At 62.8% G+C, this 112,030-nt stretch carries 114 protein-coding genes, 1 tRNA gene, 1 pseudogene and 1 riboswitch (1 of these 117 only partly in view); of the genes and pseudogenes, 48 read left to right on the top strand and 68 right to left on the bottom strand.

All coding sequences use genetic code 11. The annotated features are described in order from the left end of the window. On the bottom strand, positions 1–301 hold the beginning of the coding sequence (locus CO676_RS07485) for an FAD-dependent oxidoreductase (RefSeq protein WP_097520116.1). It extends 2,147 nt beyond the left edge of the window; the window shows 301 of its 2,448 coding nt (coding positions 1–301); the start codon lies at positions 299–301; its stop codon lies beyond the left edge, outside the window. A 127-nt stretch (positions 302–428) separates the two neighbouring features. Between CO676_RS07485 and CO676_RS07480 the strand changes: the two genes are divergently transcribed. Beyond that, the gene (locus tag CO676_RS07480; RefSeq protein ID WP_014765239.1) at positions 429–1,289 is read left to right on the top strand and encodes a LysR family transcriptional regulator; all 861 of its coding nucleotides are present in this window, start codon (positions 429–431) and stop codon (positions 1,287–1,289) included. Between the two features lie 6 nt (positions 1,290–1,295). Here CO676_RS07480 and CO676_RS07475 read toward each other — a convergent pair whose 3' ends face one another. The 3 genes from CO676_RS07475 to CO676_RS07465 form a co-directional block, all read right to left on the bottom strand. Next, positions 1,296–2,987 (bottom strand): alpha/beta-hydrolase family protein, encoded by a 1,692-nt coding sequence (locus tag CO676_RS07475; RefSeq protein WP_097520347.1) that lies wholly within the window; start codon positions 2,985–2,987, stop codon positions 1,296–1,298. A 186-nt stretch (positions 2,988–3,173) separates the two neighbouring features. Further along, a complete protein-coding gene (locus CO676_RS07470) occupies positions 3,174–3,677 on the bottom strand; it encodes an isoprenylcysteine carboxylmethyltransferase family protein (protein ID WP_014765241.1) in 504 nt (167 codons plus the stop codon). Between the two features lie 77 nt (positions 3,678–3,754). After that, positions 3,755–4,213 (bottom strand): Lrp/AsnC family transcriptional regulator, encoded by a 459-nt coding sequence (locus tag CO676_RS07465; protein WP_097520115.1) that lies wholly within the window; start codon positions 4,211–4,213, stop codon positions 3,755–3,757. A 120-nt stretch (positions 4,214–4,333) separates the two neighbouring features. On the opposite strand from CO676_RS07465, the gene CO676_RS07460 reads away from it, so the two are divergent. After that, positions 4,334–5,617 (top strand): cystathionine gamma-synthase family protein, encoded by a 1,284-nt coding sequence (locus CO676_RS07460; protein ID WP_097520114.1) that lies wholly within the window; start codon positions 4,334–4,336, stop codon positions 5,615–5,617. Positions 5,618–5,644: 27 nt separating this feature from the next. Here the strand turns inward: CO676_RS07460 and CO676_RS07455 are convergent, their stop codons facing one another. Together CO676_RS07455 and CO676_RS07450 are read right to left on the bottom strand one after the other, a co-directional pair. Beyond that, positions 5,645–5,995 (bottom strand): VOC family protein, encoded by a 351-nt coding sequence (locus CO676_RS07455; protein ID WP_097520113.1) that lies wholly within the window; start codon positions 5,993–5,995, stop codon positions 5,645–5,647. A gap of 45 nt (positions 5,996–6,040) precedes the next feature. Next, complete coding sequence (locus tag CO676_RS07450; protein ID WP_097520345.1) at positions 6,041–6,517, bottom strand: anthrone oxygenase family protein; 477 nt, start codon at positions 6,515–6,517, stop codon at positions 6,041–6,043. A 212-nt stretch (positions 6,518–6,729) separates the two neighbouring features. Further along, a riboswitch (cobalamin riboswitch) is annotated at positions 6,730–7,002 on the top strand. 39 nt (positions 7,003–7,041) lie between these two features. Here CO676_RS07450 and CO676_RS07445 point away from each other — a divergent pair. After that, complete coding sequence (locus CO676_RS07445; protein ID WP_014329031.1) at positions 7,042–7,218, top strand: CbtB-domain containing protein; 177 nt, start codon at positions 7,042–7,044, stop codon at positions 7,216–7,218. 166 nt (positions 7,219–7,384) lie between these two features. Next, positions 7,385–8,173, top strand: coding sequence for a CbtA family protein (locus tag CO676_RS07440; RefSeq protein ID WP_097520112.1), 789 nt, complete (start codon positions 7,385–7,387; stop codon positions 8,171–8,173). A 71-nt stretch (positions 8,174–8,244) separates the two neighbouring features. On the opposite strand, the gene CO676_RS07435 is transcribed toward CO676_RS07440, so the two are convergent. Further along, complete coding sequence (locus CO676_RS07435; RefSeq protein ID WP_245424277.1) at positions 8,245–9,078, bottom strand: ferric iron reductase; 834 nt, start codon at positions 9,076–9,078, stop codon at positions 8,245–8,247. Positions 9,079–9,089: 11 nt separating this feature from the next. Beyond that, complete coding sequence (locus CO676_RS07430; RefSeq protein ID WP_097520110.1) at positions 9,090–10,421, bottom strand: glucoamylase family protein; 1,332 nt, start codon at positions 10,419–10,421, stop codon at positions 9,090–9,092. Between the two features lie 260 nt (positions 10,422–10,681). On the opposite strand from CO676_RS07430, the gene CO676_RS07425 reads away from it, so the two are divergent. Next, positions 10,682–11,476: a DUF1194 domain-containing protein gene (locus CO676_RS07425; protein ID WP_041414533.1), complete on the top strand. Its 795-nt coding sequence runs from the start codon at positions 10,682–10,684 to the stop codon at positions 11,474–11,476. A gap of 109 nt (positions 11,477–11,585) precedes the next feature. On the opposite strand, the gene CO676_RS07420 is transcribed toward CO676_RS07425, so the two are convergent. The 6 genes from CO676_RS07420 to CO676_RS07395 all read right to left on the bottom strand — a co-directional run bounded on the left by CO676_RS07420 (position 11,586) and on the right by CO676_RS07395 (position 16,043). Next, the gene (locus tag CO676_RS07420) at positions 11,586–11,819 is read right to left on the bottom strand and encodes a hypothetical protein (protein ID WP_014765250.1); all 234 of its coding nucleotides are present in this window, start codon (positions 11,817–11,819) and stop codon (positions 11,586–11,588) included. A gap of 182 nt (positions 11,820–12,001) precedes the next feature. Further along, the gene (locus CO676_RS07415) at positions 12,002–13,213 is read right to left on the bottom strand and encodes a YcaO-like family protein (RefSeq protein ID WP_179875434.1); all 1,212 of its coding nucleotides are present in this window, start codon (positions 13,211–13,213) and stop codon (positions 12,002–12,004) included. Then, entirely contained in the window at positions 13,213–13,428 is a 216-nt protein-coding gene (locus CO676_RS07410) for a hypothetical protein (protein ID WP_097520109.1), read from the bottom strand. Before CO676_RS07410 ends, CO676_RS07415 begins: the two co-directional genes overlap by 1 nt. Before the next feature lie 21 nt (positions 13,429–13,449). Beyond that, on the bottom strand, positions 13,450–15,246 hold the full coding sequence (locus CO676_RS07405) for an adenylate cyclase (protein WP_179875426.1): 1,797 nt from the start codon (positions 15,244–15,246) through the stop codon (positions 13,450–13,452). A gap of 7 nt (positions 15,247–15,253) precedes the next feature. Next, complete coding sequence (locus CO676_RS07400) at positions 15,254–15,718, bottom strand: helix-turn-helix transcriptional regulator (protein ID WP_245424275.1); 465 nt, start codon at positions 15,716–15,718, stop codon at positions 15,254–15,256. Positions 15,719–15,836: 118 nt separating this feature from the next. Further along, a complete protein-coding gene (locus tag CO676_RS07395) occupies positions 15,837–16,043 on the bottom strand; it encodes a CsbD family protein (RefSeq protein WP_014765255.1) in 207 nt (68 codons plus the stop codon). Between the two features lie 360 nt (positions 16,044–16,403). On the opposite strand from CO676_RS07395, the gene nuoH reads away from it, so the two are divergent. Genes nuoH through CO676_RS07380 form a run of 3 tightly spaced genes read left to right on the top strand, consistent with a single transcriptional unit; the run spans position 16,404 to position 18,474 of the window. Beyond that, positions 16,404–17,390 carry an NADH-quinone oxidoreductase subunit NuoH gene (gene nuoH, locus CO676_RS07390; RefSeq protein WP_014765256.1) on the top strand — a complete coding sequence of 329 codons (987 nt, stop codon included), beginning with the start codon at positions 16,404–16,406 and terminating at the stop codon, positions 17,388–17,390. 31 nt (positions 17,391–17,421) lie between these two features. Continuing rightward, positions 17,422–17,988: an NADH-quinone oxidoreductase subunit I gene (locus CO676_RS07385; protein ID WP_014765257.1), complete on the top strand. Its 567-nt coding sequence runs from the start codon at positions 17,422–17,424 to the stop codon at positions 17,986–17,988. A gap of 45 nt (positions 17,989–18,033) precedes the next feature. Beyond that, on the top strand, positions 18,034–18,474 hold the full coding sequence (locus CO676_RS07380; protein WP_014765258.1) for a CBS domain-containing protein: 441 nt from the start codon (positions 18,034–18,036) through the stop codon (positions 18,472–18,474). Positions 18,475–18,507: 33 nt separating this feature from the next. Here CO676_RS07380 and nuoG read toward each other — a convergent pair whose 3' ends face one another. The 14 genes from nuoG to CO676_RS07310 form a co-directional block, all read right to left on the bottom strand. Continuing rightward, on the bottom strand, positions 18,508–21,084 hold the full coding sequence (gene nuoG / locus CO676_RS07375; RefSeq protein WP_097520107.1) for an NADH-quinone oxidoreductase subunit NuoG: 2,577 nt from the start codon (positions 21,082–21,084) through the stop codon (positions 18,508–18,510). A gap of 20 nt (positions 21,085–21,104) precedes the next feature. After that, positions 21,105–22,370 carry an NADH-quinone oxidoreductase subunit NuoF gene (gene nuoF / locus CO676_RS07370; protein WP_097520106.1) on the bottom strand — a complete coding sequence of 422 codons (1,266 nt, stop codon included), beginning with the start codon at positions 22,368–22,370 and terminating at the stop codon, positions 21,105–21,107. 2 nt (positions 22,371–22,372) lie between these two features. Beyond that, positions 22,373–22,885, bottom strand: coding sequence for an NADH-quinone oxidoreductase subunit NuoE (nuoE, locus tag CO676_RS07365; RefSeq protein ID WP_014765261.1), 513 nt, complete (start codon positions 22,883–22,885; stop codon positions 22,373–22,375). A 17-nt stretch (positions 22,886–22,902) separates the two neighbouring features. Next, the gene (nuoD, locus tag CO676_RS07360) at positions 22,903–24,117 is read right to left on the bottom strand and encodes an NADH dehydrogenase (quinone) subunit D (protein ID WP_014765262.1); all 1,215 of its coding nucleotides are present in this window, start codon (positions 24,115–24,117) and stop codon (positions 22,903–22,905) included. 28 nt (positions 24,118–24,145) lie between these two features. Then, on the bottom strand, positions 24,146–24,682 hold the full coding sequence (locus tag CO676_RS07355; protein WP_097520105.1) for an NADH-quinone oxidoreductase subunit C: 537 nt from the start codon (positions 24,680–24,682) through the stop codon (positions 24,146–24,148). Next, entirely contained in the window at positions 24,679–25,182 is a 504-nt protein-coding gene (locus CO676_RS07350; RefSeq protein WP_014765264.1) for an NADH-quinone oxidoreductase subunit B, read from the bottom strand. Before CO676_RS07350 ends, CO676_RS07355 begins: the two co-directional genes overlap by 4 nt. Then, the gene (locus CO676_RS07345) at positions 25,170–25,535 is read right to left on the bottom strand and encodes an NADH-quinone oxidoreductase subunit A (protein WP_014765265.1); all 366 of its coding nucleotides are present in this window, start codon (positions 25,533–25,535) and stop codon (positions 25,170–25,172) included. The genes CO676_RS07350 and CO676_RS07345 overlap by 13 nt, the downstream gene beginning before the upstream one ends. A 140-nt stretch (positions 25,536–25,675) precedes the next feature. Continuing rightward, positions 25,676–27,115, bottom strand: a complete 1,440-nt coding sequence (locus CO676_RS07340) for an NADH-quinone oxidoreductase subunit N (protein WP_097520104.1) — start codon at positions 27,113–27,115, stop codon at positions 25,676–25,678. Further along, on the bottom strand, positions 27,112–28,587 hold the full coding sequence (locus CO676_RS07335; protein ID WP_097520103.1) for an NADH-quinone oxidoreductase subunit M: 1,476 nt from the start codon (positions 28,585–28,587) through the stop codon (positions 27,112–27,114). Before CO676_RS07335 ends, CO676_RS07340 begins: the two co-directional genes overlap by 4 nt. Before the next feature lie 8 nt (positions 28,588–28,595). Next, a complete protein-coding gene (locus CO676_RS07330; protein WP_097520102.1) occupies positions 28,596–30,359 on the bottom strand; it encodes a Na(+)/H(+) antiporter subunit D in 1,764 nt (587 codons plus the stop codon). Continuing rightward, positions 30,352–30,606: a hypothetical protein gene (locus tag CO676_RS07325; protein WP_097520101.1), complete on the bottom strand. Its 255-nt coding sequence runs from the start codon at positions 30,604–30,606 to the stop codon at positions 30,352–30,354. Before CO676_RS07325 ends, CO676_RS07330 begins: the two co-directional genes overlap by 8 nt. Beyond that, on the bottom strand, positions 30,603–32,066 hold the full coding sequence (locus CO676_RS07320; protein WP_097520100.1) for a monovalent cation/H+ antiporter subunit D family protein: 1,464 nt from the start codon (positions 32,064–32,066) through the stop codon (positions 30,603–30,605). Before CO676_RS07320 ends, CO676_RS07325 begins: the two co-directional genes overlap by 4 nt. A gap of 4 nt (positions 32,067–32,070) precedes the next feature. Next, on the bottom strand, positions 32,071–32,373 hold the full coding sequence (gene nuoK / locus CO676_RS07315; RefSeq protein WP_014765271.1) for an NADH-quinone oxidoreductase subunit NuoK: 303 nt from the start codon (positions 32,371–32,373) through the stop codon (positions 32,071–32,073). Further along, positions 32,373–32,873, bottom strand: coding sequence for an NADH-quinone oxidoreductase subunit J (locus CO676_RS07310; protein WP_014765272.1), 501 nt, complete (start codon positions 32,871–32,873; stop codon positions 32,373–32,375). The genes nuoK and CO676_RS07310 overlap by 1 nt, the downstream gene beginning before the upstream one ends. 301 nt (positions 32,874–33,174) lie before the next feature. Here CO676_RS07310 and CO676_RS07305 point away from each other — a divergent pair, with 301 nt between their 5' ends. Next, entirely contained in the window at positions 33,175–34,038 is an 864-nt protein-coding gene (locus tag CO676_RS07305; protein WP_245424273.1) for a sterol desaturase family protein, read from the top strand. A 1,101-nt stretch (positions 34,039–35,139) separates the two neighbouring features. Here CO676_RS07305 and CO676_RS07295 read toward each other — a convergent pair. Then, a tRNA-Ile gene (locus tag CO676_RS07295) sits at positions 35,140–35,215 on the bottom strand. A gap of 149 nt (positions 35,216–35,364) precedes the next feature. Between CO676_RS07295 and CO676_RS07290 the strand changes: the two genes are divergently transcribed. Next, entirely contained in the window at positions 35,365–36,150 is a 786-nt protein-coding gene (locus CO676_RS07290; RefSeq protein ID WP_144340121.1) for an SIMPL domain-containing protein, read from the top strand. A 129-nt stretch (positions 36,151–36,279) separates the two neighbouring features. Here the strand turns inward: CO676_RS07290 and CO676_RS07285 are convergent, their stop codons facing one another. The 12 genes from CO676_RS07285 to CO676_RS07230 form a co-directional block, all read right to left on the bottom strand. Next, positions 36,280–36,648: a hypothetical protein gene (locus CO676_RS07285; protein WP_037387227.1), complete on the bottom strand. Its 369-nt coding sequence runs from the start codon at positions 36,646–36,648 to the stop codon at positions 36,280–36,282. A 314-nt stretch (positions 36,649–36,962) separates the two neighbouring features. Further along, on the bottom strand, positions 36,963–37,367 hold the full coding sequence (locus CO676_RS07280) for a ketosteroid isomerase-related protein (RefSeq protein ID WP_097520097.1): 405 nt from the start codon (positions 37,365–37,367) through the stop codon (positions 36,963–36,965). An 80-nt stretch (positions 37,368–37,447) separates the two neighbouring features. Then, positions 37,448–37,870, bottom strand: a complete 423-nt coding sequence (locus CO676_RS07275) for a secondary thiamine-phosphate synthase enzyme YjbQ (protein WP_097520096.1) — start codon at positions 37,868–37,870, stop codon at positions 37,448–37,450. Positions 37,871–38,043: 173 nt separating this feature from the next. Further along, positions 38,044–38,397, bottom strand: a complete 354-nt coding sequence (locus tag CO676_RS07270) for a DUF1428 domain-containing protein (protein WP_014765298.1) — start codon at positions 38,395–38,397, stop codon at positions 38,044–38,046. Between the two features lie 114 nt (positions 38,398–38,511). After that, positions 38,512–39,081 carry a transglycosylase SLT domain-containing protein gene (locus CO676_RS07265; RefSeq protein WP_097520095.1) on the bottom strand — a complete coding sequence of 190 codons (570 nt, stop codon included), beginning with the start codon at positions 39,079–39,081 and terminating at the stop codon, positions 38,512–38,514. Positions 39,082–39,312: 231 nt separating this feature from the next. After that, on the bottom strand, positions 39,313–39,606 hold the full coding sequence (locus CO676_RS07260; RefSeq protein ID WP_097520094.1) for a GYD domain-containing protein: 294 nt from the start codon (positions 39,604–39,606) through the stop codon (positions 39,313–39,315). Between the two features lie 322 nt (positions 39,607–39,928). Next, complete coding sequence (gene rpoD / locus CO676_RS07255) at positions 39,929–41,983, bottom strand: RNA polymerase sigma factor RpoD (RefSeq protein ID WP_014765302.1); 2,055 nt, start codon at positions 41,981–41,983, stop codon at positions 39,929–39,931. A gap of 446 nt (positions 41,984–42,429) precedes the next feature. Further along, a complete protein-coding gene (gene tdh / locus CO676_RS07250; RefSeq protein ID WP_097520093.1) occupies positions 42,430–43,467 on the bottom strand; it encodes an L-threonine 3-dehydrogenase in 1,038 nt (345 codons plus the stop codon). Between the two features lie 49 nt (positions 43,468–43,516). Next, on the bottom strand, positions 43,517–44,704 hold the full coding sequence (locus CO676_RS07245; RefSeq protein ID WP_014765304.1) for a glycine C-acetyltransferase: 1,188 nt from the start codon (positions 44,702–44,704) through the stop codon (positions 43,517–43,519). A gap of 185 nt (positions 44,705–44,889) precedes the next feature. Continuing rightward, positions 44,890–46,752 (bottom strand): DNA helicase RecQ, encoded by a 1,863-nt coding sequence (gene recQ / locus CO676_RS07240; protein WP_097520092.1) that lies wholly within the window; start codon positions 46,750–46,752, stop codon positions 44,890–44,892. A gap of 91 nt (positions 46,753–46,843) precedes the next feature. Further along, complete coding sequence (dnaG, locus tag CO676_RS07235; protein WP_097520091.1) at positions 46,844–48,835, bottom strand: DNA primase; 1,992 nt, start codon at positions 48,833–48,835, stop codon at positions 46,844–46,846. A 141-nt stretch (positions 48,836–48,976) separates the two neighbouring features. Continuing rightward, entirely contained in the window at positions 48,977–49,426 is a 450-nt protein-coding gene (locus CO676_RS07230; RefSeq protein WP_097520090.1) for a GatB/YqeY domain-containing protein, read from the bottom strand. Between the two features lie 326 nt (positions 49,427–49,752). On the opposite strand from CO676_RS07230, the gene carA reads away from it, so the two are divergent. Continuing rightward, entirely contained in the window at positions 49,753–50,958 is a 1,206-nt protein-coding gene (gene carA / locus CO676_RS07225; RefSeq protein ID WP_014765310.1) for a glutamine-hydrolyzing carbamoyl-phosphate synthase small subunit, read from the top strand. Positions 50,959–51,039: 81 nt separating this feature from the next. Here the strand turns inward: carA and CO676_RS07220 are convergent, their stop codons facing one another. After that, the gene (locus tag CO676_RS07220; protein WP_097520339.1) at positions 51,040–51,930 is read right to left on the bottom strand and encodes a LysR substrate-binding domain-containing protein; all 891 of its coding nucleotides are present in this window, start codon (positions 51,928–51,930) and stop codon (positions 51,040–51,042) included. A 116-nt stretch (positions 51,931–52,046) separates the two neighbouring features. Between CO676_RS07220 and CO676_RS07215 the strand changes: the two genes are divergently transcribed. Continuing rightward, a complete protein-coding gene (locus CO676_RS07215) occupies positions 52,047–52,805 on the top strand; it encodes an SDR family oxidoreductase (RefSeq protein ID WP_014765312.1) in 759 nt (252 codons plus the stop codon). Positions 52,806–52,826: 21 nt separating this feature from the next. Further along, positions 52,827–53,700: pseudogene (locus tag CO676_RS07210) on the top strand (NAD(P)-binding domain-containing protein). Between the two features lie 117 nt (positions 53,701–53,817). Here CO676_RS07210 and CO676_RS07205 read toward each other — a convergent pair. Beyond that, entirely contained in the window at positions 53,818–55,020 is a 1,203-nt protein-coding gene (locus tag CO676_RS07205) for a pyridoxal phosphate-dependent aminotransferase (protein ID WP_097520089.1), read from the bottom strand. Between the two features lie 459 nt (positions 55,021–55,479). Between CO676_RS07205 and CO676_RS07200 the strand changes: the two genes are divergently transcribed. From CO676_RS07200 to CO676_RS07190, 3 genes are all read left to right on the top strand, one after another. Further along, positions 55,480–55,872 carry a hypothetical protein gene (locus CO676_RS07200; protein WP_041414547.1) on the top strand — a complete coding sequence of 131 codons (393 nt, stop codon included), beginning with the start codon at positions 55,480–55,482 and terminating at the stop codon, positions 55,870–55,872. Next, positions 55,862–56,062 carry a hypothetical protein gene (locus CO676_RS07195; protein WP_097520088.1) on the top strand — a complete coding sequence of 67 codons (201 nt, stop codon included), beginning with the start codon at positions 55,862–55,864 and terminating at the stop codon, positions 56,060–56,062. Before CO676_RS07200 ends, CO676_RS07195 begins: the two co-directional genes overlap by 11 nt. A gap of 232 nt (positions 56,063–56,294) precedes the next feature. Continuing rightward, positions 56,295–57,428, top strand: a complete 1,134-nt coding sequence (locus tag CO676_RS07190) for a PQQ-dependent sugar dehydrogenase (protein ID WP_245424281.1) — start codon at positions 56,295–56,297, stop codon at positions 57,426–57,428. 9 nt (positions 57,429–57,437) lie between these two features. Here the strand turns inward: CO676_RS07190 and CO676_RS07185 are convergent, their stop codons facing one another. Continuing rightward, entirely contained in the window at positions 57,438–57,866 is a 429-nt protein-coding gene (locus CO676_RS07185; protein ID WP_179875433.1) for a hypothetical protein, read from the bottom strand. Positions 57,867–58,028: 162 nt separating this feature from the next. Here CO676_RS07185 and CO676_RS07180 point away from each other — a divergent pair, with 162 nt between their 5' ends. From CO676_RS07180 to CO676_RS07170, 3 genes are all read left to right on the top strand, one after another. Next, positions 58,029–58,931 (top strand): DMT family transporter, encoded by a 903-nt coding sequence (locus tag CO676_RS07180; protein WP_097520335.1) that lies wholly within the window; start codon positions 58,029–58,031, stop codon positions 58,929–58,931. 672 nt (positions 58,932–59,603) lie between these two features. Continuing rightward, entirely contained in the window at positions 59,604–59,819 is a 216-nt protein-coding gene (locus CO676_RS07175) for a cold-shock protein (RefSeq protein WP_014765320.1), read from the top strand. Between the two features lie 148 nt (positions 59,820–59,967). Continuing rightward, on the top strand, positions 59,968–60,396 hold the full coding sequence (locus tag CO676_RS07170) for a BA14K family protein (RefSeq protein ID WP_097520086.1): 429 nt from the start codon (positions 59,968–59,970) through the stop codon (positions 60,394–60,396). A gap of 81 nt (positions 60,397–60,477) precedes the next feature. Here CO676_RS07170 and CO676_RS07165 read toward each other — a convergent pair whose 3' ends face one another. Further along, positions 60,478–61,119: an MBL fold metallo-hydrolase gene (locus CO676_RS07165; protein ID WP_041415530.1), complete on the bottom strand. Its 642-nt coding sequence runs from the start codon at positions 61,117–61,119 to the stop codon at positions 60,478–60,480. 91 nt (positions 61,120–61,210) lie between these two features. Then, positions 61,211–61,372 (bottom strand): hypothetical protein, encoded by a 162-nt coding sequence (locus CO676_RS35150; protein ID WP_097520085.1) that lies wholly within the window; start codon positions 61,370–61,372, stop codon positions 61,211–61,213. Between the two features lie 221 nt (positions 61,373–61,593). On the opposite strand from CO676_RS35150, the gene CO676_RS07155 reads away from it, so the two are divergent. From CO676_RS07155 to CO676_RS07140, 4 genes are all read left to right on the top strand, one after another. Next, a complete protein-coding gene (locus CO676_RS07155) occupies positions 61,594–62,217 on the top strand; it encodes a DUF1236 domain-containing protein (RefSeq protein WP_097520084.1) in 624 nt (207 codons plus the stop codon). Between the two features lie 272 nt (positions 62,218–62,489). Next, entirely contained in the window at positions 62,490–62,936 is a 447-nt protein-coding gene (locus tag CO676_RS07150) for a MarR family transcriptional regulator (protein ID WP_048657428.1), read from the top strand. A gap of 203 nt (positions 62,937–63,139) precedes the next feature. After that, the gene (locus CO676_RS07145) at positions 63,140–63,841 is read left to right on the top strand and encodes a response regulator transcription factor (protein ID WP_014765326.1); all 702 of its coding nucleotides are present in this window, start codon (positions 63,140–63,142) and stop codon (positions 63,839–63,841) included. Between the two features lie 96 nt (positions 63,842–63,937). Then, positions 63,938–65,320, top strand: a complete 1,383-nt coding sequence (locus CO676_RS07140) for an ATP-binding protein (protein WP_014765327.1) — start codon at positions 63,938–63,940, stop codon at positions 65,318–65,320. A gap of 13 nt (positions 65,321–65,333) precedes the next feature. Here the strand turns inward: CO676_RS07140 and CO676_RS07135 are convergent, their stop codons facing one another. The 6 genes from CO676_RS07135 to CO676_RS07115 form a co-directional block, all read right to left on the bottom strand. Next, a complete protein-coding gene (locus CO676_RS07135) occupies positions 65,334–65,747 on the bottom strand; it encodes a protein-tyrosine phosphatase family protein (protein ID WP_223843365.1) in 414 nt (137 codons plus the stop codon). After that, positions 65,744–65,896 carry a hypothetical protein gene (locus CO676_RS35945; RefSeq protein ID WP_223843366.1) on the bottom strand — a complete coding sequence of 51 codons (153 nt, stop codon included), beginning with the start codon at positions 65,894–65,896 and terminating at the stop codon, positions 65,744–65,746. Before CO676_RS35945 ends, CO676_RS07135 begins: the two co-directional genes overlap by 4 nt. 6 nt (positions 65,897–65,902) lie before the next feature. Further along, positions 65,903–66,244 carry a tRNA-binding protein gene (locus tag CO676_RS07130; RefSeq protein WP_014765329.1) on the bottom strand — a complete coding sequence of 114 codons (342 nt, stop codon included), beginning with the start codon at positions 66,242–66,244 and terminating at the stop codon, positions 65,903–65,905. A gap of 162 nt (positions 66,245–66,406) precedes the next feature. After that, a complete protein-coding gene (gene proC, locus CO676_RS07125; protein ID WP_014765330.1) occupies positions 66,407–67,225 on the bottom strand; it encodes a pyrroline-5-carboxylate reductase in 819 nt (272 codons plus the stop codon). Between the two features lies 1 nt (position 67,226). Beyond that, complete coding sequence (locus CO676_RS07120) at positions 67,227–67,727, bottom strand: YbjN domain-containing protein (protein WP_014765331.1); 501 nt, start codon at positions 67,725–67,727, stop codon at positions 67,227–67,229. A gap of 490 nt (positions 67,728–68,217) precedes the next feature. Beyond that, the gene (locus tag CO676_RS07115) at positions 68,218–68,505 is read right to left on the bottom strand and encodes an accessory factor UbiK family protein (protein ID WP_041415533.1); all 288 of its coding nucleotides are present in this window, start codon (positions 68,503–68,505) and stop codon (positions 68,218–68,220) included. A gap of 182 nt (positions 68,506–68,687) precedes the next feature. On the opposite strand from CO676_RS07115, the gene lgt reads away from it, so the two are divergent. The 6 genes from lgt to CO676_RS07085 all read left to right on the top strand — a co-directional run bounded on the left by lgt (position 68,688) and on the right by CO676_RS07085 (position 74,951). Further along, positions 68,688–69,533, top strand: coding sequence for a prolipoprotein diacylglyceryl transferase (lgt, locus tag CO676_RS07110; protein ID WP_097520083.1), 846 nt, complete (start codon positions 68,688–68,690; stop codon positions 69,531–69,533). Between the two features lie 12 nt (positions 69,534–69,545). Then, positions 69,546–70,649 (top strand): class I SAM-dependent methyltransferase, encoded by a 1,104-nt coding sequence (locus CO676_RS07105; protein WP_097520082.1) that lies wholly within the window; start codon positions 69,546–69,548, stop codon positions 70,647–70,649. 215 nt (positions 70,650–70,864) lie between these two features. Next, entirely contained in the window at positions 70,865–71,659 is a 795-nt protein-coding gene (gene pgeF, locus CO676_RS07100; protein WP_097520081.1) for a peptidoglycan editing factor PgeF, read from the top strand. A gap of 1 nt (position 71,660) precedes the next feature. Continuing rightward, the gene (locus CO676_RS07095; protein WP_097520080.1) at positions 71,661–72,812 is read left to right on the top strand and encodes a Xaa-Pro peptidase family protein; all 1,152 of its coding nucleotides are present in this window, start codon (positions 71,661–71,663) and stop codon (positions 72,810–72,812) included. A gap of 98 nt (positions 72,813–72,910) precedes the next feature. Continuing rightward, positions 72,911–73,819 carry a hypothetical protein gene (locus tag CO676_RS07090; protein ID WP_097520079.1) on the top strand — a complete coding sequence of 303 codons (909 nt, stop codon included), beginning with the start codon at positions 72,911–72,913 and terminating at the stop codon, positions 73,817–73,819. A gap of 199 nt (positions 73,820–74,018) precedes the next feature. Continuing rightward, positions 74,019–74,951 carry a ribose-phosphate pyrophosphokinase gene (locus CO676_RS07085; RefSeq protein ID WP_014765339.1) on the top strand — a complete coding sequence of 311 codons (933 nt, stop codon included), beginning with the start codon at positions 74,019–74,021 and terminating at the stop codon, positions 74,949–74,951. Between the two features lie 65 nt (positions 74,952–75,016). Here CO676_RS07085 and CO676_RS07080 read toward each other — a convergent pair whose 3' ends face one another. The 4 genes from CO676_RS07080 to CO676_RS07065 form a co-directional block, all read right to left on the bottom strand. After that, positions 75,017–75,847: an oxaloacetate decarboxylase gene (locus tag CO676_RS07080; protein ID WP_014765340.1), complete on the bottom strand. Its 831-nt coding sequence runs from the start codon at positions 75,845–75,847 to the stop codon at positions 75,017–75,019. Between the two features lie 70 nt (positions 75,848–75,917). Then, the gene (locus tag CO676_RS07075) at positions 75,918–76,295 is read right to left on the bottom strand and encodes a DUF779 domain-containing protein (RefSeq protein WP_097520333.1); all 378 of its coding nucleotides are present in this window, start codon (positions 76,293–76,295) and stop codon (positions 75,918–75,920) included. Between the two features lie 138 nt (positions 76,296–76,433). Next, the gene (gene adh / locus CO676_RS07070; protein WP_097520078.1) at positions 76,434–77,942 is read right to left on the bottom strand and encodes an aldehyde dehydrogenase; all 1,509 of its coding nucleotides are present in this window, start codon (positions 77,940–77,942) and stop codon (positions 76,434–76,436) included. Positions 77,943–78,110: 168 nt separating this feature from the next. After that, a complete protein-coding gene (locus CO676_RS07065) occupies positions 78,111–79,067 on the bottom strand; it encodes a GAF domain-containing protein (protein ID WP_097520077.1) in 957 nt (318 codons plus the stop codon). A gap of 252 nt (positions 79,068–79,319) precedes the next feature. On the opposite strand from CO676_RS07065, the gene CO676_RS07060 reads away from it, so the two are divergent. The 5 genes from CO676_RS07060 (at position 79,320) to pth (ending at position 85,454) form a co-directional block, all read left to right on the top strand. Next, a complete protein-coding gene (locus CO676_RS07060) occupies positions 79,320–80,501 on the top strand; it encodes a benzoate/H(+) symporter BenE family transporter (RefSeq protein WP_041414554.1) in 1,182 nt (393 codons plus the stop codon). 155 nt (positions 80,502–80,656) lie between these two features. Next, a complete protein-coding gene (locus CO676_RS07055; protein ID WP_097520076.1) occupies positions 80,657–81,274 on the top strand; it encodes a 50S ribosomal protein L25/general stress protein Ctc in 618 nt (205 codons plus the stop codon). Positions 81,275–81,530: 256 nt separating this feature from the next. Next, a complete protein-coding gene (locus tag CO676_RS07050; protein ID WP_097520075.1) occupies positions 81,531–83,897 on the top strand; it encodes an EAL domain-containing protein in 2,367 nt (788 codons plus the stop codon). 22 nt (positions 83,898–83,919) lie between these two features. Further along, entirely contained in the window at positions 83,920–84,660 is a 741-nt protein-coding gene (locus tag CO676_RS07045; RefSeq protein WP_014765347.1) for a transporter substrate-binding domain-containing protein, read from the top strand. A 74-nt stretch (positions 84,661–84,734) separates the two neighbouring features. After that, the gene (gene pth, locus CO676_RS07040; RefSeq protein ID WP_097520074.1) at positions 84,735–85,454 is read left to right on the top strand and encodes an aminoacyl-tRNA hydrolase; all 720 of its coding nucleotides are present in this window, start codon (positions 84,735–84,737) and stop codon (positions 85,452–85,454) included. Positions 85,455–85,470: 16 nt separating this feature from the next. On the opposite strand, the gene clpS is transcribed toward pth, so the two are convergent. Further along, a complete protein-coding gene (gene clpS, locus CO676_RS07035) occupies positions 85,471–85,782 on the bottom strand; it encodes an ATP-dependent Clp protease adapter ClpS (RefSeq protein WP_097520073.1) in 312 nt (103 codons plus the stop codon). A gap of 176 nt (positions 85,783–85,958) precedes the next feature. Here clpS and ychF point away from each other — a divergent pair, with 176 nt between their 5' ends. From ychF to CO676_RS07020, 3 genes are read left to right on the top strand one after another with little or no spacing between them, the layout of a single operon-like run. Next, positions 85,959–87,062: a redox-regulated ATPase YchF gene (ychF, locus tag CO676_RS07030; RefSeq protein WP_097520072.1), complete on the top strand. Its 1,104-nt coding sequence runs from the start codon at positions 85,959–85,961 to the stop codon at positions 87,060–87,062. Positions 87,063–87,121: 59 nt separating this feature from the next. Then, the gene (locus tag CO676_RS07025) at positions 87,122–87,577 is read left to right on the top strand and encodes a MaoC family dehydratase (protein ID WP_014765351.1); all 456 of its coding nucleotides are present in this window, start codon (positions 87,122–87,124) and stop codon (positions 87,575–87,577) included. Continuing rightward, positions 87,574–88,044 carry a MaoC family dehydratase gene (locus CO676_RS07020; protein WP_097520071.1) on the top strand — a complete coding sequence of 157 codons (471 nt, stop codon included), beginning with the start codon at positions 87,574–87,576 and terminating at the stop codon, positions 88,042–88,044. Before CO676_RS07025 ends, CO676_RS07020 begins: the two co-directional genes overlap by 4 nt. A 32-nt stretch (positions 88,045–88,076) precedes the next feature. On the opposite strand, the gene CO676_RS07015 is transcribed toward CO676_RS07020, so the two are convergent. After that, complete coding sequence (locus CO676_RS07015) at positions 88,077–88,619, bottom strand: adenine phosphoribosyltransferase (RefSeq protein WP_041414558.1); 543 nt, start codon at positions 88,617–88,619, stop codon at positions 88,077–88,079. A 303-nt stretch (positions 88,620–88,922) separates the two neighbouring features. On the opposite strand from CO676_RS07015, the gene CO676_RS07010 reads away from it, so the two are divergent. After that, positions 88,923–89,108 carry a DUF1059 domain-containing protein gene (locus CO676_RS07010; RefSeq protein WP_012708848.1) on the top strand — a complete coding sequence of 62 codons (186 nt, stop codon included), beginning with the start codon at positions 88,923–88,925 and terminating at the stop codon, positions 89,106–89,108. 23 nt (positions 89,109–89,131) lie between these two features. On the opposite strand, the gene CO676_RS07005 is transcribed toward CO676_RS07010, so the two are convergent. From CO676_RS07005 to CO676_RS06995, 3 genes are read right to left on the bottom strand one after another with little or no spacing between them, the layout of a single operon-like run. Further along, positions 89,132–90,391, bottom strand: a complete 1,260-nt coding sequence (locus tag CO676_RS07005; RefSeq protein WP_097520070.1) for a CCA tRNA nucleotidyltransferase — start codon at positions 90,389–90,391, stop codon at positions 89,132–89,134. Next, positions 90,388–91,020 (bottom strand): CoA pyrophosphatase, encoded by a 633-nt coding sequence (locus tag CO676_RS07000; RefSeq protein WP_097520069.1) that lies wholly within the window; start codon positions 91,018–91,020, stop codon positions 90,388–90,390. Before CO676_RS07000 ends, CO676_RS07005 begins: the two co-directional genes overlap by 4 nt. Next, positions 91,017–91,640: a DUF1285 domain-containing protein gene (locus tag CO676_RS06995; protein WP_014765356.1), complete on the bottom strand. Its 624-nt coding sequence runs from the start codon at positions 91,638–91,640 to the stop codon at positions 91,017–91,019. The genes CO676_RS07000 and CO676_RS06995 overlap by 4 nt, the downstream gene beginning before the upstream one ends. 266 nt (positions 91,641–91,906) lie before the next feature. Between CO676_RS06995 and CO676_RS06990 the strand changes: the two genes are divergently transcribed. The 4 genes from CO676_RS06990 to CO676_RS06975 are packed head-to-tail and all read left to right on the top strand — an operon-like array spanning position 91,907 to position 98,731. After that, positions 91,907–92,920: a MoxR family ATPase gene (locus tag CO676_RS06990; protein ID WP_097520068.1), complete on the top strand. Its 1,014-nt coding sequence runs from the start codon at positions 91,907–91,909 to the stop codon at positions 92,918–92,920. 3 nt (positions 92,921–92,923) lie between these two features. Beyond that, a complete protein-coding gene (locus CO676_RS06985) occupies positions 92,924–93,844 on the top strand; it encodes a DUF58 domain-containing protein (protein ID WP_014765359.1) in 921 nt (306 codons plus the stop codon). Further along, complete coding sequence (locus CO676_RS06980) at positions 93,841–96,654, top strand: DUF4159 domain-containing protein (protein ID WP_097520067.1); 2,814 nt, start codon at positions 93,841–93,843, stop codon at positions 96,652–96,654. The genes CO676_RS06985 and CO676_RS06980 overlap by 4 nt, the downstream gene beginning before the upstream one ends. A 7-nt stretch (positions 96,655–96,661) precedes the next feature. Continuing rightward, positions 96,662–98,731 (top strand): hypothetical protein, encoded by a 2,070-nt coding sequence (locus CO676_RS06975; RefSeq protein WP_097520066.1) that lies wholly within the window; start codon positions 96,662–96,664, stop codon positions 98,729–98,731. A 22-nt stretch (positions 98,732–98,753) separates the two neighbouring features. On the opposite strand, the gene CO676_RS06970 is transcribed toward CO676_RS06975, so the two are convergent. Further along, positions 98,754–99,314, bottom strand: coding sequence for an N-acetyltransferase (locus CO676_RS06970; protein WP_097520332.1), 561 nt, complete (start codon positions 99,312–99,314; stop codon positions 98,754–98,756). 257 nt (positions 99,315–99,571) lie between these two features. On the opposite strand from CO676_RS06970, the gene CO676_RS06965 reads away from it, so the two are divergent. After that, a complete protein-coding gene (locus CO676_RS06965; RefSeq protein ID WP_097520065.1) occupies positions 99,572–100,549 on the top strand; it encodes a glutathione S-transferase family protein in 978 nt (325 codons plus the stop codon). 1 nt (position 100,550) lies between these two features. Here the strand turns inward: CO676_RS06965 and CO676_RS06960 are convergent, their stop codons facing one another. Then, complete coding sequence (locus CO676_RS06960; protein ID WP_097520330.1) at positions 100,551–101,039, bottom strand: NUDIX domain-containing protein; 489 nt, start codon at positions 101,037–101,039, stop codon at positions 100,551–100,553. A gap of 130 nt (positions 101,040–101,169) precedes the next feature. Here CO676_RS06960 and CO676_RS06955 point away from each other — a divergent pair, with 130 nt between their 5' ends. The 4 genes from CO676_RS06955 (at position 101,170) to CO676_RS06940 (ending at position 104,299) form a co-directional block, all read left to right on the top strand. Next, a complete protein-coding gene (locus CO676_RS06955; protein ID WP_014765364.1) occupies positions 101,170–102,096 on the top strand; it encodes a metallophosphoesterase in 927 nt (308 codons plus the stop codon). Between the two features lie 134 nt (positions 102,097–102,230). After that, a complete protein-coding gene (locus tag CO676_RS06950; RefSeq protein ID WP_097520328.1) occupies positions 102,231–102,773 on the top strand; it encodes a tetratricopeptide repeat protein in 543 nt (180 codons plus the stop codon). A 176-nt stretch (positions 102,774–102,949) separates the two neighbouring features. After that, complete coding sequence (locus tag CO676_RS06945) at positions 102,950–103,468, top strand: RNA polymerase sigma factor (RefSeq protein ID WP_097520064.1); 519 nt, start codon at positions 102,950–102,952, stop codon at positions 103,466–103,468. 3 nt (positions 103,469–103,471) lie between these two features. Beyond that, a complete protein-coding gene (locus tag CO676_RS06940) occupies positions 103,472–104,299 on the top strand; it encodes an anti-sigma factor (protein ID WP_014765367.1) in 828 nt (275 codons plus the stop codon). Between the two features lie 285 nt (positions 104,300–104,584). On the opposite strand, the gene leuA is transcribed toward CO676_RS06940, so the two are convergent. Beyond that, on the bottom strand, positions 104,585–106,294 hold the full coding sequence (leuA, locus tag CO676_RS06930) for a 2-isopropylmalate synthase (RefSeq protein WP_014765368.1): 1,710 nt from the start codon (positions 106,292–106,294) through the stop codon (positions 104,585–104,587). A 431-nt stretch (positions 106,295–106,725) separates the two neighbouring features. Next, positions 106,726–107,310 carry an ATP-dependent Clp protease proteolytic subunit gene (locus tag CO676_RS06920; RefSeq protein ID WP_014765370.1) on the bottom strand — a complete coding sequence of 195 codons (585 nt, stop codon included), beginning with the start codon at positions 107,308–107,310 and terminating at the stop codon, positions 106,726–106,728. A 232-nt stretch (positions 107,311–107,542) separates the two neighbouring features. Between CO676_RS06920 and CO676_RS06915 the strand changes: the two genes are divergently transcribed. Next, the gene (locus CO676_RS06915; RefSeq protein ID WP_097520062.1) at positions 107,543–108,121 is read left to right on the top strand and encodes a HupE/UreJ family protein; all 579 of its coding nucleotides are present in this window, start codon (positions 107,543–107,545) and stop codon (positions 108,119–108,121) included. A gap of 43 nt (positions 108,122–108,164) precedes the next feature. Here the strand turns inward: CO676_RS06915 and queF are convergent, their stop codons facing one another. From queF to CO676_RS06900, 3 genes are all read right to left on the bottom strand, one after another. Further along, entirely contained in the window at positions 108,165–108,629 is a 465-nt protein-coding gene (queF, locus tag CO676_RS06910) for a preQ(1) synthase (protein ID WP_014765373.1), read from the bottom strand. 119 nt (positions 108,630–108,748) lie between these two features. Then, positions 108,749–109,660 (bottom strand): cation diffusion facilitator family transporter, encoded by a 912-nt coding sequence (locus CO676_RS06905; RefSeq protein WP_097520326.1) that lies wholly within the window; start codon positions 109,658–109,660, stop codon positions 108,749–108,751. A gap of 176 nt (positions 109,661–109,836) precedes the next feature. Continuing rightward, the gene (locus CO676_RS06900) at positions 109,837–112,026 is read right to left on the bottom strand and encodes an anthranilate synthase (RefSeq protein ID WP_097520061.1); all 2,190 of its coding nucleotides are present in this window, start codon (positions 112,024–112,026) and stop codon (positions 109,837–109,839) included. Between the last annotated feature and the right edge of the window lie 4 nt (positions 112,027–112,030).

The raw sequence follows: 112,030 nt of genomic DNA, 5'->3' as shown, positions 1-112,030 counted from the left end.
GCTCCTTGGAATGACCGAGCCGGATCGACCCCGTCACATGGTAGTTCATCGGATAGTCGACCAAGACGCCAAGCTCGCGATAGAGCGATGCCGAATAGCGCTGCATGTTCATGATGGACCAGGACGAGGAGAAGGTCGGCACGTTGCCGGCCGCATGCCAAGTCGAACCGGCGGTGAGCTCGTTCTTCTCGAGAAGCACGCAATCCGTCCAGCCTGCCTTGGCAAGGTGGTAGAGCGAGGAAGCGCCGATCGCTCCCCCACCGATGATCACGACGCGCGCGTGAGACGGCAAATTCGACATGGATACTACCCTCTTTTGCCGCGATCTTTGACGAGGAGCCTAAAGCCATCAAGCACACAAAGGAGGCTTTATTGATCGAAGAATTCGATTACGTTCCACCTTGCGGCATGGAGGAGCATCGCAAAAAATGCAGGTAGATCTGATCGAGACCTTTCTGGACCTGATGGAGACGCGGAGTTTCAACCGCACCGCCGAGCGGCTGAACATCACGCAGTCGACGGTCTCCCATCGCATCAAGGCGCTAGAGGCACAGTTCAGCCGCAAGCTCTTCACCCGCAATAAGGGCGGTACGGTCCCCACCGCCTCGGGCCTGCGCTTCCTCGATTACGCAAAAGCGCTGCAAAACCAGTGGCATGAGGCGACACGGGCGGTGGCGAGCGCCGGCGCGCTGGAGCGGTCGATGCGGCTCGGCATCCAGCACGACCTCGCGGAGTCCTATGCCGGACAATGGGTGGCGGCCATCCGGCGCGAATTGCCTGCGACAGAAATCTACATGGAAGCTGATTATTCCAACCAGATGAATCGGGATCTCGCCGCCGGTGAACTCGACCTCGCGATTCTCTACACGCCGCACTACCTGCCCGACCTTCACTATGAAAGGATCGGCGAACTGCATTACGTGCTGGTCAGCACCGAGGCCCGCGACATCGCCGGCGTGAAGCCTGGGAGCTATATCCGCTCCAGCTACTCGCCCGCCTTCGACCGCGCCCATCGGCTGGCGCTGCCGCACCTCTCGGCCGCCTCGCTTGCCGCCGGGCAGAACATGGCGATCACCGGCCTGCTGCGCGCCCTTGGTGGCGCGGCCTATGTGACGAGCGCCACCGCCGAGCGGCTCTCCAATGAGGGCATCGCGGTCATGGTCGCCGATGCGCCGATCATCCCGCAGACCATCTATGCTGCGACGAGCCTTCGCACCCGCCATGCCCACCAGCATCGCAAGATCATTGCCGCCATGGACGGCCTGCTCGCCAATCTGGCGGCGCCGTAATGCAGATCAGAACCTGCCCTTGAACTCGCTCTTCAGCCGGGCGACATCATCGGCCGTAACGCCTTGCGGATCGGTGACCGCCATCCAGGAGTCGATATAGTGTTGCGGCGCATAGACATGGCCGTAGCCGATCGGCGAGGTCGTCGCCAGGGCCATGTCGGCGAGAAGCTGCAGCCCGGTCACGACCGGAAACCAGTTCAATGCCGGAGAAACATCAGGCCCACGCGGCGCCTGCATCCAGTCCGGCTCGCGGTAGAAGGCGCGCGGATCGAAGAAGGTCACCGGATCGCTGGCATATTGCAGATAGACGATCCGCATCGCGCCCCAATGCGCACCGGGAATGTCGAGTGCATTCTTCTGATTGGTGAAGCGGATGACGGAACTGTCCCGGTAGCGCGGCAGCCAGGCGGGCGAACCGGCGACGCGGTCCGCCGTCACCGAACGCCAGAGGCCACTCTGAAAGGGTGGTCCGCTCCAGAGCGCACCCTGGAACGGATCGCTGATGATGTCGAAGAGATCGACCGACCCTTGCGAATTCATCGCCCCTAGGCTCAAGCCATGCAGATAGAGCTTCGGGCGCCGGTCCTTCGGCAGCGTCGTCCAATAGCCGTAAACCTCGTCGAAGAGCGCGTTGGCCGCATCGGCGCCGTAGCCCGGTTCGACGAGAAGCGACAGCCAGCTCGTCAGGTAGGAATACTGCACGGCGACGCTCGCAACGTCGCCGTGCAGCAGGTATTCGAGCGGATCGAGCGCCGCCGGATCGATCCAGCCGGTGCCGGTCGGCACGACGACGATCAACGACTTGCGCTCGAAGCCCCCAGCGCGTTTCAATTCCTCGAGCGCCAGCTTCGCCCTTTCCCGTGCCGTCTCGGCAGAGTTGAGGCCGACATAGACGCGCACCGGGTCGGGCGCCGCGCCTGCGAAGAAAGCGCCGATTTCGGCCCCCGTCGGCCCCGAGGCAATGAACTGCCGCCCCTGCCGCCCAAGCTCGTCCCAGCGCACCAGCGACGCATCGCTACCGGTCTTGGCGGGATCGACAGGGGGTGCGACATCGGGATCGATCAGTGCATCGAGTTGCTGGAAAGAACTGTCGGCCGCACGAAGCGCGAACTTGAAGATCACGCCATTCGCCACGGACCAGAAGAGGGCGAGGGCGACGAGCCCGCCAAGGGCATTGGCGATGGGTCGGGTCAGGAAATATTGCAGCCATCGAGAAAGAACGCGGAAGGTCAAGCGGAACAGCCGCGCCAGAAAGACCAGGGCGACGAACACGAGGGCGGCTATGAGGCCGAGCTTCCCGGGCTCGGCGCTCTCGATCGGCGCCAGGCCCATGATGTTGCGGACGGTATTCTGCCATCCCGCCGCCTGCCAGAGAAATACCGCAGCCGCAGCGATGCAGACGATAGCGGCGGCGATCTTCAGCGTGCGCGCCCGCCTGGATGTCGGCTCGGGCAATTCGAAAAAGGACCAGAGCCAACGCAGGAACGCGCCGATCGCGTAGCCGGCGGCGAGCGAAGCGCCGGAAATCACCGCCTGGATCAGATTGGGACGAGGGATGAGGCTCGGGGTCAGCGAGACTGCGAAGAAGATGACGCCGACAAGCAGGCCGCTCGTCGAAAAGGATTGCAGGAGGATTGTTGGATAGGGCCGCAACGGCCGCGTTGGCCTCGACAGGTCCGTCTGTTGAAGGTGTTCCAAAGCGGGCCTCCACTCTGCGGGCGTTGTCACCTTGTCGCCCGAGGCGAGCGACACATTGGCGGCAATGTCGCCTTCCGCTCCGGCACAGTCAACCGGCGCAACCCGAAGGCGCGCGACGACTGTACAGCTGTGTCCATCCATGCAGCGTTCGCAACGGCAAGCGCTAAATTGAGCATTGCTTGCATCTTAGCCTTTCCGCCACGGCGTCAGCCTTGGCAGCCAGCGCGGCACGCTATGCTGATAGGCTGCATACTCCGCTCTGAAGGCGTCGTGCAGTGTCGGCTCCTCGTAGGCGATGACGAAGAGATGGCATACCGCCCAGAACGCCGCTCCGTAGGCAATGAGCCGCCAGTCGCCAAACAGCAGTCCCTGCCCCATGATGATCGCCAGCACCGAAAGGTACATCGGATTGCGCACGTAACGGTAGAACCCCCTGACAACCAGGGTTTGCGTCGGTGCAATCGGCGCCGGCGTGCCGAAGCCTTCCACAGCGAACCGCCTGATCGAATCGACCAGCCCTGGAAGCCCCGCGACGACCAGGATGACGCCGACCGCCTGCGTCACCCATGTGCCGAGGAAGGGATCGCGGAACTGCCAGCCGGTGATCCACCATGGGACGAGTCCCGCGACCCCACAGGGGACGACGACGAAGAAAACCGCTGAACCGAGAATTGCGACGGGCTTTCGCATGATCAAGCAGTATCCGATTGACGGGTTGTAAACCCAAATCCGTGCCGATTGTATCGGCGACGCCTAGATTACTAAATTTAGATCCTCCGCTCCTTGATGGTGTTCATCACGAAGCTTGTCTCGATCGAGGCGACACATTTGAGCCGGGCGATCTTCTCCTTGATGAAACGCTCGTAATGCTCGAGGCCGGCGCTCATCACCTTCAGCACATAGTCGCGCGACCGCGTGACGAGGTGGCATTCGAGTACTTCATCCGATCCCCTGATCGCCTCCTCGAACATGACGATCTCGTCCTCGTGCTGGCGGCTGAGGCGGACGGTGGCGATCGCCGTCATCGTCCAACCCTCGATAACCGGGTCGACGAGCGCCGTATAGCCGCGGATGACGCCGGTCTCCTCGAGGCGCCGCAGTCGCCTGAGGCAGGGCGAAGGAGAAAGGCCGACGCGCTCGGCTAGTTCGTTGTTGGTGATCCGCGCGTCGGTAATCAGTTCCCGCAGGATGCGGCGATCCATCTCGTCGGCAATTTTCTGCGTCATATCGCTTAATCCCCGGCAAAAAATTGCGCCCATCAAAACGAAGTGATCGCAAATAGCAAGGATCGGCCCAAGCGTTTGATATAATTTAGCCGATAATCGAGTCCGCTTGGGAGATAAGCCATGACCGCGCCGCATCCGTCGAAGACCCATATCGGCAACCACAAACTGCATCCCGAAACGCTGATGCTGAATTATGGTTACGATCCCGAGCTTTCGGAAGGCGCCGTCAAGCCGCCGGTGTTCCTGACCTCCACCTTCGTCTTCCATTCCGCCGAGGAGGGCCGTGACTTCTTCGATTTCGTCTCGGGACGGCGCGAACCGCCGGCGGGCGTCGGTGCCGGACTCGTCTATTCCCGCTTCAACCACCCGAACAGCGAAATCGTCGAAGATCGGCTTGCCGTGTACGAGCGGGCCGAGGCCGGCGCGCTGTTTTCCTCCGGCATGTCGGCAATCGCCACCACGCTGCTTGCCTTCGTGCGGCCGGGCGATGCGATCCTGCATTCGCAGCCGCTCTACGGCGGCACCGAGACGCTGCTCGCCAAGACCTTCCTCAGTCTCGGCATTCATGCCGTCGGCTTTGCCGATGGCACCGACGAAGCGGCGGTCAGCGCTGCCGCCGAGGAGGCGATGAGCAGGGGACGGATCGCCGCGGTGCTCATCGAGACGCCGGCCAACCCCACCAACAGCCTTGTCGATGTCGCAATGATCCGCCGCATCGCCGAAAAAATCAGCGAAAGACAGGGGCAGAGGCCGATCGTCGCCTGCGACAACACCCTGCTCGGCCCGGTCTTCCAGCAGCCGATCGAACACGGCGCCGATCTGTCGCTCTATTCGCTCACCAAATATGTCGGCGGGCACTCCGACCTTATCGCCGGCGCCGTCCTTGGCTCCAAGGCGCTCATCAAACAGGTGAAGGCGCTTCGCGGCTCGATCGGCACGCAGCTCGACCCGCATTCCTGCTGGATGCTCGGTCGGTCGCTCGAAACGCTGTCGGTCCGGATGGAGAAGGCGAACGACAACGCCCGGATCGTCGCCGAGTTCCTGCGCGACCACCCGAAGGTCGAAGGGATCCACTATCTGCCCTTCCACGACGAAGCCTCGCCGGTCGGCCGCGTCTTTGCCGCGCAGTGCACCGGCGCCGGCTCGACCTTCTCCTTCGACATCGCCGGCGGCCAGGAGGCAGCCTTCCGTTTCTTGAACGCCCTGCAGATCTTCAAGCTCGCCGTCAGCCTCGGCGGCACGGAATCGCTCGCCAGCCACCCGGCTGCCATGACTCACTCGGGCGTGCCGATCGAGGTGCGGCGCCGGATCGGCGTGCTCGAATCCACCATCCGCCTGTCGATCGGCATCGAGCATCCGGACGATCTCGTCGCCGACGTCGCCAACGCACTGACGACCGTCTGATCGGTTGCGCCGGGGTTCGTGCCCCGCTCAATGCGACAGGATGTTGACTATGTTGCCGAACGGATCGCGCAGGAAGAAGCGCCGCACGCCCCAGGGCTCGTCGGTGATATCGTAGACGATCTCTGCACCGGCAGCCTTCGCACGCCCATAGACTTCGTCCACGTCATCCACCTCGATCGAGAGCGCCGGCACCGGCGTTCCCGATCCGCCTTCGGTGGCGAAGCTCACCTGCGGCATGGATGAACTGCCCTTGGCTGCGAAGGTGACGAGCCAGCCGTGATCCATAACGATCTCGAGGTCGAGCAGGTCCGCATAAAAGCGGTGCGCCGATGTGGGATCGGACACCTGAAGATTGGGCACGATGCGTCGGACAGTCATGTTTTCCTCCCGAATCTCATGCGGTCCAGTGTTTGACGCTGCGCTTCAGCTTCGGGCGTAGCCGAGCACAAGGAGCGCCAGCGCCCCGATCGAGGCGATTGTGCGGACGTGGTTCCACCAGACCCAATCCGTTAGATAACGCTGCTGCCAGATTTCGACCGCAGCCTCACCGCGGGCCGCTGCGAGTGCGTCGTTCAAGGGGACGTTGAAGACGATCGTCACCATCAGCGTGCCGACGATATAGGCAAGCCCCCCCGCTGCCAGCAGATAGCTCCCCTCCCCGCCCCAGACAAAGGCGGCAACGATGAGCGCGAGGCCAATAAGTGCCGTTCCCATGAAGGCCGTAAGAAACAGCGGATTCTGGATGACCACGTTGATGGCGTTCATCGCAGCGATACCCTCTTCGGGCGGCAGCCGCGAAAGCGCCTGCATGACGCAGACGGAAAAGACGAAGAAGAGCCCAGCCATCAGGCCAGAGCCGACGACGGCAGCGAAGGCCAGTGCGGGAACAAAGGCAATCATCACGCGACACTCCAGACATTGGTTGCGGTTGGTTTCGCGGCCATAGCCGACGATCACCCCGGCTTGAACCTGAGCAAGTCAAGGAAGGAATAACCGACTGACGCATCACAGTCATCAGGGGTTGTCCCGTACCACGTGCCTGCACCGCAAGCTCGCAAAACCCTCTCGTACTTTCCGCTGTGGCTCGATTGACATCGTCGGCGTCCCCACCTAATCATCGATGATCGGTTGGTTCCCGGAATGCGAACGCGTTTCGGGAGTAAACGGGAACGTGACGGGTGGACCCAAGCTGGGCATCTCAATCACGGCCGACCCCGCGACTGTAGAGCAGCGTGAATTTGCTATTCCGGAGCGATCCGGAAGAAGCCACTGGGTAAAACCGCGAGAGGGCGGTTCGAACTGGGAAGGTGAGGCAAATCCCTGGTGCCTAATCTGGGCATCTGACGCTGCGAGCCAGGAAACCTGCCAAGCGATGCGGGCATAGTGCCCAAGGGGAATATCCCATTGCCATCACGGAGGTTGTCATGGCTACGTCTACTGTTTCGAGCATTCCGCTTTCCCTCAGCGACCGACTGACCGCGGGTATCATTGCCCTCATGATCGGTGGCTTCCTGGTCTTCGGTGCCGGCCTGGCGAATTCGGCCGTGCTGCATGACACGGCCCACGACACGCGTCATTCCTACGGCTTCCCCTGCCACTAAGCGAAGCTATGGAACGCTGGCCGCGTTCCAGATCGAACGAAGCAACAACCGACACGCCGGTGCTCGGAGCGTCGTGCCGCTGGCACGCGCCGGCAAGCGCCGGTTTGCGTCCATGGAGCGGGGCCGGCTGCCGCAGGGCGACCGCGCCCGCCGAGGAAAAACGACAATGATCGTCAAGACACTTCTGGCCGCGATTGTGGCCGGGCTGGTAGCCGGCGTCTTCATGACCGGCGCCCAGGAATTGCGCGTCACGCCGCTCATCCTGCATGCGGAAGAATTCGAAGGCGAAGTGCCAGCCGCCCCCGGACAGCCAGCCGGTGAGCAGCCGGCGGCCACGGATCATCAGCAGCATTCGTTGCTGAACGGCGCCCCGTCGTTGGGCGACATGCTTGCCGCGCTTTCCCCGGTCACGCCCGCCTATGCCCATGAGGGCGAAGAACACGAGGAAGGCGGCATCATGTTCGGCATGAGCCGCTTTTCCGGCACGCTTGCCGCCAATCTGGTCACCGGTGCAGGCTTCTCGCTGCTGCTTGCCGGCATCAGCCTGGTGGTCGGCTATCCGATCACGCTTGCCAACGGCGCGCTCTGGGGCGCCTTCGGCTGGCTGGCGGTGCACCTGCTGCCCGCAGTCGGCTTGCCACCGGAACTGCCGGGCTTTCCGGCCGCCGAGCTTGGCGACCGTCAGGCATGGTGGGTGGCGACGATACTGCTCTCCGCCGCCGGCCTTTACCTGTTGGCACTCCGGCACGGAATCGTCGCCAAGCTGGGGGGTCTCGTCCTTGTCGCTGCTCCCCACCTCTATGGCGCGCCGCAGCCGCTCGACATCTCCAGCAACGTGCCGGCCGTGCTCGGCGCCGAGTTCGCCGTCGCCGCGCTTGCGACGACGCTCGCCTTCTGGCTCGTGCTTGGCATCGTCTCCGGTTTCATCAACGACCGGTTTCTCCGGGTGAACTAGCCCACATGCGTCCGTTCGCCGCTTGTCTCTTCTCCCCGCATGCGGGGAGAAGGCCAGGGGTGTGGCTCACGTCACACTTCGTTGGCGAGCAAATGGGCCCGTAGCCGATCTCGTCGAAGTTCAGGCTCCAGCAGCACACAGGTGTCGCAGTAGCTGCCGCCATCGGCACGATAGAAGAGGCAGCAGCCGCCGCGTATCCGGTAGGTCCTGGAGCGCACCTCTCCCCCACCACCGCAAGCAACCTCGATCCTTTCGTAATGAAGCTGCCGCGACGCGAGCGGCGAGTGAGCGTGGTTGACGATCGCCAGCGCCTGCTCGATCGCCTTGTCTTCCTCTTGCCGCCGCCGCCCGATCTCCAGGAAAGCACCGGCGAGACTGTCTGCGGCTAGCCGCCATTGCGCGCGGGCCGACAGGCCGCAGCGGCGTTTCAGAAACGCGATCACCGGCTTGATGTGCGCAACGAAGCCATCATGGAGGCGCTGGTCCAACGCCTCCCGCTCCATCTCACTCTCGCTCTGCGGAAGCTCGACGAGGAAATGAAAGCGGCCTGCCGTGAGCGTCCGCCCGTTGAGAGGTCGCGAAAAGGTTTCGAACCGCAGCGCCGCGACGATCGGAACGAGGCCGCTGGCGAGATGGATCGCTCCCGCCGCAAGGCTCAGCTGGTGACTGTAAAAGGCGATCAGGTGCGCCGCCCTGACCTTGTCGTCCATGCCAGACGCAAAGCGATCCTGATAGGTAAGGCAGGTCTCGAGGTTCTCCGCCTCTGACCAAAAACCGCCTGGGGATTGGAAGTTTGCATCGGAGTTCGCAATTGAACAGGCGACTTCCGGAATAGCGGCCGCCAGCCATTCGATCGCTGCCACTGCCGCCCCGCGTGCTGCGCTTCCCCGCTGCCTTTGCCCCATTCTCTCATCCATCAGACCACGCCCGGCGCCAGCCATCCGCCTTCGAAGCCGGCCCTTCTCAGTCCCCGGCTGAAGGCCGGGATGCTGCGTGTGAGTTCCCAGATGAGGCCGCTTCTCCAGTTCTCGATCATCATGACTGCCAACCCCTGGTCAAGTCCGACGATCCTGTCATCGACCCAGCCCTCGCGCGCCCCTCCCGGCAGGCTCGGATTGAAGCCGCCCGGAAGGCGGCCGTCGGAAAGCAACGCCGGATAGTGCGCAAGCATATGGGAAAGCCCCTCCAGGCAGTCGTCCGGCGCGAAAGGCAGGCCGGCAAGCGGCGCCCATGGAACCAGCGTCCCGTCATCGGCGCCAAATGGGGCGCCGCGCGCCGCATAGCCTAGAAGCTTCTGCCGCCGGCCGTCGCGCAGTTGCAGCCAGCCCTTCGGCGCATGGCAGGCACTGAAGCCCCAGAGGTCGCGGCAGTAGCCGGAAAAACCGTGAGGATTTTCTTCCGCATGGGCGCGCTGGAGCGCAATCGCCCGGCATGTATTCGCAAAATAGTCGCTTCCAGCCTCCCGCATCCCCTTATCGCGTATACCGCGGAAGTCGATCCATGCATGGGGAAAGAGGTGGATGAACAGCGCACCCGCATGCAGGTGCGGCGCCCCGTCGATCGTCAGCCACTCGTGCGCCGTCGAGTAGGCGCCGTAGGTCTCCGGGGCAATGGGCCGAGTGGACGAGCCGAGTGCCAGCACGTAGAGAAGCAGCGCCTCGCTATAGCCGTGCCAACGGTGCTTCAGGAAGCGCCCGGGCGGCCTCCAGCCCATTGTCACCGTATCGCCGCGGTTGAGCGCCCAGGCCCAATCCGCCCGCCCATTGAGCCGCGCGGCAAGGCTTCGGATCTCCGCCTCACTCGGATCGGCCCCGGAGAAATAGGCGGCAGCCGTCAGGACGCCAGCCAGGAGAAGCGCCGTGTCGATGGTAGAAAGCTCGCTGCTCCAGCTGCGCTCTCCCGTCCGCATGTCCAGAAAATGATAATAGAAGCCGCGATATCCGGTGGCGTGCCTGTCGCTCGCCTGCCGGCTGCCGTCTAGAAAACGCAACGTCGTGAGCACACGGCGGGCCGCATCTCGCCGCCGCATCCAGCCGCGCTCGACGGCAACCGGATAGCAAGACAGCCCGAACCCGGTTGCCGCTATGCTCGACGGCGATCCCTGCCGCGAGGTGTCGGCGACGAGTCCTGTCCGCGCATCGGAATAATCCAGAAAATAATCGAAGGCGGCGCGTTGCAGCCGGTCGATCAGGACGATGTCTCTATTCGGCGCGAAGTGAAGCATCACGAGGTTCTGTTTGACGACCATGGCCAGATTGGGTTCGAGCCAGCCAGTGGCCGCGCTGCGAATATGCTGAATTGAACCATCCTTATCCCATGGCGAGCCTGTTTTTAGCCTTTTCTCCCCTCTCAGGCGTCGCGATCAAATAATATTGCGATTGCACCTGTCCGCGACAGTCGCCGATTTTCAATCCTGTGATACATTTCTTTGTGGAGCCCGCGTTTTTTAAGAAGGGCTCGGAAGGGACAGAAGGTCCCGACCGTAGATCATGACGATTGGCGGGTGCGATGTTGAGCATGCTGGCATTGATCATGGCGCTCAGCGGCAGCCCGATACAGACGGCGGCCACGCCTCCAAATGTCGACGTGGAACTGGTTCTCGCCGTCGACATGTCCGGCTCGATGGACATGGAGGAAGCACGGGTGCAGCGTTCCGGCTACGTACAGGCGCTCCGGCACCCGGATTTCATCAACGCCGTCGAGGGTGGATATCTCGGCCGCATTGCCATCGGCTATTTCGAATGGGCCGGCATGGTCAACGAGGCTTCGGTGGTCACCTGGCAGGTGATCGAAGGTGCCGAGGATGCCGAAGCCTTCGCAGCCAAGATCGAGGCTCGGCCGATCGGGACGCGGCGCGGCACTTCGATTTCCAATGCGATTATTTTTGGCACGAGCCTGCTCGAGACGAATGCCTTTTCCGGCGCGCGCCGCGTCATAGACATTTCCGGCGACGGCCCCAACAATACCGGTCCCCCTGTCGCTCCAGCCCGCAACGACGCAGTGGCTCGCGGCATCATCATCAATGGGCTTTCGATCCTGATCCGCCCCTCGGTCTCGACTGGCCCGCTGGATCAGTACTATGCGGAATGTGTGATCGGTGGGCCTGGCTCCTTCGTTCTTCCGGTGCACGAGGCAGAGGATTTCGCAATCGCGATCCGGCAGAAGCTGATCCTCGAGGTGAGCGGGGTGACGCTTCCCCCCACGCTCAGCCTCGCCGCTGGAGAGACGGCAGCAGATTGCATGATCGGCGAAAAGCTTAGGCCGGGCTTTCTCGACCGGGTCTATCCGGAGCTCGACCGTTAGCCCGTCGGACGGCCAAGCCCCGCACGACTGCACGCTTCCTTAATGGATTTAAATCGAACTCGCGCGTCTGAAAAGACGCCCGGCGCCGTAGACTCCGTGGCCCCCCAGGTCACTGCAGCACGCGAAAGCCGCCCGTCAGATCGGCCCCTGCGCCAGCGAACTCGCGCCGATCGCGCAATTCGGTGGCGACAGCCTGAAGCGCCATGTCGATGCAATATTCCAGGGCTTGCGCGTCCAGGCCGCGGGCGCTGTCGCGGATATGGGTCAGCATTCTGGCGATGCTCGCAAGTTCCGTTTCATGATCGGCCGCTGCCGAGACAGAATAAGTCATTTGAACCCCCATTGCGTGTACTACCCTCGCGAGGGACTATAGACGAATTTCCCGTTCGCGCGCGTTGCACGAGCGTTGCACATCCATCAGTGGTGTTGCGCGATAGATTCGCCAGTCCGCGCACACGTAATCTACGCTCGTCGCCTGCCGTTTTCAGTTCCATTTGGCACAGTGACTTCGTGCGCGGCACCGCCTCACGACGAAATCGCCTTAGACAGCGCGCGGGGCCCGAAGCGACGCGCCCGCTCGCCGTCCGGGCTCTCGAGGTCCGGCACCAGCACCTTGACGACGGCGAAGGGCAGATCGTCGCGAGAGAGGGGAACGGCGATCACAGACCGTACACCCGCCTTCTTCACACAGGAGATGGCATGGCTCAGCAATGCCTCGACACGCGTGCCGGTCGGGGCGATCGGCGTCGTGACCGGTCGCGGCGTTGCGAGAAAGGCGCGCCGCGTCGAGTCCGGCAAGGGCCGGCTGTAGGTCTCGGCGTAGACGTCGTCGCGGGCGCCCCCGATATAGGTGAGCCGCGACTGCGCCACCTCAGTGACTGCCCGGATCGCGGCCCGAACGGCGGAAGGATGCGCCCCGCAACCGCTCGTCACCTCGACGAAGCGGAGGTTGCTGGCGGTTGTAGTGCCGCGCGGACCAAGAAGAGCAAGGAAGCACGGAATGGCCGTGTCGCTGGTGATGTCGAAAAGCAGCAATTCGAGTTCGGCCGCCCGAATGCGGCCGACGAGCGCGTCGAGTGCCGGGTCATCGAGGCTCTCGGGGGTGACGCATGCCCGGTGACGGGCTTCCTGACCGGACACGCGCCAGAGAACATGCGCGTCGCGTTCGACCCGTTCGAGCAGGCCGTGCAGCATCGCCTCTTCCAGGATGTTTCCGCATGCGAGTCCATCCGACGACATCCAGAAACGCGAGGCCCTCGTGCGGTCGAGAAGTACCGCTTCGAGGGGTACGAAGACGTCGTGGCCGGAGATCAGATCGACGCCGCCGGCCCATTCGATTTCCTCGTCCGGCCGGATATCATCCTGGCCGGCGCCGATCAGACCGTTCAGCGGATCGAAGGCCCGGGCGGCGGCGCGCAGGTTTTCTGCTGTGTCGATAAAGCTCTCGACCGTTGGCTCGCCGGCGACGGAGCGCTCAAGCGCCTCCATCACCGCCGATGTCCGGGCATCCGCGTCCGTCAATCCCTTGCCCTGCGCGACGACGATCGACCGCGAATTCGGCGTATACGCGCACCAGACCGGGATCCCGACCTTGTCGAGCCCTGTGTGCCGGGCGACGCGCGTCACGCCGAAAGCGGCGAGGTAAGGCCGAACGCGTTCGAATGTCTCCTCTGGGGTGCACACCCTGTCGGAATAGCTATCGCCCGAGTTCGTCCAATCCTCGATATCGAGGCAGATCAACTGTCCACGTGACCCGCAAAAACGTCATCGGCGGACGATACCGCAATTGCGAGATCGACGTTGTTGACGAAGGCGCTGCCCAGCTTTCGAAAGCCGTTCACGGTCGCCAGATCGCCCGTCACTGAGTCAAGCTGCCTGACGGTTCCGTTTCCAAGATCTACCATCCACAAACCCGGTTCCCCCGGAATCCCGATTACAACAACTTTGGCCATATTGTCCCCTCATGCCCACGATCAAAAACCGGCCTTTTTCAGCCCTTCACGATAAAGATCCTTCTGCCATTGTTCCTTGAACGGAATGACGGCGAGCCATTTATCCACATCGAAAGTCGGGTTCGCCTTCATCGCCCGCATCCTGTGCTGGCGGGCCTTCTGGCGGTCCCCGAGCATCGCCCAACTCGCGGCGACGATCCTGTCCGCCGGCGACTTGTCTTTCATGTCCTGGGCAAAGCCTATTGCCTGCTCGTATTTCCCGAGGAAGTAGCTGGCACCTGCTGCACTCCAAAGATAGGCGTCCGGTGTCAGCGGATTGAGGGAAATCGCGTTGCCAAGCTTTTCCAAGGCCTCGCCGGGACGGGAGGCATGAACGAGCGTATCGGCGTGGCTGTAGAGGACATCGGCATAATGCGGACTCAATTGTTCGGCGCGATCAAGTGCCGCCAGGCTTTCGTCGAGGTCGCCTTGATAGAGTTTGACGACCCCGACCTCGCGATGAGCCGTGGGAAGGCACTCGTTGCTCTCAATCGCGTCCTTGGCATGGCGCTCCGCTATGGTCAGGAGTTCATCGTCGGCCCGCGCGGTCAACAGCCACTCGGTCGCGAAAGTACGTGCCATGCCGCTCAGCGCCGGCGCAAAACCCTGCTTGTGCTTCAGTGCATCCCGGAAATCGTGACGCGCCCTGCGAACCTCCGGCAGGCCGAGGCCGGAGAGATGCCGGAGCCCGCCGAGATAGGCGTAATAAGCCTCGGGATGCGCCAGATAGTCGAGGTGCTCCGTCCGCCCCGTCTCCACCTGCTCGGTCACGGCGCGCGCCACGTGGTAGGCGATCTCCTGGCGCTGCTTGAGAAGGCCCTGAGGCGAGATCAGGAAACGATCGGCCCAGACGATCTGGTCGGAGGGCAGGAAAATCAGCTGGGTGAAGAGCCCCTGATCCGACATGCGGCAATCGAGCGCGTAGGTCACACCGTGTCTTTCGAGGATCGCCGCCTTGTCCGCCGCCCCACGGATGCGCTCGGCTGTATAAGGCGCGACGACCGTCATCGAGCGCAGTGCACAGAGCCCGATCGTGATGTCTTCGATCACTGCCACGCTGACGGCGTGGAGCATCGGGTCGCTGCCGAAGGCAGCCGGCGGAAGCAGTGCGACGCGCGGTAGCTGCACGGTTTCCGGCGCGCCCGTTTCCGCTTGCTCTGCGGCCGCAGCCGTCGTTCTGACACTCAGCAACGGGCTGTGCGTGACACGTTGCAGGATTTCTCGAACGGCGGAATCCCCCGGATCGAGCTCCAGCAGATGGGCGCAAGCCGAGCGCAGCGTCGACCGGTTGGTGGACCGCTGTTCGATAGCGATGAGCGCGCCGCGCAGCAGGTCCGTGAACCCCCGCCGCTTCTCCATGACCCAATCCGTGTAGCGCCCGGGCGGCAGGTCCGCCGATGCCAGAAACGCATCGCGCCAGAGCAACAGGGCGTTGCGGAATGTCTCCTCCGAACTGTTCACCGCCCCAAAAACAGCGACATCACAGGAGACTGCCCCCAGCGCCACCTCCGCCTCCGTCGCCACTAGAAGCGGGCCTTCGCGGGTGGCCAGGTGCTGCATGCGCCAAAGCGTAGAGCGCAGGTTCTTGAAGGCGACGCTCTTTTCCCTGTCCGGCCAGACCATGGTCGCGAGCTTCTCGCGCGTAGCGACCTTTTGCCCGGATGCCGAGAGATAGGCGAGGATCAACAGGCCGCGCTCCGGACAGGCGACTGCATCGCTGGCGGCATCAGTGAGCCGCAACTCCCCGAAGGTTTTTAGGTGATAGCCAGCCCCCGTCACGACCATCTCAACCGGCCAGGCCTAACGCCCTGCCGCCCCAGAGGGCGGGCCGGACAATGCGGCGCGGGCGCCCAACGACCTTCGATGGAAAAGCCGGGGATTTGCTCATGTCCGGCCCCTCAACCACCTTCGGCAACCCGCCACCCGTCGACGCCGATGATTCCTCGAAGAAAAATGAAAAATGCACCTGCAGAACATCCGCCATCGTCAGCAACTGGGCCGCGCACACGCGGCATGCCCCCTGTTCGTATCTCCGGACCTGCGCGACCGGCACACCGAGTGCGGCGCCAAGATTTTTCTCGTCCATCCCCAGCACGTTGCGGCGCAGTCGAATACGACGGCCGACGAAAGCGTCTATGGCGGGGGGCTGGCTGAGCACTTTTCGCCTCCGCGCAAGAATGGCTAGCTGCTTAAATTCAAACATGCTTGAAAAGCGGAAGCGATGCAACTCGAGGCTTTGCGTGATACACAAGGTTCTCGTTTGCGTTTCGATGCACGCATGCATTCGCCGCGGTGCAACAACGGAAGCGCCAACGCCTCCCACGAGCCAAAAGAAAACCCCGCGCGAAGCGGGGTGAGGTTTTGAGGGATCAGTTCCAGGTTTGTCGGTTGTACCAATCATCCAGATCCCGTCTGACGAGGTCCTTTTGGATGCCGTACCGCTCCTGGATCTTCCCTTCGAGCTGATCGAGGTTACCGTCGATTTGGTCAAGGTCGTCGTCGGTCAATCTGCCCCACTGCTCCTTGATCTTGCCCTTCACCTGTTTCCAGTTACCTTCGACTCGATTCCAATCCATGCCATTTCCTCCTGGCTTGTGACTGTCATGTCGGGGAAACTCGCGACGGCGAGATTGGTTCACTTGGAAGTGGGCAGGAAACCGACAGGAACGAATCCGTCTATTCACGCATTTACCGGGCAAGTACGGAGCCCAATTCTGAATCGCCCATCCAGGCCGGGCCTCCTCCGGGTGGGCAGCCGCGTCCGGTCCAACCGGCCATACTCCTGCCAAGAGTCGTAGCCGGTCTCAGCACAATCATCCCTCCATCGAAGCCCAGTACGCCCTCCCAGCTCAGAGACAGACGACGCCAAGCTGGTGTATAGTCGGAGCGAAAGTTCGGTCGCGCGTTTCAACCTGTTGGATAAGTAGCCGCGGAACATGGAGCTTATCGTTGCCCTTGGCCTGATCGTCTTCAAAGTCGCGTTGCTGATCGCGATGCTCTTGCTCTTGCCCTTGCCGCTGACCTGGGTGGAACGCAAGATCGCCGGGCACATCCAGCAGCGGATGGGGCCGATGCGGGTGGGCTGGCATGGGCTTCTGCAGCCGGTGGCGGACGGGATCAAGCTCCTGACCAAGGAAGACCACATCCCGACCGAGGCCGACCGCTTCCTGTTCAAACTGGCACCAATTCTGGCACTCGCGCCACCCTTCGTCGTGTTCGTCGCCATCCCTTTCGGGGAGAGCGTCTCGGTTCTGGGCAACGAGATTACGCTTTATGTTTCCAACATGAACGTGGCGCTACTCTTCGTCTTCGCGGTGATCGGTCTGGAGGTCTATGGAGTCATCTTCGGCGGCTGGGCGGCAAACAGCAAATACGCGGTCCTGGGCAGCCTCAGGACCTGCGCGCAGATGATCAGCTACGAGATCCCGATGGGCTTTGCGGTCATCGGCGTGGTCATGCTGGCGCAATCCATGAGCCTGCTCGAGATCGTACGGGCCCAGGCCGATGTCTGGAACATTGTCTACCAGCCGATCGGCTTCTTCGTGTTCTTCGTCGCGGGGCTCGCCGAAGCGCAGCGCATCCCCTTCGATCTGGCGGAGGCGGAAGGCGATCTTGGGGCAGGCTTCCATACCGAATATAGCGGCATCCGCTTCGCATTCTTCATGGTCAGCGAATACGTCATCATGCTTTTGGTGTCGGTCCTGACGGTGATCCTGTTCTTCGGCGGTTGGAACGGCGTGCTGATCCCGTTGCCGCCGCTCCTCTGGTTCGGACTCAAGGTGGCGTTCTTCGTCTATTTGTTCATCTGGTTCCGCTTTACTTTCCCCCGTTACCGCTACGACCAGTTGATGGCGATCGGATGGAAAGTCTTGCTTCCTTTGTCGATGGCGAACATAATTCTTACTGGTATTGCTTTCTCTTAAGGGCCCTTGGTGACTCAATAGCGGGGCGGCGATGTCGCGCGCACAGGACATAATCGGGACTTGGATCGGCTGGACGTTCTTCGCCGACCTGGCGAATGGTTTGGCGCTGACCTTCGGCTACATGTTCTCCAGAACCGTGACCATGCAGTATCCGGACAAGGAGAAATGGCTGCCCTATTCGCGTTATCGCGGCCACCATTTCCTGAAGCGTGACGAAGAGGGCGAGATCAAGTGCGTGGCCTGCGAGCTCTGCGCGCGGATCTGTCCCTGCTACTGCATCGAAGTCGTCCCCTACGAGGACGACAAGGGCAACCGTCGCCCGGCCAAGTTCGAGATCGACACGGCCCGCTGCCTGTTCTGCGGGCTGTGCGAGGACGCATGCCCGGCGGATGCGATCGCGCTCGGTCAGCAATATGAATTCTCGAGCTTTTCCTCGCGCGACTTGGTGATCGGACGCGACGACCTGCTCGCAAAGCCTGGCAAGGCAGCGACCGGCGGCGGCGTGGTCGCCGCGCGCCTGAACACGACGAAGGACGTGTTGGTCGAATCCAACGAGCGGCAAGGCTACAACTGGTGGCGGAATATCCGGCGGAGGTGAGCGCGCGCCCGTTGTCTATCCGACGTGCTTGGACAGGAGGCTCAGATGTTTGTCGGCGAAATCGTGAAGAACAAAGGTGTCGGAGTTATCGCGGTCACGCCCGATCAGCCGATGGTGGAAGTCCTGCGATTGTTTCGCGACAACAATATCGGCTTCGTGGTCGTCAGCCAATCGGCCGGGGAATACTTGGGCACGCTGTCGGAACGCGATTGCTGCAATGCGGTGGCTGAATACGGCGCCGAGGCGGCGGCGATGCGGGTGGCCGACATCATGAACCGCAGCGTGGCGATCTGTTCGACAGAGGATCTGCTGCCCATTGTGATGGCGATCATGACTCAGCGGCGCACCCGCCACGTGCTGGTGATGGATGGTGACGATGTTGTCGGCGTGGTCAGCATCGGCGACGTCGTCAAGCACAGGCTCGACGAAGCCCAGCGCACGGAGCAGGACCTGCACGACTATATTCGCGGAACCCACTATCACTGACGAGAGTAAGTGCCTGCCGCGTGCGACGCTGGGTTAGGGCGAGCCACCTGCCATGCCTTGGCCGAGATCCTCGGGGCTCGCCGCGGAGCTGGCGTGGGGGCCGATCTCTAATGCCGCATGCGCCTTTTGAACCTCCACCGGACATGGATATTCGCCCCGCCGCATCAGGCTGTTGAGGCGAAGCGCCCGGTAGTTTTCGGGAACAAAGACGAGACCACGCGGAAAGCGCCTGTTGACCTTGAGCTTTGCGGTCAATTCGCCCTGAGCGGATCGCACGGCCACCTGATCGCCGTCCGAAAGGCCGAGTCGCCCGGCATCCTGCTCGCTCAACTCGACATAGGGGTCATCCGCAACCGTATTCAGGATCTCCGAGCGTTCGGAATGATATCCGTTGTGGAACAGGCAATCGCCAGTAACAAGCATCAGCCGATCGTCGACTTTCGGGATCGGCGGCGCCGCGAAGAACACGCCTGACGGTGGCGTCGGAACCGCCTTTGTGAATGCGCCGTCGGCACCAAGACCGCCTTGCGTCAATCCCTGATAGGCCGGGACCAGCCGGGTAATCTCGTCAAAAATTTCGCCTTGCGCCGATGGCTGCAGCGCCTGAACGCGGAGCTGCGCGACGAAGTCGAAGATCTCCAGATTGCCCCGGGCCTCGAAAGCCGGTTCGCGGAATTTGCGGAGCTTCTGGATCCGGCCTTCATTGTTGGTAAACGTGCCCGCTTCCTCTCCATAACTCGCAGCGGGCAGCACCACATCGGCAAGGCCGGCCGTATCCGTGAGGAACGCGTCCTGCACAATCAGAAGGTCGGCGGCGCCAAGCGCCATCTGCACGATCCTCCGGTCGGGATAGGTCATCACGGGATCGCTTCCGACGATATAGAGCGCACCCATTCGCCCGACATCGCAGAGTTCCAGCATGGCGTCGAAAGTCGCGGCCGGTTCAGACGGGATCTCGACGCCCCAGGCCCGCCCGAGAGCCGTACGCGCCGCATCGTCGTCGGTGGCGGGAAGCAGCCCCGGCAGAGCTTCCGGCAGAACTCCCATGTCCCAGGCGCCCATCTGATTGGCCCTGTCGAAGAGGAACTGCATCGCCACGCCCTTGCCGAGCAGGCGGAGAACCTGCAGCAGGTTGTTGACTTGCTGCAGCGTTGCGCCCGCTGCAGGCGATCTCAGGAGTCCGACGCTGACAAGCAGGGTAACGCTGCGGACGTCTTTGAGAGCGGTAACCAAACGGTCCGGCCCTTCACCGCCCGTCGTCGCGCCGATGTCCGCAAGGGCCTCGCTCGGCAGGAGTCCTGCCACCACCGCCGCAAGGCTCGCCGCCTCTCCGCCCGGCGGCACGCGAAGCACCACCCGGGCATCGGCGTCGAGACGCGACGGCCGCGCCGAGAGCATGAGCAATCCGGTCTGCCGCCGCCGCGCGGCATCGCGCAGCAGGTATTCGGTCACCGGGTTTTCTTCCGTCACATTGCCGCCGATCACGAGCACACAATCGCTGCCAATCACGTCGTGCAGGGAGGCGCGCGTGTAGAAGCTTGCCAGCAGCGGGCCGAGCGCGTCGAAGGGCGCGGACCAGCGCGCCGAGCAGTCGATGTTGTTGGTCCGGAACACCGTCCGCATCAGCTTCTGGAACTGATAGAGGACCTCATTGGGCAGGCGCGCAGAGGCGAGCCCGCCCGCGGCCTTGCTCTCGACGGCCGACAGGCGCCGGCGCAGGTAGTCCCCTGCCTCGTCCCAGGAAACCGGCACGAGAGCGCCATCACGACGGATCATCGGTCGCTTGATGCGGTCCCGGCTCTCGACGAAGTCAAGGCCGAAGCGTCCCCGCACGCAGAGCGTTTCGCGGTTGACCCCGTGCTCCTCCTTCGAGCGGACCCGCATGAACTCGCCCTTGCGCGCCCCGACCGTAAGCTGACAGCCGGTCCCGCAATGCGGGCAGACCGTGTCAGTCTCGGCCAGGTCCCAGGGTCGCGCCTTATAGCGATAGGGAAAGCTCATCAGCGCGCCGACCGGACAGACTTCGACGCAATTGCCGCACTGGTCGCAACTCGCAAGACTGCCCTCGAAACCGGTAACGGCAGTATCCATGCCTTTTTCAACTGTCCCCAGGGCGACGGCGCCGACGACCTCCTCGCACATCCGCACGCAGCGCTGGCACTGGATGCAGCGGTTGACGTTCATGATGATGACTGGACTCAAGCGAATGTCCCGCGAGTGGAAGACGCGCTTGGGATCGCGGAACTCACTCCGGCGGGGCCCGTATTCCATCACCATGTCCTGGAGCTCGCACTCGCCGCCCTTATCGCAGATCGGACAGTCAAGGGGATGGTTGGCGAGCAGCATGTCGAGCATCGAAGACCGCGTTTCGTCGATCAGCGGCGTGTTGGTCCGCACGACCATGCCCTCGGTGACCGCGGTGGCGCAGGAAGGCTGCAGGCGCCGCAGCCCTTCGATCTCCACCAGGCACATGCGGCACGACGCCAGCGGCGGCAGCCGCTTCAGGTAGCAGAAGGTCGGGATGTCGATGCCCAGGCGCTCAGCAGCCTGCAGCACCGTGGAGCCCGCCTCCACTTCCAATGTGTGTCCGTCGATCGTAATGCTAACCATGTTCCCTCCCGCGCACGCGTTCAGTGAAACGGGCACCTTCGCTCCTCGATATGGGCAACGAACTCGTAGCGGAAATGCTCGAGCGCGGCCCGCAATCCCATCGCCGCGCCGTCACCCAAGGCGCAAAACGTATTGCCGAATATGCCCTTGCAGAGCCTCTCCATCTGCTCCAGGTCGCCCGGCGCGCCCTCCCCGGCCTCGATCCGGCGCAGCACTTTCACAGCCCAGTTCAATCCTTCCCGGCATGGGGTGCACTTGCCGCAGGACTCGTGATGGAAGAACTCGACGATCCGGGTGGCAACCTTGACCATGCAGGTCGAGTCGTCGATCACGATCACCCCGGCCGAGCCGAGCATCGAGCCGACGGCGGCGAGAGAGTCGAAGTCCATCCCCACTTCCAGCCCGCTCTCGGGGATCAGCGGCGCCGAAACCCCGCCCGGGATCACCGCCTTGATCCTGCGTCCCGGCAGCGGGCCGCCGGCATGGTTCTCGACCAGTTCGCGCAGCGGTATGCCCATCGGCAGTTCGTAGAGGCCGGGTTTGCGCACCTGTCCGCTGATACAGTAGAGCTTCGGGCCGGGGCTCTTGTCGGGGCCAATCGCGCGGAACCAGTGCGCCCCCCGCATCACGATATGCGGCACGCAAGCGAGCGTCTCGACATTGTTGATCACCGTCGGACTGGCGTAGAGCCCGGCGACGGCCGGAAACGGCGGCTTCAATCGCGGCTGCGCCCGCTTGCCCTCGAGCGATTCGAGCATCGCGGTCTCCTCGCCGCAGATATAAGCGCCGGCGCCGCAGTGAATATGGACCGCGAATTTGAAATCCGAGCCGAGAATGTTTTCTCCGAGATAACCCTTCTCGTGTGCCTCGGCGATCGCCTGCTCCAGGCGGCGAATAGCCGCCACATATTCTCCGCGCACGTAGACATAGGCGGTTTCGGCGCCGATCGCGTAGGCGCTCACCGCCAGCCCCTCGATGAGCTGGTGCGGGTCGCGCTCCATGATGATCCGGTCCTTGAATGTGCCCGGCTCGCCTTCATCGGCGTTGCAGCAGAGATATTTCGGCTTGTCGGCCCGCTTCGGCACGAAACCCCATTTCATCCCCGTAGGGAATCCGGCACCGCCGCGGCCGCGCAGGTTGGATTGTTTGACCAGCTCGACGACCTCGTCGGGCGTGTGCTCGCGCAGCACCTTGGCCAGCGCCTTGTAGCCGCCGCCGGCCTCGTAGGTGGAGAGCAGATGGCCATCCGGAACATCGACATTCCTGAGGAGAACCGGCTCGAACATGGCTATTCTCCCGGAGGTACTGCGGCAGCGAGATCGGCACCGGTCGCTTGCCCGGCCTCCCGCCGCAGCGCGGCGAGAAGCGCATCGATCCGCCCGTTATCGAGGTTGCCGTGATAGTCGTCGCCGACCTGCATCACCGGAGCCATCTCGCAGGCACCGAGGCACTCGACGGTCGAAAGCGTGAACAGCCGGTCCGGCGTGGTTTCACCCTTATTGATCCCCAGCGCCGTTTCCAGATGCTTCAGCAGAGCCTCGGATCCGCACAGCATGCAGGAGACGTTGTCGCAGAGCTGCAGGTGGAACATCCCGACAGGCTCGGTATGGAACAGTGTGTAGAAGGTCGCCAGCTCGTAGACCCAAATCCGCTCGACGCCGAGAATGTCGGCGACCTCTTCCAGCACCGGGCCGGGCAGATGACCATGTTCCTTCTGCGCGATGAGCAGTGCGGGCATGATCGCCGAGCGCTGGTCGGGATACCGCGCCGCCGCTTGCTTGATCTTTTCGCGCATGCTCATCGCGTTCAAAACTCCTGCTACTTGTCCACCTCCGCCATCACCGGGTCGAGGCTGCCGAGCACGGCGATCATGTCCGCCAGATAGCGGGCATTGGTGACCCCGAAGAGGGCCTGAAGATTGACGAAGGACGGTGCCCGCACCTTCATGCGGAACGGCTTTTCCGACCCGTCGCTGATGATGTAGAAGCCGAGCTCGCCCTTTGGCGCCTCGATCGCCGAGTAGACCTCGCCCTTCGGCACCTTGAAGCCATAGGCGGACAGGTCGAAATGCTGGATCAGCGCCTCCATCGAACAGTGCACCCGATCCTTGTCCATGGGAAAGGCGATCGTCGGCATGTCGATCTGGAATGGCCCCTCGGGCATCTGTTCGAGACATTGCTCGATGAGCCGCACGCTCTCGCGCATCTCCTCGACCCGGCACTGCCAGCGCGCGTAGCAGTCGCCCTCCTTGCGGACAATGACGTTGAAGTCGAGCCGATCGTAGATCTCGTAGGGCTCGTCGCGTCGAATGTCCCAGTCGACGCCGGAAGCGCGAAGATTGGGGCCGCTGAGGCCCAGATCGATGCCGTCCTCGGGGGAGATCACGCCGATCCCCTGGGTGCGGCTCAGGAACACCCGATTGTCCTCGATCAGCCGTTCGTAGTCGCGGATCCGGTTCGGGAAGATCTCGCAGAACTCCCTGATCTTCGGAAGGAAACCGTCGGGCAGATCCTCGCGAACGCCGCCAACCCGGCAGAAGGAGGTGTGCATCCGCGCGCCGGTGATCATCTCCAGAAGGTCCATGATCATTTCGCGCTCGCGCATGGCGTAGAGCAGCGCGGTCATGGCACCGAGATCCATCGGCAGTGCGCCGGTGATCAGCAGATGGCCGGAGATCCGCGCCAGCTCGGCCATCATCACGCGGATATACTGCGCCCGGATCGGCGCCTCGATCCCCAGGAGCTTCTCCACCGCCAGTGCGAAGGCCAGATTGTTTGAAGGCGGGCAGACGTAGTCGAGCCGGTCGGTGAGCGGAAATATCTGGGTATAGGTGAAGCTCTCGGCCAGCTTTTCGGTGCCGCGGTGCAGATAGCCGATATGCGGGTCGACGCGGGCGACATATTCGCCGTCCAGCTCGAGCACGAGCCTGAGCACCCCATGCGTGCTGGGGTGCTGCGGGCCGAGATTAAGAAGCACCTCCTTGGTGTCGAGCGCTTCGCCTTGCGGCCTCATGAGCTCAGTGACTTCGGTCATCTCGCGTTTCCGGTGTCGAGCGGCCTCCCTATGGAATTTCCTTGGTGGCAAGGTCCGGCCGGGTCGGTGGCGGCCCTTCGGCGCCAAACGGGTTCAACTCGTCCTTGTAGCCCCGAAGCGGGAAGTCCTTGCGCTGCGGGAAACCCTCGAACCCTTCCCACATGTAGATCCGGCGCAGGTCGGGATGTCCCTCGAAGCTGATCCCGTACATGTCCCAGGCCTCGCGCTCATGCCAGTTGGCGGTCCGCCAGACCCCCGTCACCGAGGGGACCCGCGGCGGATCGCCGAGGCGGCACTTGATCCGGATGCGCCATTTGTTCGGCAGCGAATAGAGGTGGTAGACCGCCTCGTAGCGCGGCGCCTCGGGGTAATAATCGACACCGCAAATGTCCGACAGGAAGTCGAACCGCAGGGCCGGATCGTCCTTCAGGAATTGGCAAAGCTCGACGATGCTTTCGGGCGGAGAGGCGAAAGCATGAACCCCATGCGAGAAGCCGAGCTCCTCGATTGCCCCTCCGAAACGTTCCGCGATCATGGTGGGGATAAGCGGCGTCTCCACGCTCATGGCACGGCGACCCGGTCCAGTGGCGTCCCGGCGAGCGCCTTGGACTTTTTGATCTTCTCCTGCAGCAACAGAAAGCCGTGCATCAGCGCCTCGGGCCGCGGCGGACAGCCGGGCACATGGACGTCGACCGGCACGAAGGTCTCCGCCCCCTGCACCACGGCATAGGTGTTGTAGACCCCGCCCGAGATGGCACAGGTGCCCATGGCGATGACCCAGCGCGGCTCCGGCATCTGGTCATAGAGCCGGCGCACCACGGGAGCGAACTTCCGCGTCACGGTGCCGGCGATGATCATCACGTCGGACTGGCGGGGCGACGGCCGGAACACCACGCCGAACCGGTCGAGATCATAGCGGGCGCACCCCGCCGAGATCATCTCGATGGCGCAGCAGGCAATTCCGAAGGTCTCGGGCCACAGGGCCGACTGGCGACTCCAGTTGATAACGCTCTCGGCCGTGGTGAACAGCACGCTGTCGCGGAACGCATTGCTTACGCCTCCCATTCCAGCGCCCCCTTCAGCCAGGCGTAGGCGAAACCCACGAGAAGCAGCAATATGAAGACGAACATCTCGACAAAGCCGACCAGTCCGATCTCCTTCAGGACGACGGCCCAGGGAAACAGGAACATCGTCTCGACATCGAAGACGACCAGCAGGATCGCGAGAATATAGAACTGCACCCTGAAGCGGCCCCCGGCGGCCTCGCCGGCCGGATCCATGCCGCACTCATAGGGCATGTTCTTTTCGGGATAGGGATTGGACGGGCGCAGCAGCGATGAGACAAACAGCGTCGCCCCGACCACCAGAACAACTCCGGCGATCATGACAAGAACCGGCAGGAATTCGATCGCAGTCATATCGCAGCGCCCGTCCAACGTGGGCTTTCCACAGCGCCAACCCTTCTTCGGGTCGGTAACGCGGGTGCCCTGAAAAGCGAATTGGGCAATTCTTTCTTGAACTTGCAGTCTATTCCGTCGAGCGGACCATTGCAAACAAATCAACCGCCAAACGCCGATTGTTGGGCAAGCCTCAGAAACCACCCCGGAAATAGGCCGATGCCGATGGTGCCGGCGGCCGTGCAGGCGAGCGTGGCGCGGACCAAGGGTGTCAATGCCGGCTCGAACGCCCTCTCCGGCTCGCGCATGTAGATCACCATGACGATGCGGATGTAGAAGTAGGCGGCGACGGCGCTTAGCAGTACTGCGATCACCGCCAGGAAAACGAAACCCTGGTCGACGAGCGCGACGAGCACGTAGAACTTGGCGAAGAACCCGGCCGTCGGCGGAATTCCGGCCAGCGAAAACAGATAGAGCAGCATCAAGAGCCCTAGCCCCGGATGCGACTTGGCGAAACCCGCATAGTCTTCGATGACCTCGCCCGAGAAATCGCCGTTCCGCATCATGATGACGGCGCTGAAAATGCCGAGATTCATGAAAGTGTAGATCAGCAGGTAAAGCATGACGCTGGCGACCCCGTCCTGACCGCCGGCGACGACACCGAAAGTGGCGAACCCCGCATGGGCGATGCTGGAATACGCAAGCAAGCGCTTGAAGTTATCCTGCACCAGCGCCACAAAACTGCCGAGCGCCAGCGTCACCACCGCAATGACCGCGACGATGATCCACACGTCGGAGGCTGCGACCAGCGGGTTGAGAAACACCCTCAGGATCACTGCGAACCCTGCCGCCTTCGGCCCGACCGACATGAAGGCGGTGATCGTCGTCGGCGCGCCTTCATAGACGTCCGGAAGCCACATGTGGAACGGCACCGCGCCAACCTTGAAGACCAGCCCCGCGACGATGAAGACCACCGCCAGCAGCAATCCCGGATCGAGCGGATCGCCGCTCACCGCGGCGGCCATCGCGTCCAGTTGCGTCGTGCCGGTGAGCCCGTAGACCAGCGATACTCCGTATAGAAAGATCGCGGTGGAGACTGCACCGAGGATCACGTATTTCAGCGCCGCTTCGTTCGACCGCCGCTCATGCCGGAGAAATCCGGTCAGCACATAGGTGCAGAGCACCATCAGTTCGAGGCCTACATAGATCGACAGGAGATCGGTCGCCGAGGCCATGATCATCATGCCGGAGAGCGCGAAAAGCAGCATGACGTAGTATTCGCTGCTCCCGATCCCTTCGATATCGGCATATTTTCGCGAAAGGAGAAATGTCAGGACGGTGGCCAGGTAGAAGACGAACTTGAAGAAGACGGCAAAACGGTCGGCAATGAACATGCCCGAATAGGCCGGCCGCACTTCCCCCGCCAGCATGAATGTCGCCAGAGCGGCAATCAGCACGACTGCGACGGATGCCCAGACAAGCAAATCTCCCTGTCCCTTCCGCACCAATTGCCCCAGGATCAGCAGGATGCAGGCCCCGGTGATCACGATTATCTCGGGGAGGCTTGCCAGGGCCCACTGGAAAAGCGTGGCGCCGGTCATTGCCCGCTCCCCTGACCGTGCACCTCGGTGAGCAGATGCTTCACCGAGGCATCGATGACGTTGAGAAAGGGTTTTGGATAGAGCCCGACCCAAAGCACGAAGACCGCCAGCGGCAGGATCGCCGCCATCTCGCGGGCGTTGACGTCGCGGATCTCGTAACGCTCGCCGACGCTCGCCGGACCAAGCGCGACCTTGCGGTACATGCCAAGCAGATAGGCTGCGCCCAGCAACGCCCCCAAAACCGCGGCCGTACCGACGGCCATGTTGGCGGCAAATCCGCCCGACAGGACCAGCAACTCGCCGACGAACGAATTGGTGCCCGGCAGCGCCATCGACGACAGGGTAAACAGCGCCAAAAACCCGGTATAGACCGGCGCCACCTTCATCAGCCCGCCGTAATTGGCGATGCTGCGCGTATGGGTCCGCTCGTAGATCACGCCGACGAACAGGAACAGGGCGCCCGTCGTCACGCCATGGTTAAACATCTGCAGGATGCCGCCTTCGAGTCCGCGGAGATTGAGGGAGAAGATCCCCATCGTCACGAAGCCCATGTGGCTGATGCTGGAATAGGCCACCAACTTCTTCAGATCGTCCTGCGCCAGGGCAAGGAACCCGCCATAGACGATGGCGAGCGCTGAAAGGGCCAGCATCAGCGTCGAATAATAGACCGACGCCTCCGGCAGCATCGGCAGTGAGAACCGCAGGAAACCGTAGGCGCCCATCTTCAGAAGCACGCCGGCGAGAATGATGCTGCCCGCCGTCGGCGCCTGGACGTGCGCATCCGGCAGCCAGGTATGGACCGGAACCATCGGCACCTTGACCGCGAAGGCGATCAGGAAGGCGAAGAACAGCCACGACTGGACCCGGAACGGCAGATCCTGCGCCGTCAAGGCGAGGATGTCGAAGGTCTCACCGCCGTGGAAATAGAGCACGATGACGCCGACGAGGAACAGCAGACTTCCTGCCAGCGTGTAGAGGAAGAACTTGAACGCCGCATAGACCCGCCCGTCGCCGCCCCAGACGCCGATGATCAGGTACATCGGGATCAGCATCGCCTCCCAGCAGACGTAGAACAGGAAGAGGTCGAGCGCGCAGAACACCCCCAGCATCAGCGCCTGCATGGAAAGCAGGGCGACCATGAACTCCTTCACCTTGCGGTCGATCGCCACCCACGAGGCAAGCACGCAGATCCAGCCGAGCAGCGCGGTCAGGAACACGAAAAGCGCGCTGATGCCGTCGACGCCAAGCGCATAGGTGATGCCCATCGCCGGCACCCAGGCGCGCGTCTCGGTGAACTGCATTTCGTGGGTCGTCGTGTCGAAGCCGGCCAGCATCGCAATCGTGAGAGCGAAGTCGACGACGGTGAAACCGAGCGCCGTCCAGCGCACCGCATCGTCGCTGCGCAGAAACATCAAGACCGCTGCCCCGGCGGCGGGCAGGAAGATGATGAGGCTGAGCAGCGGGACCGTCATTGCACCCCCTATTGCCACACGACGGCGAAGACGGCGGTGGCCGCGATCAGACCGGCGACCATGGCCAGCACATAATGGGTGACGACGCCGGTCTGGAGGCGCCGCAGTGTCCCGCCGCCGTCAAGGATCGCGCGCGCGACTCCGTTCACGACGGCATCCACGCCGTTGAGATCGGCCCGCAGCCCGGCCCGTGCCGTGCCGTGCAGCAAGGGCAGCGCCGCGGTCTCGGACACATCGCTCACCGCCTTCTCGTAGCGGGCCAGCGGTCTCTCGGCGAACCACATGAAAAAACGCGCGCCCTTGCGGTAGAACCAGTCGGTGTCGATGCTGATGGTGTTTTCCGGGTCGAGCGCCTTGAGGAAGAGCACGAAGCCCAGAGCGGTGAACATCAGCACGCCGAGGCTCTCGGTGATATGGACGCCGGTATATGGTTCGAAGTCGACCGGATAGGGAAGAAGCGCGTAGAGCGTTTGAGGAAAGACCCCGATTGCGATGCAGAGCGCCGCCGCTATGGCCATCGCAGCCAGCATGTTGCCGGGCGGCTCCCGCGCCTCGAGCGCCCGGTCGGTGCCGAAGAACATATAGTACGGGAGCTTCAGCCCGGTGTGCAGGAACGTCCCCGACGACGCCATCGTCAGCGCCAGCATCACCAGCGCGCGGTGATCCTCTCCGGCGGCGGCCACCACCATCGACTTGGTGACGAAGCCCGAGAAGAACGGAAATGCCGAGATCGCGAAGGCGCCGACCATGTAGAGCGCCACGGTCAGCGGCATGGTCCGGTAGAGCCCGCCGAGTTCGGTGAGCTTGCGCCGCCCGGTGACGTAGATCACCGCCCCCGCCCCCATGAACAGCAGCGCCTTGTAGAGGATATGGGCGAAGGCATGGCTGGTGGCTCCGTTCACGGCCAACTCGGTGCCGATGCCGACGCCCGCCACCATATAGCCGACCTGGCTGACGATGTGATAGGCGAGCAGCCGCCGGCAGTCGTTCTCCAGCACCGCATAGACGACGCCGTAGAGCGCCATGCCGGCGCCGAGCCAGACCAGGAGCTCGGTTCCCGGATAAGCCCGCGCCAGCACATAGACGGCCGTCTTGGTGGTGAAGGCGCTCATGAACACCGCCCCGGTGACGGTCGCCTCCGGATAGGCGTCGGTCAGCCAGGCATTGAGCGGCGGCACCGCGGCATTGAGCAGGAACCCGGCAAGGATCAGGTAGGCGCCGGCTCCCATCGGCCCCGCCTCGATCGGACCGAACAGGAACGAGCCGGTGGCGAGCCCATGCAGAACGACACCGCCGAGCAGCACGACGCCGCCGGTGACATGGACCATGAGGTAGCGGAAAGCGGCACGAACCGCCTTCTCGCCTCCCTGGGCGAAGACCAGATAGGCAGAGGCAAACGCCATGCCCTCCCAGAACAGGTAGAGGGTCAGGTAATCGCCGGCAAACACCACGCCAAGCGCACTGCCGACATAGACGAATGCCGCCACATGCTGGCCGGCCTCGGTCAGGTGCAGGGCGTAGACCATGCCGATCAGCGCCATGATGGTGAAGACCGTGGCAAAGACGATGCTCAGCTTGTCGACCTTGGCGATCAGGATGTCCTGGCCAAGGAACTGTGCCGCGCCGTAGCTGCCCGGCTGCATGGCGAGCACGGCGAGGATCGCCAGTACGGGGATCAGCAGCAGATAGGCCTTACGGATCGCTCCGTTGAGAAAGGCGATCGGCACCGCGCCGACAATGAACAGCAGGGCGGGATGGACGAACTCAGTCATAATAGTCCTCGCGCCGCATGAGCCCGCCCTGATGGCCAAGGAACTTGGAAACGAAAATCAAGAGCACGCAGGAGCCGAAGCCGTAGAAGGCCGACCAACCAGGCAGGCGCTCCCACAGATATTCGGCGTGTTCGCGGGGAACGAGAAAGTCGGCGAGGACGATCAGGACGAGCACGAGATAGAGCAGCCGGCGCCGCTGCCTCGCATAGGCTTCGTCGCCAAAGAAATCGACGATGCTCTTGATCATCTGACCACTCCTTCCGCCAATGCGAGGAAATAGCCGGGGAAGATGCCCATCAACACCGAGAGGATGGCGGTCGCGACCAGCGGGACAGTCACCAGCGGAATTTCACGCACCGTCGCCGGGCTCTCCTCCGCCCCCACCCCGAAAAAAGCGACATAGCTGACCGGCAGGAAATAGGCGGCGTTCAGCACCGAGCTCGCCAGCAGCACGATCAGGAAAGCGATTTCCCCCGCCTGCACGGAGCCCAGCGTCAGATACCATTTGCTGACGAAGCCCGCGGTCGGCGGCACGCCGATCATGCTGAGCGAGGCGACGAAGAACGCCCCCATCGTCCAGGGCAACCTCCGCCCGATCCCAGCCATGTCGCTGATGTTGCGCTTGCCGGACGCGCAATAGATCGAACCGGCGCAGAAGAAGAGCGTGATCTTGGAGAAGGCGTGCGCCGCAATGTGGATGATCCCGCCGACCATCGCAACCGGCGACAGCAGGACCGCACCGAGCACCACATAGGAGAGCTGGCTGACCGTCGAATAGGCGAGCCGCGCCTTCAGGTCATCCCGCGTCAATGCGTAGATCGACGCCATCAGGATCGTGAACGAGACCAGATAAGCCGTGGCGATGCCGAGTCCCAGCCCGCCCATCAGCCCGGGGCCGAAGACATGGAACACCACCCGCAGCACGCAGAACACGCCCATCTTGACGACCGCCACCGCATGCAGGAGCGCGCTGACCGGCGTCGGCGCCACCATCGCGGCCGGCAGCCAGGCGTGCATCGGCATTACCGCCGCCTTGGCGAAGCCGAAGAGATAGCAGAAATAGACGACTGTCAGCAGCTGCGGCGAGGCATTGGCGCCCGCCAGCAGCCCCCCCGCCACAAAGTCGAGCGATCCGGCAATGTGATAGGTCAGCGCCAGCGCCGCGAGCAGCACGCTTTTCGAGGCGCCCATCAGATAGACGAGATACTTGCGGCTGCCCGCCCATCCCTCTTCGTCCTCGTGGTGGTAGACGAGCGGATAGGTGACGAGGCTCAGCAGCTCGTAGAAGATCACCAGTGTGAACAGATTGGCGGAGAAGGCACCGCCGACGGCCGCCGCAAGGCTGGTAGCGAAGCAGGCGAAGAAGCGGGTCTGCGCGTGCTCGTGCAAGTGCCGCATGTAGCCGATGGAATAGATCGCCGCCACGATCCACAGCAGCGACGAGACGGTGGCGAACACCATGCCGAGCGCATCGACCCGGAAAGCGAAGTCGATCCCAGACAGGATCTCGAACAGCCGCAATTCGACCGTCCCGCCCGAAAGCACCGTGGGCGCCATAGAGGCGACGATCGCGAACATGACGAGCGCGGCGAGCGGCGAGACGAGATCGCGGAGCTTTTCGCGTTTGTTGAGAAGGAGAACTGCAAGGGCCGCCAGGCCTGCGACGGCGACGGCAAGAAGGGGCCGGATGGAGATCACCGGATCCAAGCCGCTATCCTTTCATCACGGTCACGTCGTCGACCTTGAGGGTGGACTTGTTCCGCACCAGGGCAACCAGGATGCCGAGGGCGACGGCAACCTCGGCCGCGGTGATTGCGATGACGAAGATCGCGAAGATCTGGCCGCGGAAATCGGCGTAGTACCGCCCGAAAGCGATGAAATTGATGTTGACCGAGTTGAGCAGCAACTCTAGCGACATCAATACGACGAGGATATTGCGTCTCAGCAGCACACCGGCGGCCCCTATCACGAACAGGACCACTGCAAGGGAAATGTGCCACCAGAGCGGAACCATCACTCCGGCTCCTTCCGCGCCAGCACGATGGCACCGACGAGCGCCGCCAGCAGGATGACGGAGGCGGCTTCAAACGGCAGGAGATAATCGGCGAACAGGGTCGTGCTGAGCTGCCGGATCTGGTCGCCCTCCCGCATGGCGATGGGCTCCGTAGCGGAAAAGCGGTCGCTCGACAGCACCAGCACAAGCATCTCCGCCCCAAGCAGCACGAGCAGCACCAGAGCCGGCAGGTTGCCGCCCGGCAGGAAGCGCTGCAGCACCGCTTCGCGCACGTCTATCATCATGATCACGAAGAGGAAGAGCACCATGATCGCGCCGACATAGACGAAGATCTGGACGACCGCGAGCAACGGCGCCTCCAGCAGCACGAAGACGGCCGAAATCTGCAGGAAACACGCCATCAGTGCCAATGCGCTGTGAACCGGATTGCGCGCCAGCACCACGGTCAGAGCCGTGATCACGGCCACCGTGGCGAACAGAAGAAAGAACCCCTGATCCATCGACGCCGACCCTCCCACGCGAACTGTTACTCGGCGCGAGACGGCCTGATTTGAGGTAGCGCCGCACCTCAGATGCGTTCACAAATTGTGCCCTAGTCTCGGATTTTTCACAAGATTATTGTCGGCGGCGAAGTAAAACCGGCCGAGAGGAATATCTCGAAATGAAGACCTCCCCCATGGGGCGCGCCGGCGGAGGCGGCCTTCACGCAGTCTTTCCGACACGCGCATTTCCACTTTAAATTGCCAAGACGGTATGGCATGTTCCCGCGGCGCGGATTTGGCTTGGGGGCTGCAGGGGCCGATGTCGGACGAACTGTTCTATCTTCTTTTTCTGTTCGGATTCTACGCCACGACAGTCGTTACCTATTTCGCCTTTGGCTACGGTCTCAGCTGGGTCAACGACCGCAATCCCGAGCGAAAGATTCAGAAGGGGCGCCGCTCCGACAAACGTCGCAACGCGGAAATCCGCCAGAGCATGGCTTCGATGTTCAGCGCGTGCCTGCCGCTGACCATCGGCCTCTACGTTCAACAAGCGGGTTGGGCGCCGGCACCCTGGGCGTTCAACTGGTGGGCGGCGGTGCCGCTCTTTGTCCTTTGCATGTTCCTCTACGATACCTGGTTCTACTTCATGCACCGGCTGCTGCACACGAAGTGGCTCTACCCGCTGCACGCACTTCATCATAAGAGTGTCGCACCAACGATCTGGAGCACCTATTCGGAGGATGTCCTCGACAATTTTCTATTGCAGGGGTTCTCAGCCGTCATCGTTTTCGTTGTGCCGTTTCCGCCAGCGATTCTCATCGGACAAAGGCTGTTTGAACATTTCAACGGCATGCTCGGGCACTGTGGGTTCGAGTATTTCGCCTCATCGACAGCGCGTTATCCGTCCCCCTTGCTGTGCACGACGTTCCACGATCAGCACCATTCGGGATTTCGATACAACTACGGCAACTACTTCTCGTTCTGGGATCGCGTGCTGGGCACGATTTCACCAAACTACGATCAGCGCGTGAAGACGTTCGAGGAAGAGGGACCGGCGCTCAACTTAAATTGGGCCGCTGGCGCCGATCTGCGCCAGACGGCCGATACTCATGTTGAATTCGACGTGCCTGGGCCCATCCATGCAGCCCGGGTATCCGTTGCGGCGACGCGGCCTCTTGATTGAACTCGCAATAGGCGCGACTTCCCCGAAGCAACCCGTGACGCGACGGCCGACAGCGAAATCATGCAATTTGCGATAGGCCCCGCCTTTGAAGCGAAGTCTAAAATAAGGTGTTTGTTGTGGAGTGCCGCGGCAACCCCGAAAAATCCTCGGGCTGGCATTTTGGGACGTCGGACCTTGGTCCAACACGGGCCGGCAAAGGTCTGAGGCCGATTGCCGAAGGGCTCGCCTGGTACATATTGCTGCAATCCAGCGCTTATCAGCGGTTGTCCACCAAGCAAGTTCGATTGGAATTATTGCCATGGCGATGTCGCACGGAAGATGGAAAGATCGAGTTTCCGATCTCCTTTGGGGCGTGACTTCCGGCCCCGGGTCGACCGGAATTTATATTGCAGTTGCCATGTCGATTGCTGGGCTCGCGAGCGCAAAAACGGGCATTCCGGGATATGCACTTGTAGCGGCGGCTGTAGTACTGGTGCTGTTCATCGACCCGTCGGAACGGATCCGCAAGCTCCGACTACAACGCCGTCAAGCCGACGTAAACCATCGCCCGACCCGGTCCGATAGCCGACGCGGCCCCGCAATGGGTCCCGGAGCGAAGCTCCGATAGTGGGAGCCGTTTCACACGTTGAATGTGTATCGGCAAAGTTGTCGCTCGAGCCACGGCCTCGTTCGTTACTGGGTGCCGCCGGACGGGCCGACTGCGCGCTGGTGTCGCTGACGGTGGTGCGGCAGCAAAACGGAATTTGACGGGCGAAGTCCTATCTGCGTGGGGCGGCTAGGCGAGCACCATTCCAATCATAAAAGCCGTGAATAGAGCGATCACCGCAGTAAGCGCGATCGACATCATGGTACGCTGGTCGGCGCTCATCTCATTTCCTCCTTGCCTGTTTGGCCAAGGGAGAACGTTCTGCAAGCTCAAATGTTCATCTTCGGCGACAATCAAGCCGAAAGTTCAGTTTAAAGAACTGTGCTCGGAAAAGGCGTGGCCAAAGGTTTTAGGCCGTTTTGCTGTGCAGGCTACCTCAGCGATATCGCGCTTCGATTTTGTTGCCCAACGAGGCTCTGCCGGATCGGCAGCGCGCCTGGAAGCCCTGAAGCAAATGGTGGGCCCGGAGGGACTCGAACCCCCAACCAAGCGGTTATGAGCCGCCGGCTCTAACCATTGAGCTACAGGCCCTGCCGGGTCGTCCGACCGCCGCGAACCAATGGCAATTCGCGGGCTCGAATGGCTCTAGCGGAAAACCTTTTTGCCGACAAGCCATTGCCGCAATGCCTACACAATCGATAAGCAAGGATTTGGCAGATAACAACCGGAGAGAAACTTCCATGATTTCCACACGCATTGGCCGCTCCGTCAATGTTGCGGCGATTGCCGCCATCTTCGCCGGTGCTTTTGTGGCGGCCGCAGCGGCGCAAGACAATGGTGCCGGCAAGGGCGACGCCAAGGGGCGCCCGGACGGGGTGAGAGGCCGCCAGGCGGTGATCAAGGTTTTCGGCGAAGGCCGGGCGACGACGGCGCCCGACATGGCGATCGTGCAGCTGAGCGTCGTCAAGGATGCGAAGACCGCCCGCGAAGCGCTGGACGCCAACAACAAGGCGATGGCCGAGGTACTTGCGGCTCTAAAGCAATCAGGCATTGCCGAGCGCGACCTGCAGACGAGCGGCTTCTCGATCATGCCGCAATACAATTATCCGCAGAACAGCGACGGCAGCGCCCGCCCGCCGGAGCTCGTCGGCTACCAGGTCGTCAACGGCGTCAGCGTGCGTGTGCGCGATCTGGCGAGGCTCGGCGAAATCCTCGACAAATCCGTCACGCTCGGCGTCAACCAGGGCGGCGGCATCGAATTTACCAACGACAAGCCGGAGCCGATCATCACCGAGGCCCGCAAGGCGGCTGTCGCCGACGCAATCGTGAAGGCGAGGGTCTTGGCCGAAGCGGCCGGCGTCTCGCTTGGGCGGCTGATCGAGCTCTCGGAACAGCCCTCCCGCCCCGAGCCGCCGGTGCCGATGCGCAGCATGGCGAAGGAACTCGCCGCCGACCAGGTGCCGATCGCAACCGGCGAGCAGGCCTATAGCGTCACCGTCAATGTGACCTTCGCGGTCAACCACTAGCATCGCCATCGGGTAGGCCAGCCTGAGGTTTCAGGCTGGCCTCTCCTCGAACGTAAAAAAAGGAGAGCCCCGACGCTTGGCGCGGGGCTCCTTTTCCGTCAGCGGAGAGACAAGATGGAAAGACTGTCCTTACCAGCGACCGATGATCGGGCAGCCACGGACATTAGCGAAGATGATCGCCTGGCGATCGCCGTGACGGCGACCTTGGACGACGACCTGGCGGCGCGAGACGTCGGCGACATGGGCGCGGCGCAGGCCGCGATCGCGTGCCTTGTCTACGGCGAGCCACGGTTCGCAGCGACCGCGACGTTCCCAGCGGTCGCGGCGCCAATCGCGCCTGTCGTCCCAGCGGTCATAGTCACGCTCGCGGTATTGAACGCCGCCACCCTGGCCGAATTCGAAAACCAGCGCATCGGCCGAAGCCGTGGTGGTCGTACCGACAAGGCCGGTCAGCCCGACAACGGCGGCGACGGCTGCATTGACAAGAAATTTCCTCATGGCATTTTCTCCGTTTAGCGAAGGGGTTGGCGGGTCACTCTCTCAACCATTGATCCAAATCTAGACCGGGCAAGCTGAACGGCACCGGAACCCTTCGTTCATGCGGTGTTCAGGAAAAGTCCCGCCCTCCCGCGCCAATCTCAGGCGATTCGGCCGGATTTGCGGCAGGTCAAGGGCGGAGACGTGAACGGTCGACCGCCCGCGCTTTCCTCTTCCCGTTCAAGGGGAAACGAGAAAGGGCGGAATTCGTTCCTTTCAGCTGCACAAGTGCGAACCTAAGGCTTTGAAAACCGACGGCTTTCCTTCTCCGTCAGTTAACCGGCGAGTTCCTGCTCGAACAACTTTAGATTGCGATAATGACTGAGCCGTGTAATGACGCCATCCTCGACCTCGAAAATAAACACGCTGGGGATGGCATAGGCCTGGCCCGACGCCTCCGGGAAACCGGCCATCGTCTCGCGGTACGTGCCGCGCGCGGTCGTGTCGGCCGCCACGCGCTGCCCGAAGGCATCGCGCATCACCACGACGTCGCCAAAACTCTCGTCGAAATGACGCAGGTAGCTCATCACCCAGGTTCTGAGCGGCCCGATGCCGAGCGTGCGCTGACCGGTCAGCGAATCGAAGGCGACATCGTCGTCGAGGAGGCGGTCGAGCGTTTCGAAATCCCTGTCGTTCACGGCCGCGATGAAGCGACCGGCAATGGTCTGGGCGTCCGTCATCCTTTCCTCCTCATAGTCGGCAGGCCGTTCATTCTACAGCAGGAATCGTCAGATCGGCCAGTGCAGAGGATAGACTTGCGTCAGCTTCCGAGATGCAGGACAACGTCGCGGCGGTGCGGGCGGTCGCGGTGCTCGAAGAGATAAATTCCCTGCCAGGTGCCGAGCGCCATGCGCCCGTCGATGACCGGAACCCCGAGTGAGACCTGGGTCAACGCCGCCTTGATATGGGCGGGCATGTCGTCCGGGCCTTCTTGGGTGTGGACGATCCAGCCCATCGAAGGAGCGGACGACGGAGGCACGAGACGCTGGAAGAATTCGCGCAGATCGCGTTGAACGTCCGGATCGGCGTTTTCCTGAATGATGAGCGAGGCGGAGGTGTGGCGCACGAAAACCGTAAGCAGCCCCTCCGAGGCACCGCATGCCCGCACGAAATCGGCCGCCTCGTTCGTGAACTCGTAGAGCCCCTGCCCCATGGTGGCGATGGTGATGACGGTCTGCGGCATTACTGTCGTCCTGCATGGCGGGCGCCGCGCTTCCGCCAGCGCCCGTTCTACTGGACACTATCGCGGAATTCATCCGGATTGGAAGAACCGCTCAGCATCTTGGCGTCGCGCAGAGCCTTGCCGGTCGGGCATCTTCGGCCGGACTGCTCGCCGCCCCGTCATCCGGTCGCAGGTCAAAGTTCCAGGAAGGGCTCGAAGCCGCCATAGATCATCCGCTTGCCATCGAAGATCGATTTCCACTCATCGCCCTGCAGACGCGGATCCGCCATCACCTTGGCAACGATCGCGTCACGGTCCTGGCGCGACCGGTAAACGACCCATGAGAAGACGACGGTCTCGTCCTCCTTGGCCTGCACCGCCCGCGGAAACGAGGTGAGCTCTCCATAGGGAACGTCGTCGCCCAGGCATTCGACATAATTCAGCGCACCGTGCTCCTTCCAGACTTCACCGGCCTTGCGAGCCATATCCTTGTAAGCCTCGACGTTTTGCTTCGGTACCGCGACCAGAAAACCATCCACATAAGCCATGTCCGTCTCCTCCATTGAAAGTCAACAAAGGACGGCCGGGGCGGAAAGGTTCCGACACGACAAAGCAAATTTTCGAAGAGCGGCCGACAGATCCTCAAAGAGGCTTGATGAGCCTCACCCCCCGCAGCCCTGCAGCTGGCGCGCGTAGAGCGCCGCGACGTTGCTGGCGCGCTTGGCCCCCGTCTTCGCCGTATCGCTCCACCTGCCGCGCGCATAGCCGCCGTGGCCATGATAGTAAGCGATGTAGAGCCGATAGGGATCGTTGAGGGCAATGCCGTTCTGCTGATGGCTCTGATTGTGATACCAGGCAATGAAGCGGACCGCGTCGGCAAAGTCCGTGCGGCGCGCCATCCAGCGCCCGGTTTCGGCCTGATAGCGGGCCCAGGTGCCGTCGAGCGCCTGCGAATAGCCATAAGCCGAAGAGACCCGCGTCCAAGGGATGAAGCCGAAGAGCTTGGTGCGCGGCGGCCGTGCATTGTGGCGGAAGCCGGACTCCGTATAGATCGTCGCCATCAGCACGGGCACCGGCACGCCATATTCGCGCTCCGCCGCATAGGCGGCCCGGCGCCAACTGTTGAACAGGCCATCTCGCTGCTCGAAGACGGCGCAGGCGTTCCGGGTCTCTCTCGGCACCGTTCCGCAGCCGGCCAGCAACAGGAGGACGACGACAAAAACGCAACGCATCGCGGAACCTCTCGTATGCGAGAGATTGATAAAGCGTAAATGTTAAGGAACGGTTTTGAAGCGAAGTCGAACGACGGGATCGCCGATTGCGCCTGCTGCACCTCGGGCGAAGCTACCATTGGCGATAAGCGGCGCCGGCTTTGACGAGACGCTCCGCAACGCCATCTGCGGCGCGGCGCATATCCCGGAAGCGTCGCGCCGCAGTAACCAATCAGTTACAATCTTGTTCGCCTAGCCGAGCGTGCCGATCAGTTCGCGATAGGCAGCCTCGGGGAAGGCCTTCAACGTCCGGGTGCGCACATTGCCGTAGGTGCCCAGCGTCAATGCGAACCGTGCGGCAATCGCGTCGTCCGGCGCTTCGCAGATCGCGACCATGTCGTATTCGCCCATGGTGAGATAAAAATCCTTGAAGGAACCGCCCATTTCCTCAAGCACCTTTCTGGCCGCATCCAGCCGTTTCGGCGACTCACGCACAGACTTGATACCCTGATCGGTCCAATTGAGGAGCACGACGTAAGTGGTCATCTCACACCTCCCGCAGAACATCCCGCCCTCGAAGGAGAGCGTCCAAGATGCTCCAAATCAAGAAAAGGCTAGAGCGCTTCTTACGCGTTTAAGGTCCGGCGCTCTAAGGCACGGTGGACGCCTGCGGTGCAACTACTTCTCTCGCACTGCAACCAGTGCCCCCTTTCGCTGCAAGCTCAGAAGTATAATCCCGCGGTCCGAAGCGAACAAGTTCAGACGCGTTCGCGCCACCCCGAGGGCGGCACCGAGAAACAAGAAAGCCGGGCGCTGGCCCGGCTTCCGTGCATTTCTTTGAGAGAGCGGTCGGCTCAGCTGTTTCTGTTCAGCTGTCGAGAAACGAGCGCAGCTTGCGCGACCGACTCGGATGCTTGAGCTTCCTGAGCGCCTTCGCCTCGATCTGACGAATACGCTCGCGGGTCACCGAGAACTGCTGGCCGACCTCTTCGAGCGTGTGGTCGGTGTTCATGCCGATGCCGAAGCGCATGCGCAGCACGCGTTCTTCACGCGGCGTCAGCGAAGCGAGGACGCGCGTGGTCGTCTCGCGGAGGTTCGCCTGAATGGCCGCGTCGATCGGCAGCAGCGCGTTCTTGTCCTCGATGAAATCGCCGAGATGCGAGTCCTCTTCGTCGCCCACGGGGGTCTCGAGCGAGATCGGCTCCTTGGCGATCTTCAGGACCTTGCGCACCTTCTCGAGCGGCATGGCAAGCTTTTCCGCCAGCTCCTCCGGCGTCGGCTCGCGGCCGATCTCGTGCAGCATCTGGCGCGAGGTGCGGACGATCTTGTTGATCGTCTCGATCATGTGCACCGGAATGCGGATCGTGCGGGCTTGGTCGGCGATCGAGCGGGTGATCGCCTGCCGGATCCACCAGGTCGCGTAGGTCGAGAACTTGTAGCCGCGGCGGTACTCGAACTTGTCCACCGCCTTCATCAAGCCGATATTGCCTTCCTGGATGAGATCCAGGAATTGCAAGCCGCGGTTCGTGTACTTCTTGGCGATCGAGATCACCAGGCGCAGGTTCGCCTCGACCATCTCCTTCTTGGCAATCCGCGCCTCGCGCTCGCCCTTCTGCACCATCGACACAATGCGGCGGAACTCGGCGATGGAGATGCCGGTCTCGGTCGCGAGGTTCTGGATCTCCTGGCGGATGTCGCGGATCGTCTGGTTCTCGGCCCTGGCAAACTCCTTCCAGCCCTTGCCGGCGAGATTGCTGATCGACTTCATCCAGTTTGGGTCGAGTTCGGCGCCGGAATATTGTTCGAGGAAGGAGTCGCGCTTGACACCGTAGGATTCGGCAAGACGCAGCAGCCGCCCCTCGTTCTGCATGAGCCGCTTGGAAATGTCGTAAAGCTGCTCGACCAGCGCGTCGATGCGGTTCTGGTTGAGCGACAGGGACTTCACCGCCTTGATCAGCTCGTCCTTCAGCTCCTTGTAGCGGCGTTCCTGCGCCGGCGACAGCGTGCCGGTCGCGGCAAGGCGCGCTTCCACCTGCTGATCCTGCAGCTTGCGGAGCTTCTTGTAGGTCTCGGCGATGATGTCGAGCGTATCCATCACCTGCGGGCGCAGCTCCGCTTCCATCGCGGCGAGCGAGAGGTTCGACTCGTCGTCGTCCTCTTCCTCTTCCTCGACCGGCTGGCCCTCGCCGCCGACATTGGTGATGTCGTCGTCATTGGCCGCAGTCCGCGATCTGCGGACCTTTTCCTTCTCCTCGGCCGCCTTGCGGTCGGCCTCGATCTTTTCCGGGCTCTGGAACTGCGGCGCGGCCTTGGCCTCGGGACCGGAATAGGTGGTCTCGAGGTCGATGATCTCGCGCAGCAGCGTCTGGCCCTCGTTCAACTCGTCGCGCCAGATGATCAACGCCTGGAAGGTGAGCGGGCTTTCGCAGAGACCTGCGATCATCGTTTCGCGGCCGGCCTCGATGCGCTTGGCGATGGCGATTTCGCCTTCGCGGGAAAGAAGCTCCACCGAGCCCATCTCGCGCAGATACATGCGCACCGGGTCGTCGGTACGGTCGGTCGGTTCCTTCTTCTTGCCGGTGGCAAGCGCAGTGCCGCTGACGGTCGCAAGTTCGCCGCCTTCGCTCTCGGCGTCGTCGGCACTATCCTCTTCGTCGCCGCCCGCCGCTTCCTCGACTTCCTCGTCTTCGATGACATTGATGCCCATGTCGGACAGCATCGACATCGTATCTTCGATCTGCTCAGAGGTGACTTCTTCGGAAGGCAGGACGGAATTGAGTTCGTCCATCGTCACATAGCCGCGCTTCTTGGCGGCCTTGATCATCTTCTTGACAGCGTCGTCGGAAAGATCGAGAAGCGGACCGTCCGGAGTGCCTTCGCGTTCAACGTCTGCTTCTTCGTTTTCTTTGACTTTTGTTGCCATTTAATCGTCGCTTTCCTTGTCGCAACCGGTGTGTTCCCGGTGCCCAATGCCGCTCGGGGGTTCGGGCGCGCCGCGCACCCGCCACCGATTCATTTCCCCTGACGTAACGGGATGATGTTTAATTCCTGATTAACCACGACAGCGATCGCGGCTGAGCGGGCAAGCTTCGACAGTCCTGCCACTGAGTCGTCTCTGGCATGATTCCCTATCCGCCGTACCATGTCGCCATTTCTGCTTGAAATGGTGATTCCCAGAATTTTTGATCCCGTCAAGCATTTCCGGTGAAAAACCGCGCAAATCGGCAAAAAACGCTTGTCGACGGGAATTCCTCGCCGTTCACCAGGGTTGGCACAAGATGTAGGAGCGCCCTCTTAAAAGACAAGGGGCGCAGGCTTTTTCCGGGAAAAGCCCTGTTATTTGGCTTCAGGATGCAACCGGCAGTCACATCACAGCCAATCCATCACCACCTTGCCGGAATTGCCGGAGCGCATCGCCTCGAATCCGTCGCGAAACGCATCGATGCCGATGCGGTGGGTGATGATCGGCGAAAGGTCGAGCCCACCCTGGACAAAAGCGATCATCTTGTACCAGGTCTCGAACATTTCGCGGCCATAGATGCCCTTCAGGTTGAGCATCTTGAAGATCACCTTGTTCCAGTCGATCTCGAAGCCGGCCGGCGCAATGCCGAGAATGGCGATCTTGCCGCCATTGTTCATCTTGTCGATCAGGTCGCGAAAGGCGGGTGCCGCGCCCGACATTTCGAGCCCGACATCGAACCCTTCGGTCATGCCTATCGACCGCATCAGATCGCCGAGGTTCTCCTTCGAGGCATCGACGACATAATCGATCCCGACCTTGCGGGCGAGGTCGAGGCGCACCGGATTGATGTCGGTGATCACCACCTTGCGCGCGCCCGAGCGCTTGGCGACCAGCGCCCCCATGATGCCGATCGGCCCGGCGCCGGTAACGAGAACATCCTCGCCGACGAGATCGAAGGAAAGCGCCGTGTGCACGGCGTTGCCGAACGGATCGAAGATGGCGGCGATCTCGTCCGGCACGTCATCCGGGATCGTCACGACATTATATTCCGGCAGGCAGACGAACTCGGCGAAAGAGCCCGGTCGGTTGACGCCGACGCCGAGCGTGTTGCGGCAGAGGTGCCCCCTGCCCGCCCGACAATTGCGGCACTTGCCGCAAACGATATGGCCTTCGCCGGAGACCCGTTCGCCGACATGATGCTTGGTGACCGCCGAGCCGACTTCAGCGATTTCGCCCATGAACTCGTGGCCGACGACCATCGGCACCGGAATGGTCTTCTGCGCCCATTGGTCCCAATTCCAGATATGGACATCGGTGCCGCAGATCGCCGATTTCTTGACGCGGATCAGGACATCGTTCGGCCCGACCTCGGGCACCGGCACGCGTTCCATCCACAGCCCGACTTCCGGCCTCGTCTTGACCAGCGCCTTCATCATGTTGGTCATCGCAAACACACTCCTCCTGGCCGTAACGCGGGCTCCCCCAAATCGCTTCCTAGATTACCCCTAACTCGCGGCCGACCTCTTCAAAAACAGCGATCGCGCGGCGGACGTCGGCCTCGCTGTGGGCCGCCGACATCTGGGTGCGGATGCGCGCCTGTCCTCTCGGCACGACCGGGAAGGAAAAGCCGATGACGTAGACGCCCTTTGCCAGCATGCGCGCCGCCATCTCCTGCGCCAGTGCCGCATCGCCAAGCATCACGGGAATGATCGGGTGCCCCTCGCCGGCCAGCGTGAAGCCGAGCTTCGACATTTCCGCCCGGAAGAGTGCCGAATTCGCGTAAAGTCGCTCGCGAACGGCATCGCCGTTTTCGATCAGTTCGAAGACCTTGAGCGATGCGGCGGCGATGACCGGAGCAAGAGTATTGGAGAAGAGATAGGGCCGCGAGCGCTGGCGCAACCAGTCGACGACCTCGGCTTTGGCCGAAGTGTAGCCGCCCGAGGCACCGCCCAGGGCCTTGCCGAGCGTGCCGGTAACGATGTCGACCCGGCCCTCGACGCCGCAATGCTCGGCCGAGCCGCGGCCATGCTTGCCGACGAAACCGACCGCATGGCTGTCGTCGACCATGACCATCGCGCCGTATTTCTCCGCCAGATCGCAGACGCCCTCGAGATTGGCGATGATGCCGTCCATGGAAAAGACGCCGTCGGTGGCGATCAGCTTGAAGCGGCTGCCCTCAGCCTTCTTCAACTCCTCTTCCAGCGCCGCCATGTCGTTGTTGGCGTAACGGAACCGTTTCGCCTTGGAGAGCCGCACCCCGTCGATGATCGAGGCGTGGTTCAACGCATCCGAGATGATTGCGTCTTCCTCACCGAGCAGCGTCTCGAACAGCCCGCCATTGGCATCGAAGCAGGAGGAATAGAGGATCGTGTCCTGCATGCCGAGGAACGCGGAGATACGCGCCTCGAGCTGCTTGTGCTCCTCCTGCGTGCCGCAGATGAAACGCACCGAGGCCATGCCGTAGCCGTAGCGGTCGAGCGCCTTCTTGCCGGCATCGGCAAGCTCCTCGTTATCGGCGAGCCCCAGATAGTTGTTGGCGCAGAAGTTCAAGACCCTTTCGCCGGACGCGACTTCGATCTCGCCCGCTTGCTTCGAGGTGATGACCCGCTCCGACTTGTAGAGCCCGGCCGTCTTCAGGCCCTCGAGTTCCGAACGGAGGTGAGTGAGGAAAGCAGAGGTCATGGCTGGTCGCTTTCAATCGAGGACTGATTTCGTCTAGACAAATAGCATGACGACTTTCGACATGCAGCACATTCTCACTGCATTGTTGAGGTGAAACGCGCGGGTTTCAAGCGTGATCCGCGCCGCCGACGCGGCGCTGCTGGATCCCTGCACGCCTGCGCACGCAGGCCGCCGGCATTGCTCGATCAGCCACCATCCTCGAACGCATCGATCACCGCCAGAAAAGCCTCGCCATACCTCTCCCGCTTGCTCTCGCCGATGCCGGGTATGTCGAGGAGATCGTCGAAGTCGCGGGGTCGCCGTTTGGCGAGCGCGATCAAGGTCGTGTCCGGGAACACGACATAGGGCGGGACGTTCAAGTCCTTGGCGATCGAGGACCGCTCGGCGCGCAGGCGTTCGAAAAGCTCGAGATCGGAGCCGGCAAGGTCGGAGCGCTCACGAGCCGCCGGCTTCTGGCCGCGCGCCGCCTTGCCGGAACCGGGCCGATCCTTGCGGAAGAACACCTGGCGCTCGCGCTTGAAGACACTTCGTGCCTCCGGCTCGAGCTTCAAGGCCCCGAAGGCGGCATGATCCACCGTGATCAGCCCCGCGGCCAGCAATTGCCGGAAGACCGATTGCCAGGTTCGCGCCGGCAGGTCCTTGCCGGCACCGAAGACCGGTATGTCGACATGGCCGAAGCGCTCGGTCTTTTCATTGACGGTCCCGATCAGCACGTCGATGACGTGGCCGGTGCCGAACCGCTCGCCGGTCCGGTAGACGGCGGCGAGTGCCTTGATCGCCGCTTCCGTGCCGTCCCAGGTTTCGACCGGCTTCAGGCAGGTGTCGCAGTGGCTGCAGCGGCCGGGATGCGCCTCGCCGAAATGCGCAAGGATCGCCTGGCGCCGGCAACCGACCGTTTCGCAGATCGCCAGCAGGGCATTGAGCTTGGACCGTTCGATGCGCTTGATCTCGTCGGGCGCGCCGCCCTCGTCGATCATGCGCCGGCGCTGGATGACATCGGCCATGCCATAGGCCATCCAGACCTCCGACGGCAGTCCGTCACGCCCCGCCCTTCCCGTCTCCTGGTAATAGGCCTCGACCGAACCCGGCAGGTCGAGATGCGCCACATAGCGCACGTTCGGCTTGTCGATCCCCATTCCGAAGGCAACGGTGGCGACGAGGCAGAGATTTTCCTCTTTAAGGAAGGCATCCTGATGCGCATCGCGCAAAGATCGATCCATACCGGCATGATAGGGAAGCGCGCGGATGCCTTGTTCGTTCAGCCAATCGGCGGTGTCCTCGACCTTGGCGCGCGACAGGCAATAGACGATGCCGCTCGAGTCCTTGAAGCGCGACAGGAAACGCAGGAGCTGTTGGCGCGGCTGGTCGCGTTCGACGATCTCGTAGGCGATATTCGGCCGGTCGAAGCTGGAGGTGAAAACCCGTGCGCCATTGAGCCCCAGTCGCTCGATCATGTCGTCGCGCGTATGCGGGTCGGCGGTGGCCGTCAGCGCAACGCGCGGCACGCCGGGAAAGCGCGACGCAAGGCAATCGAGGCCGCGATATTCGGGGCGAAAATCGTGCCCCCATTGCGACACGCAATGCGCCTCGTCGATGGCGAAGAGGGCGATGTCCATGTCGCCGATCATCTCGGCGAACCCGTCGGTCACCGCACGCTCCGGCGTCACGTAGAGCAGGTCCAGGGCGTCTGCCGAGAGCGCCCGGCGGACGGCGATCGCCTCGTCGCGGGTCAGGGAAGAGTTAAGCGCGGCGGCGCGAATGCCGAGCTGCTTCAGCGCCTCCACCTGGTCCCGCATCAGCGCGATCAGCGGCGAGACGACGATGCCGACGCCTTTGCGACACAGCGCCGGAATCTGGAAGCAGAGCGACTTGCCCGCCCCGGTCGGGAAAAGCACGACCGCATCGCCGCCTTCCGCCACGTGTTCGATGACCGCCTGCTGCTGACCGCGGAAGGCGGAATAGCCATAGATGCGCTTGAGGATATCGAGAGAATTTCCGAGGCCTCGCATGTCGAACAGGTGCGCGGTGGTGTCGTGACTTTCGGACATGGAATCGCTTTCGTCGTGCGGGCAGTATGGGATTTGGGAAAGTTGGACGCAAACGGCTGGAAGATCGTGCTAACCGGGAACTCCGACCTCGCTACCGTGCTGCCGGTCCCTTGACCCGTCCGGAAAGCACGCCAAAGCCTTCGATTATTGCTTCCTGGTTCTCGAGCCGGGTCACTTCCAATTGGACCTCCTGAAGTGTGCGCAACAGTTGCGGCACGACCTCGAGATCGCCTTCTTCGGTGGCATGCGCCAGTTCCCTTTCGAGCTCGCGTCGCTGCCAATTGAGCGCCTTGGTGCGCTTGTGCAGCGCAAGCGCCTGCAGGTAACCCTCGCGCGCATCCTCGGGTGCGGCCGCCGTGGTCGCGGTCCATAGCCGCGCATAGCGAATCTGCTGGTCGAGGGCGCCGATCAGGGCGCCGAACCCCTCCGCCTCCAGTTGCTCGACGAGACTTTCCCGTGTCAGCCGCGGGCCGTTTGCCGCCGCCGCGTTCAGAACCGCCGCCCAGCAACGCTGCAGATCGCGATGATCGAACTCGATCGTCGAGATCTCGTCATATTCGTCGAAAAGCAGTTGCGGGTGATTGACGATCGTCAGTGCCAACACACTTTCGCGCAGCGATGGCGCTGCCTGCTGACCACTGACGAGCGAGGAGCGCACAAGGCGATCGGAGATCGTGGTCGGGCCGGCGTTTCGGTCGCCGCCGGCATGACGAAAGCCGCCGCCTTGCCGACCACCGCGCTCCCGTCCACCTCGCTCGAAGGGACGCCGGTCACTTCTGAACGGCGCATTGCCCTGCAGAAAGGCGTTCAGCCGGTCGCGCATGTCCTGGCCGTAATGGCGGCGGACGCTTTCGTCGGCGATGACCGAGGTCACCTGCCTCAGCCGCGCTTCGAGCTCGGCGCGTTTTTCCGGCGTATCAAACGTGCCGCCCTGCACTTCACGCATCCAGACCATGTCTGCCAGCGAGCGGGCATTGGCGAGCACCTTGTCAAACGGCTCGCGTCCTTCATGGCGGACGAGGTCGTCCGGGTCCTTGCCGTCCGGCAGCATGGCGAAACGGACGGAACGGCCGGGCTTCAGGTGCGGCAGCGCCAGGTCGACGGCGCGATTGGCCGCCCGGATGCCGGCGCCGTCGCCGTCGAAGCAAAGCACCGGCTGCGACGTCATCTTCCAGAGGAGGTCGAGCTGGTTCTCGGTGAGCGCCGTGCCGAGCGGTGCCACGGCATTCTCGATACCCGCCTGATGTAGCGCGATCACGTCCATGTAGCCTTCGACGGCGATGATCGTGCCAGCTCCATCGGCGCCCTGCGAGGCACGCCGGGCGCGCGCGAAATTGAAGAGCACATTGCCCTTGTGGAAGAGTTCGGTCTCGTTGGAGTTCAGATATTTGGCTGGCGCATCGGCCGACATGGCCCGCCCGCCAAAAGCGATCACCTTCTCGCGTGCCGAAAGGATCGGGAACATGATCCGGTCGCGAAAGCGGTCGTAGGAGACCGGGACGTCCGGCCCATGCACGACAAGGCCACAGGCCTCGATCTGCTCCTTGCCGACACCCTTGCCGGCGAGAAACTCTTTCAAGGCGTTGCGGCTGTCCGGCGCATAGCCCAGCCGAAATGTCTCGATCGTCCGGCCGGTCAAGCCACGCTCGCGCAGATAGGCGCGCGCCTTCGCCCCCATCGCGCTCTGGAGCTGATCCTGAAAGAACTGCGTCGCCAGTTCCATGACGTCGAGGAGGCTCGTCCGTTCCTTCTCCCGCCGCTCGGCCTGCGGGTCGGGCTGCGGCATCGCGACGCCCGCCATATCGGCGATCTGCTGCACCGCTTCTGGAAAGTTCAAGCCTTCGAGATCGGTCAGGAAGCGGAAATGATCGCCGGAAACACCGCAGCCGAAGCAATGATAGCGGCCCTTGCGGTCCTCGCAATGGAAGCTCGGCGACTTCTCGCCGTGGAAAGGGCAGCAGGCCCAGTAATCGCCGCGCGACACATTGGTCTTGCGCCGGTCCCAGGTGGCGCGTTTGCCGATCACGTCCGAAATCGGAACGCGGTCGCGGATCTCGTCAAGGAAGGACGGTGAAAAGCGCATGGGTACCTCTGGCCAGCTTCCATATAAGCGGCATGGCTGGAGGAAGCCACAGTCCCCTTTGGTATTGCCCGCAATTCACAGGGAGCCATCGAGGGACGGCTGAACGAATGCAGCGCGCCCTCAAGGATCGCGCGCAATGGGCTATTTCAACAGTTCCTTGAGGATGCTGGAAGCCTTGGCGAAATCCATCTGGCCGGGATAGCGCTCCTTCAGCACGTTCATGCACTTGCCCATATCACGCAAGCCCTGGGCACCGGTTTCCTGGATGATCGCGACGCAGAGCTCCCGAATCTTCTCCTCCGAAAACTGCTCGGGCAGGAATGCGTTGATGATGGCGATTTCCTGCCGCTCCTGCTCTGCGAGTTCCGGGCGGCCGCCCTGGTCGTAGATGCGGGCCGATTCCTCGCGTTGCTTGATCATCTTGGCGAGGATCTGCATGATTTCATCATCGCTTGCCGGATCCTTGCCCTGACCGCGATGGGCAATGTCGCGGTCCTTGATGGCCGCCTGGATCAGCCGAACGGTCGAGGTCCGCCGGGCATCCCTGGCTTTCAGAGCTTCCTTAAGGGCGTTTGCGAATTGCTCGCGCATATCTTTACTCCGTCCCGAAGCCGGCCCCGGCTGCCAGCGTCCGGACCAGTTCGATTGCCTCGTTGTTGTCGTCGTCTTAAACCAGTGCGGCAGGTACAATCAAACCGAATGCGCAACCGGTTGAATTTTAAGGAACTTTATTTCCCGACAATTCACGGCGGCCGGTTGACCCGATGAGAGCCTTTGTTTATTTTCCGGCACCTGCACGAACATCGGCATGAACCACTTTCTCGCGGGGCTTCCGCGCGCCATGCCGCATGCAATTTGAATGGGGCTGAACCGACCGGCTTTAAAGCCGCGCCGTCCGCCGCAACGGGATAGGAACGATGACCGCGACACCCGCATGGACAATCCAGAAACCCACCGCCCTGCTCGTTCTGGCCGACGGCACGGTAATCGAAGGCAAGGGCATCGGCGCAACCGGCAAGGTCCAGGCCGAGGTCTGCTTCAACACGGCGCTGACCGGGTATCAGGAAATCCTGACGGATCCTTCCTATCTCGGCCAGATCGTCACCTTCACCTTCCCGCATATCGGCAATATCGGCGCCAATGATGAGGACATCGAGGATCTGACGCCAGCGGCCCGACACGGCGCCGTAGGGGTCATCTTCAAGGCAGACATCACCGATCCTTCCAACTATCGCGCCGCCAAGCACCTCGACGCCTGGCTGAAGGCGCGCGGCGTCATCGGGCTTTGCGGCATCGATACGCGGGCGCTGACCGCCTGGATCCGCGAGAACGGCATGCCGAACGCCGTCATCGCCCATGATCCGGCCGGCGTCTTCGACATCGAGACGCTGAAGGCGGAAGCAAAAGCCTGGGGCGGCCTCGAGGGACTCGATCTTGCCAAGGTTGCGACCTCAGGCCAGTCCTATCGCTGGACCGAGAAGCCCTGGGTGTGGAACGAAGGTCACTCGACACTCGGCGAAACCGAAGCCGCCTATCACGTCGTGGCGCTCGACTACGGCGTCAAGCGCAACATCCTGCGCCTTTTCGCCGGCCTCGATTGCCGGGTCACGGTCGTTCCGGCCGAGACGAGCGCTGAGGAAGTCCTGGCCTTGAAACCGGACGGTATCTTCCTTTCGAACGGCCCGGGCGACCCGGCCGCCACCGGCGAATACGCGGTGCCGGTGATCAAGAACCTGCTGAAAAGCGACATACCGGTCTTCGGGATCTGCCTCGGTCACCAGATGCTGGCGCTGGCGCTCGGCGCCAAGACCGAGAAGATGCATCAGGGCCACCACGGCGCCAATCATCCGGTCAAGGACCACACGACCGGCAAGGTCGAAATCGTCTCGATGAACCACGGCTTCGCGGTCGATTCGAAGTCGCTGCCGGAAGGCGTTGAAGAGACTCACGTTTCGCTCTTCGACGGCACCAATTGCGGCCTGCGCGTCAACGGCAAATCGGTTTTCTCGGTCCAGCACCACCCGGAAGCCTCGCCCGGGCCACAGGACAGTCACTATCTCTTCCGTCGCTTCCTGAACCTCATCCGCGAGAAGAAGGGCGAACCGGCGTTGGCTGAGCGCTGAGCGCACGGTTCCCGAATTGTCATGAAGGGCCCGCCGCGTGTGCGGGCCTTCTGCTTTGTAATATGGCCTAGCAGCCGCATGTCAGCCCTCGCCGAGGCGAGCCGCCAGGAAATCCACGGTCGCGCGCACCGACGGTAGTTGGCCGCGCCTATGCGGCATCAGGATGGTCGTCATCACTTTGCCCGCAGTCCATTCCGGCAGGATTCGGACCAGCGCGCCGCTTGCGATCTCATCCTGGCAAAGCTTGCCGGGCAAGGTGGTAATGCCGAGCCCCGCCATAGCCGCTTCGCGCAGGACGCGGGACTCGTCCGCCACGAAACGTGGCTTTGGTGAAACCTCCACACTCGCCCCATCGGCGTGCTCCATTACCCAGCCGTCCGACGTAAGCGACGTCATCAGGCCGTCGTGCTGTGCCAGATCCGCGGGCCCCAGGGGCATTCCCCGCTGGTGTAAATAGACAGATGCGGCGACAAGCATTTTCGCTTGCGATCCGACGCGGCGCTGGACGAGGCCCGAATCCGGAAGCGGCGCGAAGTGGTCGCGAACGGCAAGGTCAAAGCCTTCCTGAACAATGTCGACGAAGCGGTCGGTCGCGTGCAGGATCACGCGCAGCTTCGGATAGGCGAGCGCGAGTTCGGGCAGCAGCGGCGCCAGCGAGAGCTGAGCCGTCGGTACCGAAGCGGTGATCCTGACCGCACCGCTCGGCTCGGCGAGCCGCCCCTTCACGATATTCTCTGCAGCCTCCGCTTCGATCAGCATCGCTGCCGCATGGCGATAGAAATCCTCGCCCGTCTCGGTCACCGAGAAGCGGCGCGATGTCCGATTGATGAGGCGGACGCCAAGGTCCTGTTCGAGGATGGCTAGCCGCTTGCTGAGCGTCGATTTCGGCAGATTGAGCGCCCGCGCCGCCGGGGCAAAGCCTTTATGGTCGACCACGTGGACAAAGAAGGTGAAGTCGTTCAGGTTCGCCATGATCTCTCTATCGTCTGCATATGTGAACGATAGGTCCACATTTTCCCGTCTAGCATAAAGTCGTCCACGAATGCACCTCTACCTCATCGTCTGTTTTGAACGAAGAGGAAGACATCATGACAATCTACCAAGGCAAAAAGGCCGTCGTGATCGGCGGCACGCATGGCATGGGGCTGGCGACCGTCACGCGTCTCGTCGATGGCGGCGCGGACGTGCTCTTGACCGGACGCAACGAGGACAACCTGGCAAGGATCAAGCAGGAGTTCGGCGCACGCGTGCATGCGCTGCGTTCCGATATCGCCGATCTCAACGACATCACCGTGCTCGGCGCGATGGCCGGCCAAAAGCTGGGCGCCATCGATCTGCTGCACGTCAATGCCGGCATCTCGGAACTGGAGACATTCGACAAGGTAAGCGAGGCGTCCTACGACCGTCAGTTTGCGGTCAACACCAGGGGCGCCTTCTTCACCGTGCAGCGGTTGGCACCGCTGATCCGCGAAGGTGGCTCGATTGTGTTTACGTCATCGGTCGCCGATGAGGGCGGTCACCCCGGCATGAGCGTCTACAGCGCCACCAAGGCGGCACTCGTCTCCTTCGCTTCCGTGCTAGCGGCCGAGCTTCTGCCGCGCCGCATCCGCGTCAACACGGTCAGTCCCGGCTTCGTCGACACCCCGACCAAGGGTGTGGCGGGCTTGAGCGACGCCGAGCGCGCCGAGTTCAAGGCGCTCGGCGACAGCGTGACGCCGATGAGGCGCAATGGCACTGCCGACGAAGTGGCACGCGCCGTTCTGTTCCTCGCCTTCGAGGCCACCTTCACCACCGGGGCAAAGCTCGCCGTCGATGGCGGCCTTGGCCAGAAGCTTTCCGTCGCCTGAGACGATGTCAAGGAGTAACCCATGAGCAGAATTTCCACCCTCGGCACCGGCGCGATGGGCTCCGCGCTTGCCGCAAACCCTCATGCGAAACGGTCATTCGGTAACGGTCTGGAACCGCACGCCAGCGCGGGCCGAGCCGCTCACAGCGGCCGGCGCAAGCATTGCGGCAAGCCCGGCGGACGCTGTGGCCGAAGCCGATCTTGTGATTCTTTGCGTCGTCGACTACGCCGCCGCCAGGGCAGTCCTGGAGGAGGCAGAGGGCGCACTCGCTGGCCGCGACCTGGTCAATCTCACCAATGGCACTCCGCGCGATGCGCAGGAACTGGCGGCTTGGGCGACGGCGAAGGGTGCTGCCTATCTCGACGGCGGCATCATGGCGATCCCGCCGATGATCGGCGAGGCCGGAGCCTTGATCCTTTACAGCGGCTCGACCGCTCTTTTCGAGCGGCACAAGCCGTCGCTGATCGCGCTCGCCGAAGGCCGCTATCTCGGCGGGGATCCGGGCCGCGCGGCGCTCTATGACCTCGCGCTTCTGTCTGGCATGTACGGCCTCTTCTCGGGCTTCCTGCATGCCGCTGCACTGGTGGCAAGCAGCGGCGACAGGATGACCGATTTTCTAGCGCTTCTCCTGCCATGGCTCGAGGCGATGAGCGGCACCCTCCCCGACCTGGCCGACAAGATCGACAGCGGCCTGCACGACCGCAACGTCGTCTCCAACCTGGCGATGCAGACGGTCGCCCTCGAAAATATTGTCCGCGCGAGCGGCGAACAAGACGTCGCGCCTGACTTCATCGACGTCATGCGAAGGCTTGCTACCAGCCGGGTCGACCAAGGGCATGGCGACGACGACATCTCCGCAGTGGTCGAACTGATCAGGAGGCGGGAATTAGTGTAGACTCAATAAGATAGGGCTTCTTCCTGAATCGACTTGGGCAATTGCCGAATCGATTTCTGAGCATGAAAAAGCCCGCCGGGAACGGCGGGCTTGACGTGTGTTGCTTTGTTCGCGCCGTTACTTGCAGGCGGCGCAGAAACGCTGGATTCGGCGGCAAGCCTCTTCGAGGAGTTCCTCGGAGGTCGCATAGGAGATGCGGAAGTTCGGGCCTAGACCGAAGGCCGAACCGTGCACCACCGCAACGCCTTCCACTTCCAGAAGCTCGGAGACGAAGTCCTCGTCGGTCTCGATGACCTTTCCCGACGGGGCGGTCTTGCCGATCAGCCCGGCGCAGGAGGGATAGACGTAGAAGGCACCTTCCGGCGTCGGGCAGGAAATGCCCTTGGCCTGGTTCAGCATGGAGACGACAAGATCGCGCCGACCCTGGAAGATCTCCTTGTTGCGTGGGATGAAATCCTGCGAGCCGTTCAGCGCCTCCACAGCGGCCCATTGCGCGATCGAGGTGGCGCCCGAGGTCTGCTGTCCCTGGATCATGTCCATCGCCTTGATGAGTTGCAAGGGGCCGGCGGCATAGCCGATGCGCCAGCCGGTCATCGCATAGGCTTTGGAGACGCCGTTCATCGTCAAGGTGCGGTCGTAGAGGCCGGGCTCGACCTCGACCGGCGTTGCGAACTTGAAGTCGCCATAGGTCAGGTGCTCGTACATGTCATCGGTCAGCACCCAGACATGCGGATGTTTCATCAGCACATCCGTCAGCGCCTTGAGTTCGTCATGCGAATAGGCAGCGCCCGAGGGGTTTGATGGCGAGTTGAAGACGAACCACTTGGTCTTCGGCGTGATCGTCTTCTCGAGATCCGCGGCCTTGAGCTTGAAGTTGTTTTCCTGCGTCGCCGAAACGAACACCGGCGTGCCACCGCACAGCGCCACCATCTCCGGATAAGAGACCCAGTAGGGAGCCGGGATCACGACTTCATCGCCCGGGTTAAGGGTCGCCATAAAGGCGTTGAAAAGAATCTGCTTTCCGCCGGTGCCGACGATCGTCTGCGCGGCGGTGTAATCGAGATTGTTCTCGCGCTTGAACTTCTTCGCGATCGCCTCGCGCAGTTCCGGAATGCCGGAGACCGGCGTGTACTTCGTTTCGCCGCGATTGATCGCGTCGATCGCCGCCTTCTTGATGTTGTCCGGCGTGTCGAAATCCGGCTCCCCGGCTCCGAGGCCGATGACGTCGCGGCCTTTCGCCTTCAACTCGCGGGCTTTCTGCGAAACGGCAATGGTGGCGGAGGGCTTTACACGAGAAAGGGCATCGGCAAGGAAGGCCATGGTGTGAGGTCCTGATCGTTTCGAAACGGGGCGTGAGGCGCTACGGAACGGAGGATCGGGCTCCATAGCGGTTAGGTCTATGTCGAAAGACGCATGGCCTTGCAAGCGTTCGACGCAGAAAAACGGCGGCCAGGCCGTGCAAAATGCGTCACCATGACAAAGTTTCATCAATACGATCACGAGCTTCGATGGAAGGCGGGCACCTGTCCGTTCACGCAGGCTCCCAGCCTGGGGTAATTTCGCCTCGCCGGGGTTCCCGCGGCCCAACGCGAAGGGTTTCCGCCCGCAGCATCGTCGACACCCTTTATCTCGGAAATCCCGCGATCCTCACGCGTTTACCCACCGCCCTTGTTTCGCCACAATAACTGTCGCAGAGCGCCCCAATTCCGTCCCGCAAGAGCCGATATCCAGGCGTCTTCTCATCTGACGCGAAATGCACTGGCATCGTGGGGGTGTGCTATGTTTCTCGATGACGAAATCGCTTCGACGCGAACGGGCCGTAACGAGGCGCGCTGGGGATTTTTTCTCGCGCTTGCGGCGCTCGCAGTCTGCATGGTGATGATCTTCGGTCTGGTGGTCGAGACGGCGGCCCAGGCGGCCGAGGGCAAGTTCGAACAATCCGCTGGCGCCGACGCGAAGTTTGCGATGCTGATCGTTGCCGACCCTGCCCCGGCTGCCCCCACCGCACGGGCGGGTCTTGATCAACCGCAGACGAGGACGGAAGCTGGCCGGCAGATGCTCGCCGGAGCGACGCTGCTTGCAGCGGCGCTCACGGCCGCCACCACTTTCGTCGTCGGGCGTCGCCAGATCGCCGCGTTCAGCAGGGCGAGAAGCAGACGCCATGGCCGATAACGGAAACGATCTGCCTGAGCAGCGCGCCGGTTTCCTTGCCCGGTTGTCGGCCACCGAGACGATCATCGTGGCGATCATCGCCATGATTGCCCTTGCGGGCCTGTTGCTGGTCGGCAAAGGCTTTTACATGAAGGCCAAGGCTGAGCTCTTCGCCGCGGAGAAGCACGCGGCGAGGAATGTGGTCGGTTAGGACCAACAGGCGTTGGACGTCACGCGCACGCCGCTCACACCCACGATAAAGCCGTTTTGATCGGATTTGACTTGAAGCGGAGGCGGCTGCGCACCAGTTTCTCCCCAATCGATTTATGAGCAGCCAAGCCTGGCTGAGCAGGCTTGCCGGCCGAGCATAGGAGCGCCGAATCGCAATGCGGCCCGTGCGTTGGACAAAAACCAAGTCGAGCGAGAGCCGCGCGGCATTCATCATGGCCGTTCTGCCTCTGGCCACCGCGTTATTCCTGTCCGCCGCTCTCCCTGCCGCTGCACAACAGGCTCGGGAATTCCAGGCACAGACGGGGACGGTCTTCGTCGAGACACTCGCGGGCGGGCTTCAGTATCCCTGGGCGGTCGAAGTCATGCCTGACGGCGCGCTGATCGTGACCGAGCGGCCAGGACGCCTCCGCATCCTCCGCGACGGCAAGCTCTCGCCCGCGATCAAAGGTGTTCCGGACGTCGCCGAGCATGGCCAGGGTGGGCTGCTCGACGTCGCACTCGACCCGCAGTTTTCTACGAACCGCGCCCTTTACCTCACCCTGTCGGCGCGCGGCGACGGCGGTTACGGCACCGTTCTCGTGCGCGCGACGCTCTCCGACGACGAGCAGAGGCTGACGGACGCGAAGGAAATCTTCCGGATGAACCGGTTCACGCAGGGCGGCCAGCATTTTGGCTCGCGCATCGCCATCGACCGCGATGGCAGCCTTTTCTTCGGCATCGGCGACCGAGGCGATCGTGATCGGGCCCAGGACCCGCGTGACCATGCCGGCGCAATCCTGCATATCAATGCGGATGGCTCCATCCCGGCTTCCAACCCCTATCGCGGCGGTACCGAAGGCCGAGCCGAGATCTGGTCCAAAGGACACCGCAACCCCCAGGGCATCACCTTCGATCCGGCAGACGGCAAGCTCCTGACGGTCGAGCATGGGTCGCGCGGCGGCGATGAGGTGAACAATCCACAGCCGGGCAAGAATTATGGTTGGCCGGTGATCACCTACGGAAAAGACTATTCCGGCGCGGAGATCGGCGAAGGCACCGCCAAGGAGGGAATGGAGCAGCCTCTCTATCACTGGGATCCCTCAATCGCCCCCGGCGCGATCGCGGTCTATCGCGGCAATATGTTTCCCGAATGGAACGGCAACCTGCTGATCGCCGCGCTGAAATACCAGTTGCTGGCGCGGCTCGAGCGTGACGACACCGGGGCGATCACTTCCGAGGAACGGCTGTTCGACGGCGAATTCGGCCGCATCCGCGATGTGATCGTCGCACCGGACGGCGCGCTGCTCATGGTGACCGACGAGCCTAATGGCGTCGTTCTGCGGGTCTCGAAGGCGCCGACCCAATGAAGTCCTACTTCAGAGCGACGACCTGATTTCCTTTCGGAACACGAACTTCAACCCGGACCACACCGCGTCCACCGCACAGACCTTCACGTCGATGAGGCCGAGCGGCAGGAATATCTCCCGAAGGGCATCCTCGGTAAGCGTGGTGGCAACGCCGGAAGCGCGTTTCGGCCAGGATATCCAGAGCATCCCACCGGGCCTCAGCCGGTCGGCCAAGGCGGCCGCCTGCGCCTCTAGCCTAGACCTCTCGGTATTGAAGCTATGAATATAATCGAAGCGACGCGACGCCGCACCCTCGATCGCCGTGGCGAGGTAGGTGAATCCAGGAAAAGCGGCAATCTCCTGCAGATGGGGCGGCACATCGAGAAGCAGCGCCACCTGCCCGTCGCGCAGGCCGAGCTTCTTCTCGAGCGGCGTGCCGGAGTAGCCCGCTAGGCTCATATTCGCCACCGATCCGATCGACACGCCACATTCCATTCCGCGCTTCGGACAGCGACGATGAGACTTGCCCGACAAAAACGCAACTGGTAGAGCGGCGGTGCAATCACGGGGCGAAGCTGCTTTGTATTGCTTTCCGTCCATTCGCTCGCCCCGGAGCCTTCCGTGACTCGCATCCAGGCCAATCTGTTCCTGCTGTTTTCCGGCGCGATCTGGGGAGCCGGCTTCGTCGCCCAGTCGACGGCGATGGCGGCAATCGGTCCGCTCTGGTTCATCGGCCTGCGGTTCGCGATCGCCACGCTCGTGGCGCTGCCGCTGGCGCTTATCGAGACCCGGCGGGCCACATCGCCGCTGCCGCGCGGAGCGATGCGCAATTTCATCTTTATCGGGCTGGCGCTGTTTGGCGGCGCATTGACGCAACAGTTCGGGCTGCTCACCACCACTGTCACCAATTCCGGCTTCCTGACCGGGCTTTACGTTATCTTCGTCCCTGCCCTTACGGTCGTCTTTCTGCGTCGACGGCCGCACTGGATCATCTGGCCAGCTGCGCTGATGGCAAGTTTCGGCATCTTTCTCTTGAGCGGCGGCACTTTGTCGGGATTGAACGGCGGAGATCTGCTGACGATCGTCTGCGCCTTCTTCTGGGCGATCCAAGTCCTGCTGATCGGAATCTTCGCCGCGGGCACGGGGCGGCCGATGCTCCTGTCGATGACGCAATTTGCCGTCTGCGCCGTCTTGGGGAGCCTGCTCGCTGTTGCCTTCGAGCCGTTGAGTCTCGACGTCATCGAGGCCGCCCTGCCCCAGATTCTCTATGCTGGGGTGTTTTCGAGCGGCATCGCCTTCATCTGCCAGGTGGTCGGCCAGCGCTATACGACGGCACCGCAGGCAGCAATCTTGCTGTCCAGCGAGGCGCTGTTCGCGGCGCTTTTCGGCGTCCTGCTGCTGGACGAGGTCATCACCCCTATCGGCTATCTCGGCTGCGTCGTCATCTTCGCAGCGATGCTGGTCGTCGAGCTCGTGCCGGAGCTCACTAAGCGGCGGCGTGAGGCGGCAGAAGCCGCCGCTTGACTTACAAGAATTAGCTACACAGGCAACCGAGCTGGACTTACTATATTACTTATTACTGTTCACAGCCACTCTACTCTGCCCCAAAACGGATCAGCACGGCGCGCAGGCGAGCAATGGCCAATGTTCTTTGTATTTTTTCTGCAAATTCCTACAGCCACTTTAGCACCGGTCGGCTTTGCTCGAAGGATGAGATTTATCAGAGGGTTGCGACTCGGATCTCGGACTGCCCAACATAGAGGCATGTTCGACAGCGACAGAAATTGGCGCAAAAGATCCACGACCTCAAAACGGCCCACCAAAAAGCTGTGGATTCAACAGCTTGCAGCGCGTCAGGAATGTCCTCCGCCAAGCGGCGAATTGACCTGTTTTTGAGCAATGAGAAGTCTCAATACCTCGGCGGAAAAGTTTTGCTTGCCAAGTCAAAATAAACTGATCACTCTTACTGTGTTCGGGCAATTTGCGAACGCGGGAAGATCTTGAAATAAATGCGAGCCGGAGACGCAAGCCACTCCGGGCGAAAAACCGGGGGAGGGCTATTTTTGCCATCCTTCCAAAGGTTAGTCGCGATAACAGGACCCTTTCCTCAATTGTCGAGAACTGCCTGCCCCACGCCCTTCTGGGCAAAACTGTAATGCCACCCCTCGACCGGGTGGAGAGAAAAGGACCTGACGCATGGCCGAGACTGGCATTGTAAAATTCTTCAACACCGACAAGGGCTTTGGCTTCATCAAGCCTGAAAATGGTGGCGCAGACATCTTTGTACATATTTCAGCCGTGCAGGCCTCCGGCCTGAACGGACTGAGCGAAAACCAGAAAGTATCCTTCGACACCGAGCCGGATCGCCGCGGCAAGGGCCCGAAGGCCGTCAACCTGCAGATCGTCGGCTAACGCCGCTCTCTGTCACTCATTCAGTTTGCAACCCGGCATTTTTGCCGGGTTTTTTCGTTCAGGCTCCGTTCAGTTTTGGCCATATAGGGTCTGTTCATCATGAAAGCCGGGCCTTCAGTCCGGCTCCCCATGCACAGGATTGAAGCCCATGAACAATTTCCTCAAAGCAGCCGTTCTTTCTGTCGCCGCCGCCGCTCTGGTTCTCCCGACCTTCGGCACTGCCCAGGCAGGCGATCACGATGATGCGTGGGCGGCAGGCGCAGTCGGCCTGGTGACAGGAACGCTTATCGGCGGCGCGATCGCCTCGCAGCCCCGCTACAGTGAACGGGTCTATATCGATCCGGAGCCCGAATACTACGAGCCGCGCCCGGTTTACCAGCCCCGCCCGGTTTACCAGCCCCGCCCGGTCTACCGGGCCCGCCCGGCCTATCGTCAGGTTGTCGTCGATAGCTACGATCTCGAGCCCTGGACCCCGGCCTGGTACCGTTATTGCTCGCAGCGCTACCGTTCCTTCGATGCGGAGAGCGGCACCTTTGTCGGCTATGACGGCCGCAGCCATTTCTGCACGGCCGGCTGATCACAGCCGCTCAAAACCGATGAAAACCTCGCGCCTCGCTCGAGTCGCGGGGTTTTTATTTCCTGCAAGCAACACCCGCCCTCAGAGCCCGCGCAGATAGGGGTTGGTGCGGCGCTCCTCGCCGATCCGGCCGCCCGGTCCGTGGCCGCAGATGAAGCCGACATCGTCCCCGAGCGGCAGAATCTTGTCGCGAATGGAATCGAGAAGCTGCTGATGGTCGCCCCCGGGCAGGTCGGTGCGACCGATCGAGCCGTGAAATAGCACGTCGCCGACATGGGCGAAATTCTGCGCGCGGTTGAAATAGACCACATGACCCGGCGCGTGCCCAGGGCAGTGCAGTACCTCGAAGACGTGATCGCCGAAGGAGACTGTGTCTCCGTCTTCCAACCATTGATCCGGCAGCATGTTCTGCACCTTCATCGCCAGGCCGAACCGCTCCGCCTGTCCCTCCAGCCGTTCCAGCAGCGGCCGGTCGTCCTCGTGCGGTCCAATGATCTTAAGCCCGAGCGCTTCCTTCAATTCCTTGGCGCCGCCGGCATGATCGATATGGCCGTGCGTTAGCCAGATCGCCTTCAGCGTGATGCCGTTTTCGCGGATCGTCTGCAGGATCAAGTCGACATCTCCGCCGGGATCGACGATCACGCCCTCCTTGGTCTCGCTGTCGAACAGCACCGTGCAATTCTGTTGAAAATGCGTAACCGGGATGATGCCCGCCTGTAACATGCCGATCATGCCTCGTTGTTGCAATCAGGCGGGAGTATGCCGCCATCACTGCGCCACCTATAGCGAGATGTCGGGGCAGAATCAGCGCAAATCAGCGAAGCGCGACAATTTCGGGTGTTCCCGCTTCGGTTGGAAATTTCACCGTGGTGAGCAACAGGGTGGAAACGGCGAGCTTCGCCGCCACGACAACAAGGACCAGCGGACGCAGCCGCCGGGCGGTAAGCTTGGCCTCGTCAACAGTCTCATACTGCATTTCCGGCCTCCCGGTTGATGACGCCCTTTGTTCAGGGATCGAAACTTCGTCCGTTCCTCGGTGGCTGAGGGTGATCTCTGTTACAGCGAGGCACTCCACCGTCGGCCCAAGCAACGCTCGGCGACGGCAATATGTTTCATGTTCACATTTCCTGATGTCACGCCGGGAACATCCGGGGCGTACGGGGCGTTTGGCCCGCATCATAGAAGAGGAGCAAGACAATGAAGACCCTCTCCCCCCACCTGATCAGAACGGTCGCGGCAGCGGGTTTGATCCTCGCTGGAGGCGTTTCGGCCGCCGCTGCGGCGATGAGCGCGACGGCAGTGACCGATCTCAATGTGCGCGCCGGTCCCGGCCCGCAATATCCGATCGTCGGCCTAGCGGCGCGCGGCAGCACGACCGTGCTCGAAGGCTGCATCGAAGGCAGCCTGTGGTGCCGCGTCAATGTCGGCGGCGTCAGCGGCTGGGCCTATGCCAAGTATCTCGCAGCCGACCAGAGCGGTTCCACGGTGGTGATTTCCGAGCGCCGCGCCGAGCTTGGCGTTCCGGCCGTCACCTACGAGGCGACCGGCAGCACGGTGGTCACTCCGGCCGAGCCGCTCGAGCTGATCGGCCCGGTCGAGGAGGTCGATGCCATTACCCCGCCTCCGGCAGTAAACACCTACATTACCTCCAACCCCGTCGACCCGGTCTATCTCGAAGGCGAGGTGGTTCTTGGCGCCACATTGCCGAACACCGTGGCCGTCCGGCAGATCCCGGACTACAACTACGAGTATGTTATGGTGAACGGGCAACCTGTCCTTGTGGAACCCTCCACGCGGCGGATTGTCTACATCTATCGCTAACGCCCGATCTCTCGATGACTTGCTGTCGCAGCGCGTGACAAAACGCGCTGCGAGGCTATTCCGCAGCAGCCTTTCCTGCCTTCCAACTTAGTCCCTCAACAATACAGGCGCCCCGTCCTATCCTGCCCGCCAGCGCAGCACCGATGATTCGACCTCATCCGGTAGAATTGTGTCAACAAAGCTGACATATCTTCCTATATATGTCGCGAGGTGCAATCTGCCTGAAAGGAAATGACTGCGTGGCCGGCCAAACCAGGGATAACAGCCAGTACATGACCGATGTCACTAAGGATGAAGACGCGATCGATTTCGAGATTATAGAGTTGCTGTTCTTTGCCTATCGCGACTTCACCGGCGATCCGGACGCCATTCTCGAAACGAGCGGCTTCGGACGCGCGCACCACCGCGTCGTGCACTTCGTCAATCGGGAACCGGGCATGACCGTGGCCGACCTCCTCGATACGCTGAAGATCACCAAGCAGAGCCTCGCCCGCGTCCTCAAGCAATTGATCGACTCGGGCTATATTCGCCAGGTGACCGGTCCGGAGGACAGGCGCCAACGCATGCTTTATACGACGAAAGAGGGCCAGGCATTGGCGAGGGCGCTTGCGGAGCCACAGTCCCGCCGCATAGCGGATGCATTGGCGAAGACGGGTCCCGGCGCGCGCGAAATCGTGAAGCGGTTTCTCGTCAACATGAAGAACAGCGACGCGGACTGATGCCGGGAGGCTCCGCCTTCGAATTTATTAGGATAAGCGGATAAACCCCTGGAATCAGGGAATGGGGCGACCGCTGCGCATCTGCTTCAATGCGCGGTCACTCAAATTTGGGAGGAGGACCCGCTTGTGATCCGGATCGGTTCGGTCCGATCTCGGCGCGGTCGAGGGGAAATAGGCTCTGCCGAGAACAAGGGTTGCCAAGGATGATAGCCAAAGCGAAAGTGGCCGATGACGCGGCGCATCTTCTGATCGTGGATGACGACCGGCGCATTCGCGACCTGCTCAACCGCTTTCTGATCGAACAGGGATTTCGCGTGACCACGGCGGCCGATGCCGGCGAAGCGAGGCGAAAGCTCATCGGACTCGATTTCGACCTTATGATCGTCGACGTGATGATGCCCGGCGAAAGCGGTATCTCGCTCACTCAGAACCTGCGACAGATCAAGACCGTGCCGATCATCATGCTGACGGCCCTCGCCGAGGCGAATTCCCGCATCGAGGGCCTCGAGGCGGGCGCCGACGACTACCTGCCGAAACCTTTCGAGCCGCGCGAGCTCGTGCTCAGGATCAACAACATATTGCGCCGAAACCAGCCGACCCAGGCGCCGAAGGTGGATCAGGTCATCTTCGGCCCCTATACGTTTTCGGTGGTGCGCAAGGAGCTTCGCCGCGGTGCCGAGCACATCCGGCTGACCGATCGCGAACAGGAGATCATGACCCTGTTTTCGCAGCGCGCCGGCGAAACCATTCCTCGGCACGAATTGATCGGCGACGACGCGGAGGTCGGCGAGCGGACGATCGACGTGCAGATCAACCGGCTGAGGCGCAAGATCGAGGATGACCCCTCCAACCCGGTCTGGCTGCAGACGGTGCGCGGCATCGGCTATCGATTGAGTGTCGACTAGACTAAGACTAGAAACCGCGGGCGGGCGGGAAATCCGCTTCACAGCATTCGCCATCCCGCTTTAACATACGATGTCCCGGTAACGACGCAGACGACGATGGTAAGCCTTGACAGCCTCAGGCGCGCAAGATCGAACAGCGCCGACAGCGCCTGGAAGCGCTTCAGCCGCTGGCTGCGTCGCCGCCTGCCGATGGGCCTTTACGCCCGGTCGCTGCTGATCGTCGTCATCCCGATGGTGCTGCTGCAGTCGGTTGTCGCCTTCGTCTTCATGGAGCGGCACTGGCAGCTCGTCACGCAGCGTCTGTCGGCCGCGGTCACCAACGACATCGCGGCAATCGTCGACCTGATCACGACCTTTCCGCAAGACGGCGACATAGACCAGATCGTCCGAATCGCCCGTGACGAGCTCGACCTCAACATCGCCGTCGAACCGGGCGGAGACTTGCCGCCGCCCCGGCCCAAGCCCTTCTTCGAGATTCTTGACCAGATCCTCAGCGAAGAGATTTCGAACCAGATCCGCCGCCCCTTCTGGATCGATACGGTCGGCAACTCGAAGATCGTCGAGATCCGCATCAAGCTCGAGGACGGCCGCATCCTCCGCGTCTATGCGCGGCGCAATCAGGCCTATGCGTCGAATACGCATATCTTTCTCGTCTGGATGGTCGGCGCATCGCTTGTCCTGCTGGCGATCGCGATCCTTTTCCTGCGCGGACAGATCCGTCCGATCCTCGCGCTCGCCAACGCTGCGGAGAGCTTCGGCAAGGGACAGAAGATCGATGACTTCGCCCCGCGCGGCGCCGACGAGATCCGCCGCGCCGGCCTCGCCTTCATCCTGATGCGCGAACGCATCGAACGCCAGATCGAACAGCGCACCGCCATGCTGACCGGTGTCAGCCACGATTTGCGCACGATCTTGACGCGCTTCAAGCTGCAGCTCGCGCTCGCCGGCGACAATCCGGACCTCGACAGCTTCAACCAGGACGTCGAGGACATGCAGAACATGCTGGAGGGCTATCTCGCCTTTGCCCGCGGCGAAGCGGAAGAAGATGTCGGGCAGTTGAGGCTCAGCGACCTGATGGCCCGCCTCTCGGCAGAGGCCGAGCTTTACGGCAAGACGCTGTCCACCGCGATCGAAGGAGAGGACAACATTCGTGTCCGGCCGAACGCCTTCACGCGTCTCGTGGCCAATCTGGCGTCGAACGCCTATCGCTATGCCGACGCGGTGCGGATTGAGGCACGCCATACCTCCAAATGGCTGACAATCACCGTCGATGATGATGGTCCCGGCATTCCGGAACATTCGCGGGAGGATGTCTTCAAGCCTTTCTTCCGACTGGACGAGGCCCGCAATCTCGACAGTTCCGGCACTGGCCTCGGGCTGGCCATTGCTCGCGACATCGCCCGAAGCCACGGCGGCAACGTCACCCTCGGCGACAGCCCGCTCGGCGGGCTGCGGGCCACAGTGCGCGTCCCGACGTGAGTTTTCGAAACCGCTATCGCGAATAGGTCGAGGTTAGACCACGCCGTTCGTTGAAGCGCCGCCACGCCTCGATCCGGCGCGGATAACGCGTGCGCATGGCATCGAGCGGCGCGAGCAGCCTGCCCTGCCGCCCCAGAGACGTGTCGAGGATTTCGACGATGCGGCGGTTAGGCCAAGGCTTGCGCGTGATGGCCAGGAGCGCCACGAAGGCCTCTTCCTCCCTGCCCGCACCCAGCTGATGCGCGATCAGGCCGTAGGCGAAGGCCGTCGACCGGCTGACGCCGGCGTGGCAATGGACGAGAATCCGGCTGGACCGGTCATCCGCAACGACTCGCATGACTCCGAAGATCTCCTGGACGCGATCGGGAAAGTGCTGCGTCGCGCCGGCATTTTCCTGGTCGCGAAGCCGCACGACGCGATGGCTCACCCATCGAGGATCGGCACGTCCCCTTCCGGTAGTTCCGGATCGAGCAGCGAAAGCACATGGCTCGCACGCCATTCCCGCGCTGCCTCCGCCGCCCGCCAAAGGCAGGACACCTTGATGCGCTCCGAAATCGCTTGAGCCTCACCTGTCATATCGCATCACATCAATTTTCGGCCGTTCGGTACCGGCTTGTCGGTCGCAGCAAGCACGATCGCGCCCTCTTCGTCTGCAAAACCGAGGGTCAGGACTTCGGAGCGAACAGGGCCGATCTGGCGCGGCGGGAAGTTGACCACGCCCAGCACCTGCCGCCCGATAAGATCCTCCGGCTCGTAGTGCACGGTGATCTGGGCCGATGATTTTTTTATGCCGATCTCGGGGCCGAAATCGATCCTCAGCTTATAGGCAGGCTTTCGCGCCTCGGGAAAAGCTTCGGCCTCGATGATCGTGCCGACCCGGATATCGACACGTTCGAAATCGGAAAACTCAATGACGTCCGACATCACAGTCCCTTTGACAGAATTCTTGGCCCTTTAGATAAGATTTGGCCGCGTCCGGCTTAGCTCAGTTCGAGGGATTTCGGAAGCGCTCACGGAAGACAAGGTTACGCCTGCCCCTATGCGCTCGGCTCCCAGTGGGGGGAGAACTGTTCGGCGAGGCAGTCGCTAACCGGCCAGTTCCTCGGCGCGCTGGCGCGCTGCCGCGATGGCCTCGTCGAAGAGCGGCTGCATGCCGTCATCCGCCATCAGGATTGCGAGAGCTGCGGCCGTGGTACCGCCCGGCGACGTGACGTTCTGGCGCAGGCGTGCGGCGTCGTCGGGGGACTGGTGTAGGAGCTCACCAGCCCCCGCGACGGTTTCCCGAGCGAGCCGCATGGCAAGGTCCGCCTCGAGGCCGAGCTTTCGCCCAGCCTCCGCCATGCACTCGACGAGATAGAAGACGTAGGCCGGTCCGCTTCCGGAAAGTGCAGTCACTGTATCGATGTCTGCTTCGCTGGCAACCCATTCGACCGGTCCGCTGACCTTCAAGAGATCATGAACGAGCGCCCGTTGCTTTTCGGTCACGCGGGCGTTGGCAAAAGCGCCGGTCACGCCGCGGCCGATCATTGCCGGGGTGTTGGGCATGGCGCGCACGATCGCCGCTTTGCCGAGATGGCGCTCGATGAAACCTAGCGTCTTGCCGGCCGCAACGGAAACGATCACCGTGTCGGGACCGACGAGCGCCTTCAGCGGCGGGAGCACGGCGTCCATGACCTGCGGCTTGACGGCGAGAAAGATCGCACCCGCCGTTACGCCTTTGGGCGCAGCCGTCGCATGGGCCACCCCGTTGTCGGCGATCAGTTTCTCCATCGCCGAGGACGGGCCCGGATCGACGACGAGAACATCGCCCCCTCGCACGCCGCTCTTGATCCATCCGCCGAGCATGGCGCCGCCCATATTGCCGGCACCGACAAGGACGATAGGACCGGAAACGGCGATGCTCATCTCATGCCTCCCCAACGGTCGCAAACAGGACGGTATCGACGGCGCGCTGCGCGTCCATGCCTGACCAGACGACGAACTGGAACGCCTGGAAATAGGTTTCGCAGGCATCGAGCGCGCTCGACAAAAGCACTTCCACCTGCCGGTTCGTCGGCTCGGCGCCACCGGCAAGCAAGAGAGATTGCCGGAAGATGATGACCTCTTCTTGGCGCCAGAGGTCGAAATGTCCCATCAGGACCTGGCCGTTGATCTGGGAGAGCAGGCGGATCACCTCATTGACGCGGTTTTCCGGAACCTTGATGTCGAAGGCGCAGGCGAGATGCAGCGCCTCGAACTCCTCCATCCAGGAAAAGGAAACGTGATAGTCCGCCCACCGGCCTTCGACGGTCATGGCGATCTCGTCTTCGCCGGACCGCTCGAAGGACCAGTCATTGTTGGCGGCGACAAACTCGATCATATCGACCGGGTTGGATTGGCGCTCGACTTCCATTTCCAAAAGGCTCATGCATCACCCTAAAGGCACGGCGCGAGGCGCGCAGGATCACGTTCGCTCGACGCAACGCTGCAAGCCCAACACCGGATACCGACACTATGATTGCTGGACCTGCGGCTATCCTGGCTTACTTACCCTGCCCGGAGCTTGCGCTGCCCGTTTCGAATCATCATTTAAAATCAGTGTATAACGGCAGAGTCACCCTGCCAGCCCCCGAGCCGAAAAATTGCAGGGAAGAACTCTCGTCGCCTTAGGATTTTGATTCAGCGCGGATGCTTAAACGACTCTGCGATAAGGGTTTTTTGCCAGTGTCCACAGGTGGAAAACTTTTCAGCTTTCATTAACCCTGACGCCGAAGCAGTGGCGTGACTCAAACCACTGCTTCGAGAGTCGTTTGGCCACGGAAATCGCCGCATTCCGCAGCCGCCAGAGCCGCGCTTGCACGCAGCCCGAAGGCAGAATTCCAAATCGTTGCGGTCGGCCGAGGCGACCCCTCGCGTCTTTACTTGCCCGTGGTGATGTCGCCGGTCGCCGGCCCCGACTCGGCGAGGCGCGCTTCCAGCGCCACAATGCGGGCGAGCAGCGCGTCGTTTTCGTCGCGTGCCTTGGCAGCCATCTCCTTGACCGCCTCGAACTCCTCGCGCTTCACCACGTCCAGCGAATTCAGCCAGCCTTCGGCTTGCGCGCGAAAGGCAGTTTCGACCTCTTTCCGCACGCCCTGCGCCGCACCGGCAGCATCCGTCATCAACCTGGCAAGATCATCGAGAATGCGGTTCGCCCCTGTACTCATCGTCTTTGTCTCCGTTTCGCTCGCACCACATCCGCGAGCCTTGTCGTTTTCAGGTAGGGTCGTCGGGGCAAGGATGCAAGGAAAATAGGACCGTACGACATGAAGAGCGTACAGCGGCTTGACCCCGCTTGTTTCGGTCGTCATGTTCCGCCCGACTGATCGACCAGGCATGAGAGAAGACCTTGGAAACACTTGTTACCCGCCTTGCCATTCTCCCCTTCCCCGAAATCGATCCGGTGATCTTCACCATCGGGCCGCTCGCCGTGCACTGGTATGGCCTCGCCTATGTCGCCGGCATCCTGCTCGGCTGGTTCTACGCCCGGCGCATAGCCCAGAATTCTTCGCTTTGGCGCAACGATACGCCCCCTCTCAATATGGCGCAGCTCGATGATTTCCTGCTCTGGGCGGCCGGCGGTATCGTGCTTGGCGGGCGCCTCGGCTACATTCTTTTTTACGATCTCGGCTCGGTGCTGCAAAACCCGATCCGCGCCGTCGAGATCTGGAACGGCGGCATGTCCTTCCATGGCGGCCTTCTGGGCACCACGCTCGCGATCGTCCTGTTTGCCCGCAGAAATGCCATCCCCATCTGGAGCATGCTCGATGTCGTGGCGGCCGTCGCGCCGATCGGCCTCTTCTTCGGCCGCATCGCCAATTTCATCAACGGCGAGCTCTGGGGGCGGCTATCTTCCATGCCCTGGGCGGTCGTCTTCCCGACCGGCGGACCGTTTTCGCGCCACCCGAGCCAGCTTTACGAGGCCTTTCTCGAGGGCGTTCTGCTTCTCATTGTGCTTGCCTATCTCGTCTATCGCCGCAAAGCCCTGAAGGCGCCCGGCTTCGTCACCGGCATCTTTGTCTGCGGTTATGCCGCGAGCCGCATTTTCGTCGAATTCTTCCGCGAACCGGACGCGCAGATCGGCTATCTTGCCGGCGGTTGGCTGACCATGGGCATGGTGCTTTCGCTGCCGATGGCTCTGGCCGGAATTTGGGCCATGGCGCGGGCGCGCAAGGCGGCCGCCGCCGCGGCATAACTGGACTGATGCATGACGAACCCTCTCGCCGACAAGATCAAGGCGCTGATAAGGACCAACGGGCCGATCAGCGTCACCGATTATTTTTCCCTCTGCCTGGCTGATCCGCAGTATGGCTACTATCACGTTCGCGAGCCATTCGGACTGGCCGGCGACTTTACCACCGCGCCGGAGATCAGCCAGCTCTTCGGGGAGATGATCGGCATATTCCTGGTTCACGCCTGGCAGGAGCACGGCTCTCCGACACAGGCGATCATCGCCGAAATCGGCCCGGGCCGCGGCACGATGATGTCGGATGTCCTGCGTGTCGTCCGTCGCCTGGCGCCCGATCTCTACGCTGCAGCCGACATCCATCTCGTCGAAACCAGCGAAAGGCTGCGCAAGGTGCAGGCCGAAACGCTGACCGGCCACGAGGGCAAGACCCATTGGCATGGAAGCTTCGACAATTTGCCTCCCGGCTTCCTGCTTCTCGCCGCAAACGAGCTTTTCGACGCGATCCCCATTCGCCAATTCGTCCGAACCGCGCAAGGGTTTCGCGAACGCATGATCGGCCTCGATGCCGAAGACGAACTGACCTTTGCCGCCGGGGTCGCAGGCATCGATCCTTCCCTGCTGCCGACGCCGGCGCAATCGGTGGCCGAAGGCACCATCTTCGAGGCCGCTCCCGCGCGCGACGCAGTGATGGCAGCTGTTTGCGAGCGTCTCCGCGCGAACGGCGGCACCGCGATCCTCATCGACTACGGCCATCTCGCCACCGGCTACGGCGACACGCTGCAGGCCGTCCGCAATCACCAGTACGATCCTCCGCTTGCCAATCCGGGACGCGCCGATCTCACCAGCCATGTGGACTTCGAGCAACTGGCGCTGCGCGCCAAGGCGGAGGGCCTGCAGGTGAACGGCCTCGCCCACCAGGGGGACTTCCTGGTCGGCCTCGGCCTTCTGGACCGGGCGGCGGCGCTTGGTCGCGACAAGGACCTGGCGACGCAGGAAGCCATCCGCGACGCCGTCGAGCGGCTCGCCGGCGCCGGCGCCGGAAGGATGGGCGAACTGTTCAAGGTGCTGGTGGTCAGCAGTCCCGAAGTCGCCTTGGTGCCGTTCAGGAAAAAGGCGCGCTAGTACGCGAGGGACGCAATCTCCGCGCCGGTCCACACCCTTTCCTTGCGGTTCTCGAAAGCGAATGGCCGGCGAGGACAAGGGCGTCGCCTCGACGTTCCGCGATTGACAGTCCTGGCCTGCCGGGCCAACATCGCCCGGCAAATCAGCCGCAATCATCGGGCCGTGCGCGCCCTCAGGCCAACGAAACCAAGAAAATTCAAGGGCGAAAACACCGAATGCAGGACGACGCCTCGCTTTCACCCGTGCAGAGCCCGCTCTTCGGCGCCGAGGCGGGGCCGGAGATCGGCCATGGCTACTTCACCCGCCAAGGCGGCGTTTCGCAGGGCATCTATCGGGGCCTCAATGTCGGCCTCGGCTCCAATGACGATCGTGAGCGCGTCGCCGAGAACCGCGCCCGGGTCGCCCGCTGGTTCAATGCCGAGCCGCGACGTCTTGCAACGGTTCATCAGATTCATTCCCCCGATGCGATCATCGTCGACAATGGCTATGACGGCACGCGTCCGGATGCCGATGCGCTGGTGACGGCGACGCCGGGTATCGTGCTTGGGGTGCTGTCGGCCGATTGCGGTCCGGTGCTCTTCGCCGACCGCCAAGCCCGCGTCATCGGCGCCGCCCATGCCGGCTGGAAAGGAGCGCTCGGCGGTGTGCTGGAAAGCACGATCGCCGCGATGGTCTCGCTCGGCGCACGCCGGGAGCGCATTGTCGCCTGTCTCGGACCATCGATCAGCCGCCAGCATTATGAGGTCGGCCCCGAATTCGTCGAACGTTTCACGGCGGCCGATGACAGCTACGCATCCTTCTTCAGTCCGTCGGGCCGCAACGGTCATGCGATGTTCGACCTGCCCGGGCTGACGGTCCGGCGCCTCATGGACGCCGGTGTGACGGCGGAAAACCTCGACATCTGCACCTATGCCGATGAGGACCGCTTCTTCTCCTATCGCCGCACCACGCACCGGCAGGAGCCCGATTACGGGCGGCAGATATCCGCAATTTGCATACGGGAGGCTTGAGATGGCGCTTCACTTCGCCGAAGAGGAATATGCATCGCGCCTGGCACGGCTCACGGCCAGGATGCAGGAAGAAAGGCTCGATGCGATCCTTCTCTTTGCGCAGGAGAGCATGTACTGGCTGACCGGCTACGATACCTTCGGCTATTGCTTCTTCCAGACCCTCGTCGTCAAGCAGGACGGCTCTATGGTGCTGCTTACCCGATCGGCCGATCTGCGCCAGGCGCGCCACACGTCGAATATCGAGCGCATCGAGATCTGGGTGGATCGCGTCAACGCCGATCCGGCCATGGACCTCAAGAACCTCCTGAGCGAGCTCGACCTGCTCGGCTGCCGCATCGGGGTCGAGTACGACACGCATGGCATGACCGGCAAGACTGCGCGCCTTGTCGACAATCAGCTCTCGACCTTCGGCGAATTGGTCGACGCCTCGATGCTGGTGAGCCGCCTGCGCCTCCTCAAGAGCGCGGCGGAGATCACCCATGTCGAGAAGGCCGCAAGCCTTGCCGACGATTCGCTCGAGGCGGCGTTACCACTGATCCGCCCGGGCGGTAGCGAGGCCGACATCCTCGCCGCCATGCAGGGCGCCGTCTTTGCCGGCGGCGGCGACTACCCGGCCAATGAATTCATCATCGGTTCCGGCGCCGATGCGCTGCTCTGCCGTTACAAGGCCGGCCGGCGCACGCTCGATGCCAATGATCAGCTGACGCTCGAATGGGCGGGCGTCAGCGCCCACTATCACGCGGCAATGATGCGCACGATCGTGATCGGCGAACCGACCAATCGCCACCGCGAACTTTACAGCGCCTGCCGCGAGACGATCCAGGCGATCGAAATGGTGCTGAGGCCCGGCAATACCTTCGGCACGGTATTCGACGTCCATGCGAGGATCATGGACGAGCGCGGCCTCGCCCGCCATCGGCTGAATGCCTGCGGCTATTCGCTCGGCGCCCGCTTCTCGCCCTCGTGGATGGAGCACCAGATGTTCCATGTCGGCAACCCGCAGGAGATCGAGCCCGACATGTCGCTCTTCGTGCACATGATCATCATGGATTCCGACAGCGGAACGGCCATGACGCTCGGCCAGACCTATCTGACGACCACCGACAGCCCGCGGCCGCTGTCGCGCTATGGCCTGGACTTCATTTCTGCGTAAGGAAATCGTCCTATGCTTCCGGCGAGAAATGAGAGGAAGCGCGGCAGCCGGTCTTCCGGCCGCACGCGCCAACCAGTTCGAGCCAGACGGTGGGAACGATGCGTAAGCAGATCATGCCTATCGCAAGCCTTGGTCTTGCCGCAGCCATTGCCGGCTGCAACACCACGGACGCCCTAATCCCGCAAGTGGACGTGGGCGGAGGAACCTTCCGCTCACCGCCGGTGACGCAGTCCGATCTCGAGGCCATGTCCACGCAGACCGCCGTGATGCCGGTGGAAAGCGTACCGCCAAGCCGCACCGCCGCCTTCTCGGCGCAGCCGAACATTTCCGGCCCGCCGACGCAATACGCGACGAACCACACCGCTTACACGGACCCCGCCGGCACCCTCGAAGGCCAGGCGAACCGCCTGGCCGAGGGCGCCGCACCGGTGCAGACCATGCAGCCCCAGCCGCCGCAGGCAGAAAATCCGTCGCCGCAGGCAGAAAATCCTGCGCCGCAGGCAGAAAGTCAGCCGGCGCAGGCAGAAAGTGTCACGCCGCCGGAGGAAGAAAGCGTACAGCAGCCGGCGCAGCCTGACGTCGCGAGCGCACCGGAAGAGACGAAACAAGCCGCCGCTTCGCCGGCTCCGGCGGTGACGGGCGCCGGCGGCATCCGCTTCCTGCCGATCATCGGCGCTCCGGTTCAGGCCGTCACGCCCCTCTCGAAGCAGCTCGGCGCCTCGGCTCGGGCGCAGGGGCTCACCATCAAGAGCTCCACCGACGCCACCAGCGACCACATCCTCAAGGGCTATTTCTCGGCGCTCAACGACGGCGGCAAGACGACCGTCGTCTATGTCTGGGACATTCTGGACGGCAGCGGCAACCGCCTGCACCGCATCCAGGGACAGGACACGGTGGAAAGCAGCGCTGCCGAACCCTGGGGCGCCATTCCGCCCCAAACAATGCAGGCGATCGCCAGCAAGACGATCGACGCTTATCTCGAATGGCGCCGTTCCCAGCGCGGTTGACGCAAAGTTTTTAGGATAATAGGCGCTGCGGCGCAGCAATCCCCTTGCATTCACCTTCAAGGACGCTAAAAAGCGGCCGATCAGCTCTGACAGCGGCCATCGCAGCGATTGCCCGCGATCGGAATGGCTCAGGGAATCTGCGCGGACAATTCTGCCCCCGGACCGGACGGTGGCCGCGCCAGCTCAAGGCGGACCGTCTATGAAGGTTTTCGCAGGCAATTCGAACCGGCTGCTGGCCGAAGCGATCTGCAACTATCTCAACCTGCCGCTCGGCAAAGCCACGGTACGGCGCTTCGCCGATCAGGAAATCTTCGTCGAGATCGGCGAAAACGTGCGCGGCGAGGATGTGTTCATCGTCCAGTCGACGTCCTTCCCCACCAACGATCATCTGATGGAACTGCTCATCATGATCGATGCGGTCCGCCGCTCCTCCGCCCGCCGCATCACCGCCGTGCTTCCCTATTTCGGCTATGCCCGGCAGGACCGCAAACCCGGCCCACGCACGCCGATCTCGGCCAAGCTGGTCGCCAATCTCATTACCAGAGCCGGGGCCGACCGCGTCCTCACCCTCGATCTCCACGCCGGCCAGATCCAGGGCTTCTTCGATATCCCGACCGACAATCTCTATGCGGTTCCGATCCTGGCGCGCGACGTCAAGGAGCACTACGACCTCAGGAACGTCACGGTCGTCTCGCCGGACGTCGGCGGCGTCGTGCGTGCCCGGGCGCTGGCCAAGCGGCTCGACTGTCTGCTGGCGATCGTCGACAAGCGTCGCGATCGCCCCGGTGAATCGGAGGTCATGAACGTCATCGGTGATGTCCACGGCAAGGACTGCATCCTGATCGACGACATCGTCGATTCCGGCGGCACGCTCTGCAATGCCGCCGAAGCGCTGCTCAAGAACGGCGCCACCAGCGTCACCGCCTATATCACCCACGGCGTCCTCTCGGGCGGCGCGGTCGCCCGCGTCACGTCCTCGATGCTGAAGGAACTGGTGATCACCGATTCCATTCAGCCGACCACAGCCGTGCAATCGGCACATAATGTCCGCGTGATCTCGACCGCCGGCCTGATCGGCGAAGCCATCAGCCGCACCAGCCAGGAAGAATCGGTTTCGAGCCTCTTCGACTGAGGTCTCCGGATCGACCCAACGGTCTTTCGACCATTGGCGCTGGGCGCTTTTGCGCGGCCGGCCAGTTATCTTTTTACGTCTAGCATATATGAGGCAGCTTCGCCGGCAGGCATCGCATCTTTCGAATAGGTGAAGGTGCCGTACTCCTTGACCTCCCGTGCCGCACGCAGAAGCCCGCCCAGGGCTGCCCGTGCGAAGGAGCCGCCGACGCTGATACGCTTCACGCCCGCCTCCTGCAGCTCCTGGACCGTGAAAATCTGCCCGGTCAGGCCCATGACGACGTTGACCGGCCGATTGACGGACGAGCAGACCGTTCGGATCGCCTCGAGACTTGGCAGCCCCGGGGCGTAGAGAACATCCGCACCAGCCTCTTCGAATGCAGCAAGGCGTCGGATCGTATCGTCCAGATCAGGTCGCCCATGCAGGAAGTTCTCGGCCCGGGCGGTCAGGATGAAAGGGTGCTTACGAGCCTCTTCAGCAGCGGCAGCAATTCGTTCCACGGCCAAGCTAAACTCGAAAATCGGGTCGCTTGGATTACCGGTGGCATCTTCAATCGAACCACCGACGAGACCGACCCCCGCCGCCATCGAAACCGTCACGGAACAGCACTGCGGATCGGCGCCAAAACCGTCCTCCAAGTCGGCCGAAACAGGTAGATCGGTCGCTTCGACGATATCTCCGGCATTCTGCAGGATTGCATCGCGCGAAAGAGCCGCCGCCGAATCCCTCCGCCCGACGGAGAAGGCAAAGCCGGCGCTCGTCGTGGCCAATGCCTCGAACCCAAGTGCCGTGAGGATGCGCGCAGAGCCGGCATCCCAGGGATTGGGAATAACGAAAGCACCCGGACGGTCATGCAATGCACGGAATGCTTGATGCTTGCTCGCCTGGTTCGTCATGTGTCACCTCCGCTGTGAGGAGAGAGATAGCACTTATCGAACAAAAGAGGAACACGGCAAGTTCAGCAGATCAACCCCGGGTCGCCACGGCACAAGCCTCGCCGCCGCCGAAGAGGCGCGACCGCGTGAGGAAGCGTTTCTCGCGGCCGTTGTCGAGCGAGAACATGCCGCCCCTGCCCGGCACCACGTCGATGATCAATTGGGTGTGCTTCCAAACCTCGTACTGGCTGGCGCTGATATAGACCCGCACGCCGTCGATCTCCCCAAGCTTCACATCGTTGTCGCCGACCATATAGTCGTCGGCCGGGTAGCACATCGGCGAAGAGCCGTCGCAGCAGCCGCCCGACTGGTGAAACAGGATATCCGGATGATTGCGCCGGATTTCGCGGATGAGATCAATCGCCGCGTCCGTCGCGCGCACGCGCGGCTCGCCATTTGTTTCCGTCATCATCCCTTCCTTCCTAAACGCGGCCGCTCCCGATGGAACACCGGGAGCTGCCGGGAGGATCACCGGCACGAGCGGGATGAGGAAAAGTATGAGCGGTCTTCGCCCGCATCCCGCCCAACTTTTTAGAAAGGGCCGGGATCAGAAGAAGCCGAGCGCCTTCGGGCTGTAGCTCACCAGCATGTTCTTGGTCTGCTGGTAGTGGTCGAGCATCATCTTGTGCGTCTCGCGGCCGATGCCCGACTGCTTGTAACCGCCGAAGGCGGCATGCGCCGGATAGGCATGGTAGCAATTGGTCCAGACGCGGCCGGCCTGGATCTCGCGGCCGAAGCGGTAGCAGCGATTGGCGTCGCGGCTCCACATGCCGGCTCCGAGACCGTAGAGCGTGTCGTTGGCGATCGCGAGCGCCTCGTCCTCGGTCTTGAAGGTTGTTACCGACACGACCGGACCGAAGATCTCCTCCTGGAAGATGCGCATTTTGTTATGCCCGCGGAATACCGTTGGCTTGACATAATAGCCACCGGAGAGATCGCCCTCGAGCACGTTGCGCTCGCCGCCGGTCAGGACCTCGGCGCCCTCCTGCTTGCCAATGTCGATATAGGAGAGGATCTTCTCCAGCTGTTCGCCCGACGCCTGGGCGCCGATCATCGTCGCCGGGTCGAGCGGATTGCCCTGCCGGATCGCCTCGACCCGCTTCAGCGCCCGCTCCATGAAACGGTCGTAGATGCTTTCCTGGACCAGCGCCCGGCTCGGGCAGGTGCAGACCTCGCCCTGGTTAAGCGCAAACATGGCGAAGCCTTCCAGCGCCTTGTCGAAATAGTCGTCGTCCTCGTTGAGCACGTCGGCGAAGAAGATGTTCGGCGACTTGCCGCCGAGCTCGAGCGTCACGGGGATGAGGTTCTGGCTGGCATATTGCATGATCAGTCGCCCCGTCGTCGTCTCGCCGGTAAAAGCGATCTTGGCGATGCGCGGGCTGGTCGCCAGCGGCTTGCCCGCCTCGAGCCCGAAGCCGTTGACGATGTTGAGCACGCCCGGCGGCAACAGGTCGGCGATCAATTCGGCAAGTATGAGGATCGAGGCCGGCGTCTGCTCGGCCGGCTTCAAGACGACGCAGTTGCCGGCCGCAAGCGCCGGCGCCACCTTCCAGGCGGCCATCAGGATCGGGAAATTCCAGGGAATGATCTGGCCGACGACACCGAGCGGTTCATGGAAATGATAGGCGACCGTATCGTGGTCGATCTCGCCGATCGAGCCTTCCTGCGCCCGAATGCAGGCGGCGAAGTAGCGGAAATGGTCGATCGCCAACGGAATGTCGGCGGCCATGGTTTCGCGGATCGGCTTGCCGTTGTCCCAGGTCTCGGCCCGCGCCAGAAGCTCGAGATTGTCCTCCATCCGCGCAGCGATTTTCATCAAGATGTTGGAGCGCTCGGTTGTCGAGGTCCGGCCCCACTTCTCCTTGGCCGCATGGGCGGCATCGAGCGCGAGCTCGACATCGGCGGCATCCGAACGGGTAACCTGGCAGAGCGAACCGCCGGTGACAGGCGTGGTATTGTCGAAATAGCGGCCGGCGACCGGCTCGCGCCACTCACCGCCGATGAAATTTCCATACTTGTGCTTGAACGGGTTCTCGAGAATCTTCTGATGCAGCATGGCTTCCTCCCTTGGAAAAAACAGCACTCCGATCTGCTGTGGAAGGAAGAGTGAAGCCGGCTGCAGATTTTCGGTAGTGCGCCGCAGCAGCCGGCAATGCCATTTGTTTCAGAATTGAGACAGGTCGACGTTGCCTGTCGTGCTGCAGCGCAGCAATGACTCAAAAAGTCAATTAAGCGAAAGCCGCTTCATCTTGCGGTAGAGTGTTGCGCGGCTGATACCTAGGAGGTCGGCGGCCATCGACACATTGCCGTTGGCGCGCGACAGCACGCGGCGCAGTGCCGCTCTTTCGGCATCCGGCAATTCGGCTCCGTCCCCGGGAACGCCCTCCTGGAGCAGGTCGGAGGCGGGAATGCCGGCTGCAATGCGCTTGTCGTCAAGCCCGAGCCACTGCCGGGCTGCCCGCGTCGCGCCGAGCACGAGATCGTCGCGGTCGACGGCAAGCAGAGCCGGCCCTTGGCGATCCGCCGGCACGAGCACGATCCGCGCCTCCGCAAAGGCGCGGCGGAAGAGGTTTGCCTCGATACGGGCGGCCGCATCGCGCACCGCTTGCGAGAGGATCGCGAGCGTCGCCTCGGAAGCGTCGTCACGGCAGGTGGAGATGTCGAGCGCGGCGGCAAGGCGCCCCGCTTCGTCGCGAATCGGCGCTGTCGCGCAGCTCAAGCCGATATTGCGGCTCAAGAAATGCTGGTCGCGATGGATCACGACGGGGCGATCGTCGGCGATCGCCGTGCCGATGCCGTTGGTTCCGACGCTCGCCTCGCTCCACACGGTGCCCGACCAAAGTCCGACGCCACGAAAATCCGCATCGTCCCCACCTGCCCCGCGCCGCTCGAGCGCAATCCCTTTCTCGTCGGTAAGCAACAGGCAGCATCCAGCCTTGACGATGACGGCGAACAGCCGGTCGAGTTCGCCGACGGCTTCCGCAATCAGCACTCCGGAGCGTTCGCGCGCCTGCCGAAAATCGCCATCCGCAAGGCGCCATGGCAAACGCGCCTCCTCGGGGGCAAGACCGTGCAGGGTCATGCAGCGCCGCCACGAGGCGGCGACCGGCGAGCTGACGGCTGCCGACGACTGTTGCGCGGTCCTGTAGACGTGCTCGGTATGGTCCCGGACTGCAGGCATTCGCTCCCTCCCTGAAAGCGTCCTCCGGCGGTAGGTCGCCTGCACCTATCCCCCGGTTCGGTCCAGCCGCGTCGGCCGCCACTATAGGCTGGGACTGCGCGGCCGGTCCAGCCAGACGAAGGTCGTGCAACACGATCCTTCGTCGCTGCGTCGGGCGGCGGTATCGACACGGCCGCCGATATGCTACGCCGTCGGCCAGCCAGTTCCCGCGACTCGCCATCAACACCCGCCCGCAACACCCGGTTGTCCGCCATGCTTCGTGATTTTTCCGTGCAAAGCCTCTTCATGGGCGTGCTGATCGCCTTCGTCGGCTTCGCCAGCTCCTTCGCCGTCATTCTGCATGGCCTCGCCGGCGTCGGGGCGACGGCGGCCCAGGCGGCCTCTGGCCTGACGGCTCTGTCGATTTCCATGGGCGTCTGCGCGATCCTCATCAGCATCGCCACGCGGCTTCCCGTCAGCATCGCCTGGTCGACGCCCGGTGCGGCGCTGCTGGCGACATCAGGAACCGTCGAGGGTGGCTTCAACGCCGCCGTCGGCGCCTTTCTGGTTTGCGGCCTGCTGATCGTCATCGCCGGCCTGTGGAAGTCGCTCGGTCGGATGGTGTCTTCCATTCCTCCGGCTCTGGCGAACGCAATGCTCGCCGGCGTGCTCTTGAGCCTCTGCTTCGCGCCGGTGAAGGCGATCGCCTTCAATCCGCTCTTCGGCCTGCCGATCGTCGCCGCCTGGGCGATCGTCGGCAGCCTCAACAAGCTTTATGCCGTGCCGGCCGCGCTTCTCGCCTTCGTGCTGGTGATCGCCTTCGGCGTCCAAATGCCGGACAACGCCTTTGCGCAACTCTCCTCCGCTCTCGTCCCAAAGGCCGAATTCGTTCCGCCGATCTTCAATGCCGCGGCGATGATCAGCATCGCCCTGCCGCTCTTCATCGTGACCATGGCCTCGCAGAATATTCCCGGCATCGCCGTGCTGAAGGTCAACGACTATCACCCGAATCCCGGCCCGCTCTTTGCGACGACCGGCCTCTTTTCCCTGTTCAGCGCACCGTTCGGCGGCCACGCCGTCAATCTGGCGGCGATCACCGCGGCCATGTGCGCCGGCCCCGATGCCCATCCAAACCGCAACCGCCGTTACTGGTCGGCGATCATCGCCGGCATAGCCTATATTGCCTTCGGCCTGCTCGCCGGCGCCGTCACCACCTTTGTCAGCCTGGCGCCGCCGGTGCTGATCGAAGCCGTTGCCGGGCTGGCGCTCATCGGCGCCTTATCGAGTTCGGCCGTGGCGGCCTTCACGGAAGCTCAGACGCGCGAGGCCGCCGCCATCACTTTCCTCGTCACCGCGTCGGGCGTCAGTTTTGCCGGCGTCTCCGGCGCCTTCTGGGGGTTGATCGCCGGCGGCCTCATGTTGGCGCTCGCGCGTTTTTCCCGGCGGAAAAGCTAAGAGGCGCCCGGCGCCTTGCATTTCGACCGGTTCTCCGCTAAGGACCCGGCGTCCGCGCAGACACCCTTGGAGGCAACGCGGATGAAGCTGCCTTGCGGCTTCAGGTTTTTCCGCTTTGACGGACGAACTCTCCAAATAACCAGAAAGGTCTATCCATGAGCCAGAGTTACGAGCTCAAGGCCGAGACGCGCGAACGGGTTGGTAAGGGGTCCTCCCGTGAACTTCGCCGCAACGGTCTTATCCCTGCTGTCATCTACGGTGACAAGCAAGCCCCGCTTTCCATTGTGCTTTCCACCAAGGAAGTGACGATGAAGATCCACGCCGGCGGTTTCATGACCACCGTCGCGACGATCGACGTCAATGGCGAGAAGATCCGCGTCCTGCCGAAGGACTACCAGTTGGATCCGGTTCGTGATTTCACCATGCATGTCGACTTCCTGCGCGTCTCGAAGGGCAGCCAGGTGTCGGTCCAGGTTCCGGTCCACTTCGAAAACGAAGAGAAGTCCCCGGGCCTGAAGCAGGGCGGCACGCTGAACATCGTTCGCCATGAAGTCGAACTGAACGTTTCCGCCGACAACATTCCGGAGTTCCTGACCGTCGATCTCAGCGGCCTCAAGATCGGCGACACGGTCCACATTTCGGACGTCAAGCTTCCGGCTGGTGCGACCCCGGTCATCGCCGATCGCGACTTCACGGTCGCCACGATCGCCGGCCGTGCGCAGGAAGTTGAAGTCGAAGAAGAAGAAGAAGCAGAGGGCGAAGCGGAAGCTTGATCCGCGACCGCCAGAGCGGCTGACGACCCATCCGGGCCGCAGCATTCGAGAAACCCGTCCCACTCTGGGGCGGGTTTTTTCATTCGTTGTGCACCGCACGCGGGCCGCGAGGGACGGTCACGCCTTGTGAAATCTCGGCGCGCAATTTCAGCAACATTTAAGATTTTGATGATGTTCTGCACGCGAGGGACAAAGCGTGGCAGTGCAAGAGATTTCAAATTTTGAGAGTGGTGACGGCCGCCGGCGGGAGCATGCGATGATGCACTCGGTGGAACGCCGGTTTATTGCGATCGTCTGCGGCGCAATGCTTGTATTCGTTGCGCCTTTGTTGGCGCTTTTCCTGGCCATATCCAGCGAGCGCGTTGCCCGGGAGCGCCTGCAGAACGTCGAGCTGCTTATGGAAGCAAGCGGTGAAGCGCTGGGCAAGCCGATCTGGGACTTCGATCAGGATGGCATAGAACGGATCGCTCTTTCGCTGATGAACGCCAGCGACATTCGCTCCGTGACGATCCGCGATACCGCCGGCAAAATCCTCGCTGAACTGCCTCCAGCAAGTCTCGATGCCGCCGTCGGCAAGTCCCTGGACACCGCCATCTCCTACGACAGCGTCAAGGGCCGCGTGCCCGTCGGATCGTTGAGGGTCGTCGTTCCGACGTCTGGCCTCCTGCTGCGTTTCAGCAAGGACGAGTGGACGATCCTCGGCATCCTTCTTTTTGCCGTCGCAACGGTCTTCGCGGCCGCACTGATCGGCAACCGCTTCATCGTGATCCGGCCGCTGATGCGGCTCACCGCTGCAGTCGAAGCGACCCGGCGCCTCGGATCACGCCATCGGGTCGATTGGAACTCGGACGATGAGATGGGCGCCTTGGCCGGCAACTTCAATGCGATGCAGGACCGGCTGGAGCGTGAGGAAAAGGAGTTGAAGAGCGCGCATGCCCGCGCGACGGAGACCTATAATCTGACGCCGGCCATGCTTTTCTCCCTCGATGCCGCAGGCCGCTTGACCGCGGTCAGCGACTATTGGCTGCTGGCGACCGGCTACGCCCGTGGCGAGGTCATCGGGCGAAGCTTCACCGATTTCATCGACCCTTCCTGGCACGAGGCCTACCACCTGCGCTCGAACGCAGCAGCGGCGGATGGTCACGATATCAGCGAATTGACCCTGCCATTCCGCAAGGCGGACGGCGAGTTCATGACCGTGCTCATTCTGGAAACGGAAACAAGCCGCGGCGAAATCTCGCTTTCGGTAATGACCGATGTCACGGCCTTGAAACAGGCCGAAAGCCGCAACCATGCCCAGGCGATCACCGACCACTTGACCGGGCTTCTGAACCGGCAGGGGTTCGAGAACGCGCTCGACGAAGCAATTCTGAGCGCCGACCAATGCGGCATTCAGATTGCGTGCCTGTTTATCGACCTCGACCGTTTCAAGTGGATCAACGACAATTTCGGCCACGCCGCCGGCGATGCGGTCTTGCGCCAGACGGTTGAGCGCATCCAGGCGGCGCTTCGGCCTGAAGATGTGATCGCGCGGCTCGGCGGCGACGAATTCGCCATTCTCGTTGCCGCAACCGACGTTGCCGCCTTGGCAAGCGAGATTGGCGAGAGCATTTGCGCGGCGCTGCACGAACCGATGCCGATTACCGGAAACGAGCTCCTCGTCAGCGCCAGTGTCGGCGTTTCGGTCTACCCGACCCACGCCTCGGGCGCCTCCGACCTGCTGCTCAAGGCCGACATGGCGATGTACGCCCGCAAACGCGACGGCAAGAACGGCCTGCAGATTTTCGATGCCGGCATGCTCGACGCGGCGCGCGAGCGCCATGAGATCGAACAATGCATCGAGGCCGGCCTGAAGGAAGACTGGTTCGAGGCGTGGCTGCAGCCGATCGTCAGCCTTGACGACGGTCAGATCGCCGGTTTCGAAGCGTTGATGCGCCTCAACCATCCGGAAAAAGGCCTAATGCCGCCGGGCAAGATCATCGGGATTGCCGAGGAGACCGGCACGATAGGCCGCATCGGCGACCGCGTCCTGGAAAAGGCGATCCGCCATCTCGCCGCCATCTCCCGATTGGACGGAACCCAGAGCACCTATCTCGCCGTCAACTTCTCGCCGTTGCAGTTCGAATTGACCCTGCCCCACAAGCTCGCCGCGCTCCTGCTCAAGCATCACATTCCGCCGCAGCGCATCGTCGTCGAGATCACCGAGGCGGTGCTGATGCTTGACAATCCGGAGGTCCATGCGGTCCTGAAGCAGTTGAACGAGTTCGGTTGCCGCATCGCCCTCGACGATTTCGGCACCGGCTATTCGTCGCTCAGCTACCTCAACCGCTTCCCGGTCGATATCGTCAAGGTCGATCAGTCCTTCACACGCTCCTTGAGCTCGGCAGCCACCGACGTCCGGCGCAAGAGCCGAATGCTGATCAAGGGCATTCGAACGATCTCCCACCAGATGGGCTGCACGGTCGTTGCCGAGGGCATCGAGACGAAGGAGCAGTGGCAACTCCTGCGCAAGCTCGGCGTGGATTATGGCCAGGGCTATCTCTTCAGCCGGCCGATGCCCATCGACGGTATGCTGACCATGCTGGAGAACGAATCCGAGGCCAAGACCAGCGCTCCGGCATGATGCGGAGAAAAGGAGACAAGGCGTGAAGCAACTGATCCTGGCATTCTTCCTTGGTCTTTCCACCGCCGCTCACGCCGAGACGATCCATTTCGTCACCGAGGAATACCCGCCCTACAATTTCTCGACCGACAGAGGCGCGAGCGGCGCCTCGGTCGACCAGGTCGCCCTGATCACGCAGGCCGTCAAACTCCCCTACGAGATCGAGGTCCTGCCTTGGGCACGCGCCTTTGCGCTTGCAGAAAGCGAGCCCTTCCATTGCGTTTTCACGACCGGCCATGATGCCGAGCGGGACAAGAACTTCAAATGGATCGAGCCCCTTCTCGTCGACCAATTGATCATGGTCCGCCGCAAGGATTCCGCCATCGAGCCGCGTTCGCTCGATGAGGCCAAACAGTTCATCGTCGGCACCCAGCGCGAGGACTTTTCCGCCAACTATCTGAAGGAGCATGGCTTTCAGAAGATCGACTATGCCGTCAGCCTCGACTCGACGCTGAAAAAGCTGATCGCCGGCCGCGTCGATCTGATGATGACCTCGGAAAAGACCTTCGAGTCGATGCGAGCCGACGGCAAGCCTATCGAGGCGGCGCTGGTGCTCGAAGGCAAGCAATACGGCATCGCCTGCCACAAGGACATGCCGGATGAGATCGTGGCCGGCTTGCAGACAGAGCTTGACCGCCTGATCGCACAGGGAGTCCAGGACCGGATTTTCGAACATTACGGCGTGCGCACCAACAGCGTAAAGCAGGCGGCCAATAGGGATTGACTTACCAGGGCGACGGTGTTTGGGGTTGGATGACACGTGAGCGTTCGCCCGAAAATGCATTAGGAGTTGGCCGCATGCTGATCATCGCGGGACTTGGCAATCCGGGGTCCAAATATGCCGGTAACCGCCACAATATCGGCTTCATGGCGGTCGATGCCATCCAGCAGCGCCAGGGTTTCTCCTCCTGGTCGAAGAAGTTCAAGGCGGAGATCGCCGAGGGCGAGGTCGCCGGCGAACGGGTTCTGCTGATCAAGCCGCAGACCTTCATGAACCTTTCCGGCGAGGCGGTCGGCGAAGCGATGCGCTTCTACAAGCTCGCGCCAAAGGACATCGTCGTCATCTATGACGAGCTGGATCTCCTCGCCGGCAAGGCGCGGATCAAGACCGGCGGCGGCCATGGCGGCCACAACGGCATCAAGTCGATCGACGCGCATTGCGGCAAGGAGTACCGCCGCATGCGCCTCGGAATCGGCCATCCGGGCGTCAAGGACCTGGTACATGCACATGTGCTCGGCGATTTCGCCAAGGCCGACCAGACCTGGCTATCGCCGCTGCTCGACACGATCGCCGAGAATGCCGGCATGCTGGTCAAGGGCGAGGATTCGCAGCTGATGAACAAGATCGCCCTTGCCACAGGCGGCAAGCCCGGCCCGGAATCGCCGCAGGCAGCGAAGAAGCAGGTGGCCCAATCCCATATCCACCAGGCCCGCAACGCCGCCCAGCCGAAGAAACTGCCGACGACCGGCCCGATGGCCGAGATGCTCAAAAAGATGTTCGGTTCCAAGGGGGACTGAGGGAGCCGATCGAGGCTCACTCTTCCGGCTCGGTCGTGAACATCAGGGGAAAGCCGGCTTCCTTGCCGAGGTCGGTCGCTTCCTTGGCTTTGGTCTCGGCGATATCCCGGGCGCAGACCACGACGATCGACGTGCCGAGCTTGTGAGCGGTCATCATCACCCGGTAACCGGCCTCCTCGCTCATCCGAAAGATGGCCTTCAACACCATCACCACGAAGTCGCGCGGCGTGTAGTCGTCGTTGACGAGTATGACCTTGTAGAGCCTCGGCCGCTCGAGCTTGGGCTTCACCTTCGTTTTTCGTTTTGGGGCGACTTCATTGTCACTCATCGGAAAATTCACCCGTTGATGACATGCGGTGGGTCGGAACCAATATCGCGCTTGCAGCATCGGCATTCAAGTCGAAAGCCGGCCGAGTTCCAGCCGAAGCGCGCGAAGAGCTTGACCGCTCCTCTCCTTTATCCCATAGCCACGCCCAAGAAATTCGAGAACGACAGGTTTAGGCCATGGGCTTCAAATGCGGTATCGTCGGACTGCCGAATGTCGGCAAGTCCACACTCTTCAACGCGCTGACCAAGACGGCGGCGGCGCAGGCGGCGAACTATCCCTTCTGCACGATCGAGCCGAACACCGGCGAGGTCGCGGTGCCGGACGCGCGGATGCGCAAGCTCGCCGACATCGCCAAGTCGAAGGAGATCATTCCGACCCGCATTTCCTTCGTCGACATTGCCGGGCTGGTGCGCGGCGCCTCCAAGGGCGAAGGCCTCGGCAATCAGTTCCTCGCCAATATTCGCGAGGTGGATGCCGTGGTGCACGTTCTGCGCTGCTTCGAGGACGACGACATCACCCATGTCGAGGGCCGCATCCATCCGGTCGAGGACTCCGAGACGATCGAGACCGAGCTGATGCTCGCCGATCTCGAGAGCCTCGAGCGGCGCACAGAACAGACGCGCAAGCGTGCGATCGGCAAGGACAAGGAGTCCATGGCGCAGCTTCCGATCATGGACGCCTCGCTGAAGCTCCTGCAGGAAGGCAAGCCGGTCCGCACTCTGCTGGCGAAGCTCGATGCCGAGGAACTTCGAATTCTTCAGGGGCTCAATCTTCTCACGGCCCACCCGGTTCTCTACGTCTGCAACGTCGCCGAATCTGACGCTGCAACGGGCAACGAGCACACCCGCGCCGTTGCCGAGATGGCAAAGGCCCAGGGCGCGGAAACCGTCGTTATTTCGGCGGCGATCGAATCCGAAGTGGCGCAACTGCCGGAAGAGGAGGCCAGGGAATTCCTCGCCGCCTTGGGTCTCGAAGAAGCCGGTCTCGACCGACTGATCCGCGCCGGCTACAAGCTGCTCGACCTCATCACCTATTTCACGGTCGGTCCCAAGGAGACGCGTGCCTGGACCATCCCGCGCGGCACCAAGGCGCCGCAGGCGGCCGGCGTCATCCACTCGGATTTCGAGCGCGGTTTCATCCGGGCGAACACCATCGCCTATGACGACTATATCGGCTATGGCGGCGAGAACGGCGCCAAGGAAGCCGGCAAGGCCCGCGACGAAGGCAAAGAGTATGTCGTCCAGGACGGCGACGTCATCCACTTCCGCTTCAACACCTGACATGCAAGGGATGCGGCTCTATCTATGCGCCGCATCGTTCCGCTGCCATGGAGGGCGCCATGCTCTACTTCGAGGATTTCACGCCGGGGCGTCGCTTCGACTATCGTCCGGTTGAAATGCAGGCTGCAGACATGATCGCCTTTGCCGGCGAGTTCGATCCGCAGCCGATGCATCTCGACGAGGAGGCGGGCAGCAGGAGCATCCTCGGTGGCCTTTCCGCCTCCGGCTGGCATACGAGCGCTATCGGCATGCGGATGATGATCGACGCCTTTCTCGGCAACTCGTCCTCGCAGGGCTCGCCCGGCATCGAATTCATGGACTGGAAGAAGCCGGTGCTGGCGGGAGATGTGCTTTCCGGCTTCAGCCTAGTACTGGAGTCGCGCCCGTCGAAATCGAAGCCCAGCGTCGGTTTCGTCAAGTTCCGCAATGAAATCCGCAATCAGAGTGGCGAACCGGTCGCGGTTTCCGAAGCTACGGTGATATTTCGACGCCGCGAGAGTGGATATCGGCCATGATGACGCTCGAGGAACTTTATCAGGCCGGCCGCAAGACCGTCGTCGGCAGCCTGGCATTCACGGCGGAGGACATCATCCGCTTCGCCCGCGATTTCGATCCGCAGCCCTTCCATCTCGACGAGGAGAAAGCCAGACACTCGCTTCTCGGCGGTCTTTGCGCCTCCGGCTGGCACACCAGCGCCGGCTGGATGAAGTGCTTCGTCCGCTTCTGGACCGATGAGGTCCGGCGCCTCGCAGCAGAAGGGCTGCACGCGCCGAGACTCGGGCCGGCTACCGGCTTCCGGGAGCTCAAGTGGCTGAAGCCGGTCTATGCCGGCGACACCGTCACCTATGCCGTCACGCTCCTCGAAGCCCGCGCCCTCGCCTCCCGCCCCGGCTGGCGCATCAACACGATCCTCTGCGAGGGCGAGAACCAGCACGGCGAGCCGGTGATCCGCTTCCAAAGCAAGGTCATCGAATTCACGTAAGGCGCGCGCCGAACGTCCGCACTCCTCTCCGATCAATGCCCCTCGAACTCGATCAGCGTGCGGACCTTGACGCCGAGCGCTTCGAGCTTCCTGCGCCCGCCAAGCTCCGGCAGGTCGATGATGAAGCAGGCGGCGACGATGTCGGCGCCCATCTGTTGCAGCAGCTTGGTGGCACCTTCGGCGGTTCCGCCGGTGGCGATCAGGTCGTCGACCAGGATCACCTTTTCGCCGGGCGTGATCGCGTCCCTGTGCATTTCCATCTCGTCCACGCCGTATTCCAGGCTGTAAGCGATCCTGACCGTGTCGTGCGGCAGCTTGCCCTTCTTGCGGATAGGCACGAAACCGGCGGAAAGCTGATGCGCGATCGCACCGCCCAGGATGAAGCCGCGCGCTTCGATGCCGGCGATCTTGTCAACCTTGGTTCCTGCGTAGGGATGGACAAGTTCATCGATCGCCCGGCGGAACGTTCTCGGATTGCCAAGCAGCGTCGTGATGTCGCGAAAAACGATGCCGGGCTTCGGGTAATCCGGAATGCTCCGGATGGCGGAAATCAGTTCCGATTGAACAGCGATCATGGTGTGGAAACGGCCTTTTGAAGTCTGGAGACGGCAAAGCCATAGCACCATCGAACCGCATGTTCACAGGAATTTCTTTGCGGAGCACCGGGCCGGAACAATTTGGCTCGGCCCTGGGTTGATGCTACGCTTAACCGTCGGCAGGTTCCGGCCGCGGCCCTGCTCAAGTGCAATGACGACCAGAGCGGGAGGAGAAAGCGTCGGCGGTCTTCCGCCCTTATCCCGCTCCACTTCCGCTGCATGTTCCTTAAACCATGCAGCAATTCAAAGTGGTACAGCGACCTTTGAGGAAGGAGGAACACCATGCGCCTATTCGAATGCGGTTCGCTTGTCCCGGGCTGCCCCTGGCACACCCGCGCCGACAACGACGCGGAAATCGTCCGTCGGGTGGTGGAGCACATGCGCGACACCCACGGCGAGACGGTGATCCGCGAGAACATGGTCGACAACATCAAGGCTCGGATCGTCGACGAAACCCAGGCGGCGTGACCGCCGGCGCGCCGCGCCCTCTTTCAGCCGGAACGCACCAGGGAATCGAGCCGGGCGACAAGCGTCGCCCGGTCGATATTGAAGTTGCGGTCGACCCAGAAATTTTCAAGCTCCGTCAGCAGTTCGCCGATCTTGGGGCCTGCAGGAACGCCCGCCTTCAGGACATCGACCCCGCTCAAAGGGAAGACCGGTCGCTGCCACTTCCCCGCCCGTGCCAACAGCCGCTGCAGGGCGGCAGTCTCGGCCAGGAAGGCCGGATCGGTTTCCGACTTGCGTCGAGCCGAAGCAACGGACAGCTTGAGGCGCGCGATGATGCCCTCTTCACCGTGGCGGTAGAGCTCGCGATCGAGCGCCGCGTCCGCGAAGGTGGCAGCAATGGCCGGCGCCTCGGCAAACCGGGCGAGAAAGGCCGCTTCCGCTTTCGAAAGACGCAGCCGCGCCGCCATCGCCGCAAGCCGCTCGGCATCGGGCGGAACGATGGCCGCGAGCCTCAAGAGCGGCTCAGGCGTCCACGCGAACATCTTCTCGGCGGCAATCAGTCCCGGAATGGCATCGATGCCCCATTTCTCGGTTTCAGGCAGGACTTCACCGAGCACGCCTGACTGGCGCATCCAGAGAAGGGCGCGACCCGGATCCTCGGCTTTAAGCAGTTTCTTCATCTCGCCCCAGACGCGCTCGGCCGACAGCGTTGAGAGCATTGTGCGCGCCTGAGCGCAGGCTTTGAGCCCCTCCGCATCCGGTCTGCCCTGGCCATAGTGGGCGAAGAAGCGGAAGAAGCGCAGGATGCGCAGGTAATCTTCCTTGACCCGTTCGGCAGCGCTGCCGATGAAGCGCAGCGTCCGGCTGACTATGTCGGGCAGACCACCGACATAGTCGAAGATCTCGCCTTCTGCGTCGGCATAGAGGGCGTTGATCGTGAAGTCGCGGCGTTCCGCATCCGCTTTCCAGTCGATGCCGAAAGCAACCTCGGCGCGGCGGCCGTCGGTCGCCACATCGCGGCGCAATGTCGTCACCTCATAGGGTGTCCCGTCGATCACCAGCGTGACGGTGCCGTGGTCGACGCCCGTCGGCACCACCTTGATACCGGCAGCCTTTGCCCGCTCCGCCACATCCTCCGGACGCCAGGTGGTCGCCAGATCGACGTCACCCGCCGGCAGGCCGAGGAGGCTGTTGCGAACGGCGCCACCGACGACCCGCACTTCGCCGCCGTCAGCATTCAACAGTTCGAAGACGCGGCGCAGCGAAGGCGTCTGGAACCAAGGCTCGGCGGCGATGGATGTCATGCATAAAGCCTTTCGTAGAGCATGCGGACGATACCGGCGGTGATCCCCCAGATGTGCCGCTCGCCATAGGGCATCCGGTAGAAATGCCGCTCTGCACCCTCCCAGTGGCGGCTTCCGCGCCCATGATTGCCGGGATCCATCAGGAAAGAGAGCGGCACCTCGAAGACGCTTTCGACCTCTTCGGGATTGGGCACGAGCTCGAAACCGGGCTGGACGACGGCAAGCACCGGCGTGATGCGGAAGCCGGACATCGCCATGTAATGCGGCAGCCGGCCGATCGTCTCGACGAAGCGCGGATCGAGACCAATCTCTTCCTGCGCTTCGCGGAGCGCCGCCACCTCGATGGAATGATCCTCCGGATCCACAGCTCCTCCCGGAAACGCCACCTGTCCGGAATGCTTGCGCAGATGCGAGGTGCGCTGGGTGAAAATCACGCTCGCATCGTCGCCGTCGTCGACCACCGGAACGAGCACCGCCGCATCCTTCAGATGCAGGGACTCGAGATAGGGAACCATGCCGGGGTTGAGGAGGAAGTCGCCGTGATCTCGCCAGGCGGTCTCGATCGGACCGCCCGTCTGCTTGAGCGCACGGCGGCGGAACTCGTCGGCGGAAAACGACGGCTGGCTCATCGCGACAGCGCTTCCAGTTCGGCCGCCGGCATGATCGGAAAGACGGCGCCCGCAGATCTGACGCAGAACATGTCGATGCCGTCGATCTCGACGGATTCGCCGAGTTCGACGATGTCGTACATGACCGGCCGGGAAACGAGCGCCTCAAGGCGCCCGCGCACATGCAGATAGGGCTTCAATTCGCGGTTGTCGCCATGAATGACGAAGCGCAGCGGATGCTCCGGCCCCGCCTCCACCACGTCGCCGACATTGGTCCGGAAAGTGAGCACGGTTTCGTCCTCCCTGGCCGTGACGTTCATCTCGACGGCGATGAACGGCGCATCGGCGATGCGGATGCCGACCTTTTCCACCGGCGTGACCAGATAGGTCCTGCCGTCGTCGTCCTTGCGCAGGACCGTGGAGAACAACCTCACCAGCGGCTGCCGGCCGATCGGCGTGCCCATGTAGAACCACGTTCCATCGCTACGGATTTCCATGTCGATGTCGCCGCAGAATGGCGGATTCCAGCGCTCGACCGGCGGCAGCCCTCTTGGTTCGCCGCCCGTCTGGCCGGCAGCGCGCGCGATCAGTGCGGCAAGCCCCGCCGCATCGCCCGTCTGATGAATCTTGGCTTCTGCCATTGTTCTGTCCCGTTTGGCCCCAATCTTGCCTCGGAAGCGTAGCGCGTCCAACAGACGTGCAGGATGTTCGTCACCGGTTACGAGCACCTTGACCGCACTTCGCGCTTCGCGGAGAAGCACCGGTATGCTTCAGGGCTTCTTGAAGCTCACGAGATAGTGCGTTGGCGGCGGCTTGTCAGCCGTCTGCCAGGGTCTAAATTGAAAAAAGGGAACCGACGCCGGGTAATGCCGAATCGGGTTCGACAGGCACGAGCGGGAGACAAGCGATGAGTGTGATGAAAAGCGCGGCGGAATCGGCCGACGAGAAGGCGATCGTCGCTGCCGCGGAAGCGGCTCTCGGCGAAATCGCCCTCATCCGCGCGGAGGTCGGCAAGGTCATCTTCGGCCAGGAGAGCGTCGTCGAGCAGACCCTGCTGGCGGTGCTTTCCGGCGGCCACGCCCTGCTCGTCGGCGTGCCCGGCCTCGCAAAGACCAAGCTCGTCGCCACGCTCGGTACCGTTCTTGGCCTCGCCAACAGCCGCATTCAGTTCACGCCCGACCTTATGCCCTCGGACATTCTCGGTTCGGAAGTGATGGACCAGGATGCTACGGGCCACCGCTCCTTCCGCTTCATCCCTGGTCCGATCTTTACCCAGCTCCTGATGGCCGACGAGATCAACCGGGCCTCGCCGCGCACCCAATCGGCGCTGCTGCAGGCCATGCAGGAGTATCACATCACCATTGCCGGCGCCCGCAAGGACCTGCCGCAGCCCTTCCACGTGCTGGCGACCCAGAACCCGCTCGAACAGGAGGGCACCTATCCGCTGCCCGAGGCCCAGCTTGACCGCTTCCTGATGCAGGTCGACGTCGGCTATCCGGAGCTCGCCGCCGAACGGCAGATCCTGTTGGAGACCACCGGTGTGACGGAGACTGAAGCCCGCCCGGTGATCAATGCCGAGCGCCTGCAACAGCTTCAGAACCTTATTCGTCAGATGCCGGTCGGCGAAAAGGTCGTCGATGCCATCCTGTCGCTCGTTCGCTCCGCCCGGCCGGGCAATGGCAACCCGGCCACCGACAAGAACGTCGCCTGGGGGCCGGGTCCGCGTGCCGGCCAGGCTCTGATGCTTTGTGCCCGGGCCCGTGCGCTCTATGACGGCCGGCTGGCGCCCTCGATCGACGATATCCTCGCGCTTGCCGAACCCGTGCTGCAGCACCGCATGGCGCTGACCTTCGCCGCCCGCGCCGAGGGCATGACGGTGCGGGATGTCATCGCCGAGCTGGTGAAGCGAGCCAAGGGATAATCCATGGCCTCGATCGGGCAGACAGTCGCGCGTACACCGTCCGGAGAAGTGCTGTCGCGCGCCCAACAGCGCGCGATGCTCGTCCCCGACTGCCTAGTCGAAGCGCGTCGCATCGCCAACACGGTGATTGCCGGCTGGCACGGCCGCCGCAAGCGCGGCATCGGCGAGAATTTCTGGCAATTCCGCCCCTACAGCCAGGGCGAAAGCCTGTCGCGCATCGACTGGCGCCGCTCGGCTCGCGACGATCACACCTATGTTCGCGACCGCGAATGGGAAGCGGCACATACGATCTGGCTCTGGGCGGATCTGTCGCCGTCGATGATGTACAAGTCGACGCTCGGCGCCGTCTCCAAGGAAAGTCGCGCACTGGTGCTGATGCTGGCGCTTGCCGAAATCCTCGCCCGCTCCGGCGAGCGGATCGGCTGCCCCGGGGTGATGGAGCCGGTTTCCGCCCGCAACGCCGCCGAACGCCTGGCGACAGCGATCATGCTGAGCCCGCTCGGCGAAGGCCTGCCCGAGACCGGCATGATCCGCGGCGCCAGCGATCTCGTCCTCATCGGAGACTTTCTTGATCCGGCCGACAAGGTGATGGGGCGGCTCGGCCCGCTCGCCCGTCGGAGCCTGCGCGGGCATGTCGTCGAGATCGCCGACCCTGCCGAAGAGGTCTTCCCCTATGCGGGCCGCACCGAATTCACCGACCCCGAGACCGGCGAGAAACTAACGGCGGGCCGCGCCGAGATCCTGCGCGAGGATTACCAGCGCGCCTACCGCGCCCGCCGCGACAGCCTCGGCGATGGTCTCCGCCATCTCGGCTGGACCTTCATCCCGCACCGGACCGACCGGCCGGCATCGGAGGCCCTCGTCGCCGTGCACATGTATCTTTCCGGAATGCCCACCCGCGCGACACATGGGGGGCAACTATGATCGGCGGCCTCGCTTTCGCCTTTGCCAACCCGGCAATACTGGCAGCACTTGTGGCCCTGCCGGTGATCTGGTGGCTCCTGCGCATGATGCCGCCGAGGCCGGCGGCGGAAGTATTTCCGCCATTGCGCATCCTTGCTTCGGTGATCAAGCGCGAGGAGACGCCGTCGAAAAGCCCCTGGTGGCTGACGCTTCTCAGGATGTTGATGGCCGCCGCAGTTATCTTTGCGATCGCAGACCCGGTCTTCAATCCCCGCAGCAACACCCTCGCCTCCTCCGGTCCGTTGGCGCTCCTGATCGATAACAGCTGGGCGACCGCGCCGGATTGGGAGCGAAGGGTCGAGGCTGCGACGGCGTTGATCGACGATGCCGAGGCGAAGGATCTTGCCATTTCCATTCTTTTCACCGGCGACCGCCAGCACGATGCGACGCCCGCTTCGGCCGCCGCCGCACGCACCCGGCTCGCCGCCGCCGCGCCCGAGCCGCTTCCCGCCGATCGCCAAACGGCGCTTGCGGCGCTGAAAACCGCCTTCGGCGACACGCCGCCCGGGACGATCGCCTACGTCACCGACGGCATCGAATCGGGCGACGGCAAGACCATGGAAGCACTGAACGGGATCGGCGCGGCCGAGATGCGGATAATCGAGGCCGACGGCAGCCAGGCGTTGGCACTGACCAGCACCAGCAATGACTCGAGCGGCATGTCGGTGACGGCAACCCGCCTGAAGACGGATGACCGCCGCTCTCTTTCGATTGTCGCCTACGATACCCGCGGCCGTGCCATCGCCGACGGCGCAATCGATTTCGCCCCTGGTGCAGCTGTCGCCAAGGGAACGATCGAAGCTCCATTCGAACTGCGCAACGATTTCGCCCGCCTCGGCATCGAGGGCGCGGCGAGCGCCGGCGCCACGCATCTCCTGGATGACGGTTTCCGCCGACGCCGGGTCGCTCTTTTGAGCGGCGAGGCGCGCGACCTGTCGCAGCCGCTCTTGTCACCGCTCTACTACATCAATCGCGCGCTCGCGCCCTATGCCGATCTCATCGAACCGCGCGAGACCGATCTCGCCGTGGCCATTCCCGAACTCCTGGAACAGCGCCCCTCCGTCCTGATCATGGCCGACATCGGCCGGTTGCCCGAAGAAACCTATCCGCTGCTGTCGAAGTGGATCGAAAATGGCGGCATGCTGATCCGCTTCGCCGGCCCCAGGCTTGCCGCGGCACCGGCGGACGATCCGCTCGTTCCCGTCACCCTTCGGCAGGGCGAGCGGGCGCTCGGCGGCGCGCTCTCCTGGTCGGAGCCGCAGCCGCTCGCCGACTACCCCTCCAACAGTCCCTTCGCGGGCATGGCGCGGCCGAGCGACATTCTGGTCAAGCGGCAGGTACTGGCCGAGCCAACCGCGGATCTGGTTGAGCGCACCTGGGCAAGCCTTGCCGACGGCACGCCGTTGGTGACGACGGCGGCGCAGGGGACCGGCCGCATCGTCCTCTTCCATGTCAGCGCCGAGGCGACCTGGTCGAACCTGCCGATCTCAGGGCATTTCGTGGAGATGCTTCGCCGCAGCGTCCAGCTTTCGCGCAGCGGCGGCGTCGCCGGTGAGAGCAAGGCGGCGCAGGCGCACACGCTGGCACCCTTCCGGCTCCTCAACGCCGACGGCGTGCTGGTCGCAGAAACCGGCAATGCCCGCCCGCTGGAGGTGCAGCCCGGCAAGACCCCCCTTACCACGCCGGACAACCCGCCCGGTCTCTATGGCTCCGAGGACGGGTTCACGGCCTTGAACCTGTTGCCGCGCGACGCTGAACTCAAGCGGATCGACATGACCGTTGCCGGGCCACATATCGTCGAGCGGCTCGCGCGTGCAGAGAGCTGGTCGCTGAAGCCGGCCTTGCTGACACTCGCCCTGCTTCTGCTGATCGCCGACGCCGTCATCGTGCTCTTCATGGGCGGCGCCTTTTCTCGCCACCGCATGGCACGCACCGCGTCGATACTGATCTTCATGCTTGCCGCGGGCGCCCTCTTCACACCGCCACAGGCCTTCGCAGACGATACCCGTCCGGACGACGAGCGTATTCTCGAACGTCTGGACACGACGCATCTCGCCTATGTCGTCACCGGCGAGGACGAGGTCGACCGGCTTTCGGAGAACGGGCTTCGAGGCCTGACTGATTTCCTGACCTACCGCACCACGCTTGAACCCGGCGCGCCGGTCGGACTCGACATTACCAGGGACGAGCTCAGCCTCTATCCGATCATCTATTGGCCGGTCTCGGCCAGCGCACCCATGCCGAGTCCGCAAGCCGTCAGCCGCATCGATGCCTATATGCGCGCCGGCGGCACGGTCTTGTTCGACACGCGGGACCAGTTCTCCTCGCTCGGCGCATCCTCGACCGGCACGAGCCCGAACACGGAACGGCTGCAGGCCTTGTTGGCCAATCTCGACATACCGCCTCTGGAGCCGGTGCCGGCCGATCACGTCCTGACGAAGGCCTTCTATCTCCTGACGAATTTCCCCGGTCGCTACACCGGGAGCCCGCTCTGGATCGAAGCACAGTTCGAAAATCGCGACGAGCCGAGCAACCGGCCGGCCCGTTCGGGTGACGGCGTGACGCCGATCATGATCACCGGCAACGACTTTGCCGGTGCCTGGGCGGTGGACACCAACGGCGTCGCCCTGCTGCCGACCGTGCCGCCCGACGAGATGCAGCGCGAATATGCCTTCCGCTCCGGCGTCAACATCATGATGTATATGTTGACCGGCAACTACAAAGCCGACCAGGTACACGTCCCAGCCCTGCTCGAGCGGCTCGGACAATGAGGCCGCGATGACGATCGATTTTTCACCGCTCCTTCCCTGGCCCTACCTTGCCGCACTAGCGCTCGTTGCGGTGGCCCTGGCGGCGTTCGGCATCTGGCGCGGCGTGCGCGGCGCCTGGCTGCGGGCCGCGGCGCTCACGGCATTCTGCCTTGCACTCGCCAATCCGGTGCTGTTCCAGGAAGAGCGCGAGCCGCTTTCGACCATCGTCGCCGTCGTCGTCGACCGCAGCCAGAGCCAGGAGAATGACGGCCGGCGCGAACAGACGGACAAGGCACTCGCCGACCTCAACGAGCGGCTCGCCCGCTTTCCCCAGATCGAGACACGCGTCGTCGAGGCCGCGGATGGCGAGGAGACCGAGGCTCCCTCGACCAAGCTCTTCGGCGCGCTGGCGACGGCGCTTGCGGACGTGCCGCCCGCCCGCGTCGGCGGAGCCATCTTCATCACCGACGGTCAGATCCACGACGTGCCGGACGTCAACCAGAAACTCGGTTTCGACGCGCCGATCCACGGTCTCATCACCGGTAAGCCGGACGAATTCGACCGACGCATCGAGATCGTCAACGCACCACGCTTCGGCATTGTCGGCGAGCAGCAGAAACTGACCTTCCGCGTCGTAGACGATGGCGCCGCCCCAGGCGGCAGCGCCGAGGTCACGATCCGCCTCAACGGCAACGAGATCGCCACGGAACATGTGGAACCGGGAACCGATGTCCCGTTCAGCTTCACCGTCCCGCGCGGCGGCAACAACATTCTCGAATTCGCGGTCAACCCGCTCCAGGGAGAAGTGACGGAGGTTAACAATCGCGCCGTTCACGTGCTGGATGGTATTCGCGAGAACCTGCGCGTTCTCCTCGTCTCCGGCGAGCCGCACGCCGGTGAACGGGCCTGGCGCAATCTTCTGAAATCCGATGCCGCCGTCGATCTCGTGCATTTCACCATTCTGCGGCCGCCGGAAAAGCAGGACGGCACGCCGATCAACGAACTCTCGCTCATCGCCTTTCCGACGCGCGAGCTCTTCGTCGATAAGATCAGCGAATTCGACCTGATCATTTTCGACCGCTACCAGCACCGTGGCGTGCTGCCGATTCTCTACTACGACAACATCGCCCAATATGTGCAGAACGGCGGCGCGCTGCTGATTGCGGCAGGCCCGGAACATGCCGGCGACGATTCGATCGCGGCAACGCCGCTTTCGGCAGTCCTGCCCGCAAACCCCACCGGCGTCATGAACGAGAAGGCCTTCTTCCCGCGGCTTTCCGAGGAAGGCCGCAAGCATCCGGTGACCCGCGGCCTCGAAGGCGCCGCGAGCGAGCCGCCAAGCTGGGGACGCTGGTTCCGCACCGTCGATGTCGACCGGCCGCTCGGACAGACCGTCATGGAGGCGGCCGACGGCAAGCCGCTCCTGGTCCTCAACCGCGTCGGCAAGGGCCGCGTCGCCATGCTGCTCTCCGACCAGGGTTGGCTCTGGGCGCGCGGCTTCGAAGGCGGCGGGCCGCATATCTCGCTCTACCGGCGCACCGCCCATTGGCTGATGCAGGAACCGGCGCTCGAGGAAGAAGCGCTGACGGCGCGCGCCCTGGGACGGACGCTGGAAATCACTCGGCAGACGATCGAAGGCGATCCCGGCCAGGCGACGCTCACCTACCCTTCTGGCCGAACGCAGGAGATAGGGCTCACCGAACGCGAACCGGGGCTCTACAAAGCGGAACTGAAGACCGACGAAATCGGTCTCTTCGAGGTCGCTAATGACGAACTGACGACGCTCGTCCATGTCGGCAATGTCGATGCCCCGGAGTTCAAGGCGGCGATCTCGACAGAGGTAAAACTCGAGCCCTGGGCGGAGAAGACCAAAGGCATCGTCCGCCGGCTCGCGGATGCGGATGGCCCGGTCGATCTGCCCTCGATCCTGCCCGTTCGAGGCGCAGTGCGTGTCGCCGACGACCAGCGGCTGTCGCTGCGCATGACCGACGAAACGGTGCTCAAGGGCGTCAATTCGCTGTCGCTGTTCGCCGGCATCTTCGGCCTCGCCGCCCTGCTCTTCCTGATCTCGGCGATGTGGTACCGCGAGGGCCGGTAAATCTGACTTGTTGACCAGGGAATCAGGCGGCGGCGCCTTCGGCTTGTGGCTGTTCGACGATATCAACGGCTGGCACCGCACTGTCGTCCCGCCAGGCGATCACGCCGTCGAGCCGAGCGTGAACATCCGCCGCAAGCGGCACGACGAGCACCCGCGCCGGATCGACCGGACCGGGGAATTCAAGCGCGCCGTACCGGACCTTCTCGAAGCCGAGCGGCTGGTAATAGGGCGGGTCGCCGACCAGGATGACTGCGTCGGAACCTTTCCGCCGCGCGGCCTCGACGGCAATTCGCACCAGTTCCCGGCCGATGCCCTTGTTTTTGTGCGAGGGCCGCACGGCGAGCGGACCGAGCAGGTGCCCTTTGACGGAGCCGGCGATCACCGGAGTCATCCGCACCGATGCGATCGTTTCGCCATCGTCGGTGCAGATGAACGACAGCGACCGATCGTGCGGTCCCTGCTCGCGGATCCGCGCGGCCGCACGGGCAAACCGACCGGGGCCGAAGGCTTCCTCGTTGATGATTTCGACGGCTGCGTCGTGGGAGGCGTCTTCGGTCAGATAGACGAGATCGTGCTTTTTCATGGAGTCGAGAACCGGCAGGCGAACGAACAATAGGGATGGCTCGCCCAGAGGGCGTTTGCAGCATCAGCGTCGTCGCAGGCTTCCCGACAGGATCATTGGTTCGGTCGCTTCCGAAAATGAAAAAACTTCGGATCGCCGATAGCAGAAAATCGTCGCCTGTCAAAGCCTAAAACGCACTGTTCAAAATTTCATACCTATCGGCGAGCCGATCGCGCCCTATCTTCTCGAGCAGAAAAGAGCTGGAAGGAAACGCGCTCATGGGCAGGCTGGTGGAGGGCGTCTGGCAGGACGTCTGGTACGATACCGTCGAAACGAACGGGCATTTCAAACGCAGCGTATCGCAGTTCCGCAACTGGGTGACCGCCGACGGCTCGCCCGGCTCCTCGGGGGAAGGCGACTTCAAGGCCGAGGCGGATCGCTATCATCTCTATGTGTCGCTTGCTTGCCCGTGGGCGCATCGCACGCTGATCTTCCGCAAGCTGAAGAAGCTCGATGAGCTGATCCCGCTTTCCGTCGTCGATCCGCTGATGCTGGAAAACGGCTGGGAATTCAAAGGCGAGAACGGCGGCACGGTCGACCACCTGTTCGGCTCAAAGGCCCTTTGGCAGATCTATGCACGGGCCGATCCCAACTACTCCGGCCGTGTCACCGTACCGGTGCTCTGGGACAAGAAGAAGGACACGATCGTCTCCAACGAGTCCGCCGAAATCATCCGCATGTTCAATTCCGCCTTCAATCACCTGACCGGCTCGACCGCGGACTTCTATCCGGAGGACCTGCGGGAGGAAATCGATGCGCTGAATGCCCGCATCTACGACAAGGTCAACAACGGCGTCTACAAGGCCGGCTTCGCCACGCGTCAGGAGGCCTATGCGGAGAACGTCACGGCGCTTTTTGCCATGCTGGACGAGCTGGAAGGCCGCCTCGCGTCACGACGCTATCTCTTCGGCGACCGCATCACCGAGGCGGACTGGCGCCTGTTCACGACATTGCTGCGCTTCGATCCGGTCTATGTTGGCCACTTCAAATGCAATATCCGCCGCATTGCCGACTATCCGCAGCTGCGCGGCTACCTGCGCGATCTCTGTCAGGTGCCGGGCGTCGCCGAGACCGTCAATATGCGCCACATCAAGGAGCATTATTACCGCAGCCACAGGATGATCAATCCGACCGGTATCGTGCCGGTTGGGCCGGAGCTCGATCTCGAGGCGCCGCACGGGCGCGACGATCTATAGGCTACCAGAGCACATCCGGCTTCATCGTTCCGGCGAGCTCGGCAAGCCGGCGGCGGGTGGCGGGCGTGGTATCCGGCGGAAGATCGTCGAGCGCAAAGAAACCGGCCGCAGCGATTTCCAAATCCGCCACCTTCGGCCGCACCTGGCGGACATCGTCGCAGCGAAAGAAGACGACGTGATCGCGCTTGCTGGTTCCCGGATTGTAAAAGACCTGCACGAGGAGCGGCGGTCCGGTCAGTTCGAGGTTACCCTCCTCCTTGAGTTCGCGGACGAGTCCTTCGAACGCGGTCTCGCGCCGGTCGACACCTCCGCCAGGAAAGTGCCACCCGGGCAGGTATGAATGCCTGACGAGGAACACGCGGCCATCCGGGTCGAAACACGCCGCCCGCACCCCGAGCGTCATGCCACGCGAAACGGCGAAATAAACGTGAGCGAGCCGTGCCAGCGGCCATAGCCAGTTACGCGCCTCCTGTGGGCGATCCTGGTCCATTGGCTTCTCCTTCCCGGCAACGCGACGTGCGACCACGATCTTCTGGGCGGCCGGCGGCACCTGAGCCGCTGCGTCGGGATAACCCATTCAAGTGATTCCCCTGCCGCCGAATATGCGCTAGACCGAGGCGATGTTCAAACTTGCGCATATTTCCGACGTCCATCTCGGCCCTCTGCCCGACCTGTCCTTCCGCGAACTCGCTTCCAAACGCATTACCGGCTTCGTCAATTGGCACAGGAACCGTGCCCGCCATCTGTTTCCTGGCACGCTCGCATGTCTGATGGAAGACATCGAAAAGCGCGATCCGGACCATCTGGCGATCACCGGCGACCTCGTCAACCTAGCCTCTTCTCTGGAGATCGAGGCGGTCACCGAATGGCTCACCGAGGCCGGCGACCCGCAGGACATCTCCGTCGTGCCCGGCAACCACGACGCCTATGTGCCCGGCGCCTACGAGAAGACGGCACGCGCCTGGTATCCTTTCATGCGCGACGATGGCGGCCCCACCGGGTGGATCAAGGATCATCACTGTTTTCCCTATATGCGGGTGCGCGGTTCCGTCGCCCTCATCGGCTGCTCGACGGCGGTCGCCACGCCTCCCTTTGCGGCAAGCGGCTATTTCGGTCCGCGGCAGGCGCGCGCCACGGTCAACCTCTTGCGCGCGGCCGGCGACGCCGGCCTGTTCCGGGTCGTCATGATCCATCACCCGCCGATCCGCGGCGCGACATCCATGCACAAGCGCATGATCGGCATCCGCCGCTTCGCCGCGACCATCTCGTCAGGAGGGGCCGAATTGGTCATCCACGGTCACACCCATCTCAACACGGTCTACTGGCTCAGGGGGCACGCAGCGCCGGTACCGGTCGTCGGGATCGCCTCCGCTTCGCAGGGGCCGGGCGGCAGCAAACCCGTCGCCGCCTACAACCTGTTCTCGATCGGAGGTGAACCGGGAGCCTGGCACCTGACCCGCGAGCGCTTCGCCCTCGGTGCGGACGCGAAGACCGTGTTCCTTGCGGAGACGACCCAGTTCCACGCTGAGGGCGTGCTCAGCGGGTAGGATTTTTTTCGATTTCCGTCGAATAATCCGCAAGGCTTCGGCGTCTATTTCGCGTTAGGGTGTCGAAAGCCGCCGGAGCGACATTTGCGTCGGTCGGTCACCGACCACCGCGATGTTCAAAGGAGATAGGCATGATGAACCGAAAGATCGCTCTCTTCACCGTTGCGGCCTTTGCAGCGTCGATGGCAGGCCAGGCGCTGGCCGTCGGCGACAACAACAACGAGCCCCCCAAGAAGACCAAGACGACTACCCAGTGCAAGGCTGGCAAGGTCTGGGACGCCAAGAGGAACAGTTGCGTCGACGCGAAGCGGAGTGATCTCGGCGACGATATCCTGTTCGACGCGGCACGCGAGCTCGCCTATGCCGGCCAATACGAGAATGCGATCAAGGTTCTCGGCGCCATGAAAGAGCAGCGGAGCGCCCGCGTTCTGAATTACCTCGGCTATGCCAACCGCAAGGCCGGACGCATGGAGCTCGGCATGCAGTATTACAAGCGCGCCATTCAGGCCGACGAGAATTACATTCTCGCACGCTCCTATATGGGCCAAGCCCTGGTCGAACAGGGGCGGGTCGAGGAGGCGAGAGCGCAACTCGTCGAAATCCGCGATCGCGGCGGCGAAGACACCTGGGCATACAGGGCCCTTTTAGAGTTCCTCGGAGGCGTTCGTCACTATTGACGGCGCGCATGATCTTTCTCCCTGCGGCTGGCGGCAGTTTCCCGAGAAGCCGGGACGCAAAAAACTCTTTGCGATCCGGCTCTTCCCTTGCAGACTTCGGATCAAGTTTCATATCATGAGCCGTGCGTTCGCACGGCGAATAGACGGATGATCCGGCACGTCTCACTGGAAGAGAAATGCGCCCAGCGGCAGAGATGAAAGACTTCAGACGGGATTTGGTCAGCCTGCTGCCCAAATTGCGCCGCTTCGCGATGACGCTGACGCGCAATGCCAACGACGCCGACGATCTCGTCCAAGAGGTTTGCGAGCGGGCGATCAGCCGCAGCCAGCTATGGAATGGCGAAGGCCGGCTGGAGAGCTGGATCTATACGATGACCCGCAACCTCTGGGTGGACGAGGTCCGCAAGCGCAAGGTCCGCGGCACCGGCAGCATGGTCGACATGTTTGACCAGACCGAACTGAATGTCGAAGCCGCAGCCGAGAAAGCCGTCTATGCCAATCAGTTGCAGAAGATGATTCTCTCCATGCCGGAGGGACTGGCGAGCGTCTTCCTGCTGGTCAACGTCGAGGGCCACAGCTATCGGGAGACGGCAACGATCCTCGGCATTCCGATCGGCACGGTGATGAGCAGGCTTTCGACGGCGCGCCTGCGGCTTGCAGCCATGTTGTCCGAAGATACAGAAAGGAGGGCCTGACCGTTGCAGCAGACGAAGGGCCTGGCGCTCGCAGTGCGGTTGTCCGCCTATATCGACGGCGAAATCGGCGAGGCGGAAAAGTCCGAGCTCGACGCCCTGCTGGCGCGAGACGACGACGCCAGGGCGCTGCTCGAGAAATTGAAGGCAGGCAGCGCATTCGGCAACAGGGCATTCGAGGATTTCCTTCACGATCCGGTGCCGCTGGCATTGGTGCGGCAGATCAAGCAGGGTCCCGGCATCAGCCCGAAACTGGAGCGGGTGGCGACGTCGAACCTTCCGAAACGAGGCGCCCGCGTCTTGCCACGCCTGGTGGCCGCATCGGTAGGCCTGCTGCTGACCGGAGGCGTCGCGGGGTTCATTCTCGGCAGTACGACCCATCTCGTCGAACCGGCCGGCGAGACCGCCGCAAACCCGTGGATCAACGAGATCGCCGACTATCATCGCGTCTACTCGCGCCAGAAGGCGCATCTCGTCGAGGTGCCGGCCTCGCAAGCGGCCCATATAGAATCCTGGCTGACCTCGAGCGTCGGCGTCCCCTTCAAGGTTCCCGATCTGACGCGCAAGGGTCTCGCCTTCGAAGGCGCCAGGCTGCTGGTCGCAAATGGCAAGCCGGTGGCCCAGCTCGTCTACCGTGACCAAGAGGGCGAGATTTTCGCCATCTGTTTCCTAAGAGGCGGCGATGGGGCTGAGGCGGACGAGTTCGGCGAGACCATCCGCGGCGATCTGGGATTCGTCTCCTGGCAGAAGCAAGGCGCCTCCTACGTCGTCGTCGGTCCGTCGTCGGCTGCCGGGTTGCAGGATCTCGCGCATACGGTGGCGGCGGTCATCTGATCTCGTCGGAAGTCGCGGTTTCGGCCCCTCATCCGGCCTGCCGGCCAGCTTCCCCCGCAAGCGAGGCGAAGGAGACTCGCCTCAAGGCCTAGAGCCTTTCCCCGCCTGCGGGGGAGAGGGCTATTGCATGTCTCCTTAAATCGCAGCCGATTTAAGGACAAAAACATGCAGCAGTTCAAAATGCTACAGTGCCCTTTGTGCGTCTGAAAAAACGCACGGCGCTGTAGGGTGAGGGGCAAATTGCGAGTTCGCACAGCTATTACTCGCCCGCCTGTAAAGTTCGGATTACCGGCCCCTCATCTCCAAAACACGATTGGCGGCCGAGACGATCGCTTCGAGCGAGGCTGCAACGATGTTGGTGTTGATACCGGCGCCGAACAGCGTGCCGCCCGGATGCTCGACCTCCACATATGCGATCGCGGCGGCATTCGAGCCGTGCTGCAGCGAGTGCTCGGAATAGTCCGCGACCGAGAGCTCGACGCCGAGATAGATCGACAGCGCATTGATGAAGCCGTCGATCGGACCGGTGCCCTTGCCTTCGATCCGCTTCGTCTCGCCGCCGTCGGTGATCTCGGCGGCAACGACGCGCAGGCCCTTGTGGTCCCCCACGGGGTAGGTGTGGTGATCGACGAACTTGATGCGTGCGTCGGGCTGCTCGACATAACGCTCGATGAAACGCTGATGAATGCGCTTCGACGGCAATTCCTTGCCTTCCTCGTCGGTGATCCGCTGAATGTCCTCGCGGAACTCGATCTGCAGGTTGCGCGGCAGGTTGATGCCGTAGTCCTCCTGCATGATATAGGCGATGCCGCCCTTGCCCGACTGCGAGTTGATGCGGATGATCGCCTCGTAGCTGCGGCCGACGTCGCGCGGGTCGATCGGCAGATACGGCACTTCCCAGGTGGGCTTATTGGCCTGCTTCAGCGCCTTCATGCCCTTGTTGATGGCGTCCTGGTGCGAGCCGGAGAAGGCGGTATAGACCAGTTCGCCGACATAGGGGTGGCGCTCCGGAATGACCATCTGGTTCGAATACTCGTAGACTTCCTTGATCCGCTCGATGTCCGAGCAATCCAGCTGCGGGTCGACGCCCTGCGTGAACATGTTAAGCGCCAGCGTCACCACGTCGACATTGCCGGTGCGCTCGCCATTGCCGAAGAGCGTGCCCTCGACACGATCGGCGCCGGCCATCAGGCCCAGTTCCGTGGCGGCGATGCCGGTGCCGCGGTCGTTGTGCGGATGCAGCGAGATGATGAGGTTCTCGCGATTGTCGAGGTTGCGGCACATCCACTCGATCTGGTCGGCATAGACGTTCGGCGTCGCCATCTCTACCGTTGACGGCAGGTTGATGATGAGTTTGTTCTCCGGCGTCGGCCTGACGATCTCGGTGACGGCGTTGCAGATTTCCAGCGCCACTTCGAGTTCCGTGCCGGTGAAGCTTTCCGGCGAATATTCGAAGCGGTAGCCGCCGCCGGCCTTCGCCGCCATGTCGGTGATCATCTTGGCGGCGTCGGTGGCGATCTGCTTGATGCCGGCGACGTCCTTGCTGAAGACGACGCGGCGCTGCAACTCGCTGGTCGAGTTGTAAAAGTGGACGATCGGCCTGTGCGCGCCCTGAAGCGCCTCGAAAGTACGGGTGATCAGTTCCGGTCGGCACTGCACCAGCACCTGCAGCGAGACGTCGGCCGGGACATTGGCTTCTTCGACACACCAGCGGGCAAAGTCAAAATCGGTCTGCGACGCGGATGGGAAGCCGATCTCGATCTCCTTGAAGCCCATGTCCACGAGCAGATGGAACATGCGGGCCTTCCGGTCGTGCCCCATCGGATCGACAAGCGCCTGATTGCCGTCTCGCAGGTCCACCGAGCACCAGATCGGCGCCTTGGATATCGTCTTGGAAGGCCAGGTGCGATCCGACAACGCGACCTGCGGATAGGGCTGATATTTCACCGCGGCCTCGGACATGCCGGTCTTGATGGGATGCGATCTCACTATCATGTGCAGCTTCTCTTCGCCAATGGAGCGTAGCTTGCCGGATGCAATAGCCGATCACGGGCGATATTGCGAGGCTGAAGCCGACGCCTTTGTTTCAGTTCTTGGGAGGTTAGAGGAGCAATCTGCCGGCAAGGCTTTTCGGCCGCCGGGCGCTCCTCACCGGACCCGGCAACCGCGAGTAAGGCCGAGAAGAAGAAGCGAGGCAAAGGTGCGCGAAGGGGCACGATCATGATCGTGTCCGGAGAAGATCGCAGCGATCTTGTGCGCATAAGCCTTGGTCATGTCAGTGCCTATACACGCCCGGCCGTGCCGGAGCAAGGGAGGAGAAGCGAGAAATGTCCGAGCCCCCTCCGCCCGCTGATGTGTTTTCAAACGACAAGGGCACCGGCCTCAGGCGGTGCCCTTTGATCGGGTGTCGTCGACAACAAGACCGATCAGATCTCGGCGACGGAGGTGACGATCCGCGAGACAAGCCCGTAGGACTTCGCCTCGTCGGCGCCGAGCCAGTAATCGCGGTCCGTATCCTTTGCGATCTTCTCGACCGGCTGGCCGGTCGCCTCGGCGAAGATTTTGTTCAGCCGCTCGTTCATCTTGATGATTTCACGCGCCTGGATCTCGATATCGGAGGCCATGCCGCGCGTGCCGCCGGACGGTTGGTGCAGCAGGAAGCGGGTATTCGGCAGGCAGATGCGCCGCTCCTTCGGAGGAGCGACGAAGATGAGCGCGCCGGCAGAGGCGACCCAGCCGGTGCCGACCGTCCAGACCTTCGGCTTCACGAACTTGATCATGTCGTGAATGCTGTCACCGGATTCGACGTGTCCGCCCGGCGAGTTGACGAAAAGGCGAATGTCTTCGTCGCTGGCCGAAGCGAGCGCCACAAGTTGCGAGCAGACCTTCTGCGCCAATTCCTGAGTGATCGTCCCGTAGATGAAAATCGAACGCGACTTGAAAAGGTTCGCCTCGGTTTCCTTGCCCAACGGCAGCTCGGTCTTCTTTTCTTCCTGGTCGTCGTCGTTCATCCGCATGCTCCGGACTCCTCATGAAATGTCACAAGGTCAGATAATGCGACTCGATGCCGAAGACAATGCAAACCGAGCTGGAGAAGAACGGTTTGGACCGCCAGCGCTGCCGCGATGGTAAATGGGAGCACAGTCAAATGCCGTATGGACAGCGGGCGAGAGCCCAATAAGATCAGCACGTCATCAGAGCAGACAGGTCGCCTCCCAAGCCTGTCGACAAGTGGGGACCAAAATGAAGACACGCATGCTCATCGCCACCGCGGCACTTGGCGCTTCCACCGCGCCCGCCTTCGCGCATCTCGATCCGGCCGAGCACGGCTCGCTGGCGACAGGCTTCTCCCATCCGTTTTTCGGAGCGGATCATGTTCTTGCGATGGTCGCCGTCGGCCTCTGGGCTGCGCAGATCGGCGGCCGGGCCCTCTGGTCGGTTCCTGCCGCCTTCGTCGCCATGATGGCTGTCGGCTTCGGGCTCGCGCTCGCCGCCGTTCCCCTGCCCTTCGTGGAGCCGGCCATCCTCGCCTCGGTCGTCGCCCTCGGACTGGTCGTCGCAATGGCAGTGCGTCTCGACGCAGCGCCTGCCGCTGCGCTCGTCGGAATCTTCGCGCTCTTTCACGGCCATGCCCACGGGGGCGAATTGGGACAGGCGGGCGCCTGGACCCTCGCTGCCGGTTTCATCATCGCAACCGCCTTGCTGCACACCGCAGGCGTCGGCCTCGGTATCGCGCTCGCGACGCTTTCGAACAATGGCATCCTTGCCCGCATGCTCGGCGGAATCACCGCACTGGCGGGCGCGGTGCTGATCTTCGGCTGAGGAGCACTGCAATAGCGCTGCAAGCGGCGGGCTTCCTGCCGCTTCACCCGCGGCCGCGATAGGTCGGCACGCCCTGATCCGGCAGCCAGACACCCTCCGGCGGATTGCCGGTCTGCCAGAACACGTCGATCGGGATGCCGCCGCGCGGATACCAGTAGGCGCCGATCCTGAGCCACTTCGGGGAGAGCAGCGACACCAGCCGCTTGGCGATATCGATGGTGCAATCCTCGTGGAAAGCGCCGTGGTTGCGGAAGGAATGCAGGAACAGCTTGAGCGACTTCGATTCGACCAGCCAGCCGTTCGGCACGTAGTCGAGGACGATATGGGCGAAGTCCGGCTGACCGGTCATTGGGCAGAGCGAGGTGAATTCCGGCGCGGTGAAGCGGACGACGAAATCCGTACCCTCATGGTTGCTCGGCACCCTTTCCAGAACCGCTTCCTCCGGGCTCTGCGGCTGGTCGACCTTTGTTCCTAATTGCGAAAGTCCTGATACGTCCGTCTTCGTCATTTCCGTGATGCTCCCTGGATCACGATGATTTTGGGTCGACTCGACCCAAGATCTTAAACGTGATCGATTCTAAAAAAATAAGAGCGGGATGCGGGCGGAAAACCGCACTACATTTTTCCTCATCCCGCTCTGGTCTTCACGCGCACGCCGTGCGCCTTTTCGCCTTCCGGCTCGACATGAATGGCGACCCTCGCGCCCGGATGAACGGCGCGGATCGCATCCTCGATCCGGTCGCAGATATCATGGGCGTCGCCGACCGGCATCGTCTCCGCGACGACCATGTGGAAATCCACGAAGGTGACCGCACCGGCCTGCCGCGTCTTCAGATCATGAACGCCGAGCGATCCGCCGGCATTAGCGGCGATCGCCTGCTTGATTGCCTCTTCTTCCTCCGCCGGCGCGGCTTTGTCCATCAGCCCGTCGATCGAGCCCGAGATAACCTTCCAGCCCTGGAACAGGATATTGCCGGCCACCACCACCGCAAGCAAAGGATCGAGGATCGCATAGCCGGTGGCAATGGCAAGAACAAGGCCCACGAGCACCCCCACCGAGGTGACGACATCGGAGAGGATGTGATGCCCGTCGGCGCTGAGCGCCGGCGATCGATGCGTCTTGCCGGCGCGGATCAAAACATAGGCCCAGATCGCGTTGATGACACCCGCACCGAAGTTGATTGCAAGACCCAGCGCCGGGGCGTCCAGCAGGGAGGGCGCCAGCATTTCGGGCACCGCTTCCCAGAGGATCAAGAGCGCCGCCACGACGATCAAAACGCCTTCGATGACCGCCGAAAAATACTCCGCCTTGTGGTGCCCGAAAGGGTGGTCGGCGTCTGCCGGCTTCGCTGCGTAGCCGATCATCGCATAGGCGATCACCGCAGCGACGACGTTGACCACGGATTCCAGCCCGTCGGACAGCAGTGCGACCGACCCCGTCACCCACCAGGCAAGCAGCTTCAGCCCCATGACGCTGAGAGAAAGCGGAATGCCCCAAAAGGCCAGCCTCAAAACCGTTCGATTGTCGGACGCGGTCATCTTCATTCCTCGTGCAGATGCAAACGAGTTGCAAATGCATTGCCATTGAAACGCAAAACCGCCCGCGCGGGTTTTCGCGCAGGCGGATTTTCATGCCCCATATGGGCGATAAGGAACGACTTGTCAAAGGCGCGATAACTTCGCGCTTCTGCTCCGACCGCCCGTCCGTGAAGGCATCAAGCGGCCTTGATCTTCGCCCTTTTCGCCAGGTGCGCCACGACATTCTCGATCATCCGCATACCGGCGTCGCCGCCAAGCGTCATGATCGATTCCGGATGGAACTGCACGGCCGCTACCGGCTCCTTGACGTGCTCGATGCCCATGATCGTTCCGTCCTCGCTTTCGGCGGTGATCATGAAGTCGCGCGGCAGGGTCGACGGATCGGCGAAGATCGAATGATAGCGGCCGACCGTCACGTCTTTGCCAAGACCCGAGAAGACGATTCCGGGTTCCAGCACGCGGATGCGGGACGGCTTGCCGTGCATCGGAATTGCCAGGTGGCGCAGATCGCCGCCATAAGCCTCCGCCAGCGCCTGCAGGCCGAGGCAGACGCCGAAGATCGGCAGGTTGCGCCCCCGCGCCTTCTTGATCGTCGCCTTGCAGTCGAAATCCTTCGGGCTGCCGGGGCCGGGAGAAAGCACGACGAGGTCCGGCTTGACCCGGTCGAAGATTTCCTCGGCCACCGGCGTGCGCACCGTCGTCACCGTCGCACCCGTCTGGCGGAAATAATTCGCCAGCGTATGGACGAAGCTGTCTTCGTGATCGACGAGCAGGATGTTGACGCCGGCGCCGACGGGCGCAACGTCGCGCCCAGCCTTGGCGCTGTTGGCGGCTTTCGCGTCGCGGATGGCTGCAATCATGGCGGAGGCCTTCAGTTCGGTTTCGGCTTCTTCTTCTTCCGGATTGGAATCATAGAGCAGCGTCGCGCCCGCCCTCACCTCGGCGATCCCCTCCTTGATGCGGATCGTGCGCAATGTCAGCCCGGTGTTCATGTCGCCGTTGAAGCCGACCATGCCAATGGCGCCGCCGTACCAGGCGCGCGGGCTCTTCTCATGGCTCTCGATGAAGCGCATCGCCCAGAGCTTCGGCGCGCCCGTCACCGTCACAGCCCAGGCGTGGCTGAGGAACCCGTCGAAGGCGTCCATGTCGTCGCGCAGCCGGCCTTCGATATGGTCGACCGTGTGGATCAGCCGCGAATACATCTCGATCTGCCGGCGGCCGATCACCTTCACCGAGCCCGGCACGCAGACGCGGCTCTTGTCGTTTCGGTCGACGTCCGAGCACATGGTGAGCTCGGACTCGTCCTTCTTCGAGTTCAGCAGCTTGAGGATCTGCTCGCTGTCGGCGATCGGGTCGTCACCGCGCTTGATCGTCCCGGAGATCGGGCAGGTCTCTATGCGGCGGCCGGAAACCCGCACGAACATCTCCGGCGAGGCGCCGACGAGATATTCCTGGTTGCCGAGATTGATGAAGAACGAATAGGGCGACGGGTTGATCGCCTTCAGCCGGTTGGAAATCTCGGAGGGGCGGCTTTCGCAGCGCTCGTAGAATTTCTGTCCCGGCACCACCTCGAAGAGGTCGCCGCGCCGGAAGCTCTCCTTCGCCTTGACGACGAGCTCGGCATATTCGCCGGGGCGATGATCGCCGTGCGGCGGGATGCTGTCGACGATGCGGAACGGCTCGGGAGCGATATCCGTCGCCTTGCCCCCCGTCGAGACGCCGTCCTTGGCGAAATCATAACGATCGATCCAGGCCTTGGCAGCGTAGTGGTCGACGACGAGAATCTCGTCCGGCAGGAAGAGGACCATGTCGCGCTGGTCGTCCGGCCGGGTGAGCTTCAGCTCGATCGCATCGAACTGGAAGGCGAGATCGTAGCCGAAGGCGCCGTAAAGGCCGAGGCTCGCATCCTCCTCCGAATGGAACAGATTTGTCACGGCGCGAAGCACCGTGAAGACCGTCGGCATCTTCGAGCGCTCTTCCTCGGAAAAGATGCGGTGCGGCTCATTGATGGTGAGTTCGAGACGGCGGGACGTCGAGGCCCCGAGGGTGATGTCGGCGACGGTTTGCAAGTGCTCGGCGATCAGCGCCAGCAGCACCTCGCCGCGCTCGTTATAGGCTTCGATCCAGAGCGAACGACCGAAGGAGGAGATGGCGAGCGGCGGGTCGACGACGGCGGTGTCCCAGCGCGTATAGCGGCCGGGATACTCGTAATTCGACGAGAAGACCGCGCCGCGACGCTCGTCGAGCCTGTCCACATAGGAGGCGATCGCGTCCGCATAGGATGCGTCGCGACGCCTGCGCGTGACGACGATGCCGCCCTTCGTGGTGTAACTCTCCGCGCCGTCTTCCAGAATTACCGTTGCCATTCGC

It is taken from the genome of Sinorhizobium sp. BJ1, from assembly GCF_002531555.1.
Lineage (GTDB): Bacteria > Pseudomonadota > Alphaproteobacteria > Rhizobiales > Rhizobiaceae > Sinorhizobium > Sinorhizobium fredii_B.
The sequence above is the reverse complement of the archived record's forward strand: the minus strand, read 5'-3'. Positions and strand labels throughout refer to the sequence as shown.

Coding starts and splice junctions, on each gene's coding strand:
- CO676_RS07290 (WP_144340121.1), top strand. CDS start 35,365: ATGATTTCCACACGCATTGGCCGCTCCGTCAATGTTGCGGCGATTGCC.
- CO676_RS06975 (WP_097520066.1), top strand. CDS start 96,662: ATGACGATCGATTTTTCACCGCTCCTTCCCTGGCCCTACCTTGCCGCA.
- CO676_RS07330 (WP_097520102.1), bottom strand. CDS start 30,359: ATGACTGAGTTCGTCCATCCCGCCCTGCTGTTCATTGTCGGCGCGGTG.
- CO676_RS07440 (WP_097520112.1), top strand. CDS start 7,385: ATGATCGTCAAGACACTTCTGGCCGCGATTGTGGCCGGGCTGGTAGCC.
- rpoD (WP_014765302.1), bottom strand. CDS start 41,983: ATGGCAACAAAAGTCAAAGAAAACGAAGAAGCAGACGTTGAACGCGAA.
- CO676_RS07285 (WP_037387227.1), bottom strand. CDS start 36,648: ATGAGGAAATTTCTTGTCAATGCAGCCGTCGCCGCCGTTGTCGGGCTG.
- proC (WP_014765330.1), bottom strand. CDS start 67,225: ATGAGCATCGCCGTTTCCGGTCCTATCGTCCTTGTCGGTGCCGGCAAT.
- CO676_RS07165 (WP_041415530.1), bottom strand. CDS start 61,119: ATGTTACAGGCGGGCATCATCCCGGTTACGCATTTTCAACAGAATTGC.
- CO676_RS07460 (WP_097520114.1), top strand. CDS start 4,334: ATGACCGCGCCGCATCCGTCGAAGACCCATATCGGCAACCACAAACTG.
- CO676_RS07470 (WP_014765241.1), bottom strand. CDS start 3,677: ATGCGAAAGCCCGTCGCAATTCTCGGTTCAGCGGTTTTCTTCGTCGTC.
- CO676_RS07115 (WP_041415533.1), bottom strand. CDS start 68,505: ATGAGTACAGGGGCGAACCGCATTCTCGATGATCTTGCCAGGTTGATG.
- CO676_RS06980 (WP_097520067.1), top strand. CDS start 93,841: ATGATCGGCGGCCTCGCTTTCGCCTTTGCCAACCCGGCAATACTGGCA.
- CO676_RS07425 (WP_041414533.1), top strand. CDS start 10,682: ATGTTGAGCATGCTGGCATTGATCATGGCGCTCAGCGGCAGCCCGATA.
- CO676_RS07430 (WP_097520110.1), bottom strand. CDS start 10,421: ATGGTCGTCAAACAGAACCTCGTGATGCTTCACTTCGCGCCGAATAGA.
- pgeF (WP_097520081.1), top strand. CDS start 70,865: ATGCAGGACGACGCCTCGCTTTCACCCGTGCAGAGCCCGCTCTTCGGC.
- CO676_RS07060 (WP_041414554.1), top strand. CDS start 79,320: ATGCTTCGTGATTTTTCCGTGCAAAGCCTCTTCATGGGCGTGCTGATC.
- queF (WP_014765373.1), bottom strand. CDS start 108,629: ATGACGAAGACGGACGTATCAGGACTTTCGCAATTAGGAACAAAGGTC.
- CO676_RS07020 (WP_097520071.1), top strand. CDS start 87,574: ATGATGACGCTCGAGGAACTTTATCAGGCCGGCCGCAAGACCGTCGTC.
- pth (WP_097520074.1), top strand. CDS start 84,735: ATGCTGATCATCGCGGGACTTGGCAATCCGGGGTCCAAATATGCCGGT.
- CO676_RS07175 (WP_014765320.1), top strand. CDS start 59,604: ATGGCCGAGACTGGCATTGTAAAATTCTTCAACACCGACAAGGGCTTT.
- CO676_RS07025 (WP_014765351.1), top strand. CDS start 87,122: ATGCTCTACTTCGAGGATTTCACGCCGGGGCGTCGCTTCGACTATCGT.
- CO676_RS06920 (WP_014765370.1), bottom strand. CDS start 107,310: ATGAACGACGACGACCAGGAAGAAAAGAAGACCGAGCTGCCGTTGGGC.
- leuA (WP_014765368.1), bottom strand. CDS start 106,294: ATGATAGTGAGATCGCATCCCATCAAGACCGGCATGTCCGAGGCCGCG.
- CO676_RS07345 (WP_014765265.1), bottom strand. CDS start 25,535: ATGACTGCGATCGAATTCCTGCCGGTTCTTGTCATGATCGCCGGAGTT.
- CO676_RS35945 (WP_223843366.1), bottom strand. CDS start 65,896: ATGACAGGTGAGGCTCAAGCGATTTCGGAGCGCATCAAGGTGTCCTGC.
- CO676_RS07215 (WP_014765312.1), top strand. CDS start 52,047: ATGACAATCTACCAAGGCAAAAAGGCCGTCGTGATCGGCGGCACGCAT.
- CO676_RS07195 (WP_097520088.1), top strand. CDS start 55,862: ATGGCCGATAACGGAAACGATCTGCCTGAGCAGCGCGCCGGTTTCCTT.
- CO676_RS07185 (WP_179875433.1), bottom strand. CDS start 57,866: ATGAGCCTAGCGGGCTACTCCGGCACGCCGCTCGAGAAGAAGCTCGGC.
- CO676_RS07055 (WP_097520076.1), top strand. CDS start 80,657: ATGAGCCAGAGTTACGAGCTCAAGGCCGAGACGCGCGAACGGGTTGGT.
- CO676_RS07145 (WP_014765326.1), top strand. CDS start 63,140: ATGATAGCCAAAGCGAAAGTGGCCGATGACGCGGCGCATCTTCTGATC.
- CO676_RS07465 (WP_097520115.1), bottom strand. CDS start 4,213: ATGACGCAGAAAATTGCCGACGAGATGGATCGCCGCATCCTGCGGGAA.
- CO676_RS07010 (WP_012708848.1), top strand. CDS start 88,923: ATGCGCCTATTCGAATGCGGTTCGCTTGTCCCGGGCTGCCCCTGGCAC.
- CO676_RS07450 (WP_097520345.1), bottom strand. CDS start 6,517: ATGATTGCCTTTGTTCCCGCACTGGCCTTCGCTGCCGTCGTCGGCTCT.
- CO676_RS07275 (WP_097520096.1), bottom strand. CDS start 37,870: ATGCCGCAGACCGTCATCACCATCGCCACCATGGGGCAGGGGCTCTAC.
- CO676_RS07395 (WP_014765255.1), bottom strand. CDS start 16,043: ATGGATTGGAATCGAGTCGAAGGTAACTGGAAACAGGTGAAGGGCAAG.
- CO676_RS07355 (WP_097520105.1), bottom strand. CDS start 24,682: ATGAGCGTGGAGACGCCGCTTATCCCCACCATGATCGCGGAACGTTTC.
- CO676_RS07305 (WP_245424273.1), top strand. CDS start 33,175: ATGTCGGACGAACTGTTCTATCTTCTTTTTCTGTTCGGATTCTACGCC.
- CO676_RS07325 (WP_097520101.1), bottom strand. CDS start 30,606: ATGATCAAGAGCATCGTCGATTTCTTTGGCGACGAAGCCTATGCGAGG.
- CO676_RS07005 (WP_097520070.1), bottom strand. CDS start 90,391: ATGACATCCATCGCCGCCGAGCCTTGGTTCCAGACGCCTTCGCTGCGC.
- CO676_RS06900 (WP_097520061.1), bottom strand. CDS start 112,026: ATGGCAACGGTAATTCTGGAAGACGGCGCGGAGAGTTACACCACGAAG.
- CO676_RS06905 (WP_097520326.1), bottom strand. CDS start 109,660: ATGACCGCGTCCGACAATCGAACGGTTTTGAGGCTGGCCTTTTGGGGC.
- clpS (WP_097520073.1), bottom strand. CDS start 85,782: ATGAGTGACAATGAAGTCGCCCCAAAACGAAAAACGAAGGTGAAGCCC.
- CO676_RS07455 (WP_097520113.1), bottom strand. CDS start 5,995: ATGACTGTCCGACGCATCGTGCCCAATCTTCAGGTGTCCGATCCCACA.
- nuoF (WP_097520106.1), bottom strand. CDS start 22,370: ATGTTCGAGCCGGTTCTCCTCAGGAATGTCGATGTTCCGGATGGCCAT.
- CO676_RS07170 (WP_097520086.1), top strand. CDS start 59,968: ATGAACAATTTCCTCAAAGCAGCCGTTCTTTCTGTCGCCGCCGCCGCT.
- CO676_RS07265 (WP_097520095.1), bottom strand. CDS start 39,081: ATGCGTTGCGTTTTTGTCGTCGTCCTCCTGTTGCTGGCCGGCTGCGGA.
- CO676_RS07435 (WP_245424277.1), bottom strand. CDS start 9,078: ATGGGGCAAAGGCAGCGGGGAAGCGCAGCACGCGGGGCGGCAGTGGCA.
- recQ (WP_097520092.1), bottom strand. CDS start 46,752: ATGTCCGAAAGTCACGACACCACCGCGCACCTGTTCGACATGCGAGGC.
- nuoK (WP_014765271.1), bottom strand. CDS start 32,373: ATGGTTCCGCTCTGGTGGCACATTTCCCTTGCAGTGGTCCTGTTCGTG.
- CO676_RS07245 (WP_014765304.1), bottom strand. CDS start 44,704: ATGACCTCTGCTTTCCTCACTCACCTCCGTTCGGAACTCGAGGGCCTG.
- carA (WP_014765310.1), top strand. CDS start 49,753: ATGACCGCGACACCCGCATGGACAATCCAGAAACCCACCGCCCTGCTC.
- CO676_RS07130 (WP_014765329.1), bottom strand. CDS start 66,244: ATGTCGGACGTCATTGAGTTTTCCGATTTCGAACGTGTCGATATCCGG.
- nuoH (WP_014765256.1), top strand. CDS start 16,404: ATGGAGCTTATCGTTGCCCTTGGCCTGATCGTCTTCAAAGTCGCGTTG.
- CO676_RS07340 (WP_097520104.1), bottom strand. CDS start 27,115: ATGACCGGCGCCACGCTTTTCCAGTGGGCCCTGGCAAGCCTCCCCGAG.
- CO676_RS07155 (WP_097520084.1), top strand. CDS start 61,594: ATGAAGACCCTCTCCCCCCACCTGATCAGAACGGTCGCGGCAGCGGGT.
- CO676_RS07140 (WP_014765327.1), top strand. CDS start 63,938: ATGGTAAGCCTTGACAGCCTCAGGCGCGCAAGATCGAACAGCGCCGAC.
- CO676_RS07270 (WP_014765298.1), bottom strand. CDS start 38,397: ATGGCTTATGTGGATGGTTTTCTGGTCGCGGTACCGAAGCAAAACGTC.
- CO676_RS07095 (WP_097520080.1), top strand. CDS start 71,661: ATGGCGCTTCACTTCGCCGAAGAGGAATATGCATCGCGCCTGGCACGG.
- nuoD (WP_014765262.1), bottom strand. CDS start 24,117: ATGACCGAAGTCACTGAGCTCATGAGGCCGCAAGGCGAAGCGCTCGAC.
- CO676_RS07420 (WP_014765250.1), bottom strand. CDS start 11,819: ATGGGGGTTCAAATGACTTATTCTGTCTCGGCAGCGGCCGATCATGAA.
- CO676_RS07120 (WP_014765331.1), bottom strand. CDS start 67,727: ATGAGCCTTTTGGAAATGGAAGTCGAGCGCCAATCCAACCCGGTCGAT.
- CO676_RS07380 (WP_014765258.1), top strand. CDS start 18,034: ATGTTTGTCGGCGAAATCGTGAAGAACAAAGGTGTCGGAGTTATCGCG.
- CO676_RS07230 (WP_097520090.1), bottom strand. CDS start 49,426: ATGCGCGAGCAATTCGCAAACGCCCTTAAGGAAGCTCTGAAAGCCAGG.
- CO676_RS06950 (WP_097520328.1), top strand. CDS start 102,231: ATGAACCGAAAGATCGCTCTCTTCACCGTTGCGGCCTTTGCAGCGTCG.
- CO676_RS07260 (WP_097520094.1), bottom strand. CDS start 39,606: ATGACCACTTACGTCGTGCTCCTCAATTGGACCGATCAGGGTATCAAG.
- CO676_RS07310 (WP_014765272.1), bottom strand. CDS start 32,873: ATGGATCAGGGGTTCTTTCTTCTGTTCGCCACGGTGGCCGTGATCACG.
- CO676_RS07075 (WP_097520333.1), bottom strand. CDS start 76,295: ATGACGGAAACAAATGGCGAGCCGCGCGTGCGCGCGACGGACGCGGCG.
- CO676_RS06960 (WP_097520330.1), bottom strand. CDS start 101,039: ATGGACCAGGATCGCCCACAGGAGGCGCGTAACTGGCTATGGCCGCTG.
- CO676_RS06970 (WP_097520332.1), bottom strand. CDS start 99,314: ATGAAAAAGCACGATCTCGTCTATCTGACCGAAGACGCCTCCCACGAC.
- adh (WP_097520078.1), bottom strand. CDS start 77,942: ATGCTGCATCAGAAGATTCTCGAGAACCCGTTCAAGCACAAGTATGGA.
- CO676_RS07000 (WP_097520069.1), bottom strand. CDS start 91,020: ATGAGCCAGCCGTCGTTTTCCGCCGACGAGTTCCGCCGCCGTGCGCTC.
- CO676_RS07065 (WP_097520077.1), bottom strand. CDS start 79,067: ATGCCTGCAGTCCGGGACCATACCGAGCACGTCTACAGGACCGCGCAA.
- CO676_RS07220 (WP_097520339.1), bottom strand. CDS start 51,930: ATGGCGAACCTGAACGACTTCACCTTCTTTGTCCACGTGGTCGACCAT.
- CO676_RS07085 (WP_014765339.1), top strand. CDS start 74,019: ATGAAGGTTTTCGCAGGCAATTCGAACCGGCTGCTGGCCGAAGCGATC.
- CO676_RS07205 (WP_097520089.1), bottom strand. CDS start 55,020: ATGGCCTTCCTTGCCGATGCCCTTTCTCGTGTAAAGCCCTCCGCCACC.
- CO676_RS06985 (WP_014765359.1), top strand. CDS start 92,924: ATGGCCTCGATCGGGCAGACAGTCGCGCGTACACCGTCCGGAGAAGTG.
- CO676_RS07150 (WP_048657428.1), top strand. CDS start 62,490: ATGACCGATGTCACTAAGGATGAAGACGCGATCGATTTCGAGATTATA.
- CO676_RS07350 (WP_014765264.1), bottom strand. CDS start 25,182: ATGGGAGGCGTAAGCAATGCGTTCCGCGACAGCGTGCTGTTCACCACG.
- dnaG (WP_097520091.1), bottom strand. CDS start 48,835: ATGCGCTTTTCACCGTCCTTCCTTGACGAGATCCGCGACCGCGTTCCG.
- CO676_RS07050 (WP_097520075.1), top strand. CDS start 81,531: ATGATGCACTCGGTGGAACGCCGGTTTATTGCGATCGTCTGCGGCGCA.
- CO676_RS07385 (WP_014765257.1), top strand. CDS start 17,422: ATGTCGCGCGCACAGGACATAATCGGGACTTGGATCGGCTGGACGTTC.
- CO676_RS07335 (WP_097520103.1), bottom strand. CDS start 28,587: ATGACGGTCCCGCTGCTCAGCCTCATCATCTTCCTGCCCGCCGCCGGG.
- CO676_RS07190 (WP_245424281.1), top strand. CDS start 56,295: ATGGCCGTTCTGCCTCTGGCCACCGCGTTATTCCTGTCCGCCGCTCTC.
- ychF (WP_097520072.1), top strand. CDS start 85,959: ATGGGCTTCAAATGCGGTATCGTCGGACTGCCGAATGTCGGCAAGTCC.
- CO676_RS35150 (WP_097520085.1), bottom strand. CDS start 61,372: ATGCAGTATGAGACTGTTGACGAGGCCAAGCTTACCGCCCGGCGGCTG.
- nuoE (WP_014765261.1), bottom strand. CDS start 22,885: ATGAGCATGCGCGAAAAGATCAAGCAAGCGGCGGCGCGGTATCCCGAC.
- CO676_RS07090 (WP_097520079.1), top strand. CDS start 72,911: ATGCGTAAGCAGATCATGCCTATCGCAAGCCTTGGTCTTGCCGCAGCC.
- CO676_RS07105 (WP_097520082.1), top strand. CDS start 69,546: ATGACGAACCCTCTCGCCGACAAGATCAAGGCGCTGATAAGGACCAAC.
- CO676_RS07480 (WP_014765239.1), top strand. CDS start 429: ATGCAGGTAGATCTGATCGAGACCTTTCTGGACCTGATGGAGACGCGG.
- CO676_RS07080 (WP_014765340.1), bottom strand. CDS start 75,847: ATGACGAACCAGGCGAGCAAGCATCAAGCATTCCGTGCATTGCATGAC.
- CO676_RS06995 (WP_014765356.1), bottom strand. CDS start 91,640: ATGGCAGAAGCCAAGATTCATCAGACGGGCGATGCGGCGGGGCTTGCC.
- CO676_RS06990 (WP_097520068.1), top strand. CDS start 91,907: ATGAGTGTGATGAAAAGCGCGGCGGAATCGGCCGACGAGAAGGCGATC.
- CO676_RS07410 (WP_097520109.1), bottom strand. CDS start 13,428: ATGGCCAAAGTTGTTGTAATCGGGATTCCGGGGGAACCGGGTTTGTGG.
- CO676_RS07200 (WP_041414547.1), top strand. CDS start 55,480: ATGTTTCTCGATGACGAAATCGCTTCGACGCGAACGGGCCGTAACGAG.
- CO676_RS06965 (WP_097520065.1), top strand. CDS start 99,572: ATGGGCAGGCTGGTGGAGGGCGTCTGGCAGGACGTCTGGTACGATACC.
- nuoG (WP_097520107.1), bottom strand. CDS start 21,084: ATGGTTAGCATTACGATCGACGGACACACATTGGAAGTGGAGGCGGGC.
- CO676_RS07280 (WP_097520097.1), bottom strand. CDS start 37,367: ATGACGGACGCCCAGACCATTGCCGGTCGCTTCATCGCGGCCGTGAAC.
- CO676_RS07015 (WP_041414558.1), bottom strand. CDS start 88,619: ATGATCGCTGTTCAATCGGAACTGATTTCCGCCATCCGGAGCATTCCG.
- CO676_RS06945 (WP_097520064.1), top strand. CDS start 102,950: ATGCGCCCAGCGGCAGAGATGAAAGACTTCAGACGGGATTTGGTCAGC.
- CO676_RS06915 (WP_097520062.1), top strand. CDS start 107,543: ATGAAGACACGCATGCTCATCGCCACCGCGGCACTTGGCGCTTCCACC.
- CO676_RS07445 (WP_014329031.1), top strand. CDS start 7,042: ATGGCTACGTCTACTGTTTCGAGCATTCCGCTTTCCCTCAGCGACCGA.
- tdh (WP_097520093.1), bottom strand. CDS start 43,467: ATGACCAACATGATGAAGGCGCTGGTCAAGACGAGGCCGGAAGTCGGG.
- CO676_RS06955 (WP_014765364.1), top strand. CDS start 101,170: ATGTTCAAACTTGCGCATATTTCCGACGTCCATCTCGGCCCTCTGCCC.